Source organism: Ruegeria sp. E1 (assembly GCF_056534225.1).
Map to the genome: position 1 here is coordinate 1 of NZ_JBQFPE010000015.1, position 115,343 is coordinate 115,343.

Here is a 115,343-nt window from a genome sequence, read left to right on the forward strand (position 1 = left end):
AAATCCGCCGCATAATCAATCCAACCAGATGCGCCAGATCCTCTCTTAGCTCAGGCCGACATCTGTCCCAAAATCCCTGACGACGGACAGCGATACGTGTATGGTCATGAAACTGACTCCGGTTTAGGGATTAGATAGACAGTTGAAGATCGGGGCCGGTCGGGCAGCGGTCAGGGCTTTCACCTGGCTTCAAGGGTCTCGCTTGCCCGGTTGTTTGCCATGCGATTGGAAACGGCACACCGACCAATTTGCTGGTATCTGCATCGACACGAAACTTCGCACGGCGCAACGCGGTGGCCGCGCGGCGGTTCAATTGACAACCGCCAAGCAGCGAAGCCCAGGGGCGCTGTACGATATCCTGCACACGCGAATTCCAGAGCGTTGGCGCGCTGACATGCTCGCAAAACAGTACCTCGCCATCTGGGCGCAGCACGCGCCGGACCTCGCTCAACACCGCTGATACATCCTGAACCGTACAGAGCGTATATGTCAGCACCACCGTATCGATACAGCTATCTGCAAGTGGGATGTCCTCGCCAAAGCCCTGCACAAATTCGACGGAGATTTTTGAACGATCAGCCAGTTTCCGTGCCATGTTGAGGCTGCTTTGGCAGGGGTCCAACCCTATGAGTTTGGTGACGCGATCCGCATCATAGAGCGGAATGTTCAGCCCCGTGCCGATGCCCAGATCCAGAACGACGCCCTGCGCCTTGGGAACGATGCGTTTGCGTTGCCCTTCAAAGGCGCGCCCGCCACAGCCGCAATCGACAATTCGAGGAAGGATATGTTTATTATAAAAAGACATGGTTTTGCTCTCTGCTAAGTGAAGATGCAGAAACCATGTCTGGGATTGACGTTATGCACTTGTTGGAGTTCTGGAGAAGTAATGAAGAAATGCTGGATATTCAGGCCTCTTGAACGCTCTGCGGCGGGCTGTCGCACCGATGTCTGAAGTTGAGAACCCGTGATCTATACCTTTTCAAACTGCGTTCTGGATCTCGACCGCCGCACTTTGGAACGCGATGGGATTGCGCAGCATATCGAACCTCAGGTCTTTGATCTTTTGGTTCTTTTGGTTCAGGCCGAAAGTCGGACCGTTACCAAAGACGAGATCGTCGCGCAGATCTGGGGTGGGCGCGCGATTTCGGACGATGCGATTACAAGTCGTATCAAGAGCGCACGAAAGGCTATCGGTGACGATGGCCGTGCGCAGCGATTTATTCGTACGCTACCGAAGATCGGTTATCGCTTTGACGGGCAGATGGAGTCACCCTTCGATAATCCTCAAATGCCCTCACCGATTGCGGCGGCCGCCCCCGTTGAAGCACTGCCGACTGAGGCGAGCGCGCCTGAGATTGGCTACATAACGGATAGAAAAGGCCGCTCTATCGGATTTGCGGTTCACGGCGATGGCCCGCTGGTCATAATCCCGCCGTTTTGGGTTACCGCATCTGATCTGTGGCATGATTATCCGGATATTCAGGCGTTTTTTCTGACGCTGGGCAAAGGGTTGCGCATATTGCGTTATGACCGGCCAGGCTCGGGCCTCAGTCGCAATGCACACCCAAACGTGACACTGGAGGATGAGGTCACGCTGCTTGAGGATATGATTGCAGCGCTTGGAACTGATCGTTTTTCGTTTCTGGCGATCTCGGCGGCAGGGCCTGTGGCCATCCGATACGCGGTTGCGCACCCGGCACGGGTCGATCGCATTTGTTTCTATGGCGCGTATGGCTCGGGCAAGGATTTGGCACCCGCGGGATCGCAAGCCATGCTGCTGGCGCTGATCCGGCAACATTGGGGCGTCGGATCGCGCGCCCTTTCGGATATCTTCGTACCCTCGGCGGATGCTGACGACAGACGTCGTTTTGCAGCCCAGCAACGCGTGGCCGCGGACCCGGAACAGGCGGCTTCCATGCTCGAACTGAGTTGGCAGATTGATGCCAAACTTGATGCGCCCAAAGTCGATGTCCCGACTCTTGTACTGCATCGTCAAGAGGATCGTGCCGTTCCAATTGAACACGGGCAATGGTTGGCACGCTCGATCCCGGGTGCGCGGCTGCAGTTACTGCCCGGAGATGCACATGCACCTTGGTTCGGACCGCTGGATATTGCAATGCAGGCCAATACATTTTTGCTTGAGTAGCTATTCGTGTTCTGACTCGGCCCTTTCCGGACGTTGACCGCCACTCGAAGTGCTGCAACGTAGAGTCCTTCAAAATCATATTTGACTCTGTTGCCTGCTCTTTCTGCTCAAACAGGCGCGACGGGCTATTAGCGGACCACGGAAACATCTCTTTTCCGTTGCGCATCCCTGACAAGAGCAGCAAGCCGATAGAAGCCGTGTGCCATTTTTGTGTAGGGCGTAAGAAGGAAAAACGTAAGGACCGATCCGAGATGGATGGCCAGCAGTGCGGGCATCACAGGCGTTGAACCGAGGGCGTAAAGAATCAAACCGCTGAGCCCCACAAATCCGAGCAAAAGGATAAATCCGATATCCGCGCCCCAAGCCGACGGATCGCCGAGGTCTCGGTCTGACTTTAGCTTGAGCACAGCCATCGCACCACATCCCACCGTCAGCAGCAGCCCCCCGGAAATTCCGAACAATTTGGGCAACGACCAGAACCCGTAGGGCGCGTGCATTCCGAAGACATAATGCATGACCGTCGCCACCGAAGTCGATGCAAAGCACAGCAGAAAGCCGTACATAATGGCGTGGTGGATGTGGCGTCGGCCCTGACTGAAACGGTCTTCGTCCTCGAAGTTACAGCCCTCGCCATGGCCTGCGGCCAGATCCTGCATCTTGCCCGCGTGTTTGAACGCCGCCACCAAATCAGACATCTGGATCGGTTTGCCATCAACAATGGTCCAATAGCACCGAAGGCTGATAGCTATGCTGAACAGAGGCAGCAGGAACGCGGGCGCGAAGATCGCAACCATCGCATTGTGGGACAGAACGGCGTGGAAGCCCTCGCCTCCGCTCGATCCGATAGCACGAATTGCCCAGAACAGCAGAGCAAACCCGATCACAAGCGCCAGCATTAATGCCCCGCCATGAGTGTGAAACCGGCGTGCCAGCGGCTGCGGCCAGGCGAGGCCTTCCCAACTGTCGCGCCGCACCTCGGCCAGTGCTTTGGGCAGATTCAGGTCGAACTCATGCGGTGCTGTGTACTGGCAGGCATAGTAGCAGCCCCTGCAGTTGTGACACAAATTGGCCAGCTGCGTGATATTCCCGTCCGAAAACGCGCGTTCCGCGTGCAGCGACGGAAAGACCGAGCAATAGCCCTCGCAATAGCGGCAGGCGTTGCAGATCTCGGCCTGACGGCGGGCTTCCTGGATCAGATCAGTTTGCATAGGCGGCGGCCTCACGTCCTGCGATGCGTCCAAATACGGTCCCTATGGTCATGCCGAACCCGGCCAGATAACCCTGCCCGAGGATCGACCCGGCCATGGTCTCGCCAGCGGCCCAAAGGTTCTTGATTTTTCCCTTGGGGGTCGAACATTGCGCCGTGTCATCCACCTTGAGCCCCAAATAGGTGAAGGTCACGCCGGTGCGCAGCGAGTAGCCATAAAACGGCGGCTCGGTGATTGGGCGGGCCCAGTTGGTCTTGAGCGGGGTCAGACCCGAGGTCGCGACCCCATCCAGTTCGGTCGGGTGAAATCCGCTGGTGTCGCCGCAGGCCGCGTTGAACTCTGCGACCGTCGCGGCCAGCTTGTCGGCCGGCAGGTCCATCATCCCGGCCAGCTCTTCCAACGTATCCGCCTTTAGCGGAGGGAACACCGAGGGCATGAACAGGTTCAGCGACTTGGCGTCGATGATGACATAACCCACCTGATCCGGCTGGGCTGCCACCAGACGCCCCCAGATCGCATAGCGTTTCGGCCAGACATCCTCGCCCTCGTCATAGAACCGCTCGGCATCTTTGTTCACGACGATGGAAAACGGCACACAGTCCAGTCGGGTGACGATACCACCATCAAACTTCGGCGCGCGCCCGTCGATGGCGACCGCGTGGCATTGGGTCGGATCGCCGACGCTCTCGACCCCTTGGTCCAACAGATCAGCCAGCACCACGCCGCGATTATACGGCGTGCCCCGGATCAGGAAATTCTTTGCAGGTTCGCCCCAGGCGCGGGTCAGCCAATCCGTATCCGCCTGAAACCCACCGGAGGCAACGATGACCGCCTTGGGCGCGATGCGATGAGACTGACCTTTGTAGGTGTAATCGACCCACTCGATCTGGTCGCCGTTCAGTTCCAGATGCGTGACCGCCGCTTCATACAGCACATCTACACCCAGCCCCGCCGCCGTCCGGTAATAGGCATTCACCAGAGATTTGCCGCCCCCCATGAAAAACGCATTGGTCCGGGCCAATGACAATGTGCCGGAAAGCGAGGGCTGAAACCGGACCCCGTGCTCTTCCATCCATGGCAGGCACTCTTCGGAGCTACGGATTGCGAGGCAGGCAAGATGTTCGTCGGTTTTGCCGCCAGTGACTTTCAGCAGATCCGAGAGGTATTCGTATTCGCTATACGTCTCGACGAGTGGGCCCAACGGGCCGGAATGCATGCAACGAAAATTACGGGTGTGACGGGAGTTTCCGCCTCGATAAGGTTTTGGCGCCGTTTCGAGGATCAAAACGCGCGCACCGGCCTCAGCGGCAGTTATCGCGGCGCAAAGGGCCGCATTGCCGCCACCGATCACAGCAATATCGTAAGCTTTCGAATGGGTGGCCATATGTTTCTGCCTATTGGGTTTGATCAGTCGTGCGGTCGCGGTCCTGCAACGCTCGGATGCGCGTCCGCTGCGCAGCCTGAATATGCGCGCGCATCTCTGTTTCGGCCGCTGCGCCATCGCGGGCCTTCAAAGCCGCCATGATGCGGCGATGTTCGGACACTGCGGCCTCGGCCCGGTCGCTATCCAGCAATTGAGACGGTCCGAGGATCAACAGCGCTTTTTGCAAGGAGAGAATGGATTTTGTCAGAAACCGGTTCTTGGCCGAATCCAGCAACGTCGCGTGAAAAATCCGGTTGATCCGCGCCGCGTCCGGGCCCGTGCCTGCCTCTGCCAGCCGGTCATTCAGAACCTCAAGCTCATCCAACTCGACATCAGAGGCCGCGCGGGCTGCCAGACGGGCCGCTGTCCCTTCAAGCACCGCGCGCATCTCGTAGAGTTCCATGACCTCGGCGTAATCCAGACTGCGCACGGTGGCACCTTGCCGAGGCACATGCGTGACCAACCCGTCGGCCTCCAACTGCCGGATCGCCTCGCGCACCGGGGTACGGCTGACGCCCAACCGCTCAGACAGCTCAATCTCGCGCAGGCGGTCGCCGGGCAGAAGAGTGCCCTCGCGAATCTCATCCAGCAGCCGCTGATATGCTGAATTGCCTTGCGGGCCAGGCTGTAACGGGTCGTCTTGGATCGTCATCGAGCGCTCACGTGTTTTCTTGCGTCCACCTGTATACAAGTGGATACATAGTAGGTCAATCGCATCGAAAATGGCCCTTTGTCCACTCAGATCAACGCATCCCTAAATTGAAAAAGCGGGTTGTATCCTTCAGCCTTGCAATGCTGGGTACCGGGGTCTTTCTTGGCGCTCAACCTGCCGCTGCCTTTCTTTGTTCGCCCCGATGAGTGCCTGTCTGATTGCGGTACTTGCCCACGCGCCGATGGATGGCTTTGGACAGGTTTCGGTTGCCGTCCACACCATTCCGGGCGTGGCGGTAGGGGCATCGAGCACACCTGGCTTATTTGTTGTGCCGCTAATGATGGCCCCATCGTTGGCGTTGATCCCGCTCTAAAACTTGCTGATAGCACTGGTCGGGACACCCTTCTTTCGCAAACTCTGGGGCGTTGACAGCACAACAGCCTTCTACGCAACCGTGCCCGGCGGATTGTTGGATATGACTACCCTCGGCCCGAAACCGGGGCAAACCCGCGTAAGCTCTCCCTGATCCACGGCCTTCACATGCTAAACATCGGCGCACCCATCGCCGCAAATCTTATTCTGCGCTGGTCCAGATCTCGGGATTAATCATGTGGATCGGAGCGCCTTCGGCATAGGCGTTCACCTGATCGAATATATCCGCGAATTGCAGGTCAAACTCGTCCTCGGTGACAAAGCCGATATGTGGGGTCGCGATCAGGTTGGGATGTGACAATAGCGGGTCGGTCGGATCAATCAGTGGCTCGGAATCGAATACATCGGTCGCCGCTTTGCCGGGGCGACCGATGTTCAGCGCCTCCAGCAAAGCACCCGGAGCGATCAGACCAGCCCGCGAGGTGTTCACAAACAGCGCCCCCGGCTGCATCTGTGCGAAGTCCGATGCGGCAATGATCCCGCGCGTGTTTGGTTTCAGACGAACATGGACTGAGACGACATCGCTGTCGGCAAAGAACGCCTCACGGTTGGGCGCGACCTGCACCCCATTCGCCTGCGCGCGGGCGCGGCCTTCGTCCGAGGACCACCAGACCACATTCATCCCGAATGCCTCGGCATATCGCGCGACCGCACGAGCAATCCGACCATAGCCATAGAGCCCTAATTGACGGCCACGCAGCGTTTTGCCTACGCCAGCCTGCCAGTGCCCCGCTTTGACCGAAGCCATCTGCCCTGGCAAATCCCGCATTCCGGCCATGATCAGTGCCCAAGTGAGTTCAGCTGCGGCATAAGAGGGTGTGCCACTATGCATATTCGAACACAGCATCACGCCTTGATCTGTGCAGGCCTGAACATCGACATGTGGATACACGCTGCGCTGGCTAATCAGCTTCAAGATCGGTAATTTCTCCAGCAGGGCGCGCGTGACTTTGGTACGTTCGCGGAACAGGACAAGCACCTCTGCGTCCTGCAACCGCTCGGCCAGAACGTCAGTGTCTTCGATATGATCTGTCCATACTGTCACTTCATGACCCGTGAGTTTTTCAAAGCAAGGCAGGCCGCGCAGCGTGTCGAACCAGTCATCCAGAATATGCACGTTCATCGGCTTTCAACACCCTGCACTATGGTCAGCTTTCTTGGGGTTGGCACAAAATGTGGTGCATCGAGGGCGGCCAGCGCGTTTCGGACGCGTTCGATTTGGTCCAGCAGATGGTTGAACTGCTCATCGCACCCGGCGATCGGTGTCGGGTATTCTGCCATATTCCATCGCAAGGCCGCTCGCGCCAACTTAAGTTCCTGACGCGCGATATCGAGGCATTCCGAGTAGTTGTCCATCGTGTACTCCCAATTTGTATACCATAGTATACTTATAGGATAACACCTGATCAACTCCCGTTCCAAACAGATTTAGGCACATAAACATGCCCATCCGCCAGCTTTCGCGCGGTCCGCACCAAGCCCGCCGTGTTCACTGTGAACCCGCCGGTGGTGGAAAAATCCACCAACACGTCGATCTTACCCGAGGCGTGTTCCAACACGACCTCGGCCGGGCTTGTCGCCGGGCGATCCAGCAAGCCATCCGCAACGGTCCCGGGAGTCAAAGCGCAAGACGCCATGCATTGTGCGCCGGTGACGGCCATCGTCGGATGTGTCTGCCACGGCATGAAATACCGCACCGCAAGGGTTCCACCCTCTCTGGCGGGTGCGACAAGGCCGAATTTGGGGGTCACAGACTTGGACACATCCCCCATGCCCATCCGGTTTCCAGCTTCGATCCGCACCGCCTCCATCCGGTCAAAAAAGGTGCGATTGGCGTCCAGATCCTCGGCGCTTTCATAGCCCGTCAACCCAAAGTCGGCCGCACGGGCAATGGCCATTGGCATGGCGACATCCATACAGGTTAGTTCGATCCCCTGAAATGTATCGCGCAAGGCCCCGGTAGGCAGAAAGGCCCCAGTCGAAGACCCGACCACGCCCATGAAACTCAGCTGAACAGGCGATGAATGGCCCGGAACACCTGCGATTTCCGCGTCGCCGTCATAGGTCAACTTGCCGCCGGGCGTATGCACCCTGGCCACGACCCGGGCCTCCGTATTGACGGCCCGAATGCGAATTTCGGTCTCGTCCCCCTGCGGTGTGGTCAAGCCCATTTCGATGGCGGCAGGGGCAACGCCGGACAAGATATTGCCGCAAGTCGGTTTGAAATCGACCAGCTTTTCGTCGACCGAAACCTGCGCAAAGAAGTAGTCGATATCGGCCCAGTCATCCTCGCTGACCGACAGCATCGCGACCTTGGTCGTGACCGCCGCGCCGCCGCCGATGCCATCGATGTTCAGCGACTGCCCGGCCCCAAGGGCCGCGATCAGCACCTCGGCCAGCGTGTCCAGGTCCTGAGGCAGATCCGAGCGGCGAAAATACGGACCTTTCGACGTGCCGCCGCGCATGAAGATGTACGGGATTGCGGTTTGTGTCATCTGGGATCCCTCACTTCAACGGCCAGGGCAGGCTGACCATGTCTTGCAACAGACCCGGCGGGAAATCGCGGTTCAGCGCGCCCGCCATCAGGCACATGAACCCGATGCCGCAGGCTGTCAGGATCAGCGTCATCTGCCAGCTTGCCCCGGCCCGGATCCGGAAAAACGCGATCAGGAACCCCAGCAAAGCAAGGATGAAGCCCACCACCCAGGTTGCGGCGATCAGACTGGCGAACCACGCCAAAGTTGACCACAGACCATGGGGTGCGCTGGCATCTTCTCCGGCGATTTCCTTGTCGGCAAAGATCGCATCGCCTTCGGGTCGTCGCATCATCTGGATGAGCAGGATCACGCAACAGAAAAGCGAGACGCTGCCGATCACCAGCGGGATGATCTTGTCGGTCATGTTGTAGTCAGGGATCATGTTGGCGTTGACCAAGGCGACGATCAGATAGGCCATGATCACCAGCAGAAAGACCAACGGCGCACGTTTGGTTCCGGCCTGAACGTCCCCCTCGGACATGATCATTTTGGCCTGACGGATGCCCAGAATAACCGAGACCACCGTGACCACGATCAGGACAATCACGATTGGGCTGAAAACATACTCCATGCCTTCGCCAAAGCTCTTGCGGAAGCGGAATGAGGCGATCTGGAACGCCTGGTTGGTGAATTTCTCGACAGGATTCGATAGAACGAAACCGATCAGGAAGGCCGGGCGCGACCAGTCGAAACGGCGCAGGAAGATGCCGATCAGGCCGATCACGAACAAGGCCAGCAGGTCTTCGAAGTTCTGACCGGACTGGAAGGCCGCAAAGCTGATCAGCATGAACAGGAACGGCGCCAGATAGGTAAAGCGGATCGTCGTCAGCTTGGCGATCCCGCCCGAGGCTGCGATGCACAGGATGGTGCCGACCACGTTGGCAAGCGCCAGCAGCCACACAATCGAATAAGTGATGTCGAGATTGTCCTTGAGCATGCTCGGGCCGACCTCGATATCACCCGACCCCAACAGCGCCACCGCGCCGATGAAGATCGCCATTGAGCCGGAGCCAGGAATACCGAACAGCAGGGTCGGCACCAAACCACCACCCTCTTTGGCATTGTTTGAGCTTTCCGGGCCGATGACACCACGCACTTCGCCTTTGCCGAAGTTGCTCTTGTCCTTCGTGGATTGAACCGAATGACCATAGGCGATCCAGTCGACCACCGAGCCTCCGAGCCCAGGAATGACGCCGACAACCACACCGATGATCGAACAGCGGACCGACAGCCAGATATTGGCGAACCAATCCTTGACACCGTCCAGCCAACCGGCCCCCAGAGATGCCCCTTTGGCGATCGAACGATCTTGCCGCAGCAGTGAGACGATCTCGGGAACGGCGAAGATACCCAACCCCACGATGACCAATTTCAGGCCATCAGTGAGATAGGGAATATCATAGGTCGCCATGCGCAGCGAACCGCCTGCATCGGCCTCACCAATTGTGCCGACCATCAGGCCCAGACCGGCGGCGGCGACGCCTTTCAGTGGGATGCGTCCTGCCAAAATGGCAACCATCGACAGGCCCAGAATGGTGATCATCAGCATCTCGGGCAGACCGAAGGCCAATACGATGGGGCGCGCGATAAGTATGAACATAGTCAGGAAGGTTGCGCCGACGAGCCCACCGAACAGGGACGAGGAGAAGGCTGCTGACAAGGCCCGCGCAGCCTCGCCCTTTTTCGCCATGGGGAAGCCGTCCAGCACGGTGGCCTGCGAGGCCGAACTGCCGGGGATACCCATCAGGACGGAGGCGAACGTGTCCGAGGTCGGCACCACCGCGACCATCCCGATCATCAGTGCCAGACCCAGGATCGGGTCCATACCGAACATGAAAGGCAAAAGCAGCGACAGGCCGGCGATACCTCCAAGCCCCGGGAAAACACCTACAGCCAGCCCCATAACGACGCCGAGCACAAGATAACCCAGCACGATAGGTTGCAGGATCAAACCCCACGCATCACCAAGCGCAGGTAGAGCGGTGGCGAAAACCTCCATAGCGGCCGCCTTTCATAAACTGTTTTGTATGTAGAGAAACGCGCGCCCTTCGTTGGGCGCGCGACGACGTGTCAGCTTAGTTCAGCTCGACGCCGTAGGCCTCTTTCAGCCAGTTCAGGACGTATTGCTTGGCGTTGTCGTCCACATTGGTCGCCGTCTGCAGAGCAGACTTCGAGCCTTCGCCGACAAACACAGGATATTTACCAACGCGCTTGGACGAAATGTCCGCAAAATCACCACGCTCGGTCACAGCTTGGAACGCTGCGGTGTATGCGTCCACCACTTCCTGTGGTGTGTCTCCGGGCAAGAACGCCAGTTTCTGAACAGGGAAGCCCGCCACGAAGAAGGCTTTCCAGGCATCCCAAGCCTCACCACTGGTTTCGCAACCATCGGTGGCCTCGCAAACCTCTTTGAAAGTTGGAATGTCCGGGAAGGTCGGATCGCGCACGATGTTGCCATCTGCGTCCAACGCGCCCCATGTCATCATCGGTACGGCCTGACCGGCTTCGACTAGCGGGGCAGAACCGCCCAGATAGCCCGAGGACGTCTGGTAATCGATATTGGCTTCACCACGTTCGAACATCAGACGACCATCACCACGGCCCTTGATGCCAAAGACCGGCTCAACATTCATACCCAGCATCTGCCAGGCCAGCAGGGGAACAAGGTCCAAACGGGTCGCGCCCTGCGAGCCGTAGATGAAATTGGTGTCCTTCAGCGCATTGGCAGAGCCGTCGAACTTGGCCCCGTCTTCGGCATTCAAATAGGCGACCCCGCCGGTCCCGGACGCCATGACCGGGATCCATTCATTGTATTCATAACGGACGCGCGGATCGCTCAGCAGATAAGGAAACTGGGTTGAGCCCGAGGTGCCAAACAGCAGCGTTCCATCGTCATGGCTTTGTTCCTGGAACCAGTTCGCGCCTTTGGTCGAACCAGCGCCCGGCATGAACTTGACCACAACTGTGGGCTGGCCCGGCAGAGCCTCGGACAGAAGCGGTGCAAAAAAGTTGGCCCATTTGGCGGACCCGCCCGTTTCCGAGAACGGAATGACCCATTCGATGGTCTTGCCCGAGAAATCGACCTCGGCAGCGGCGGGTGCGGCGAGTCCGGCGGCGGCGATCAGCCCCACGACGGCGCGACGGGTGAAGTTGGAAATGGCCATTGGTTCCTCCCTGTTGACCAGACAAACACGTCAGCGCGCTCTGCACCACCGTGATTGCAAATAGAACTGCGGGGTTGATTCCCCCTCCCATCTGGCAATCATGGAGCGCCAACCTTGCGCGAAACTTGCAGGAGCCCCAATGCGGATCGTCATCGTCGAAGATAACGAGACCCTCGCCAACGCCATCGCCTATCGTCTGCGGGATCGGGGTCATGCCGCTGACGTACTGACAGATGGTAGCGCGGCCGATCTATATCTGGAACAAGAAGGCGCGGATCTGATCGTTCTGGACATCAACCTGCCGGGTCGGTCAGGTCTTGAGATCCTGCGGTCCCTTCGTAGCCGGGGTGACAGCGCGCCTGTCATCCTGCTGACCGCACGCACCGAAACCAGCGACCGTGTTTCGGGTCTTGATATGGGCGCCGACGATTACCTTGTGAAGCCCTTCGAGATGGATGAGCTTGAGGCTCGCATCCGCGCGCTTTCCCGTCGCAAACAACTGGATTATGGCGCGCGAGAGACCATCGGAGACCTGGAATTCGACCGCACCGCCCGACAGGTCAGCGCTAGGGGCCAAGTTCTCGATGTGCCGCGTCGGGAAATGGCTGTGCTTGAATGCCTGCTGGAACGGCGGGGCAGGATCGTCCCCAAAAGTCAGTTGACCGACTACGTCTACGGCGTGGGCGCCGATGTTGACGATTCAGCCGTCGAGCCGCATGTGTCACGACTGCGCAAGCGCCTTCAGAATTTTGGCATCCGGATCAAGACGGCCCGTGGCCTTGGATATCTGCTTGAGGTAGAAAAGTGATCCGGCACGGCTCTCTCAGGCTTAGGCTTTTCGTACTGATCCTGACGCCATTGGTGCTGCTTGCAATCCTGCTTGGATACTGGCGCTACACGGTGGCTCAGCAAACGGCGCAGGAGCTTTTTGATGACAGCCTGTTGTCCGCTGGTCTTGCCATTTCACGCGATGTGGCGGTGTCAGAAGGCGATGCCCTGTCGCTCACCACACGCAGCTTGATCCGCGACGCGTCAGGCGGAGAGATTTTTTATCACGTGACCGGACCCGGTGGCATCTACGTCACAGGTTATGCATATCCGCCGGCCGCTGCAAACCCGTCTGAACAGGACGCGTACCAGCCGAGGTTTTTCGAAGCGATCTATCGGGATGAGCCGGTGCGCGTACTGAAAATGACTGAGCGGGTCACGCTGGATAACCTGGTGGGCGATGCGACAGTAACAGCTTGGCAACGCGTTGCCGACCGCAACGCTTTTGCCAACGAGTTGTCAATCCGCGCCGCGATCCTGATGGGTATCCTGCTGGCCACGCTTGCTTTTGTTGTCTGGTTCGGGGTCGCACGCGGGTTGCGGCCCTTGTTGGATTTGCAGGATGCGATCGACCTACGCTCACCGGACGACCTGAGCGAAATCAAACGCCCGGTCCCGGTCGAGGTTCATGGCATTGTTCAGACCTTGAACCGGCTGTTTGGACAGGTCGAGCACAGCATCAACGCCCATCAGGTGTTTATCTCGGAAGCCGCCCATCAATTGCGAAATCCGGCGGCTGCGGTTCAGTCTATGGCTGAGGCATTGCGCGACGCAAAAACAGATGAGGACAAGGATAAACGGATTATCGAACTGGTGGCAGCGGCAAAGAATTCGGCTACAGTGGCGGAACAGCTATTGTCACTGGAACGACTGCGGCAACCTACGCATCAGGATCAGATGGACAAGATCGATTTCCGTGCGGTTGTGGAAGAGGCCTGCGCGGACATAGGCGTACAGATCCTCGCAAAGGGGATTGAGTTTGATGTTACGATGCCGGACTCGTCAATTGCGGTTTCAGGAGATCAGGTTTTTCTAACTGAGGCCATCAAAAACCTGCTGGACAACGCAGTTAAGCACGGTGGGACTAAGTTGAGCCAAATTTCAGTCGCACTGCGCTCTGATGGCGAGAACGTAAAACTTACAGTATCCGATGACGGGACCGGCCTTTCACCCGACCAAAGCGAAGCCGTTTTCAGTCGATTTTCGCAGCTGGAATATTCCGAAGGTAGCGGTTTAGGATTGTCGATTGTCTCAGCTGTAGCGAAGCGCCACGGAGGAGTGGCCGCGATCAACCAAGTCGAAAAAGGAGCAAGCATTACGCTTCAGCTTCCCATAGCCCTGTAGTTTGTTTCCAATTCTACTCGGAACCCGAAACCTTTCACAATCAAAGCTAGTTTTGCGATTGCAGCGAAAGTCGGCTTCCCGCCGATTCTGTGGGAAAACAACTTGTTTTTGGCGCAGAAAGTGGGCGTGTGAATGCGACGCGAGCACCATTCGGGTCAGGCTTTGCGCGTTTGCTGCGGTGCGGGAAAGATCTTTGCTAATTTGCGGAGGTTCTGGGCGGTGGCGGCGAGGAGGAATTCGTCACTGGCACCACATGGTCCGCGCAATCGGAGGCGGCCAAGACCAAGAATGCGTTTGAGATGAGCGAAGAGCATCTCGACCTTCTTCCTGAGTTTCATCGAGAGGTTGTATTGCTTGGTCTTGGCGATGTCGCGTGCGACCTGACGGGCGTCTTCGTGCTCCTCACGGGTGATCTTCCGCGCATCGGCGTTCGGAGAGTATTTTGGCTTTGGATGGGTAAATCTGACAGACGTCTTTCAAGGCGCGATAACGCGCCGTGCCCTTGCCAGTCGGTCCTCCGTTCGGGTCTGAGTAGTTACGGCGGAACTGCTTCAGGGCGTGACCTTCGGGACAGACATATTGATCGTTTTCGGCGTCCCATTCGAAGTCGGCGCGGGTCCATATTCCATCGTTGCGACCGGACTTGTCGAAGACCGGGATGTGCGGTGCGATCTTGCGATCGACCAACCAACCCAGGAGCGGCCCGGTGCCATAGGCGGTGTCTGCGATCAGGCGTTCGGGATGCAGATCGAACTTGTCCTCTATCCGGTCCAGCATGGTCTTGATTGATCCGACCTCAGCTTGTCGGATGGACCGCGTGGCCTCGACATCAACGATGACGCCATGGTCGGTGTCGATCAGATAATTGTCAGAATAGCTGAAGAAAGCAGGCCCTTTACGTGCTGCCGTCCATTGGCTCGAAGGGTCAGAATGCGAGGTGAACTTGGGCTGCACCTCGCTCGCAGCTCCGAAAGCCGCCTCATCCAGAGTGTTGAGATACTCGCTGACCGCACGAGGCGCATCGCCGATATGGTGTGCTTGACAAGTAATCCTCAAAATAAGCGGCGAACCCGATTAAGGTCCGCCGCTGTTGCCTGTGGTGAATGCCTCTTCGGAGGTATTGTTGTTTAGAATTCGCTCACGTCGACCAGATACATCTGACGATGGCCTTCGTGAACCGAGTCGATGCAGACCGTTTTGTTGTTCCGGCTCCAGCGTGGATGAAGGTCGCATCTGTTGTGCTTGCCAAGATCGGGCGGGGTATAAAAGCTTCCAAGATCGTGGCGATGGCCGGTTTCGGTGCCGTAAAGGAACAGAATCCGCTCGTTGGTAGAAGCGTCGGGGTATGTGTCGCTCAGGATCCAGCGGCCATCGAGCGAGTAGGTCATGTGGCCATTCTCGTCCAGAACCTCTGGGCCGATCACATCCACCTTGCCAGTGACATCGTTATAGAGGTGGTAGTGAATTTTGCCGTCATGCGGCCCCCAGACAATGATCTCTTCGTCGGATTTCCACATGGGGTGCGAAATCTGGTACTCGGATTTTTCGTAGTCGAAGGTGCCCACGGCATTGGGATCAAAGTCGTCAGCAAGTTGGGGCAGGGGATGGTCGGTGCATTCAAGCAGGCGCAAATCTGTGCCATCACCGTTCATGGTGAACAGCCGATGCAAGAAACAGGTCTCGTCCTCAACACGCTCGGTCCAGCGATGGATGAACAGGAAACGCGTGCCTGACGGGTTGACCTCCATATGTGTGACCCAGTGGATCGCTTTGTCCATCGAGGGCAGCGGCTGGAAGTTCTTCAAGTCTTCCAAACTCAGGACGAGGCGAGCGTCACCGCTGTCGATATCCATGCGGTAAACGCCGTCATCCGCTGGGGCGAGCGCGAGCTCGGGTTCGTCTCCGGTGGCCGGGTAACCGATGGTTCGGTGGGTCACCATAAAGCGTGAGTAGTTCACGGTCAGGGCAAACTCGCCATTTGGGTCCATGACGTAAATGGGCAGGGGCAGTTCGCGGCTTTGCCCTGTGTCGACGTCCACAAGGGTGGAGCGAAAGTCGGGGAAGACGTGCTCGGGGCCTGATGGGCCCTGGGCACGGGTGTTGAATATCACCTCGTTGCGCCCGCCGCGCCACTGTGCCTGACAGCCCATCTGCCAGTTCCAGGTCGTGGTTTCGCCGAGTTTGTGAAACGCGTCGCCATGTTCGAGATCAAAGAACCCAACCTCGGCTGCAACGGTGCCGTCCAGGTCGCCGGTAAACATCGGAACACGATTGCCCAGCAGCCGGCGATCGTCAGGACTGAAGTTCGACTTGTTGTAATATCCAAAGAAACTGTGCAGGGACCGGTCGCCCACGCTGCGAATAGGTGCGGTCCGGGTCGAGATCAGGTCTAGGGTCATGTTTGGCACTCAGTCGGTTAATTGGTTAAGGAAGCCCGCAAGACGGTTCATCGCCTCGCGAATGGTGTCATCAGATGTCGCAAAGGACAGGCGGACAAATCCGGGCTGGAGAAATGCAGTTCCCGGTACAATGGCCAGCCCGTGGTCAAGAAGCGCGTCACAAAAGGACAGATCATCCGTAATTCGGGTGGAACCCGATAACTTGCCAATTGCAGCGCGGATATCTGCAAAAATATAGAACGCACCCTCTGGCGGAATGTAACGGATGTAGGGCATTTCATCCATCAGGCCCGCAATCAGGGTCTTTCGTTCCTGATATTTGGCGGCCATGTCCGAAACTGCTTGTTGTCCATTCCTGATGGCGCCCAATGCAGCCCATTGTGCGATGGAACTTGGTCCCGAGGTCACATGGCCTTGCAGCATCGTCATCCGCTTGATCAGCGTCCGCGGTCCGATTGCAAATCCAATGCGCCATCCTGTCATAGCGTATGTTTTGCTGACCGCGTTGATGGTCAAAACATGGTCGCGCGCGTCCGGACAGATTTCGACTGGATTGCGATAGCGAACGCCGTCAAACAAGATGCGTTCGTAAACCTCATCATTCACCAGCGTCAGGTTATGTTCCACAGCAAGACGGCAAAGACCATCGATGCTGTCGTCAGAAAAAACGCGGCCAGAGGGGTTGTTCGGCGAGTTCAGAACAATCGCGCGGGTTCTTGGAGTGATCGCTGCCCGAATGTCGGCGAGGTCGAAGTTCAGCGTCTCGGGGTCTGTTTCCAGCACAACGGGGACACCATCAAAGAACCGGATTTGCTCGATATAGCTCACCCACGCGGGCGCGGTCAGAATCACCTCGTCGCCGGGGTTGAGAAGGGCCGCGAAGGCTTCGAACAAGAGCGGTTTGGCCCCGGCCCCGACCATGATCTCAGCAGTGTCATAGGTCAGGCCGAATGTGTCGTCATAGTATTCTGCAATCGCCTCACGAAGTTCCGGGATGCCCGCTGTCGGCGTATAGAAGGTCCGCCCCTCAGCCAACGCCTTCGTCGCGGCGTCCATTGCTGCATTGGGAGATACGAAATTCGGCTCACCTGTTGAGAGGGAGATAATATCCTTGCCGCTGGCCTTTAGCGCACCGGCGCGTTCAGACATCGCCCGCGTGGCAGAGGGTTGCAAGCGCATCAATCTGTCAGAGATCTGGGTCATTGCGGTTCCTCAGATAGCGCCGGTCTTACGCCAAATCGCGTAAACGTCGTCTAGCGATTTGGGCATTTCGCCTGCAAGCAGATCAGAAGACCCCGAAGCTGCCGATTTATTCAGTCGAGCCAGAGCGCCTTCCGACACGAATGGATCGATGCCGGTTTCATGCATGATGGCGATTGCGTCTTCGATTTCGTGCGCGCGGCGCGCAGCGTGAATCAAATCGCCTGCCAGATAGCGCTCGGCGGATTGGCGGAAAGTTACCTTGTCCATCGTCTCACTAAGGCTGTTCATAACGATGTCCTCGACGCCATTCTTGCGGGCGAACTGGAACGTCTCAACAAGCAGCGCCTCGAACCCTTTGGTGAAGATCGAACGGCTCAGCTTGATGCGGCTTGCTACGCCAGCTAGTCCGTCAACAACCTCAATTGACATCCCGAATGGGGTTGCTGCGTCGTGCCACGCCTGTGCGGAGCCGCCCGAAGCCGCTATAGGAACTTTGTGCCCATAGACGGGAAGTGGGCCAAGCATAGGGCTATCGACATAACCAATGTCTTTGGCGGCGCAGCTTTCCGCAATTGTGACTTTCAGATTTGGCGAGGACGAACAGACATCAACAAGGATCTGCCCCGGATTTAGATGCGGGATGATCGCATTTGCCGCGCCCTCGGCGAATGTGGCAGGAACGACCAACACAATTATGTCGGCGCTTCGTGCAAGGTCCTCTGGCGATGAAACGCCAGTTACTCCAGCCTCATCGAGCCGCCGCAGGTATGTCTGCCTCGGCGCAGCGTCAGCGTCCAATGTAACCGCGTGGTCATAGGCTGTCTGACCGGCAAGCCCTTCGCCGGTCAGACCCGAGGCCATGTGAAATGCGGCCTCTCCAAATCCCATATATCCAAGTTTCACGGCCTCACCCCTCCGAGTCTTTTTTGCTGCGCATCGTGCTCAGCATCGGAGCGACGATGATCGCGATTGTCATCAACAGAAGGGCGAGCGAAATCGGCCGTTCTATCAACATCGACAGGTTGCCACCGCCAAGTTCCAGCGTTCGCAACAGGTTCTCTTCGATGATGCCACCCAGAACCACACCAATGACGGCAGGGATGACCGGGAACCCGAACTTTGTCATCAGGTAGCCGACAAGACCCGCCAGGATCATGACCCCCACATCAAGCCAGTTGAAGTGGATCGAGAATATGCCGACCACCGACAGAAGGATGACGGCTGGAATGATGATGTGCTTGTTGATTGTTGTCAGCTTGCCCAGAATCCGCACAGAGGCCAGCCCGAGAATGGTGATCACGATCTCGGAATAGAGCAGCCCGAGGAACAGTGCGATCGTCAAGGCGTATCCCTCGCCTTCAAACATACCCGTGCCGGGACGCAGGCCGTGGAGCAGCATCGCCGCCAGAACAATCGCCGTTGTCGCGCTACCTGGAATGCCGAACATGAAAGTTGGGATCAAGGCGCCGTCGATACTGGCGTTGTTGGCAGATTCGGTTGCGACCAGTCCACGAGGATTACCCTGGCCGAACGGGACTTCGTCTTTCTTTCCCGAACGTACCGCTTCTCCGTAAGAAACGAAGGTTGCGACCGTACCACCGGTTCCGGGGATGGCCCCGATCACGAAGCCGAGCACAGAGCTTTTGATCATGGTCGGCCAGTGGCGGAACGTGGTCTTGATGCCTTCCCACCGGCTGCCGCCGAGAGTGTCGAGCATGGAGACCTGTCCGGTTTTCTGGGCGTAAAGCGTCGCCATGGTTGCAACGCCGAAGAGACCAAGCAGGACCGGCAGGAACGAGATGCCATCATAGAGTTCGAGCGAGTTGAAGGTGTAGCGCACGTCCGCCGAGCCCCCGGGGGCGATCCCGACCACGGTGATGGCCAACCCGAACAGTCCCGACAACAGTGCCTTGTAGAATGCCCCTTTCGAGACGAGCGACACCAGGACTATCCCGAACACCCCAAGCAGGAAATACTCCGGCGTGCCGAACAGCAGCAGGAACGGCAGCATGAAGATCGACCCGAAGATTGCGATCATGTCGCCGATCAGACCGCCCATTGCAGAAGCTGTGGATGAAACCGTCAACGCTGTGACAGCGTTACCTTCCTTGGCCATCGGATAGCCTTCCAGCGTGCTTGCCGCCGCTGAACCGTCTCCGGGCGTGTTCAGAAGGATTGAAGGGATCGAACCGCCATACATTGCGCCGTCATATAGCGCGATGATCAAAAGCAAGGCGGACAGCGGTTCCATATAGACGGTAAAGGGCAGGGCGAGCGCGCACCCAAGCGCCGGACCGATGCCCGGAATGGCCCCGACGACAATCCCGATGACCGTTCCCAGTATGATCCAAAAGATACTTTCAAACGTCGTTACGAGCGCCAGCGCCGCAAACAACGCATCCCATAGGTCAGCAAACACGAGGAGTTCTCCTAATTCAACGGAGCGACAGGAACGCGCCGTCGGCGTAGTGATGCCCGAAGGCACTGTCGAAGGTGAAGATCATGCCAAAGGCAATCACTGCAAGAATACCGGCGACGATCGGAATGCCTCCGATTTCGGCGCGCGATTGATAGATGTACGCGGCGATGGCCAAAACAGCAGCCAGATAAAAGCCGACCATCCAGGCGGCGATTTAAAAGCCCGCTGTAAAGGCGAAAATAAAGTATACGCCCTTTTCGGACGGTTCCGAGTTTTCGCCCTCGGTGGGTGTGCCTTCAGGTTTCTTCCCAATGGCGAACCTGTCGCTGCTGGAAATGGCGCGCTGCAATCCTTCGGGCAGGGCACCTTGGAAAATGTAAAGTGCGAGCAGCACCAGGGCGGGCACCGACAGCATGATCGGGAACAGCGCCGAGTCCGGATTGAACTGCCACGCCCCGATAAAGATGCCGCCAAAGAACACCACCAGCGCCAAACACAGCGCGAGTTCTTCAAGCGAGAAGTCTCGTCCGACGAGTTTCATCCCATAGCCTCCATTAGGGATGTTGGCGCCACTTGAACAAGCGGCGCCAACCTTGGTCTTAGCCTGCGACCGATTTCAGGTCGATTTCCTCGGCGACGGCGATAGAATCCGCGATGGCCTTTTCGGCTTCGGCTCCGTCACCGCGCGCGGGCGCAAGGCTGAGAGACTGATACTGCGCCTGCATGAAGGTGTTGTCCTGCGCGGCGATGACCGCGTCTTCCAGGATCTTGCGGCGCGCTTCGTCGATGCCCGGAGGAGCGTAGACCGATCGGCGCAACATGCACACTTCCAAAGGATCCAAGCCCGCTTCGTTCATGGTCGGCACATCCGGGAAAGAAGCCAGACGCTCAGTCTGACCGATGATGGCTATGGGTTTGAGGCGACCGTCGTTGACGCTGTCTTGCGCCGACGAAGCGGTAACGATCCCAACTTCCACTTCCCGACGCAGGATAGCGGCGATGATGTCGCCCGTACCCTTGTAGGAAACGTATTGGGACCAGTTGATGTTCGAGCGACGCTGCATGAGCATGGCTGCAATATGCCAGATCGTGCCTTTCTGCTGCGATGCCATGATCTGCTTGGTGCCCGAGTTGTACGCCTCGATCATGCCTTCAAAGCTGTCGATGCCTGAATCCGGGTGCGCCACGATGATGCCCGGCTCGCGGACATAGACCGAAACACCTTTGAATTGGGTGATGTCAAACGGCGGCTGGTTCAAATACCAGGCCCAAGGGGTAGACGGTGGGTTGAATGCGGTAAGCGTGTAGCCATCGGGGTCAGCGTTGAACCCTTCACCTGTGCCACGCAGCGAGCCTGCACCTGGAACGTTGCGCACGTTCACTGGCACACGCAGACCTTTCTTGCTGGAGAGTGCGATGCCCATGGCGCGCATCCAGATATCGGTACCGCCGCCGACGCCAAAGGGAACAACGATGTCGATCGGGTTGTCGGGAAACTTGTCCTGCGCCCAGAGCGGGCCTGCAGACATACCTGCACCGGCCGCGGCCGTGCCGGCTGCCAGCTGCATAAACTTCCGTCTGTTGAGATTGTCGATAGCCATGAGCACCTCCCTGATTGGTCATGTCTGGGAATAAAATAAGATCTGGAATGTATACAATATCAAACACTTTAATATTAAGAGCACCAAAATGCATGGCAGTGAAACCGAGTACGAGCCGGTTAATTCCTGCGTCTTGATGTGGATGAATTGGTAGATTCTTGAATATTAACGACAAAAAACTTCAGGCATCGGCTGAGGTTTAATCCGCGGATTTTCCTCGCGCTCGCAAAATCGTGATCAATGCCGTCAGGGCAATAAGGCTGGAAAACCGGACATTCCTATGCCGGTGAACAAGCTCTGCGCGAGAAGTATCTCTGATTCTATGTGCTGTCGCGGTGCACGAAAACCGGCTCAAACGCGCTCAGAAAGCAAAGATCTTCAAGTGTATTTTGTATGAATTCTTGATGTGGTCGTTTGCAGCCTGCTCTGCCGCTTCCGGGTCACGGGCGCGAATGGCTTCGATGATGCGTTTATGCTCTTGGTATAGCTGTTGTGGCCGGTCGTCCGGGATATGGCGCGCACCTCTGAGAAGTGCCATTGCATCCGAGATCGCTTCGATGGACTTCAAAAGAAACCTGTTCTGCGCGGCGTGGTAGATGGCGTAGTGCAGCTCCCAGTTAATCTGGTTTAGCAGGCGTTTGTCGTCGAACGCGTCTTTGCTGCGTTCCAGAATTTCTTCCATCATTTCAATCTCTGCGTCGGATGCATGACGCGCGGCAAACCCGGCGGCTATGCCTTCCAGCCTGCTGCGAACCGCGTAGAGTTCGGACACTTCCTGGCGATTCAACTCTGAGACCACGGCCCCACGTTGCGGTTCGATTGTCACGCGGCCTTCCGATTGCAATCGCCGGATCGCCTCGCGCACCGGCGTGCGGCTGACGTTGAGCGTCTTGGCGATTGTGGCTTCTTTGATGCGTTCGCCCGGATGGAAGTTTCCGTCGCGAATGGATGCCAGAAGATGCTTGTACACCACGTCGGACAACGAAGGCGCGGTGGAGAATGAGTCTACATCTGTCATGTTTGGTCCCTTCCATTACAGGGTTTGCGCCTGTCCGAACTATCCGCCGACGCACTCAAGTCTTTGGTCTTATATAGAAATTAGACAAGTTGAGATATTTGATTCTTAAAATGAACTAAAATGAATTATATTATCGGCAAATTGCATAATTGTGTGGTCTATGGGCATTTCCCGCACTGCATGGGAGGAGGTGGTCGAATGAGCATGAGCAAGTTCCTACGTTACACGGCTGATAAGACCTCAACTTAATCTGGGGCACAGGGCTACTGTTTGTCACCGAGAACCGACCCACCCTCAGTCATGCGTTTTTTGATTGGGACGCGGTCCATGTTTTGGTCTCTTGACCTGTGTCCTTTGCCGCCTCGAAGCTGGCACTGAGGCGGCCGCGGTCGATTCCGGTTTCGGGGATATGGCAACGTAACGCAAGTATACCCAGAAGAATTTGCGCCCCAAACAGTTGTGGCCATCATAAGAAGCTGAGGTTGGTTACGATGATCTCACTGGTTCGCTCATGGAGCTTGCAGAGTCGGTGGAATAGTGCCGGTCGATCCCAGTCTCTTGCACCCATCGCAGTATGGCCATGCTGGTGAATTCAGTGCCGTAGTCCGAAACGATTGTTCCAGGCATCCCGCGCTCGGAAATGAGCCGTTCCAGTTCCCGTGTGACCCGCAAGCCTGACAGCGACGTGTCGGCCACCAGCGCAAGGTTCTCGCGGGTGAAGTCGTCCACCACGGCCAGGATGCGAAAGCGGCGACCGTCCGTTAGAGCGTCAGATACGAAGTCCAAGCTCCATCGCTGGTCCGGACCATCCGGAACGACCATTGGCCTTCGTGTCCCCAAGGCACGCTTCCGGCCGCCTCTACGGCGCACTTGCAGCTTCTCTTCGCGGTAGATCCGCCGAAACTTCTTGTGGTTCGCTTGCCAGCCCTGCCGTTCGACCATCACATGAAGCCTCCGATAGCCGAAGCGGCGACGTTCCTTGGCGACCGCCGTCATGGCATCGCGCAGGTCCGTGTCATCCGACCGGCGCGATTGATAGCGCACCGTCGACCGATCCACATTCCGCGCAGAACACGCCCGACGCTGGCTCACCTGATGAACGTCCATCAGATGAACCACCGCCTTCCGCTTGGCATGCTCGACCAGTGTCCTCGGACCAATGGCAGACAAAGGTCTCGCCGTCACCACTTTTTTGAGTTCACATCCCGCAGCATTGCGTTGTCCAGCATCTGTTTGGCCAACAGCTTCTTCAGCTTGGCGTTCTCGGCTTCCAACGCCCGGAGCTTCTTCGCATCCGACGGTTCCATACCGCCATATCTGCTTTTGTATTTATAGAAGGTGCCCTGGCTGATCCCATAGCGTCTACACACGTCAGCCGTCTTCTCGCCAGCTTCCTGTTCCTTGATCATCTGAATGATCTGTTCGTCGATGAATCTCGTCTTCATTCGTCCGTCCTTAAGTTGGGCGGACTCTACACAAAACTGGAGGAGTTTTTGGGGCAAAGACACTTCTGGCTGCATCTTCCTCACGTGCCAGTTCTGGATGGTAAATATAGTGGCGGCGCCATTCAAAGCGCCGAAGGTGGCTGGCCATTACACTGAATCCAAAAAAGAAGCCTTCAACCGAATTGTACAGCAATGCCGTGTCAAATCCTCATGTGAAATTTCCAATTTCCGCTAATTGATATAATGTAAGCGTGACACTGAAGTTTTGTAACCAGTCAGTCTCGGAATCCGGATGTGTAAAATGGGTAGGCTGCCGACAAATAGAAGTGACGAATCTACAGGGCAATTGGAGACCCATTGCCAACGATGTGGCGCGATATGCGGTGCCGAAGCCAGGTATTGCATGAATTGTGGCGCTAGCTTGCGTAACACAGCGCAGCGCAAATTTTCGGGACTATTGATGCAAGACGGTCCCGCAATTGTGGAAGAACAAAAACACATAACTATCCTTTTTTCCGATCTGGTCGAGTCAACCGGCATTCTGGAAAGCCTTGAACCGGAAGAGGCGGTTGATCGACTCAACGACATCATCGCAGTGATGCGCAAAGCAATCGGACACTACGGTGGTTTGGTAAACCACATTGAAGGTGATGGCGTCATGGCACTGTTTGGTGCACCGGTCGCGCAGGAGGATCATGCGCTTTGCGCTTGTAAGGCAGCTTTGGAGCTGCATGCCGAAATGAGATCTGAATTTGGATCGGCGGTGCAGGTTCGTACGGGGCTCTGCTCGGGCAACGCGATCCTTCGTCTTGTTGAGACTGATGTTCTTGGAAACTACGATGCAACCGGACTTTCGGTAGTGCTCGCGAGGAGAATGCAAGAGATCGCGGCAGCAGGCGAGATTCTGACCTGTGGAGATCTACCGGCCCTTGTTGAAAGTGAAGCCTCAATCGTGAGCTTGGGCGACCGCGACATCAAGGGTTTTATTCACCCGGTCGAGGTATGCCAGTTAACCGGTCTCAGGGATGCACCACGCGCGATTGCTAAGGCGAAAGAGCTTGGTGCAACATTTGTGGGCCGCGAGGCAGAGCTTGCCGTGCTGCAAGAGGCAGTCGCAGGAGCGCGCCGCGGCCAGGGCCAGGTCATCACGGTGACCGCCGGTCCGGGCTTCGGAAAATCCAGAATGGTCCGGCATTTTCTGGATACCGCAGACACGGCGGGTTTCCAAACGATTGAAGTCACGGCGGATCGTCAGGATCAGAGGACGACATACCGTCAAATCACGCAGTTTCTCAAGGCCCTCCTGGACCCGGTCGAGGATGGTTCGGCCGGGCTTGGACATATGTTGCGAACTGCCGCTTCTCTTGATCTTGGTCTGGAGTCGATGCAGCCAGCGCTCGCCTCATTGCTAAACCCTGAGGATGACGAAAATTCCTCGTGGCGAGCGCTTGATCCGGTGCAGCAGCGTGGGCAGGTTTTCGAGGCCTTCGAGCGGCTGATCGTAGCGGCTTCCGCTCGGCAACCTTTGATTGCGGTTTTCGAAGACGTGCACTGGATGGACGCTGGTAGTATGGCCGTTCTCGAAAATTTGGTTGCGCACTTGAGGGAAATTAGGGTTGTACTTATCCTTACACTCCGCCCCGAAAGGGCGATTAACTGGCAAAAACATGCAGATCAAATCAACCTGCAGCTATCCCCCCTTGGACGCCGAGACTTTGACACTCTGGCTTTTGCGTTGTTGGGAAAGGACGCCAGTTCTACGCAAGTAACGTCTGAGCTTTATCGCAAGGCGGGCGGCGTCCCTCTTTTTCTTGAAGAATTGATACGCTCGTTGTCACAGCGCGGTGTGCTTGAGGGTACTCATGGCCAGTATCGCCTGACGAGGCTTATCGATGCATCGGTAGTACCGCCAAGAATTCAAAACGTTTTGGCCAGTCGGATCGACGGGTTGTCCACGACAGAGAAATCCGTCTTGCAGGCTGCGGCCGTCTTGGGCGCAGATATTTCCGTTGCGGTGCTGCAGGCAGTGGCTGACGTGTCGCAGACCCAAACGCTTGACGGCATTTTGAAGACACTTGTTGGCGGGCGCTTTCTTCGCCAGCCTGATCGGGCCACGGGGGCCGAATTCTCATTCGAACACGAACTTACCCGCGAAGTCGCATATTTGACTATGTTGCGCAAACAGAGAAAGCAGCTTCACGGCCGCGCATTTGAGGCAATCCTCGCCTTGCGAAAACCCCAGCTCGACGCCCATTTGGATCGGCTAGCCGATCATGCCTACCAAGCCGAAGATTGGGCAAACGCCGGGCGGTTCTATCTTGCTGCTATGGCTCGCTCGGTTCGCCGTTGGGCCAATCAGGACGCAATCGCCACTCTGGAAAGTGGAATAGCAGCCTTGGAGCGCATGCCTCCCTCGAGGGAGAAAGCATGCGCGGAAATAGATTTTCGTTTATTGGCGTGCAGCGCACTGACGCCTCTGGGGCGTCAGACCCGGGCACTGGAACTGCTTGAAGAGGCCCGAAACATCGCTGTCAACTATGGTGAGGATGATCGCCACGCCGCAATCAATTGCCAGCTTGCCGCAGCGAACTGGCGTCTTGGTGCACACACCAAGGGTCTCGAGCACGCGCGGAGTGCAATCGAACTTAGCCGTCGCATATGTAATACTGGCCTTGAGCTCGCCGGGCGCTACAACTTGGGAATGATCGCTTACGAGATCGGCGACTACAACAAGGCCGTCACCGAATTGTGCACCGCCCTTGACCTGCTCACACCAGAGTACGATCAAAAGCACCCGGGCTGGCCATCCATTCCTAGCGTGTCGATCAACGCGTTCTTGGCCAGCGCGTTTCTTGAGATGGGGCAAGTGGATCGCGCTGAGGCTGTAGCAAGTGACGCGACTGCCCGTGCCGACGCAGCCCGTCATCCGTATACCCAGACAATGGCGTATGTAATACGTGCCAGAATCCATGCCGAGCGTGGCGAGCTGAAAGCGGCGCTCTCTGCCATTGAGCTTGTATTTGATCTGTCAAAAAGATTTCAGATCGACAAGATGTATGCTTTCGCCGCTTCAAGATTGATCGAAATACATCTTGCCAGCGGAAAGATTGACTCGGCAATCGATGTCTTCGAACGACCTGAAATCAATGCCGGATTTGACGGCGCGGATTATTTTGGTCGTTCCCATTTGACGCTTGCCAAAGGGCAGGCCCTGTTGGTGGCGAACAGATTGGAGAAAGCGCAAGACGAGCTCGAATCCTGCCTTGCCCTTGTTACATTCCGGGGTGAGTGGCCAAAAGCTGCACTGTGTAACTGGAGTCTCAGCGAATTGCATAGCCGCCGTGGATTGGCCGGTGCCGAACAGGCCCGCTCCTATCGCGAAAATGCTTTGCAAATCGCAAGGCGCATCGGCTTCCATCTGCTTCCCGTCACCGTCAACGCGCAGGTCGCTCCCTAACGCGCAAGGAGCGATGCCGCCTTCTCGGCGATCATCAGGGCTGCGGCGTTGGTATTGGCGCAGATCGCATCCGGGATAACCGAGGCATCCGCAACCATCAGCCCATCAACCCCGTGGACCCGAAGGTCTGCGCCCACAACCGCGCCTGAATCCGTATCCGGCCCCATCCGGCAGGTGCCGGTTGGGTGCCAAAGGCCGCGCGCTTCGAACCGAATAAACGTTTCTCTATCGGCTTTGCTCGACTTCGGTCCGGGCAAGTTCGTGCTGCCACCAGGCAGGATCCCCGCGTGGTTGTCCGACAATTCGCGCGTGAGTTCGATTGCCGCCAACAAGGTTTCAAGGTCGCCGCTGCCAGCGGACAGATAGTTGGGATCGATCTTTGGAAAAATTCGTGGGTCGCTGCTGAGAAGCGACAGCTTCCCTTGGCTATTTGGTCGCGTTAATGCTGGTGCGATAATAAGGAATTTTTCCGGGAACCACGGAGGCCGCGTTATCTGAATCCCGGAATGTGCAAAGTACTGAATATTCGGCCTTCCACCTGGTTTGACCCCGGCGTTGGCATCGAGTTCGGCAAACAGACCTGCTTCAGAAAAGAACATAGGCTGAGGAAGGTCATTCTTGGCTTCGAAGCGGGTTAACAGAATCATATGATCCCGCAAATTGTGCCCGACCGGCAAAGGATGGACCGATGGAAGGCCCACTCCGTCTAAATCCTCAGGAAGACCGATCCCTGATACGAGCATCAGATGCGGTGATCCGATGGTGCCACTGCACAGCACGATCGTTTCGTGCGCTTTGTACACCTGAGAAAATCCGCTTCTTCGGTCGAGGCACTGAACCCCCGAAACCTGAGCACGGCCGCCATTTTTCTTGCTTACATCGAGGAAGAGCGCCTGGGTCAACGGTTTGACGGTCAAATTAGGCCGATCTCTGATGGCTGCCAGATAGCCCGTGGCAGAGCTGGAGCGTCGCTCGCGGCCGTCGATCGCGAATTGGTAATAGCCGCCGACATCCGATAACGACCGCCCGTTTAGATCGGCGTCGTCCGAGGCCTTGAAGCCCACTTTCGCTGCCGACGCAATGAAGTCCGATGCAGCCGACGAGCGGCGCGGGAGATCCCGCACGACAATCGGACCTCCTTTACCACGATGCGCGGCATCGGTTCCGAGATAATCCTCGCTTTTCATGAAATAGGGCAAGACAGCATCGTAGTCCCACCCCGCGTTGTCGGCGCCCCAGGCGTCATAGTCCTGCACGCTTCCTCGGATGTGGATCATTGCGTTCACTGAACTGCAACCTCCGATCATGGTACCACGTGTCAGCATCCGCCACCGATTCAGAGTTTGGTTTCGTTTGATCATCGGGTAATTTGTCGATAGACCGGGGTTGGACCAAAGGCTGTAGACGTTCGTGACGTCAGAGTTACCAGTCAATGCAGGGTTGTCTTCAACCCCATACTCAACAAGCAAAACGCTGACATCCGGATCCTCGGACAACCGAGCCGCCAAGCAGCTGCCAGCGGTGCCAGCGCCTATTACAATATAGTCAAATTCGATCTCGTTCTTGGTCATGGCACTCAACATCGTTACGCATGTGATAGATAATTAAGAGCACGGAGCCCCGGAAGGAAGAAGTAGGCTCCGCCTCTGACGGTTGTGAACGCATCTAAATCCGGTGTCTGGATGTTGGTCGGGCTGCCCTGGATGGTAAATCGATCTCCGCGTGGCTTATGTGAGGCCGCTATTGGGTCGCTTTCGTCATACAGCGTCGAGAAATGCGGATTATTGATCCAGGAATGCTGAATGAGTTCGAACTGATCCGCGATGTCAGCATTACAGCACATAAAGAATATCCCACCGAGTTCTTCCTTGTGTGCGGTACTGACACAGGCCCCAGGGTCATACAGCCGCCCGCGTCGCAATATCCGTCGCCGCTTGGACAGCCGAAGCGCGGTTTCCGGGTCCGGGAGCAAGGAGTCTCTTGGGTTGGACCTCCGGATGTGGGCACCTATTGGGCAGCGAATACCCTCGGGATCCTCTCGGTCATACAGGAAATCGTTTTCCCGCGACCACTCATCGCCAGAAGCAAGCGGATCAGTGTGGGGATGGCGAACGAGCGGAGCACCGCTGGGCCATCTGCCCATGAGTCTGGCAGCGGCAAGTTCTTGCGCGTTCTTAGAGGGCGCTATGGCGGCTACCGACTTGTGGAACGCGTCGATATCCTGTGCGATCTGACGGACCACAAGGTAACTGCCATTTCGCCCCAAATCCCGTCTTCCCGGCGTGGAAGGCAATACTTCAGCCCCATTGGCATTTGTATCGACGCTCGGGCTGGGTGCCCGCAGCCCACGTTCATTGCTATATCCAAGGATGAGTTCCCCAGCCTTGATGATCGAGATTTCGTTTGGGCCGTATCTCCTGCATTCGGCACTTGGTGTTCCTTCGATCAGCGGTTGCGAGATACCATCTACGAATCCGAAATGCTCACGCCGGTCTTCCGGCACGTAGGTCAGCAGCCCAGTCGTACCTTTGGGGCTGATTTCGTCGCCATCAACGGTAACGAACCCCGTTGGAGTACCTATCGCGCGCCCAAGCTTTACTGGATCGAGATGATCCTTTGAACGCGCAAACACCTGGATCAATACATGTGGTTCGAGTGCGCGCCAGCCCCATGCCCATTTGCTTGGCGCGCTTGCGTCAACATCACCAAGCATGTGCCGCCGCCGATCCGTTCCGGTCATCCCTTCCTGAAACTCTGGCGGAAAGGTTTCCAAAGTATCCTCTTCGATCCCCAACGCCCGAAGCCCTGAGAACGTCATGGCAATGCTTACAATATGATCGGGCAGATCGCTCGCATCTACATTATGACTATTGACCTGATGCGCCGAGCGCACGACGCCTCTTGCTAGTAAAGCCCGCAGCCATGACTTGGCTTCGGATCTGTTCTTGACCCGCAAGAGAAGATTCCTGGACTGCTTGTGATGGGCCAATCCGCTCAACAAAAGGCACTGGACGTCTTCCCATTCGACCGTTTGAACCGCCATTGTTAACCCTCAGATATTCCTAAGCAGAGTGCTTGCCGTTTCGGTTCTTTGAGGTTTGAGCAACCCCTCGCGGAAACGGCTGTTGTTATTGATGTTGGTAGTGCTGATACCGGGGTAGGCGCTGTACCACACCAGTGTCTCGATCTGACTTGTGCGAACATAAGCTTTGAAGGGCCGGGCATCCTGCGCCCCACCAAAAAGGATACCCCGTGTTGGAGAAAATCCGATTACCTGTGAACTGGACTCTGGGCGAAGATGTGTATGCGTCCAAATGGAATTAACGCCCCAAACCGCCCCAAGATCAATGAATTCATTAAGATAGCTCTCCCACGAGCCACAATAGCTTACGAGGAAGAGCAGCCGCCGTCCTTCGTTGATCAGCGTCCATTGAGCATGCAGAATGGTTGGAATTCCACCTAACGTACCGCGTGTGAACACGTAGTGAGAAAGCAGATTGATGACAAATAATGTAAATCGCAGGAAGTATTGTCTGAGCACTCCGGGTTTCACGTGGGTCACACTCGCCAAATGGTTTTGGAGCAGATTTACTCCGTGTTCTTCACGTGCGGTTGCCCGAGCCAGCTTTTTCGGACGCAAAAGCAAGCGCTTTGGATGATCATATCGACGGAGATCGGAAGTCTCGCAAAACCTCATCCAGACTATGATCAGAAGAAGGATCAAAAACAGAAGAGCAATCGCAAAAAGGATGTAGATCCCGAACGGGATAACATGCGACAGCAACAGGTTCGCGGATAAAGGCGCGTCGGTCCAGGTTAAGGGCAGGATCAGAAACGCAAGGTGAAGGCCGACGAACGTCATCACCAAAATGCGGAGAACCTTGATAAAATGCAGTTTCAGACTCAACAACACTTTTTCAGCCGGCAACAAGAACTGCGTCTCAAGCGGCAACAATAGCGTTGAACGCAGATAGCCCAGCCAGAAATAGGACGCGACAGCCGCCAGGAGGGCGAGCGCTCCGACGCTAATTGGATAGGCTGTACTATCTCCAACGATCCATTTTCCAAGGTACCTTAGATTGTAGACGTCTTGGGCACCGATACGAAGCACATAGTCGATTATTAACACGATAAGTGAAACCGAGGCTGCGCGAGCGACGAAGCGAGTGACCATAAGCAATATCTCAGGATAGTAGTCCCGGCTTCGCGGATCAGGAAATACGATTTCGACCGTAAATCCTATCCACCGCGCAATGAGCCAGACCGCCAGCGTTGCAATCAGGCCGAGCGGTGCGAAATCTCCCAACTGGATCGAGGCATGGGTCGCCCAAGAAGTCGAAAAGCCGAAGAAGACAAAGAAGAGAAGGCCGTAGAAGAGCAATTTGGCCTGTAGGACAGGTGACTTCATCACACCGCCAGTTGGCCGCGCGGTTCCCATGCGGTCGAGCAGGAAACCAGACGTGCCGAATACAACCGCAGCAATAAGAAGGCCGGTACCGTCGAACGCCCCGTGTATCCAGTCCAGTTGGGTTTTAAACACACCTACGCTGGCTTTGACAACAGACGGCCAATCTTGCGCGCGTTGAATTAGCGTTTCGCTTGACAAAATTCCGAACAAATCAAGTGCCCACTTGAGGATCAGCGCAAGGAACACAACAGCTGCCGCTGCGGCGGCGAAGAGGGCCAACCTGCCATGTTTGACCCGAAAAGCGGTTGCGGGCACCTCTTCCGCCCAACGAAGGTCAGTGTGGATACCGCCTCCGGTGCCTCGACGGACAACATTTGCCAGAATGTCTTCGAGTATCGCCTCATAGCTTGATGGCGCTGCAACCATGGGAGAGCGATAAGTCTTGACGTAGTCGACAGCTGCATCCCGCAGATCTTGCTCGCCAAGAATGCGCGACACTGGTCGCCCAGGCGCACCGGAAAACGAGAGGTTTGCATCCACATGACGGTCGAGAATGTAACGCACGATAATCTCGGCTGCCGCCTCGTTCGGATCCGGGCAACCAATACATGCTCCGAATGTGCGGCCGACACCGTCACTGCAGGCTTGCACCAAAGCTTGCACAAAGCGCATGCGTTCTCCGTCGAATGTAGCTTCGAAACAGAGTGCTGGTGCGCTATCACCTTCTCCGGGGATGATCAGGAAACTTGCCATGTGCAAGTTGGGCATTGCCGAGAAATCAAAGTCCGGGTTGCACTTTGCGCGGATTGAACGCGGGCCCGACATACCGGTCGCACCCCCCTGATAACTGCTCCTCTTTGCGTTTGGTTGCATCCCTGACGCTTCGGTCACGATGCCCGGGTTGTATTCTGAAAGAGCCTTTCGCAGCTCACCCTCACACTCAGCCCGGATCGTTCCAATGAAGCACAGTCGTTGCAGAGACATGGGACGATACTCTAACTGACGCTCTTGGCACCGAACGATACCTTGAGCTCTTTTACTGTTGGCCCTTCGTGACGCAGCCGCGACTCTCGTCTCAAATCCTTGAGCAAGAGAAGTTCCCTGATCATCTCGAAGATTTCGGTTTCGGCGATGTAGCGCCCAAAGCACGCGTGCCGTCCGGTCCCGAAGTGCAGATACTTGGTCGGGCCTCGATCGGCGCGAAACTCCGCCGGGCATTTGACAACAGTAGGATCGAACATCGCCGCCAGAGGCGCTGCAATCACAGTGCTTCCACCCTTAACGCGGCGCCTGTCCTGTTCTTGGGTTCCAATTATGGTGCGCCGGGGGGCAAAGCGAACGAGAAAGGGAAAAGTGGGGCGAAATCGCAGTGCCTCGTTGATATAGCCGGATAGCGCGTTCCTTAATTGAATCACCTCGGTATCCATATCCTGTGCGCTGCGATTGGGAACCTTTTGCATGCGTGCCGAAAGTGCCCGTGCGGTTTCTTGTGCAAGAGCGAATTCGCGCGGGCGGGCGAGCAATTGATCAAACGCGTGGGTCGTTGCGCGTGCAACAGTTGCGACACCAGCAGACAACAATCCCAAAATAGACCGGCGGGCACATTCCTCTCCAGCGCGTGATGTCGCTAGCGAACCCTGCGCCAGCCGACTTATGAAGTCGTTGCTCGTTCCGCCCTGTACCGAACCTTTCAGGTTAACCACGCTGAAAATCCGCTTGATTTCGACCTCAACCTGTTCCGATATTGTTGTTGCCGAGCGAAATAGCCCGTCCGCCTGTACCGATCCTTTGGGCGGAAGATCCAGGATCGCTGTAGAGATGTTCCGCAGCTCACCACGCGCTTTCGCATCAGTTGGAATTTTTAGCCCCAGATAGCGAGTGAGAACCTCAATCGCCACGATTTCGGAAAATCCTCGCGCGATGTCGAGATGTGCCCGACCATGTACTGCGCCATTTGCGGCATCATTGATCAGACGCTGCGCAGAAATGACGGCATAGTCGCGGATCATCCGTTGGTCGACACTCTGATTACGTGCGTTTTCAAGGGCGATGCGTTCTGACGAATGTTGTTCTCGCCAGTCAATGCCCAAAATGAAGGGACCGCACACCATACGCGGGTTCATGAAATTTCCGACCAGCAGGTCCTCGTCTCGGTGCAACAGATCTTGAACATCACGGTTTCGAACCGCAACGAATGTCGTACCAAAGCAAAAAATAGGCCGAATTCGTCGCGCAATGGCGAAAACAGCTCGCGCCGCCCAGGGATTGTTAAGCAGGTACGCTGAAATCGAATGTTTAAGGCCTGCAGTAACCGACTTTGTTCTTGCAGTGAGTTTGGTCAACACTGATGGCGACCCGAAATTGGGTTCGCGGCTCTTGTTTTGATTAGTGAAATTATTCGATGGCATTTATTATACTCTTTGATTAAGAAGTTTGTACCGTCGGTATCTCCTGCGTATTGGTGCGAGCTTCTTACCTATTTAATTGCGTACGAAAGATTGTAATACGGTAATGATTCAAGCTTTCTGAACCTTGGGATCCCAGTTCAATTCCCCTGATATTAGCTGGAGTATTTTCGAATGGGATTGCTTTGCGGATTACCCGAACATCGCACAAGCTCTGAATGAGGAAACCGGGCGCTGTTCACTGCGACAGCCTTCGGTTGTTGTCCGTTTCGTCTCTTTCAGGCCAAGATACCCCCAAACGGCGCATGCTGAAAAAGAAGTACTCAATCACCTCTCAAGGCGTACTGCACAGTGGATGTTTGTCAGTCCGTTTCTCAACCGAATTCACATCCATCTGAGTCAGCGGTTCTTCAATAGTTTCATATCTCAGAATGCTGACTAAATGACCAACGTGGAACATGGCAGGTCATCTATTTTGTGCATATCGCCGAAGATTCCATTGACGATATCTGTCAGCAGAATGGATCATTCCCGAGATCTGAAGTCGTAGTCACAGAGAGATTTCTGATTTCCGATTGAGGTTGTTTTCAATAAAATTCTCCCCCCTTCCCAATTTTATGCCTTTGATCATCAAGAGATTAAATATTCTTCGAATGGGTTCCTGATCAAATTCCTAGCCAAGTGATTAGGTGCCTCCGCCAAGTTCAAGCGCACTTACCTAATATTAATATACTATACGAACTTTTTATAATTTCAAAGTTCACTGCAATTTTGCTTTGGCGCGGGCACAAATCGGTACAATTCCGATAAGACCCTTGCCCTGATGTTGATGAATAGCTGCCGGTCGTTCTGGGTCAGAATTGCTTGACGTCTGGGTCAGAAATGAATGACGTGATTGACCGATTTGTTGAGGTTTTGACCGTCGGTTGAGCCAAAAATGTGTGTCGTTCCACAGCAGCATCAAGCACTTTGGGCTTGCTGCCGACCTTGGATGCAAAGCGGCATTGTTTTATCAAGCGAACCAGGTGTTTCCTCAAGCTGCCGATAGACTGGTAAATCACCAAACAGACCAACAAGTTCACCTTTGTAGCAGCCTATTTAGCTCATTTGTCTGTCCGATGTGTCTGATCGATGGATTTGCTATCCAAGCCCCAGAGCCTGCCCGTTTTCATCAAAAAAGTGTATCTTGTCGGTCGGGAAACGCAGACCAATCGTCGCCCCCGGCTTAAGGTCCGTATCACCGTTAAGTCGGACAGTTACCTTTTCTTCCGCACCGCAATCAACAATCAGGAAAGTGTCTGCGCCCAGGTATTCGATTACCTCGATGACCCCATCACTCTGACCCTCGCCCGCGGCAACCACCTCGATGTGCTCAGGACGAACACCCAGCTTCACGGCAACACCTGGCAGAGCAAATTCACCGCTTCTGCCGTATTCCAGAGCATATCTGTCCCCTTCGGTGGAACACGGAAGTACATTCATCTTCGGGCTGCCGATGAACTGCGCGACAAACAGGTTGGCTGGATGTTCATACAGCTCTCGAGGTGTCCCGACCTGAGCGATTTTGCCGTACTCGAGAACAACAATGCGATCGGCGAGTGTCATTGCCTCAACCTGATCGTGCGTCACATAGATCATTGTGCGCTTCAGGTTTTGGTGGAGTTTCGCGATTTCGTACCGCATTTCGACCCGAAGCGCTGCGTCGAGGTTTGAGAGCGGCTCGTCGAACAGAAACGCCGTTGGATCTCGCACGATTGAGCGGCCAATGGCGACGCGCTGACGCTGACCACCGGACAGATCCTTGGGCCGGCGTTCGAGGAACGGCCCCAGCTTGAGAACTTCGGCGGCCCGGTTGACCTGTTCGGCTATCTCGGCCTTAGGTACCCCGGCAACTTTCAGAGAGAACCCCATGTTCTCGGCAACCGTCAGGTGGGGGTACAGCGCATAGGATTGGAACACCATCGTCAGTCCGCGTTTTGAAGGCGGGTGATCCGTGACGTCGCTGTCATTGATCAACAGAGAACCGCGCGAGATGTCTTCAAGCCCGCCGATCATGCGCAGCAGCGTGGATTTTCCGCAACCGGACGGGCCGACGAAAACAATGAATTCACCTTCCGCGATCTTGAGATCCACACCCTTGATGACCTGCGCCGTGCCGAACCATTTTTCGACTGATTTTAGTTCGATGCTACCCATCAGGCCCTCCCTGCCCAGTGAAGCCATACAGCGGCTGTCCAGGTGAATGCCTGGCCACCCGCAGGGCTGCCGATCTTTGGATCGAAGTATTCCGCGAACCCATAGCCCGATATCAAATCGGCGGTTTTCTGGCGCAGGCGCTCTGCCTGTTGTGCATGTCCCATATCCTCCAGACCAAATCCGATCATCATGTTCATGAAGGCCCAGGTCGGACCTCGCCAGTACCGGCGCGCGTCGAACTTTTGCATATCAGGATCATAGCTTGGAACGGGAAAAGGCACCGTTTCCAGTATTGATTTCAACCTCATAAGCATCCGGTCAGACTCGATGCCAGCGTACCAACACAAGTATGACGCGTTGGAAATACTTCCGGCCATCTCTCCGGTATGCGCGTCCCGTGAATCGAAACTCCCTAGGCTATCGTTCCAAAGCGAGCGCGCGCCGATTTCCAGCTTTTCAATATCCTCACTCAGGCCCTCGGCCTCCAGCCCGAGCTTCTCGCTGATCATCAGCAAGTCCCGTGCAGCGCGAAGCGTGGTGAACGTCATAGTGGGATCGGCGACGCGGAACGGGTTCAGGGTTAACAGGGCTTGCTGGTCCCATCCCGCCTCTCTGCCGATCTGAACCAGCTTGATGTACCGGTCGTAGTCGAACTTTGTAGGCCGGTCGTCGCTGTTTACGTGGCTGGTGTCGCGGCGCTGGTATTCTCCAACATCCGATGCATCCATGCGCGCCATCGAGCTGTCCCAATCAGGGGCGTTGTCGCGACCTGCCTCCCACGGATGGGTCGTGCACACGGCACCAAATTCATCAAGGCGCCATTTCATGATCCAGCGATGCCACGCCAGCATTTTAGGGAACAGCTCTTTCATGCGAGCATCCCCAAACGCGGGATCCTGTTCCCAGATTTTGCGTACCATGGTCGCAGCAATGGGGGGTTGGATAATGCCCGAAGACGGGATCGGGCCATTGCACCCCCAAACATCGGGGCCGGGGAAATACCCGTCATCCTGCTGGTGGAACAGGATGTGCGGAACCATGCCGTCTTCCCATTGCCCGGTGAACAGCGTCTCGATCTCAGTCCAAGCGCGGCCAAGGTCGAATTGGGCAAAGCCAAGTGCCGCAATCGCGCTGTCCCAGTTCCACTGGTATGGGTACAGCCCCTCGGTCGGGATGGTATAGCCGCCGCGATCATTGGCAATCAGGATATTGCGCGCCTCACGGTCCGGGTTCGTATGTTGGTTCATCTCAATCATCCTTTGACAGACCCCGCAGTGAGGCCCTTGGTCATGAAACGTTCAAGCCCCAGGAACAGCGCCATAATCGGAACAGTGGCAATCACCGCACCGGCCATCAGGTGCTGTCGGGGAATTTCCGAGGAGTTCAGCATTGTGACACCTCGGGTCAGTGTGAATTTCGACGGATCGTCCAGCAGCATGAAGGCCAGCAGGAACTCGTTCCACGCAATCATGAAGACATAGAGCGACACCGACGCCAGTGCCGGCAGGCTGAGCGGCAGGGTGATCTTCCAGATCACCGCCAACCGCGACAGGCCATCCATCAGACCGGCTTCTTCCACCTCGGTCGGCAGACCGCGGAAATAGCCTTGCAGCATATAGAGCGCGACCGGGATCGTTGTGACAGGATAGATCATAACGATGCCAAGGATCGAGTTGCGCAACCCCGTCAGCGAGAAGGCAATATAGATCGGCAGCGCTAGAACGATCATCGGCACCATGTAGATCAGCAGGATCGAGCGTGAGAATGCCTTTTGCCCTTTGAACCGGAACCGCGCCACGGCATAGGCTCCGGGGACGCTAAACAGCAGCGTGATGAACACCGTCAGGACCGAGACATAAAGCGAGGTCCACAGATAGGTGCCGAAATTGAAATCGCGGAACAGCTCGGTATAGCTGCGGAACAGGGCCGTGCCCTGGGACAGATCGACCGAGAAATCCAACGGGTTTTGCAACAAGGCCTGCTGCGATTTCAGGCTGGTCATCACCATCACATAGAACGGGATGACCACAATCGCGGTAAAGAAAATATAGCCGAAGCCGGTGCAGAACCGGATCACAGCCTCTTCATATTCGTGGCGGGTCAACTCTGCGAACGGTGTTTCCTTCAGGATTGCCGCCATAGACAGGTGCATGACAACCGCCATCGCGACCACAGTGACCAATACCGCCTGCAGTGATGTGTCCGAGCCGATCAGAACGGGCCCGAACCCGGTCAGGCAGGACAGGCCCAACAGCGCGGAAATCCCCAAACGGGCCGGAGCGCGCTGCGCCGGGAAGCGGACATAGACCAGCCCGGCCACAGCCCCCCAGATCAGGCAGAGCAGGACCTGCGGACGGAACGCTGCACCGGTCGAGAATGACATGGTGATGGCCACCGATGTGGCGATCACCACAAGCCAGAGCGCGCCCAGAACCGGGGCAGTGACATACCCTTTGCGCATCACAAACCCTCCTCTCGGCTGATGAAGCGGAAGAAGACAAAGCTGAAAGCAATCAGGCACATCAGGATGACCACGGCGACGGCCGCACCCGCGCCGATGTTGGAAATCGCAAAGGCCTGTTCATAGACATTCACGGTCAGCGTACGGGTGCCCGCATTGCCGCCGGTCAGCAGGAAGATGTCGTCGAACTTGTTGAACGTCCAGATAAAGCGCAGCAGGAACAGCACCGACAGGATGCCCAGAAGCTGCGGGATGCTCAGCAGCCAGAATTTCTGGAAGGGCGAGGCCCCGTCCATATCCGCTGCCTCATACATGCTGCTATCGATGGACTGCATCCGCGCCAGAATGAACAGGAAGGACAGCGGGAAATAGCGCCAGATCTCGAATACTGTCACCATGATCAGCGCCAATGGACGTTCGCCGAAGAAATTGATTGGTTCGCTGCTCAGGCCCATTTGCACCAACAAGGCATTGGCCGAGCCCGAAAACGGATCGAACAGGGTCACCCAAGTGAAGGCCACAGCAATGACCGGGGCCACGTATGGGAACAGGTACAGACCCCGTATGATCCCTTGCCCCTTGAAGCTTTTGTTCAGCAACAAAGCCGCAAAAAGCCCCATTACCAATGCCCCGATGGTGCCAAAGACGGTGTAGAACAGCGTCACCCAAAGCACGCCCCAGAACTCATCCCCGTCAAAAACGCGGGCATAGTTTTCAAGGCTGAATTCGAAATTCGTCAGAATGTTCGGCCCGCTTCCGGTGACACCGGGTTCTGAGGCTTCGATCAGATCCTCGAACGCGTCGGGGTCCCCGTCCACGGTCACAGGGATGCGGATACGCTCGCGCTGGCCGCCTTCCAGTGTGCCGAAATCGCAAAACAGGTTTGGCCCATCCAGAATACACGGCGCGGCGACCTCTCCGGGGGTGACGCCATCGGGCATAACGTCGGTCAGAGTCACGCCTTCGACGGCGATCTCCTGACTGGAATTGCGCAAGCGGTATTCGATGCGCAGATCATCGCCCGAGCCCCGCAGGCTTTCGCGCACCACGGGCGCGGGCGGGCGCAGATCGGACAGGGTGAACGGCTTGAAACTGATCCAGAAGATCGCCAGCAAAGGCAGGATCACCACAAGCGAGACACTGATAACGGTCGGAGACAGCAACGCCCAGGCCAGACGCGCCTCGCGTTTGGCAAGAGCCCCGGTTCCGGTCGGTGGGGTGGCCGAAGTCATGGGATACCTCGAAGGGTTGAGCGCAGCGGCGCAACCGCCGCTGCAAAAGTCACAAGGTTACTGCACCTTGGCGAGTTCTTCGTTCATGGCCGCAACGGCGGCAGCGGCGTCGATCTCATCGTCGATATACTGACGCACGACACGGTTGATGGCCTGACTGTTGATCATCTTGGACGCCAGGGCCAACTGACCCTCGGCAACGCCCCAGCGCTGCGCCACATCCAGACCGCCAACAATCTCGTCGATCATCGCCTGATCATACAGCTCACCCAGCGGGGCCTTGCGGTCCACACCAACGGGCAGTTCTGCCCATGCTTCCGAGAAAGCGGTCGGGTTGTCGGCATTGCCGCGACGCACAGGGAACTTGCCCTCGGGCGCGATGGCCAATGTCTGGGTATAGCCGTCATCCATGGCGAATTTGACGAACTCCATCGCGGCGTCTGTGTCGGCGTCATTGGTGATGCCGAAATACCGAACATCACCCCAGGCCGCGCCGTCCGGGTTGGACGGGCCCGAGAAGTTGGTGACGATGCCGGTCTTAGAAGCCAGATCGCGCGAGGTCGGATCATCATTGATGGTCGGCGGGGCGCTGTCGCGCAGGCCGGCCAGTTCGTCCAGAATGAAGGGCGACCAGATGATCATCGCCGCCTTGCCGTCGAAATACAGCTCGCGCGATTGCTTCCAGAACAGCTCACCCGGAGGAGAGGCTTTTGAGATCGCTTTGTAGAAATCCAGAACCTCGGTAGTTTTGGCCTCATCAAGCGGCTGGAAGCCGTCCGCGCCAACCGGCGAGACGCCATTGGCAAGAAAGACATGCTCCAGCACCTGGCTCATGAAGTTCTCGTCCACCTTGGTGGCTGCGACAAAGCCGTACATCTCGGGCGGGTTGTGCAGTTTTTCCAGCGCAGCCTCGACCGCCGCAAAGGAACTGGGTGCGTCCAGCCCTGCGTCGTCGAACAGGTCTTTGCGATAGACAACCATTTGCGTCCAACCATCAACCGGGACCGATGCGGTTTCGCCATTAAAGGCCGCCATGCCCAACGCTCCGGGTGCGAACGTGTCGGCGCCCAGTTCTTCGATCACCTCGGTGGCGGCTTCGGTGTCCAGAATACCGGCTTCGGCCCAGGGCAGGGCATATTGCAGCGGGTGATAGACCACATCCGGCAGGTCGCCGGCGGCAAAGGCTGCGGTGGCGCGGGTGCCCAGATCGGTTTCGGTGACCGGGATCACCTCGACCGTGGTGCCGGTTTCAGCTTTGAACTGGTCCGCCATTTCCTGCTGTTTGGCAAGCCGTTCTGGTTGCTCCTCAGTCGTCCAGAAACGAATTGTATCCGCCTGTGCTGACACGGCTGCAAGGGCCAGCGCCAGAGATGTGCCAAGCATCAGCCGAGATGCCATTGGTGTGAGTTTCATGATCGGTCTCCTCCCCGATTTCCATTTTTGAATTGAGTAATTTTTCGTGCCAACTCTTCAGATGTCAGGCGCGGCGGTCCATCGGATTCCCGTTCCAAAAGAACAGCTTCGCCCAGCTCACGCAGGCTTTCCGGTGCTTCTCCACGGGTCTGCCGTATGAGCATTTCAGCAAGGCGTTCGCCGGCCCGCTGTGAATCGACGCTGAATGTCGTGAGGCCCGGGCTGACATATTGGCTTTCGGGTATGCCGTCATACCCAAGGATCGAGACATCCTTACCGATTTGCAGACCAAACTCGGCGCAAACGCTGTATGACCCCAATGCGGCCAGATCAGTCGCAAAGACGATCCCGGTCGGTGGATTCTCCAGCTCCAGCAAAGCACGGGCTTGGATCGCCCCTTCGTCGCGTGTGCGCGCGTTCTCGCGGATCAGTTCAAGGTCGATTGCCAGGCCAGAAGCCCTCAGACCTTCGAGGTAACCATCGCGTCGAAGGTGGCTGTAGTTGAACTTCGGATCGCTGCCGACAAAGCCGATGCGACGATGGCCGAAACCACTCAGACGACTGACTGCACTACAGATTGCGGTTTCGCCCGAGATATCAAACCAAGATGTATTGCCGTTAGGGTCCGCTTGCCCATATCCCGTTCGACCGTAGAGAATGAATGGAACATTCAATGCGCTTAGATACTTGATACGAGCGTCGTCGACAGCCGTCCTGGGCAAAATAAACCCATCCGCTTTGCGCTCTTCCACGAGGCGCCCAAGAACGTTGAGCATATCCTTTTCGGACTTGGCCGTTGAGATAGTCATTGTCCAATCGAATGCACTGGCACCTTCGCAAGCGCCTGCCAGAAAGTCCTGCAGAAACGGATTATGACGGTCCGGTTCCCCGCTGTTAATGACCATCGCAATTGCACGCACTTTCCCCGTGCGGATCGCCTGCGCATGGCTCAGAGGGCGATAGCCCATCTTCCTTGCAGTAGTTTCGACCCGCTTTCTGGTGGACTCCGAGATGTCGGAATACCCGTTCAAAGCGCGCGACACGGTGCTCTTTGAAAGACCGAGGTGATCAGCCAACTCGTCCAGCTTCACCCGCCCCGCTGCAGAGGGGTCACGACGGAGCGAAGATTGGCGCTTCGGAAGACTGGGATTCGCTATCATTCCACTATTTGTTCGTTCCGAAACCGGTTTCGGCAACAAAAAAGTCGAAAAACAGTTCATCGCACGTTCGTGTCGTCGAAACGGCAGGCGCGGGTTAGAGACCGGCCCAAAACGGACTTCCAGTCTCGGTTAATTAAGTAATGACTAATTTCTTGTGGACGCCTGCCGGAGTGCCAACTCACAAACATACAAGCTGGTTATCTACTTCTTCCAATAGTGCCGTCGTAACTGCGTCGATCATTTTGGTCCGGGGTGGAGCTGTCTTACTCGCACGGCCAACAACGCGCTTAGGTCCATTCCGTTCAAGGGTAACGCATCCTTAGGGTGTCTCGCTATTCTTGATCGACACGTCCAAATTGGTATGGGCTCCTCGCCGACATCGGAGGCAACGCAACAACTGTGGTGATGCGCTGAGTCTATTCATCGTGGACGGCCCTAGGCAGACCTTGATCAGAAAACTGAAATGCCGCGTTTGCAGCTCGCTTAGCCGAAAATCGCAGCGGATACATAGTTTTGATACCGTTCTTCGAGCTACCTGGGGCGGTCTGGTTCGTCAGGGGTGCGCGAAATCAAGCTTTCTATTTCGTTCATTATTTCTACCGGCAAGGCACCAAAGGTTAGTGCTCCTGCAATACCCTCAATCTGTTCTTCTGTTCGCGCGCCCGGAATCGGTACGTATGTTTCAGATTGGCCCCATATCCATCCCAGAGCCCCTTGCACAAGCGTTCGACCATTCGAGGTCAGCAAATCCCGTACCGCATCGAGTTTTTGCATGAATTCAAGATTTACCTTTCCATCGGTATAGTACTCCATCCAGTTTTCTTCGGATGAACGTACGTCATCCGACGCCATGACAGAATTCCGATTGTACTTTCCTGAAAGCAACCCCATCGCCAGCGGCGAGCGGATAAGAGACAACAGATTTTTGTCTTGAACCACCTGCTGCATACGAGGTGCATCGAAAAAGACGTTCATCACGTATTCGACCGCTTTGAAGCTATCCCTGGATGAGACGGCCAGAGCGCTTTGGGAATAGTCAGTGCTCCAACCGTAGGCGCGTAGTTTCCCGACCTCTTTCAGCCGGTCCAGCCTATCAAAAACAGCCTCCGCCTGGGCAATTGGCATGTCGTTTACATGCAATAACAAGAGATCAATCCGATCCCGTTCCAGCCGCTTCAGACACCCATCAACGGCAGGGCCAACCTGATCCGGGGTGAAGGGGTCAAACGAAATCTGCCTGCGTGCCTCATCAATCCCAACCCCGATCTTTGTGACAATCAAGGCGTCGGGCCGATGCTTTAACGCTTTGCCTAACAAACGTTCCGAATGCCCCGCGCCATAGGCGGCAGCGGTGTCAAAAAGTGTGATCCCACCATCCATTGCGGCGTGGATCGTACGAATCGAGGTTTCATCGTCTGATCGGGTGTAACCCAGAGACTGTTCGCCCCAATACATCTTGCCGCCGATCGGCCAGCATCCCATGCCAAGGGGTGAGATTTCGGATTCGAGAAAGTTCATCTGTGGACCTCGTGACTGATCCTTCAGAAAAAACGCCATCACAGTCTTTTCATCAACAACACAGAATGTAATCTTTATTTCATGAATGAAAGTAACTTTGACTGGGACAACCTGCGGCTTTTCCTTGCGGTTGCCAGAGCAGGCGGGCTTGGGCCGGCGGCCGAACAGACCGGCAAGAGCGCACCCACCCTGGGTCGGCGCATGATCGAGCTTGAGCGTAACCTGGGAACTGAGCTGTTTCACCGCAAACCGCGAGGGTATGACCTGACCGAAGACGGTCAAACGCTGTTGAAAAAGGTAGAAAGCATCGAGGCGCGCGTCATACCTGTTACTGACAGCAGCCTCGCCAGCGCACCACCTTTGGTCAAAATCTCGGCCGGGACGTGGGTAACACGGGTATTGATCGACGCGGTCGGAAGGCTAACCGGATCAATGCCGGTTCGGCTGCGGTTCATCTCGTCAGAAGAGGTGTTGAAGATCGGACACCGGGAGGCCGCGATCGGTATTCGAAACCACCGACCAGAAGAGATCAACCTGGCGGGTCGCAAGATCGGGCGCGTTCGGTTTGCGGTCTATGCCGCGGACGAAAGCGTTTTGACATGGGCGCGGGTCATGTCCAATACACCTTCGGCCAGATGGTTGAAGGCGCATTCGCAAAAGGACGACGCCATCGAAGTGACGGCGCCGCAAAATGCGCTGGAGCTTGCAAATGCAGGGCTGGCCCGGGCGGTTCTGCCCACCTTCATCGGAAACACGCAGCCGGGTCTTAAACCAGTCTCACCCCTGATTGATGATCTGGAACATGATCAGTGGTTGGTCACACATCATGAAGACCGATTTCTTCCAGAGGTGCGGCATGTCATTGACCGCACCCATGCCGTGATGTCGGAAGCTTGTGAAAACGGGTGAACCGAGGCTGCAGATGCCTATTCACCCAACCGTTCCATCAACCTCGCATATGCTGTCTGGCCGCGCCGGAATGTTGGCAGACGGAAGAACTCGTCCGGGGCGTGTTGGTTTTCATCCTCATGTCCGAACGCAAACATGACCGCATGTAAACCCAGTTCGTCCAGCAAGGTCGACATCACAGGGATCGAGCCTCCAACGCGGGTTTTGTATGCGGGTTTGCCATAAACCTCTTCGAGGACCTGTCCCGCGATCGCGGTTGCGTTGTGTCCGGCCGGTACGAGGAAAGGGTCCGCACGACCGGGATTGCGAGATACCTGTGCCGTCACACCCGGCGGGCAGTGAGCTTCGACATGGGCCGAGATCAGGTCAAAGACCTTTTCGGGATTTTGATTGGCGACCAGTCGGCAAGTGATTTTGGCCGAGGCCAACGCAGGCAAAACGGTCTTTGTGCCTTCCCCTTGCCAACCGCTGGTCAGCCCGTTGACCTCAAGTGTCGGACGTGCCCACAAATTTTCACGTGTCGTATACCCCGGTTCGCCCAACGTGGCCGGGGCTCCGGTCTGAGCCAGATAGGCTGCCTCATCCCAAGGCACTCGCGCAATTGCCGCGCGGTCTTCGTCCGTCAACTCGACGACATCGTCATAGAAGCCATCCACCGTGATCCGACCATCGGGCGATTTCATGCTGGCCAGCAACTGGGCCAAGGCCATTGCCGGGTTTGCGACGCCACCGCCATGCATACCAGAGTGCAAGTCCGATCTCGCGCCCTGAACCGAGATCTCAAGCGAGGTGAGCCCTTTCAGACCCAGCACCAGTTGCGGTGTCTCGGGATCCCACTGGCTGCCATCGGCGGAAAAGATCATATCGGCCTGAAGCCGGTCGAGATTTGCCTCGATAAAGGGGGGAAGGTCGGGGGATCCGATTTCTTCCTGGCCTTCAAAGAAAAACCGGACGTTGACAGGCAGCTTCCCAGTCTCCGCCAGCAAAGCCTCGGCCGCCAGGATCGGGATAAACATGGCGCCCTTGTCGTCGGTCGCCCCACGCCCATAGATCCGATCCCCACGGATCGTCGGCTCGAACGGAGGTGAGGACCAGAGCTCGAAAGGTTCGGCAGGTTGCACGTCAAAATGGCCATAGATCAGGATTGTAGGTGCATCCGGTCCGGCGTGCAGCCAATCAGCGCAGACCACCGGATGGCCTGCTGTCTCCATCATCTGAACGTTTTCCATTCCCGCCGCGACCAACCGGTCAACGACCCACTGCCCGGCCTTTCGAACATCGCCCGCGTTTTCGGGTTTGGCGGAAACCGATGGAATACGAATGAAGTCGCACAGCTCTTCGACAAAGCGCGATTGGTGTGTGTCGAGATATTCGGTCCAGCTCATTTCATGTCCTCACTGAGGTTGGCGCTTAACTTACGAAACTGGGCGTGGCCTGCAAGCCTGTAGAAGGCACTCCAATACTCGTAACAACCCAACATGGTCGAGCGATTCCAGGTCGGCGCAAACCTTCCGTTGATCAAGAACCGCCATCGCTGCAGTGCGGCCCGTCAGAGGAGACATTCGCTATGGGTGCAAGAGTTCCGGTTTAGAATGCCAAAAGCAGACGCTCTAAAGGTGTGATCGCAGTTCGCGAGGCTGAATTATCGACAAATGTCGGCGATGCGCAGGGACCGGATTTACGAAGTCTTACCTAGGCGCGAAGAACCGAAATCAAGATTGATCTGCGAATACACCGACTGCAACACCGATTTCGGTCAGTCAGAACCAGGCTGGGAAAGCTTCGTATTTCACTCGGGCGGTTAGTAAAGCGACGCTTTTTCGGGATCACCTGTCACATCTCTTCAGACCAGCATTTCAAGTTTTGTGCCCGGGAACTGGGACATGACAAAGTCAATCCGCTCAATCCTTGTCACGCACAATGTGGTCGATAGCCCGTCTGCAATGGCGGCGGTAGGGGCGGATACTGAAACAGCGTCGTGAAAAACCTGCCGGGACCTTGGATCAAAGATATGTCCTGACATGTCCGTCAGGCGCATCGCGTCAGGGACCGAAGTGGCCACGGCGCGGTTGCGCAGTTCTATACTGGTCAGTACCACATCATTTGGGCCGGCCAGTCCGACCTGCCAAGCAGCACCGTCACTACGGTTGCCCAATCCGGCAATTTCGCCCATGTTCACCAACACATTCTGCAAACCGAACGACCGCAACAGGTTGGCGATGCGATCCGTTATTTCTCCTTGTGCGATGCCATTCAGAGTTATTGAGGCGACACCCGGAACAGGCAATTGGATTTCGTTACGGGCTACTGACACCTTCTGCCAACCAACCGCTTCTTGGGCCTTTTGCAGGTCCAATTCACCAGCTCCATGAGCGAGCGCGCTCCACAAAGGCTGAATTGTCGGATCAAACGCGCCCTCAGATACGTCTTGCAGAACGTCACAGAGGCTGAGCAGGCCCAACAACTCGGGCGAAGGGTGTTTCAGCAGTCCCGACGCGTTCAGGCGGCTCAATTCGGACTCGGGCCGATAAAGGCTGAAGATCGCCTCTAGCCGATCCAATTCGGCTTCAACCGCGGCAAAGATCGGGGCGGCGTCGGTGGCGGTCACCCCTTCAAGGCGCAGGCTAGCCGGTGCACCCAATGCTACACCGCGCCATTGTGCGACAGACCCAGCCATAGCGGGAACTGCGGCGCAGGCGGCCGAAATCGTCAGAAACCGGCGACGGGTCAGGGCGGTCATGCGGGGGTCTCCAGTTTCAGGTCCAGATCGACGGGGCCCAGAACCTCGGTGTCAGGAATATCCGAAAGGGGCAGGGCGTTGCCGCCATAATCGGTGATGAATGCTTCGGCTGCAGCAGGGTCACCAAAGGGCACCACTTCGCGCGCACCCATACCCCCGGCAACATTTGCGCCTACCACAAAGCTGGCATCGTTCGCGTCGATCCAATTGGAAATCCCCGGTTGCCGCCAACTGGGCGCGACGCTCATGTCGCTGACATAGACGGCGGTGATCTTGGCGTCGCGTTCAGGACTTTTCAGGTAAGCCACCATGTCGCGCACCTGCGCGAAAAACAGCGGCGCGGGGTAGCCTTCCAGATGGATCTGCCCCTTGGGCCCGCCATGTTCGGCGATGTTCATCTGGCAGAAAAAGCTCAGCGCATCGGGGGTCAGGTCCACCGGGTCGGGGGCCTCGGCGACCTCTTCCTTGCACGCCACCAGCGCGACCAAGGCAATCAGGCACAGGCGCTTCATGGTTCAACCCTCCGGAATGCGGCGCGGGCAAGGGCGAAGGCCAGCACCGGCCAGATCAAAAGCGATACGGGCGCGGCCCAGACGGGCAGGGCCTGCGCGGCCCCGGTCATGCCCGAGGCCATGGCGACGCCCTCGGTTGCGGCAATGTTCCACAGACGGAATGCGTCGGCCGGGTTGGCCACCATCACCCACGGAAAGACGGATTGGGTGAAGACGCCGCCCTTGTCCATGACGACGGCCCCCAACAGGCCCAGATCATAGAGGACGACAAAAACCAGCCAGAGCCCGGCCGACAGACCCGCCGCCGCCGTGGCCCCCTTTGCCAGGGCGGACAACAGGTATCCCAGCGCCAGAAACACGGCGCCCAGCAGGATGGATGTGAGGATCAGACGCGCCAAAGCCATCAGGCTTTCCGGACCCGCGCCACCGAAGAAGGCAGCCACCGCGCCTGCGGTGCCAAACCCCACGGTCATGGCGAAAGCCAGCGCCGCCAGATGGGCGGTAAACTTGCCCAACAGGATTTCTCCGCGCCCCGCAGGGTAGGAGAGCAGCAGCGAAAGACTGCCCCGATCCACGTCGCCTGCGATGGCATCAAAAGCAATCATCAGCGCCAGCAAGGGTGCAAGATAGACCGACAGCGTGGTCATCGACGCGACCGAAACGGTCAACATATCGACGCCCAGCGTGCCGGTTGGTGCGCTGCCTGCGAAGGTCAGCGCCAGCGCGAACAGCACCATGATCAGCGTCGCGACCAGCAGCCAGCGGTTGCGGCGCAGGATCAGCATTTCGGTGCGGGTGATGGCGAGGAAGCGGATCATTGCAAACCCTCCTGTGCATAATGGCGATAGAGGTCTTCCAGCTTGGGTGGAGTCATTTCCACATCCGCCACCGCGTCGCCCAATCCGGCGATGCGGCGCAGGGCCTCCATCTTGTCATCAGGCGAACACAGCAGCTCGACCGAGGCCCCGTTGATCCGGTTGCCGCCCAGTTCGGCGGCAAGCGCATCGGGATTGGCACTGGCGCGCACTTTCAGGCGGATCGGCAGACCGGCCAGCGCCGACAGGTTTGTCAGCGTGTCATCGGCCACCATCCGACCCTTGCGCATGATGGCGATGCGGTCGGTACGGGCCTCGACCTCGGTCAACGCGTGGCTGGCGATCAGAACAGCGGTGCCCTGCGACGCCAGCTCGTCGATGATAGCGTACAAATCCTGCCGCGAGATCGGGTCCAAGCCCGATGTGGGCTCGTCCAACAGCGCCACTTTCGGCTGACCCAGCAGAACCTGCGCCAGACCCAGACGTTGCCGCATCCCCTTGGAATAGGCCCCAATCCGGCGGTCCAGCGCATCGCTCAGGCCAACCCGCTCCAACAGGCCGGGTACATCCGCCTTCGCGCCTGAAAGCTGCGCGAACAGTGTCAGTTGCTCGCGTCCCGTCAGCGCCGGGTGGAATGACACCGCCTCGGGCAGATAGGCCGTCTCGCGCCGTGCCTGCGCACTGCCGGGGCTGGCGTCCCCGATCCGAATGGCTCCGCCATGGATTGGCGTCAGGCCGAGGATGGATTTGATCAGGGTCGACTTGCCCGCGCCGTTATGGCCCAGCAGCGCAACGCGCTGACCGGGGGCAAGAGACAGGGTGATGTCGTCAAGAACGCGGGTCTTGCCACGGTCCTTGCAGACTTGGTCAATCGTCAGGGCCTTATCCGTCATGAGGCACCTTTTTCATAGCTGGGGGTTCAGGGGCTTGCATCAATGGGTTGCTGTCCATCACACCGCCCGGCAGCAGCGCCGGGAAGGCTGATTGCGACCAGCGCACCAGCTGCACGGCAGGCGAGCCGAGCAGCAATTTGGCTGCGGGTTGGGTCCACAGCACATGGTCCATTGAATCGTTGGGGCGATACGGGGCATCGGCCACGCCGTTGCCATCCACATCATAGGCGGCGAAATCGGACCAATAGTTTCCGCGCCCGTCTTCCGACCACTCGACCCATTTGGTCGAGACATATTTCACCTGCGTCCGGTTGCCGACAAAGGCGTTGCCGACGATCCGGTTGCGTTCACTGCCGGCGGTAAAGTGGATGCCGATGCCGCAACCCTGGAACCAGTTGTCAGTGAATTCGTTCTTGTTCGAATTATACAGGAAGGTGCACTTCTCTTTCGCACCTTTCACAACATTGCCGGTGATGACGCTCTTGTTGGCATAGTTCAGCATCACGCCATGTTCGCGGTCATCAATCGAGATATTGTCGGTGACTTTGACATTCGAGGTGAACATCACCGCATAGCCCAGATCGTTGCCGATCGAGACATTGTTGCTGACCTCGGAATTGTCGGCATACATGTAATGGACAGCAAAACGCAGGTCGCGGAACAGGTTGCCGGTGAACAAGTTCTTCTTCGAAGAATTCACGAAAATCCCATCGCGGCCAAACTGAATGTCATTGTCGGCGACAACGGCACCCGGCGCGTTCCAGACGTATACGCCATTGCCGCGCGCGTTCATGTGGCGGTCCTGCCGCCCCTCGATCCGGTTGCGACGCACGATGCTGTCCTTGGCCCCGTGGATGTCGATGCCATAGAGATTGCCCAGCAACACATTGTCCTCGACCACCGGCGCGTGCGCCGTTTTGGTCAGCTGGATACCACTGTCGATCCCGTCATGGTCCGAGCCTGAGCCAATCACCGTCAACCCGCGCACCGTCACGCCGGGCCCGGTAACGGTGATGACGCTGCCCTCACCTTGTCCGTCAATGGTGGCCTGTCCCAGCCCGTCGATTGTGACGGGCCGGTCCAGTACGAGGTGTTCGGTATAAACACCGGGGCTCAGGCGGAGGGTGTCCCCATCCGCCGCCTGCGCCAGTATCTCGTTGATGGCCCCCGCCCGGTTGGGCACATCCCAGTCCGCCGCCCAAAGGGGCGAGCCGAGCAGGAGCGGCATGAGCAGGGACCAGCGCATCGTTACGCGCTCCGCGGCTCAACGAACATCCGGCCGCGCATTTCCATGTGCAGCGCGTGGCAGAACCACTGGCAATAGAACCAGTGCACGCCCGGACGGTCAGCGATGAACGTGACCGAGGCGGTGGCCTGCGGCGCAACCTCCATCGCGATGCCGAAGTTCGACAGGCAGAAGCCGTGGGTCACATCGTCCACGTCATCCAGGTTGGTGACATAGACAGTGACTTCGTCGCCCTGTTTGACAGTGAACTTCTCCATGCTGAACACAGGCGCCACGGATGTCATGTAGACCCGCACCTTGTTGCCATCCCGGATCGGCTCATCCGCGCCATAGTCCAGATCGACACCATCTGCCTCGGCCTGTTTGCGCGCATCTTCCCATGTCGGGTCGTTGCGATCCCAGACATTGACCGGGTTCACCTTGGACCGGTGCACAAGGATCGAGTCATGCGGTTCCGCAAAGGTCGGGCCGTCATGGACCACCTTCATCTTGTCGCCCGAGATGTCGATCAACTGCTCGTTTTCAGGCTTGAGTGGCCCAACGTTCAGGAAGCGGTCTTTCGAGAACTTGTTCATCGAAATCAGCCACTTGCCGTCAGCTTCAGCAGTCTCACCCATCGAGGTCGAGTTGTGGCCCGGCTGATACTGCACGTCCACCTTGTCAAGGATCGGATCAACATCCGCGCCGCCAAAGGCTTCGATGGCCTTGGCGATGTCCCATTTCACCACCTGGCTGTCCAGGAACAGGGTGGTGTAGGCATTGCCCTTGCCGTCGAACGCAGTGTGAAGCGGGCCAAGACCCAGCTGCGGTTCGGCCACGATGGCCGAACGCGGATCCGCGTTGTCGGCAAACAGCGCATCGACCTTCTCGACATCGATCACGGACACGGTCGGAGACAGCTTGCCGTTGATCATGATGTGTTTCTTGTCGGGCGCGGCGTTCACGCCATGCGGCGAGTTCGGGATCGGGATATAGCGGGTCAGATTGCCACCTGCCTCTTTGCGCCCATCCACGACCTTGACGCCGTTCAGTTCCTGATAGTTCCCGGCAGCAATCGCGTCCTCGATGCCTTTGAGGTTGAACACGACCACATGGTCCAGCTCATTCTCGGTCATCTCGGCCAGGTTCATCCCCATTTCCGAGTTGTACGAGGTCGAGAACGCATACTTGCCCTGATAGTCGCAATCGGTGTTATCCAGATTGCCCGACACCATCACCTGCCATGCGATCTCCATCGTATCACCGTCGATGGCAGTGAAGATGTTCACGTATTTGGACGGATCGTCGAGGATTTGGCCATCGTTGACCAGCGGGGCCTCATGCTCACCATTGGCAAAAACATAGCCGGTGCGCGGGTATTTCTGCGGGCGCAGGCCGTGGATGTCATGCGCGTTCGGGATCTCGATGATCTTGTCGCATTTCATCACGTCACAACGCACACGGGCCACGCGGGTGTTGGCCTTGTCGTTCATGAACAGATAGCGGCCGTCATAGGTGCCATCGGTGAAGGACATATGCGGGTGGTGCAGGTCGCCGTTGTCATAGGTGACCTTGCCGTTTGCGGCCAGAAACTCCTTGGTTTCGGGCAGCAGACCTTCGGTCAGGATCTTCAGCGATTCATTGGTCTGACCCCAGCCGGTGGCCGAGCAGCGGTTGAACACCGGCACCCGCATCAGCTCACGCATCGAGGGCACGCCCAGAATGCGCAGCTCGCCAGTCTGGCCCGAGGACCAGAAGCCGTAATATTCGTCCAGCTCACCCGGCTCAAGATGCGCATTCGCGGCAGCACTCGCCTCGCGCGCGGTCATCAGGGTCGAGCCCAGCCCGGTCCCGGCAATCACCGCACCGGTTGCGGTTGCGCCCAGCATCCCGCGGCGTGTGATGTTCAGTTTCTTGTCATGTTCCGACATGATCGTCCCTCCTTTTAGGAAACGGTTTGCGGTTTGGCGTTCGGATGGTTCGCCGGTGGTTGTCCGAGTGGGGTCTTCATCTGGACCGACCCTGTCTTGGCCCGCCGTTTCAACTGGCGGATAACGACGGGACATTTGTCCTCGGACTGATAAAGCACCTGACAATGCAGGCAGGTGACGCACTCGTTCGGATTGATCTCACCTGTGGGGTGGATCGCCTGAACGGGGCATTCATTGGCGCAGGTCTGACACGGGGTGCCGCAATCCTTGTAGCGGCGCAGCCAGTCGAACATGCGAATACGGGCCGGGATCGCCAGCGCCCCGCCCAATGGGCAGAGATAGCGGCAATAGAACCGTTCCACGAACAGCCCGATCCCCAGCAGGGCCAGCGCAAAGACGACAAACGGCCAGTCGCGCATGAATTTCAGGATGATCGCAGTCTTGAACGGCTCGACCTCGGCATAGGTTTCGGCCAGCGGGATCGAGACAAAGCTGATCCCGAACAGCACCAGAAAGATCATGTATTTCGCAGGCCAGAGGCGTTCGTTCAGGCCCCAGGGCAAGGTCCATTGCGGCACCTTGAAGGCCCGCGCGATCTTGTTGGTCAACTCCTGCAACGCGCCAAACGGGCACAACCAGCCGCAATAGGCCCCACGCCCCCAGAACAGCAGCGCGGCAGCGACGGCGAACCATTGGATGAAAACCAGCGGGTCCAGCAGGAAGGCATCCCACGAAAAGCCTGTGCGCAGGCTGCCCGCAAGCGCCATCAGGTTCACCACGCTCAGCTGCGCATTGGCATACCAGCCGATGAAGAACAGCGTCATGGTCAGATACCCGATGCGGAACCAGTAAAAGACCCGCGCATTCATGGTGGCGTGGAACTGGAAGAAGAAGGTCGCCGTCAGCACCAGCAGCATCGCGCCCAGCACCCCGATCTCGACCGTGCGGTCCTTCCAGATGCGTTTCCAAAGCGCGGCCTTGGCCGCCGCTTCGCCGGTGGCGTCATCGACAACCACAGGGGCCGCGACGGGCAGCAGATACTGCTCGGGCAGTTTGTAGCCCAGATCGAAGGTCAGGAATGTTTTCTCGACCGCACCCACGGCCCGCTGCGCCAACAGTTGCAGGCGGAACGGCGCGGCCGGATCGAATTCGGCATCAGCAGGGATCTTGAAGATGTCCAGTTCGGCAAAGCTTGGGGCATCGGGGGCCGCAACCTCGCCCAGACGGCGCTGCTGCTTGTCGAAGAACCGCACCGAATTGTCGCCCTGGATCAACTGAATCCGGTCGAAAATCCCGCCCCTGACATAGCCTGAGCCCTTGAAGCTATAGGCCCCGCGACCCAACACCAGAATGGCTTGCTCGCCTTCGTCCAGCCAATTGACCATGTTCTGATATTCGGCCTCGCCCAGCAGCGACTTGCCGATCGACGGAACCGAGACCAGCGCCATATGCATGTCGATATATGTGTCATCGGGCTCGCCGGGTTCCGGGCGCTTGATCGCGCGTTGATCGCCCGTCGCTTCGAACGCCGCGTTGACCTGCCCGATATCCAGCGTCAGCCGCCGGACCGAGCCGTCGCCCGACAGCGTCGTCCAGTCATAGATGGCGTCCTGTGCCATATCGACCTCGCGCTTGGGTCCATCGGCCTGCGCCGGTGCCAAGCCGCCCAGCCCCAGCGCGCGCGCCACCTTGATGCCGCCCCGCACAAGACTGTCATCGATCACCATGATCGTGACCGTCGCGCCCGAAATAATGTCGAGGTCATGCCCCTCACCGCCAGTCTCGGCCTCAATCTTCAGATCAAGCCCGGCATAACCTTCGGTCAGCTCAACCATGCGGGAATTGGGGATGCCGATCAGCACGATGGGTTCCGAGTGCTTGACCAGCTGCACCCCGGTCAGCACCGCCTCATCATCGATGGCGGCAACCACATGAATGGGCTTGCCGGAATAGCCGGTGGTGCCGACCAGATCAGAGGTTAAGAAAGCCCAGGCGATGCGGTCGCCGTCTTTAAGAACGGGGGCCACCGGCACATCGTCGCGGACGGGACCAAAGGCATCGGCACCGGGGGCCAGATCGGCGGGATTTATCTCGGGCAAGAAGCTGGCAAGGCTGTCGGCATGGGCACTGATCGCCATCAGGCAGGACAGGGCAAGGGCCAGCAGAAAATGGATTGCGCGACTTACGACCACGGCGCACCTCCGGGAATTTGGGTGAACGCCATGGACGCGCGCAGGGCGCGTTCGGTTGTGATTTCGGGCGCGCACGGGGGCCCTCGGGTCTCGGGCCACAGCCGATGAGTTTGGTACAAACCGGAAGAAGCCCCGATTTCCGCATGTACAAAACGGAAGATTCCCACCCGCGCCACCTCTGGCAGCTCAGGGATCGGTGCGGCGCTGGTGACAGCGCATAGCGCGCAATCGGCGCATTTCGGGCAATACGCGGTCGGGTCTTCGGTGCCCTCCTCAAGGTCAACCTCAACCCAGACCGCGCCGCCTTCCGAGCAGATCTCCACCCAGACACTCTCACCGGGACTCGCCAGCGCCGGTGCAAATGTCTGCAGCAACAAAAGGAATATGCCCGCCAACCCGACCGCCGCGCGAACCGCGCGGGCAGGGAGATTGTGCAAAGGGATCAGGGCAGGCATGGAAACACCAACTCGGGAAGCTATGCCTATGAGGTATTGGAATTGTCCGAGTCGCGACTTGACTTAGGTTAGGTGCGGCGAAATTCTGTTTTTCCTCGCAAAATCAACTATCTGCCTCATCCATCAACCCGCGCACCCAGCGTCCCGCAAGCCATGCAGCAGGCACGCCCAGCGGGATCGACCACAGGATCGCGGGCACCGGACCGATGGCCCCAAACCCCGCGCTGTGCAGGATCAGCCCGGCCAGAAACAGGTTGATGGCCACGGTCAAAGCCGTGGCCGGATAAAGCAAAACGGCTAGTTTCCAGACCGGCCATCGCCCGTCAGTGGCTGGTGCCTTCCGAGAAGGTGATTTTGTTCCAGACATTGTACTTCCCAGACGGTTTGCGCATTGGAAGACGTCGCACTTCCTCAAGCGTTTGCGCGTCATAAACAATCACCGCGCCATCATCTTCCCAGATCGAAACCAGCGCATGACTGCCATCCTTGGTGAACTCCACATGGGCCACGGTCTTACCCGGCGCAGGGCGCAAAGTTCTTACGATTTCAAGGCTTTGCTTGTCGATCACATGCATTGCGTCCTTGTTCGGGCCAAAGAACACATCGGCCCAGACGTAACGAGAATTCTCATGGCTGCGCATGAAGAAACCCGGCCCTTCGGTCTTGATCCGCTTGACGGTTTCCCAGCTTTCCATGTCGATCACCGACACGGTGCCATCGGTCAGATGCGGCGTCGCCATCACCGTGGTATCCCCATGTTTCCAGGTGATCCCCGAACCCAAATGCGGCATCCCCGGCAGGTCCAGATCGGCCACTTTCTGCCCGATCACCAGATCGATCACCTGTCCGCCCTCACCGCCCCGAGACGCTCCCATGACATATTCATAGCTCTGGTCGAAAAAGAAATCGTCCAGATAGTCAGGCGTGGTGATCTTGCGCACCGGGAATGGATCTGGGTTCTTGAACTGACCCTCGATGCGGAAATCATGCCCCAGCCCGAATTGCGGCGGGTTGGCCCCGTAGAAGACCTCCCAAATCTCGGGCACGTCTTTCAGCGCCAGCACAAAGCTCTCGCGCGGAGGGGCCTGATAGACGGCCGAAACACGGCTTGGAATGCCTTTTTTACTTTTAACATCAATGACTTTCGCAACCGACAAATCTTCGGTAGACAGCAAGGTCAAAGAGTTCGGCAAATAGTTTGCCACCGCCACCCATTTGCCATCACCTGACATGGCGATGTTGCGGCTGTTCAGACCGGCGCGCACGCGCCCCACCTGTTGCAATGCCCAGATGTCGTATTTCTGCACCCAGCCATCGCGCGACATAATGAAGACATAACGCCCATCCGGGCTGAACTTCGGCCCGCCATGCACGGCAAAGGGTGTCTCGAACCGGTCCAGAACCTCAAACGTATCGCCGTCCAGCACGCTGACATGGTGGTCACCGGTCTCAACCGCCAGAGTGATGTTCATCGGGTCGCTGTCCCAAACGGGCGCGTCCACCGCTATATAGTCTTCGTCCAGAATACGGCTGGCCATGATATCGGCCTCACCCCATTCCGGATCGCTCTCCAGTGGAGATTTCAACCACCCCGCCAACTCTTCGATCTGCAGCGCATTAAGCTCATGCGAAAACGCGGGCATCTGAGTCGCGGTCCGGCCTTCGGCAATCACCGCCGCCACGCGCGGCCCCCGCATCCGTTTCAGTGCCTCAGGGATCAAGGCCGGACCAACCCCACCCAGACGGTTCTCGCCATGACAGGACGCACAGAATTCAGCATAGTCCGAAGGCGCATCCGCCCAGGCTGCGCCCACACTCAGGACCGAACACAGGGCCCCGATCTTCATCTTTTCAAAAATACTCCCGCCGGAGGCTCCTGCACGCACCGCCCGCGCATCGGCCAGGCCAGAAAGGCCAAGGTTTTCAAAAGAATTGATGCGCCGGATCATGGCTTTTCCCCCGGAACGGCGTGACTTGCAGGCGCTCGCCCGCATCTTCGACGCCGATTTCTTGGTTTGACAGATAACAGGCCGGGTCCTCGGCCCACGGATCTCCGGTCAGTTGCAGCGCCCGGATGCGGGTATTGCCGCCGCAGACGTCCTTTAGCTGACAGGCCCCGCAGCGCCCTTTGAGCGGGCGCGGGCGCGTGCGCAGCATTGCAAGCATCGGATCGTCACCGGTCCACAACTCGGAAAACGGTTCTGTTTTCACATTCCCAACCGTGTAATCCGACCAATAGGTATCAGGATGCACCCGACCCAGATTGTCGATATTGGCCACGCCCAGCCCGCTGGAGTTCCCTCCCCACGCGGCAAGATGTTCGCGTACATGGGCGGCTTTGGCGTCGTCGAAATGCGCGCGGACCCAGTTCAGGAAATAACCCGCATCGGCATCATTGTTGCCGGTCACGATGTCCAGCGGGCGTCCACCCGAGGCCGCCTCCCACGCGCGTTCCAGCAGAAGGTCCAAGCCTTTGCGGGTGCGCAAATGCTCGGCATCCTCGCCCCGGTTCTTGTCACCGCGCCCGGCGTAGACAAGGTGAGACAGATAGAACTTGTCGACGCCCTCTTCATCACACAGTTGCAACAGGTCGGGCAGATGATGCTGGGTGCCTTCGGTCAGGCAGAAGCGCAGGCCTACCTTGATGCTGCGTTTCTTGCACTCGCGCACGCCGCGCAGGGCGTCTGCAAAGGCACCTTCGACACCGCGGAACCAGTCATTTGTGGCCCCGATCCCGTCCAGCGAGATTCCGACATAGTTGAACCCCACATCGGCGATCATATCGGCGGTCTCATCGTGGATCCGGGTGCCGTTGGTTGACAGCGCCAGCATCGGCACCAGTTCGCGCGCACGTTTGGCAATGTCGAAGAAATCGAACCGATCCAGCGGCTCCCCACCCGAGAGGATCAGGGCCGGGACGCGAAATTGGCCCAGATCTTCAAGGGTTGTCATGGCTTGCTCGTGGCTGAGCTCACCGGGAAAGGCCACATCCGCCGAGACGGTATAGCAATGGCGGCATTTCAGGTTGCAGCGCCGAGTCAGATTCCAGATCACCACCGGCTTTACAGGGCCGGGGCGGCGTTTGCGCACCGGGGTCGGTTTGACCAGTTGGTGCATGTATTCGGTCAGGCGGAACATGTCTCAGCCTTTCTTCTTCAGGCGCAGTCCGGTCTTTTTCAGGATGCGCGTGGAATAGAGGATATCTTTGGCCCGGCAGGCATCGCCCAGAATGATGGCGATCTGCGCACGCTTTTCTTCGACCTCATCGTGGTCTTTACCGTGCACCATGGCGAACAGGTTATAGGGCCAATCGGGCAGGGCGCGCGGGCGTTCGTAGCAATGGGTGACAAAGGGCAGCGCGCCGATATGTACGCCTAGTTCAGAGATGCATCCGTCCTCAACGTCCCAAACAGTCATGCCATTCGATGTCATGCCCAGTTTGTAGTGGTTCGGAGCAGCGGCGATACGGCGGATCACGCCGCGCGATTTCAAGTCGGCAAGACGGTACAGTAACGCATCCTCGTCCAGCCCCAGCGTTGCCGCCACCTGAGCATAAGGTGCTGACACCAGCGGCAGACCACCTTGCAGCGCCTCGATAATTTCTCTGTCTTTCGCGTCGATCATGCTGCCACCCGGAAGCCAATAAAAAATTCCTGAAGTTTGGGAAACTGCAGGACTGCTATCCCGGTTTCCTGTTCGATGGCCTCGGCTGCGGTTGCGATCCCTTCGGGTGTTTCGGTCGCCAGAACGAACCACATATTCAGCCGGTGCGTACGCTCATAATTATGCGCGACCTCCGGATGCGCATTGACTTTGGTCAGGACGATTTCGAAATCCTGCGGAGGGACGGCCATCGTGCACAGGCAGAAGGCCCCGCCCATCGCGGCGGCGTCGAAGAAGGGGCCGAACCGGGTGATCACACGTTCGTCTTTCATTCGGGTCAGGCGGCTTAGCAGTTCGGATTCCGCGATACCCAACTCTTCAGCAATCGCTGCATAGGGGTGTGAGATCAGCGGCAAATCATCCTGCATTCGGTTCAAGATCGCGCGGTCGGTGTCGTCCAGATTCATGCCGCCACCTCTTTCGCCTGAATTAGCGCGCCTGTCTGTTTGAAACACCGGGTCGAGAACAGCACCTTGTTTCGTGCCCCTTCCAGCTCAGGTATCGTTTCTGCCTCGGACAGAACATCCACTGCCTCGGAACGCGACCGGGCGTGGATCATGGAATACAGTCGATAGGGCCAGACACCCTCGACCGGGTTGCGCTCATAACAGAGCGTCACACCGGGATGGGCGGCCAGAGCGGGGCCAGCGGCGCTGACCTGATCGGCAGGCATATCCCAGACAACCATCGCATTGGCGGACCAGCCCAAAGCGCGGTGGCGCACGATGACACCGAGGCGCGAGATGATCCCGGCCCGGTGCAAGGCCTCGATCCGTCCCATCACATCGACTGTGCTGCGGCTCAGGGACCGAGCCAGTGCGGCATAAGGTTCAGCAACCAGCGACAGCCCGGAACTGAGTGCCTGCAACAGGGGCCGGTCGCCTTCGCGCATGGCCGAGCAATCCACTTTGCGAGGTCCGGGAACGTTGCGGTTTTCGCCCGACATACGAAATCCGAGATCGACGTTGAACGGGCGGACAAGCCGCAGGTCCAGTACACGCAATCCGGCGCGGTGGCTGATCCGCGCAAGCGTGTCATTGACATGGGCGCGGTCCGGGCCAGTGGCCACGAACCATAGGTTCCAGTCGTCCTCGCGCTGGTAGTTGTGGTTCACGCCGGGTTCCGCGTCGATCAGGGCAGCAACCTCTTCCAGTCGCGCGTCTGGCGCAGCAACTGCGGCAAGGGTGCTGGCCGATACCGCGCCGGGCGCGATGGTCGCACCCACCCGGGTGATGCGCCCGGTCTTGCGCATCCGCGCCAGCCGGTCGAGTACTTCTGCCTCATCCAGACCAAGCGCGTCGGCCAGAACCTGAAACGGACGCGCGGTTATGGGGAAATCGCGCTGGAACTCATCCAGCAGACGGCAATCGATGGGGTCAGTGATATGTTGCATCGGTTACAGCCCTGTTCTGTGCGCTCGGGCGGTGAAGAAAATGCCGGATGGGCTGTCAGCCTCAATCTCGCGCAGTTTCTCGAAGCTCTGCGTGTCGTAGACCATGACCTTGTTGGCATCGCGCACGCTGATCCAGACCTCGTGCCCGCGTGGAGTAAACTCCATATGCAGCACGGCGGGGCCCGGTTTGAATTCGTGGATGATTTCTTTGGTCACTGAATCAATGACCTGGATCGTATCGTTCAGCGGGTGGGCGAAATTCACCCAGACCTGCCGCCCGTCAGGCCGCGCCATGGCAAAGACCGGCTGGCCATGGGTTTGCGTGCGCCCGGTTTCGGTCAGGGTGTCGGCGTCGATCCACAGAACCTCATGATGGCCAACGGCGGGCAGAACGAATTCACGCCCCGTCAGCGCCCAGCCTTCCAGATGGGGCATTTTATAGACCGGCATATCCTCTTGCCCGCGCCCATAGTTTGGCAACACGCGAATGGGTTCAGGCGTCTCAGACCACAGGTCCAGCGCGGTTAACCCGTCCTCGCCAAAGAGGCCGGTGATATAGGTCCGGCCATTGGCGGTGATCAGCGCGTCATAGGGGTTTTTGCCCATCTCGGGGATCTTGGTGATCGCGGGCGCGCCTGCGGCGAAGTCGGCAATCCAGGTTTCGCCCGTGTCCCACATGGTGAACACGAACCGGCGACCCGGCGCGTCGACCAGACCGATGGTTTTGCTGTCGGTGGGAATGTCGGCGACCATTTCCAACGTGTCCGCATCAAAGACCCGCACGCCGCCGGGTTCATAGTTCGACACAGCGACCAGCTTGCCATCATCCGAAATCGCGCCGCCGATGGCATTGCCAGCCTGCACCACGCGGTTCACGATCTGGCGGGTGACGATATCGACCTTGGTCAGCCCGCCGTCGCGGCCGAACACATAAGCGAAACGCTCGTCGGGCGAATAGACCAGCGAGGCATGGGACAGGTCGCCCAGCCCTTCGATCCTCGCCAGCGCGGCACGGTCGGATTGATCGACCAGAAGGACCGAGCCCTTGGCGCGTTCGATCACAAGGCCCAGATCTCCGGTCGCTTTGGGTTCCGCCTGTGCGGTGGTCATCAGCAGGGTAGCGGCGAGGGTGAGGATAAGCTGTTTCATTGGGCCTCCTGTGCCAGCAGGTAACGGGCGATCCACTCGGCCTCTTCTTCACTGATCAGGGGCCGCCATGGGGGCATCGCGGTGTCGGGGATGCCATCGAGGATCACGCCGGTCAGAACCTCGGCGTCATAATGTTCAAGGGTTTGGGATCGCAGATCGGGGCCAAGGCCGCCCTTCAGCGACAGCCCATGGCACGAGCCGCAATCCTGATGGACAAGCCGTTTCAGGGCGTTGGGGTCGAGCGTGTCGGCGGCGAAGGCTGTTGTGGCCACAAGCACTGCTGTTGTAAGGACAGCGCGCGCGGTCCAACCCCTGTGTCCCGCCGATGGTCGCTGTGCCGGTTTTCTACGGCCAAGCTTAGCCATGAGCCTGCTCCAATAACTCAGCCACAGGCTGTTCCGCATAAAGCGAAACCACCTTGCCGATGATGAACAATGTCGGGGCTTTCAGATCAGCCTCGCGCACATCCGCGGCCAGCCGGTCTAGCCGGGACACCATACGGCGTTCCTCGGGGGTGGTGGCTTTGCCAACGGCCAACACCGGGGTCGAGCCGGGCAGGTTCTCGGTCATCAGCCCCATTGCGATCTGGCCGATATTGGCAACGCCCATATAGACGACCAGCGTCGAGTCGGGGTCGGCCAGGCGTTTCCAGTCCAGATCCAGCACCTTGTCGGCCTGCCGGTGCCCGGTGACATATTGCACCGAGGTCGCCAGCCCGCGATGGGTCAGCGGTACGCCGGTCGAGCAGGACGCGCCCTGAGCCGCTGTGATCCCCGGCGCGTATTCAACCGGGATGCAGTTTGCCATCAGATACGCCGCCTCTTCCGAGCCACGGCCAAAGATCATCGGATCGCCGCCCTTTAGACGCGCAACCGTGTGACCGGCGCTGGCTTCTTCGACGAGGATTTGGTTGATGCGATCCTGCGGCACGGTGTGGCATTTGGGGGCCTTGCCCACCGGGATCAGCCGCGCACCTACCGCGTGCAGGTTCAGGATATCGGCCGAGACCAGACGGTCGTACACCACCACATCCGCCTCTTGCAGCATTCGCAGGGCGCGCAGGGTCATCAGTTCGGGGTCGCCGGGGCCTGCGCCAATCAGAAAAACCTTACCGCTCATGTCTACACTCGCTTGTTCTGGAACTCTGCCGCGCCCGGTCCGTCCGGCAGGTCCTGCGAACAAAGGGGCAGGACGGAGGACGTAGCTGGGTGAACCGGGCGTGTCATGGGGGCAGACTGGCGGAATCGAAAACAAACCTCCTTGACTAAAGTTAAGGAGCGCGGGTTTTGCGCCCGCGCTCCTTTATCGTGCCTGTATGACTGCCCCAGGCTCAGGGTTCGACGGTGATCATTCCGATCATGTTCTGCGTTTCCCAATGCGGCCCGCACAGGTAGTCTTGCGGACCGGGGGTGAGAAAGGTCAGATCAACCGATTCCTCGGGAAACAGCCGGTCGCTTTCGGGTTCGCTGCCATCCTTTAGCAGGACCGAGTGGCTGGTGCGTTTGTCGACGTTTATCCAGCGCACCGTTGTGCCTGCCTTGACTGTCAATTCGACCGGGCAAAAGAGGTATTTGTACATCAGCACCACCTCGGCATCTTCAACGGCGGACGAGGGCTGGCCAAACAGTTCGACATAGCGTTCCTCGGCTTCGGCGCAGGTGGCGGCGATGTCGTCATCCTCCGCCAGCGCGGGTGATGCCAGAAGCAGCAGGGCAGGAAGAAGGTTTTGGGGTTTCATCGACCTCTCCTTTGGGTTGGGAAGGGGCCGGATGATCCGGCCCCGATCCGTTACTGTTTGACCACGTTGATGAAGGCGCTGTCATCGTCCAGCGCCAGGCTGGTATCCAGCGTCACGTGGTGGAACCGCGCGGCGGCAAAGTCATCGTGGATGGCAAAGCCGACGGTGTAGGTCTGACCGGCCTCCAGCGGCACGTCACCGGCTGCGCCCGAGTTCAGCGGGCGGGTAAAGACCACGGTCCACATGCCTGCATCCAGGCTGGCCGAGGCGGCGATTTCACCGTCATTGACCACGCGCTGTTCCAGCAAGTAGCCATTGGTGGCGCTGCCGTCCGCATAAACCCGCATCAGGTCCAGATAGGTGCCGTCGGCCAGGTATTGCTCGATCTGTTCAGCCGCCTGCAGCTTGTCCCAGCCACCCAGCGCCTTGCCGCGTCGGCCTTTGATTTCGACCTCGGTGCGGCTTTCGCTGATGTATTTGGTCACCGTATCCTGCGTAGTCAGACGACCCGAGACATCCCCGTTGGCGGCAATCGCCTCGGCACCCGGATCAAAGGGCATATAGCTGTTGTCGGCGTGGCACGAGGCCCAGCACCCCACCTGATCACCCAACTCGATCCCGGTGCCGGTGATCATCATGGCAACCTTGATCTGGTTGTCGGGGTCCATCTTGCCACCGTCAACAAACGGTGCCGGGTTGTGGCCCGCATCCGGCCATTGCAGGCGGATGTAGAGGTTTTCATCATCATGCGCGGCCTGAATGGTTGCGTCGATCACGCCGCGTTTTCCGGGGATCGGCGTTGGTTCCAGCTCGCCACCAGCCACGATCTTGTTGCCGATCGCATCCAGTTCGGCGGCGTGACAGGTGGTGCATTTGTCGCCACCCTTGGTCAGCGGTCGAGCGCCCCCATGCGACCTGCCGTTCTGCACCCATTCGAACGAAGCCTGACCGGGATAGAACAGTTTCATATCCGCACCCGGTACAGCCGCCCAATCGACATTCGCGCCGACATCACTGCCACCACTGACAGGTGCGGCGGCCTCTTCACCCGCGGCCTTGGCGCGTTCTTCGGCCACTGCGGCGTCAACGGCTGCGGCGATCTGCGCCTCTACGGCTTCTTGCTGTGCTGCGCGGGCGGCTTTCTCGGCTTCGGCTTCGGCAGCTTCCTTGGCTTCGATCCGCTCAAGGCTGGCCAGGTATTCTGCCGGGATCTCGCGGATGAAGTCGGGGTTTGGCGCCTCTAGCTCCTCCAGATATTCATCGGTTGCGCGATCGCGGATGTTCGAGTGCGCAATCCCCTTGTGGCAGTCAATACAGGTCTGTCCGGCCTCCATCGCATTCAGGTGTTGCCGACGCGCACGTGGTTTCTGAAACTCGGGCATCATCGATTCAAAGTCGTGACAGTTCCGGCATTCGCGCGAATCCGAGGCTTTCATCCGCTCCCATTCGTTCATCGCCAGATGGATGCGCTTTTCTTCGAACTTCTCGGGTGTGCTGATCGTGCCGACCGCTTTGCCGTAAAGCTCTTTGGTCGCTTTGACCTTGCGGATCATCTTGTGTGTCCAGTCCTTCGGCACGTGGCAATCGGAGCAGACTGCGCCGACGCCCGATCGGTTCACATCGTGGATCGTGCCCTTGTATTCCTCATATACGTAATCCCGCATCTCGTGGCAGGACAGGCAGAAGGGTTCTGTGTTGGTGGCTTCCACGACGGTGTTGAACCCGCCCCAGAAGATGATGCCGCCAGCAAAGGCCGCAGCAATGCCGGCCACGGGCATTCCCCACAGGAAATACCGGCGCCAGATTGGTTTTTTCTTTTCCGGTTCCGAGGTCATATCCGGGCTCCGTATTGGCTTGTCTCACTGGTCCGGCATGTCAGGGCCGGTGCGTTTTAGCTGAGGGAAAACGAAGAAAGGGCGGGCGAGGGGCCCGCCCTTTCCGGTTTCGATGGCAACCTCGTCAGGTGACGTGGTTCGACCGGTTGTAGACGTTGAACTTGCCGGTGGGCGCAAACAGACCCTTCACGCGGGCTTTCTCTTCCAGCGTCTTGGCGTCGAAGATCACGATCTCGCCGTTTGGCTCTTTCGAGGTCGATCGGTTCCACTTGGAAACCCAAACCTCGGTGCCGTCCTGGTTGAACTCGAAGTGGACGGCGACGTTGCCTTCCTCCTCGGTGATCTGGATCGTTTTCACGATCTCACCAGTGGCCTTGTCGATGACCTGCACCGATTGCTGGATCTCAGGCTCGGGGTGCTTGGTCTGGTCGGCCCAGATATAGTCCGAGTTCGGGTGTGTCCGAATGAACAGACCGGGTCCGTCGGTTTCTACCTCGTAGCAGACCTTCCAGGCATCATCCGGGCGGCCTTCGGGGTCGTTGCCCCAAACGGTGACCGTGCCTTCGCCCAGGTGGGTTGTACCGGCAACAGGGCCGCAATTCGGGTCATCCCAGTTAGCGCCCGGGCCGGGGTGTGGCAGCGGCGCGGTATCGATCAGCGCTTCCAGCTTGTGGGTCTCGGTATCGACCACGACCATCTTGTTCGACGCGTTTGCGGCGATCTGGAAATACCGGCCTGTCGGGTCAAAGAACCCGTCATGCAGGAACTTGGCACTGTCGATCTTGTCGATCCGCAAGTTGTCCAGATCGGAGTAATCTACCTGCCAGAGCTGACCAAGTTCCTTGACGGCCACGATCCATGTGGGCTCGTTCGGGGTGGTGTAGATGGCGGCCACGCGGGCCTCTTCCACATAATCCCCATCCACGTTGTAGCCGCGGGTCGAGACAACCTTTTTCGGTTCCATGGTTTCGGCGTCAACGATGGCGAAATGAGGGGGCCAATAGGCGCCACCGATGACGTATTTACCGTCACCCGATACGGCCACGTCGCGGGCGTCATAGCCAATGGTGACCTCGGCCACGAGCATGTTCTCGGGGTTCTGCCACAGGTCGATCTTGGTCATCTTGCCGTCGCGGCCCATCGTGTACCAGAAGCGGCCCGGATTTTCCGGCTCTTCCAGCTTGTGATGCTCGGACGCTTTCAGAACGTGCACCGCATAACCGGTCGGGATATGCGCCAGCACTTCTTTGGTGTCACCGTCGATCACCGCTACCTTGCCCACGTCACGTTCGATGACCACAAAGAAGTTTTCCCAGTTGCGGCCATGCAGCGGCTCGGATGGATAGTCTTCTGGTTCGACATAGACCTTGCGGGTCGCCATCATCTGCTCAAGCGACATTTCCGGCGGCTTGGGCGGCTCCATCTGGATGTAGGTCGCCATGTCGCGAATCTCGTCCTCGGTCATCACGTCCGAGAAGTTGTTCATACCGCCTTCGGTTCCCCAGGCGATGATTTTCTCAAGCCGTTCCTGACCCAGTTTCAGGGTGCCGGATTCGGTCACGGTGCCATCGGCATTCGTGGTTTTTACCGACGGTTCGAGGCTCTTGCCTGTCGCACCTTTGCGCAATACGCCGTGGCAACCGGCGCAGCGTTCAAAGTAAAGTTGTTTGGAAGACTCAAAGGCTTCGTCGCTAAGTGTCGGACCTTCTGCGAATGTTGGCGCGGCGACGCTGCCTAGCAGCATCGCCAAACCGACCCCGAAGGCGCGGCCAGTTTTGTTGTAGCTGATTCCAAGTGACATGATCACTCTCCATTTGCTGGTGAGGCGGTCCAAGGGTGCGGCATTGCGCGTTTGTCATCCTTGACGAAAGTCAACGGAACCGGCGCAAACTGCGCCGCGCGGCGAATTTTTTGTCAGTAAAATAAGGGTTTTTGAGTTATCTTTTGGCTTGCTTGATTTCCGTTAAGTAGACAGCCAGCGATATTCGATAGGCTCAACCTCGCAGTCATAAAAACCAAGGAGAGCAGGCGTGTCGGCAGTCATCGCGCGGGTTTTTGGCGAAGGATTTCGGGTCTTTTTCCTGTCAGCCGGATTATACGGTCTGTTTGTTGGCGGGGTCTGGGGTATCTGGCTGATGGTCCAGACCGGGGCCGTCGCCTATTCGGGCACAAGCTATGCGATGACCCCACCGATGTGGCACGCACACGAGATGATCTTTGGCTATGCCACCGCCGCGTTGGGGGGCTTCTTCCTGACCGCTGTGCCAAACTGGACCGGGGCACCTGACGCGCGCGCGCGGTTCATTGCGCTGGCTGCGGGTCTTTGGCTGCTGGGGCGTCTGGCGATGTGGGTTTCGGCAGATTTGTCGCCCGTTTTGGTCGCAGTGTCCGATCTAGCCTTTGTGCCGATTCTGGCGGCGAAGATCGCGACTCAGCTGATCCGGCGCCCCAAGCCGCAGAACATGGTGTTCCTGCTGCTGCTCAGCCTGATCTGGATTGCCAATCTGCTGACGCATCTGGAATGGATGGGAATCACCGATGACACGCTCAACACCGGTCTGCGCGCAGGGTTGCTGACCCTGTGTTCGATGATTGCGATTCTGGGGGGCAGGATTACCCCGGCCTTTACCCGCAACGCCATGAAACGCGAGGGCGCACCGCAAGAGGCGTGGCCGGTATCCGTGGCAGTGTTCGACAAAGCCAGCATGATCGTCGCTTTACTTTTGCCGATCAGCGCGCTGATCCTTGGGGTCGGCCCGGTGACCGGCTTGTTGGCCTTGGTTCTTGGCGTTCTGCAGATCCTTCGCATGGCGCGCTGGCGGTCGCTTTGGGCGCTGCGGCAGCCGATCCTGATCGCGCTGCATGTCGGACTTGGAATGCTGGCCTTGGGCCTGATCCTGTGGGGCCTGTCGCTGCTGGGCATTGGCAATGAAATCGCGGCGCTGCATGTGCTGGGGATCGGCTGCGTCGGTGGCATGACCTTGGCAGTCATGAGCCGCGCCGCGTTGGGCCACAGCGGGCGCGCCCTGGTTGCGCCGACGCCGATGGCGGTGGCATATGGGCTGATGGCGCTGGCCGCAATTCTCAGATGGGTAGGGTCCGATCTGGGCGTTGGCTATCTGACCGCGATGCTGTTGGTCGATGGGCTTTGGGTTGCGGCCTTTGCGCTGTATCTAATCGCCATGTGGTCGGCTCTGACCGGCCCGCGAGCGGCCTGAATATTCAGATATTCCGCGGTTTTATCCATTCCCGGCCACAGCCTTGACTTTCGTTAAGGCACCAAGACAGCGCAACCGCCATTGTCATCACACTAGCTAATCTGCGCAAAGGAGAGCGCAATGCGAGAAGTCATGACAAAGAGCATGGCTCGCAACATATTCTATGGCGGGTCACTGTTCTTCATCCTCATCTTTCTGGCCCTGTCGGCCCATTCACACTTGTATATTGTCAACTCCGAGAACTCGGCAAAGCTTGATGAAAGTGTGGTTCGCGGCAAGCATGTCTGGGAAAAACACGCCTGTATCAACTGTCACACCATTCTGGGCGAAGGGGCCTACTTTGCTCCCGAAGTTGCGAATGTGATGACCCGCTGGGGTGTGCTGGACGACCCGGAATCAGCCTTTGAATCCCTAAAGGGCTGGATGGAAGCACAGCCGACCGGCATTCCCGGTCGCCGGCAGATGCCCAATTTCAACCTCAGCGACGAAGAGCTTCGGGACCTGACCAACTTCCTGATCTGGACGGACAATATCGACGCTCAGGACTGGCCGCCGAACGAGGCAGGCTGAGAAAGGGACAAGGACAATGAAATACGAATCCCAAAAAATCGCCTATGCCTACTTTGCGGTAGCCATGGCCCTGTTCGCGATACAGGTTATCGGCGGCCTGCTGGCCGGTCTGATCTATGTATCCCCCAATTTCCTGAGCGAGCTTCTGCCGTTCAACATCGTGCGGATGCTGCACACCAACTCTCTGATCGTCTGGCTGATCCTTGGGTTCTTCGGTGCGGCCTATTTCCTGATCCCGGAAGAGGCCGAGCGTGAGATCCATTCGACCAAGTTGGCCTATCTGCAGCTGATCATCCTTGTGGTCGGAACGCTGGGCGTGGTGGTCACCTATGTCTTCAACCTGTTCGAAGGCAACTGGTTGCTTGGTAAAGAGGGGCGCGAGTTCCTTGAGCAACCCAAATGGGTCAAGATGGGCATCGTCGTTGCCGCTCTGATCTTCCTTTACAACGTGTCGATGACCGTTCTGAAGGGCAAGAAGACCGCCATTACCAACATCCTTTTGTTGGGACTGTGGGGTCTGGCGCTGCTGTTCCTGTTTGCCTTCTACAACCCCGGCAACCTGTCCTTGGACAAACAATACTGGTGGTATGTTGTCCACCTGTGGGTCGAAGGCGTATGGGAGCTGATCATGGCCTCGATCCTCGCCTACCTGATGCTCAAGCTGACCGGTGTGGATCGTGAGATCGTCGAGAAATGGCTCTATGTCATCGTCGCCGCCGCGCTGTTCTCGGGCATCCTTGGCACCGGGCACCACTATTACTGGATCGGTACGCCCGGCTATTGGCAGTGGATCGGGTCGATCTTCTCAAGCCTCGAAGTGATCCCATTCTTCGCGATGATGGCCTTTGCCTTCGTCATGGTCTGGAAGGGCCGTCGGGACCACCCCAACAAGGCCGCTCTACTGTGGTCGCTGGGCTGTGCCACTCTGGCCTTCTTCGGCGCCGGTGTCTGGGGCTTCCTGCACACGCTGCATGGGGTGAACTACTATACCCACGGCACGCAGATCACTGCCGCCCATGGTCACCTGGCCTTCTACGGTGCTTATGTCTGCCTTAACCTGGCGATCTTCAGCTATGCGATGCCGATCCTCAAGAACCGCGATCCCTATAATCAGGTTCTGAACATGGGCTCGTTCTGGCTGATGACCAGCGGCATGGTCTTCATGACCTTCGTGCTGACCTTCGCTGGTACCGTTCAGACGCACATGCAACGTGTTGTAGGTGACTACTTCATGGATGTGCAGGATCAGGTCGCCATCTTCTACTGGATGCGCCTTGGCTCTGGCATCGTCGTGGTCCTTGGGGCGCTGCTGTTCATCTACTCGATCTGGGTCCCCCGGAAAGAGATCATTGAACCCGGTGCAGCTGAAACACCTGCGGAGTGATGGATATGGACGGCTCCATGAAACTGAATGAGGGGGCGGCAAACGCCCCCTTCTATCTCGCCCAGGGCGATGAATGCGATGTGTTCACCGCCGCTTACAACAACGACTTGCCTGTCCTACTGAAAGGCCCGACAGGTTGCGGCAAGACCCGCTTTGTGGCCCATATGGCCGCTAGGCTTGGCCGCCCGCTTTACACCGTGGCCTGCCACGACGATCTGGCAGCTGCCGACCTGATCGGGCGCTATCTGCTAAAAGGCGGAGAAACCGTCTGGGTTGATGGCCCCCTGACCCGCGCGGTGCGCGAAGGCGCTATCTGCTACCTTGATGAGGTGGTCGAGGCCCGCAAGGACGTGACCGTCGTGCTGCACCCGCTGACCGACGACCGGCGCATCCTGCCGATCGACCGTACCGGCGAAGAACTTGAGGCAGCGCCCGGCTTCATGCTGGTCGCATCCTATAACCCCGGATACCAGAATATCCTGAAAACCCTGAAACCCTCGACCCGTCAGCGGTTTATCTCGCTGGAATTCGACTTTCCATCGCCCGAGATGGAGGCCGAAGTCGTCGCGCAGGAAAGCGGGCTGGCGCTGGAACGCTGCAAGCCACTGATCCGGCTGGCGAACAAGTTGCGCGGGCTCAAGGGTCAGGACCTTGAGGAAGGCGTCTCCACCCGTCTGGTCGTTTATGCCGCGACGCTGATCGCGCAGGGCATGTCCACCGACCGCGCCATCCTCGCCGCTATGGTTGAACCTCTGACGGATGATGAGGACATCAAACGCGGGCTCCTCGATCTTGTCACGGCTGTCTTTGGGTGAGGCCGGCCGATGGTCAGGATCGATTTTGAGCCATGGGAACCCGAAGAAACGATCGGGAAACTGTGGCACACCCTTGCCAGCCGCCTCGATGCACCTGAGGTGCATGTTGGAGCCGCGGTCGACCTCTCAGAGGTCGCGGGGCGGCTGGCCGTCCTCTTCCGAGGACTTGGGGGTAGCCCGGGCGTTGAATTGCGCCCGGTCTCACCCGAGATTTCACGCCACCGCCTGAGTTGGCGTCGCAAACTGGCAACCGAGGCCGAGTTGATGCCGCGCGCGTCCTTCGACGGCGAAGTTCTGCGTCTGCCCGACCGGCTTGCCGTATTCCCCGCGCGTGAAGCCAACGGCGCGCTGTATGTCTGGCTTGCCGCTGCTGCCGCCCATGCCGGAACACGAATTGACGAAGATGATCCACTGCGCGCCGATCTGCGCGCGTTGATGGCAGCGCAGGACATGGTCGCAGCGACGCTCGACGACGCCCCCGGCCTGCGTCCGCTTTATACCGAGCTTTGCAAAGGTGTCCTACATCAACGCGATATTCACGGCCTTCCCCCTGTTGAGGCCGCAGTGGAAGAACTGATCCGGCACAAGCTGGGCGACCCCGCGCCGCTGTCTGAGAAAGCTGAACAGCTACTGGCGCTGGACGATGACCTGACCGCCCCGCGTGGCTATCAGCCGATGCGCCCGGTGCCCCTGTGGCCCGAACTGCGCGCCGTTGGCTTTTCCGAACATAACGAGGTCGAAAATCCCGACACCGAAGGTGAGCCCGAAGAATCGGGTGAGAAAACCCACCGCGCCCGCCGCCGCAAATCGGATCAGGCGAACCGCAGCGACAGTTTCATCCTGCATAAGTTCGAAGCGATCCTCAGCTGGGCCGAGTTCCTGAATATCAACCGCCGCATCGACGACGACGACCCCGATAACGCCAGGAAAGCCGCCGATGATCAGGAAGAAATCGGGTTGGGGCAGATCTCCAAGGCCCCGCCGACCAAGCTGAAGCTGCACTTGGACCTCGCGCCCGAGGACGTGAACCGCGAACGTCTGTCTGGCCGCATTCTATATCCCGAATGGGATGTGCGCACCGGGCAGTACCTGCCGGACCATGTGAACGTATTGCTGTCCGATGCCGACATCCGCGAGGATGCGGCTGAATTCGGCAAAGACCCCGCCACCGCTCGTCGCATCCGCGCCGTCAAACGCCAGTTCGAGGCGTTGCGCCCGGGCCGTGTCATGACACGTGGTCATCTGGACGGTGATCAGCTGGATATCGAAGCTGCCGTGCGCGCCGAAACCGACCGCCATGCCAGCGGCGAAGGCAATGAACGCATCTGGATGCAGTCCCGTCCCGAGGCGCGCGATCTGGCGGTCTCGATCCTGCTGGACGTCAGCCGGTCGACCGAAAGCGCCGTCACGGGCCGCGCCGTGATCGACATCGAACGCGAGGCGCTGGCCGCTTTGGCGTGGGGCCTGAACGCCTGCGGAGACGATTTCGCCATCCACGCCTTCAGCTCGCTGAAACGCCAGCGCGTCTATGTGCAACGCTGCAAGCGGTTCGATGAGCCGATGGGCACCAAAGTTGAACAACGCATCGCGTCGCTGCGCCCGGGCCACTACACCAGGCTGGGCGCTGCGATCCGCCATTGCTCGGCCGATCTGGCGGGCCAATCCCGCAAACGTCGTCTGCTTCTGGTCATCACCGATGGCAAACCCAACGATCTGGACCACTACGAGGGCCGGCACGGCATAGAAGACACCTGCATGGCCGTCCGCGAAGCGCGCCGCGCCGGGCAATCGGTCTTTGGCGTCACCATCGACAAAACCGGCAAAAGCTGGTTCCCGCGCATGTTTGGTCAGGGCGGTTTCGCCGTCATCCCCGATCCGCACCGCCTGACCATGGCGCTGCCGCAGATATACCGCCAACTGGTCGGCGCATGAGCGACACATCTCTGATCGATGAGCTTCCGGGCGAGTTGTTGATGTGGGTGCTGATCATCTCGGAACTTCTGGTCTTCGGCGCGGGGCTGATCGCCTTCATGGCAGTGCGCCTGACCGATCCGGTGGGCTTTGCCGAGGCGCAATCGCATCTTTATCGCACTGGCGCGGCGCTCAATACCGCCGTCCTGATTACGTCCGGCTACCTCGCCGCGCAGGCTCTGCAATGGCGGCAAGCCGCGCGCCGCGCCGCCGCCCGAATGGCGCTGATCGCGGCGGCTGCGCTGGGCGTTTTGTTCCTGATCATAAAAGGCGCGGAATATGCAGGCAAAGCCGCGCAAGGCATCACCTACGAAACCCACCCGTTTTTCCTGTTCTACTATCTGCTCACCGGCTTTCACGCCGCCCATGTGCTGGCTGGCATTGCCATCCTGCTGCTGGTCGCTTGGCGCGACGATCCCCGGAACATCGAGGCAGGCGCGCAGTTCTGGCACATGGTCGATCTGGTCTGGATCATGCTGTTCCCCGTGATCTACCTATTGGGATAAACGCGATGCCCGCCGCTTCATCTTTTCAAAAATACTCCCGCCGGAGGCTCCCCAACGTGCTCGCACGCGCATGGCTTGCCCTTCTCGCGCTCAGCATCGTATCCGCGATCCTGACGCTGCTGCCGATATCCGCCAAATTCCTTGGCGCTTGCATCCTGATCCTGGCGCTAGTCAAATCCCGCATCATCCTTGCGCGTTACCTCGAACTTGCGACCAGCCTCGCCTGGCTGCGCGGCTTCACCCTGGTGCTGACGGGCTTCGCGCTGACCGTCTTCGGCCTTTATCTGATCTAAAAAAAAAGCCGCCCCGACGGGGACGGCAGTCTGCAAAGCAAAGGGAGGCTTTGATTATTGGGCCGCCATCGGCAACCGCGCAATTTGGCAGCGTTGCCACAGGACCGACAACGCACCAACCAGATGGTCGATATCTTCATCCGTGTGCACGGGCGACGGTGTGATCCGCAGGCGCTCGGTGCCTTTCGGTACGGTGGGATAATTGATCGGCTGGATATAGATTCCGAACTCCTCCAGCAGCGTGTCCGAGATGAATTTGCATTTCACCGGGTCGCCCACCATCACCGGAATGATGTGGCTGGGGTTGGGCAGATGCGGGATACCTTCCGCATCCAGCCGCGCGCGCACCTGAGCGACGCGGGCCTTCTGCAGGTCGCGCTCGGCATTCGACTGCTTCAGATGCCGGATCGACGCCGCGGCCCCTGCGGCAATCGAGGGGGGCAGGGCGGTGGTAAAGATAAAGCCGCTGGCAAAGCTTCGCACAAAGTCACACAGCGCAGCAGAGGCCGCGATGTAGCCACCAACCACGCCAAACGCCTTGCCCAATGTGCCCTCAATCACGGTCAGTCGATCCATGAGACCTTCACGCTCGGCAATACCGCCACCGCGCGGGCCGTAAAGACCGACCGCGTGAACCTCATCCAGATAGGTCATCGCACCGTATTTGTCGGCCAGATCGCAGATCTCTTTGATTGGCGCGATGTCACCGTCCATTGAGTAAACCGATTCAAAGGCAATCATCTTGGGTGCATCCGGGTCGGCGGCGGCCAGTTTCGCCTCAAGATCATCCAGATCGTTATGCTTCCAGATCACCTTCTGTGCCCGCGAGTGCCGGATGCCTTCGATCATCGAGGCATGGTTCAAGGCGTCAGAAAACACGATCAGGCCAGGAACTTTCGCCGCCAGAGTCCCCAGCGCCGCCCAGTTCGAGACATAGCCCGAGGTGAACAGCAGCGCGGCTTCTTTTCCATGCAGATCGGCCAGTTCCGCCTCAAGCAACACATGGTCATGGGTGGTGCCGGAAATGTTCCGCGTTCCCCCCGCGCCTGCGCCGCAACGGTTCAGCGCATCATGCATCGCCGAAATCACCGCAGGGTGCTGACCCATGCCAAGATAGTCGTTCGAGCACCATATCCGTACGTCCCGCTGCACTGCGCCATCGGTTTGGCGCGCATTGGGAAAAGCGCCACAGCGGCGTTGCAAATCGATGAAGACGCGATAGTTGCCTTCGTCCCGAAGGTCATCAAGGCTCTGGTTGAAAAATCGCTCGTAGTCCATGTTGCGGGCTCCCCGGATTACTGGCTTTGGATCAAGCGTAAGGGAGCGTCGCGCCCTGCAACATGACTATTGTCAAGTTGAAGCGCTCCAAAAGCTTCGTGCTATGACGACAGGTTTGACATAGCTTAAAGACGGGGCGGACAGGACAGGGTTCAACGATGACCGGAAAGATACGGGGGTGAGTTCATGTCTCATGAAGCACAAAAGGCAATCGCGCGTCAGTCGCTTCTGCTGCGCAGTTTACCGGATCAGCATGTCGAAACGCTGCTAAGCCACGCAATCTGGCGACAGTATGATCGCGGCGAAACAATATTTTTGCAGGAAGAGACTGCAAAGGCCGTTCATGTCGTGCTGGCGGGGTGGGTCAAACTTTTTCGTATAACGCCGACCGGGTCAGAGGCGGTCGTGAGCGTTTTCAAACGCGGCGACAGCTTCGGTGAAGCCGTTGCCCTGCGGAACGTGCCGTATCCCGTATCGGCCGAGGCCGTGTCGGCCTGCGAAGTGATGCATATCCCCAGCCCGATCCTGATCGCGTTAATGAAAGAAGATCCCGAAATCGGAATCTCGATCCTGGCGTCCACGTTTACCCATCTGCATTCCTTGGTCGCGCAACTGGAGCAGCTAAAGGCGCAGACAGGTGCACAGCGGGTTGCAGAATTTCTGTTAAACCTTTGCGACGACGTAGATGGTCGCTGTGATGTATCGCTGCCCTATGACAAGATGCTCATTGCCGGCCGTTTGGGGATGAAGCCCGAGAGCCTTAGTCGAGCGTTTTCCAAGCTCAAAGCAGTTGGTGTGAAGATCGATCGCAACCACGCTGATATTTCGGATATCGAAGCGCTGCGCAGATACGTGGAGGATGAGCCTGTAAACCTGCGTTAAAGCATTGTTTCTGACTTTCTGCCATGATCACTTCTTTCGGATGTGTTCAAATTTTCTCTCTGCAATGCCGGGTTCGCTCATACTCTTCCCTCTGTTTGACATGAGAACAAACTTCTGACGAAAAAACGCGGGATCAACCTGACCAGTTTCCGACCGACGACGGATTTGAACGCCCTGCAAGCTCGTCGCACTCGGTTTGACGACAAGATCCGCCTTTGAGGTATCCTTTCCGATTGACGATGTTCTTGGGCCTGATTTCCAGAACTTCTTGGAAGGCGTCCATCGTTCAAGCAGTATCAAGAATCTGACAGGGGCACAGGCGGTTGATATTGGTAGTGGTAAAGTCACTGCTATTTGTGAGCTTTTGCATTCTGGCGAGCCTTCTTTGATAACGTTGTTCCCGACAGGAGCGAGATGATGGTCGATATTCGAACCCAAGCCTGGCTGGACGATAAGTTCATCTATGGCGGAGGCAACGTATATGGCCCGCCCCGATTAAACGAAAAGATTGACGCACGTGGTGAATAGGCCGAGTGCTTCCGTATGAATTTAGAGCATGGATTGGCCGAAAGAGAGCATACGGCTTCGAAAAATGAGGATCGCAAAGAGATCAGATTTGAAACGGATGTTGAGTTTTATGACTATCTCGCAAACCCAGACTTTGGTCTGAAATTCCATCAGACGTTCGCTTGTCGATACACTCCGCAAGATGGTTCAAACTGGCAAAGAACAGCCATGGAGAACCCCGATGAAGATTTCCCATCTACTTATGACCACTTCACTTTGCGCTGTTGCGGCAGTTCCCTTGCTGGCACAGTCGCGCACATTCAGCTCTGTTGATACCAACGGAGACCGGCAACTTTCGCTTGAGGAGCTTGAAGAGGCGTTTGGGCGTCGTGGTGCCAGAGGTATCCTAAGCCGCAGTGATCTTGACGGCGATGGTTTCGTATCCGCACCAGAAATTCAGGTCTCGCAGGATGACGAACGTGATGATGACGAAAGCGACGAGCGCGATGATGACGAAAGCGATGAGCGCGACAGCGACGAAGGCGACGAGAGCGGCAGCGACGAAGGCGACGAGCGCGACAGCGACGAAGGTGACGAGAGCGGCAGCGACGAAAGCGACGAGAGCGACAGCGACGAGGGTGACGAGAGCGACAGCGACGAAGGCGACGAGAGCGACAGCGACGAGGGTGACGAGAGCGACAGCGATGAAGGCGACGAGAGCGACAGCGACGAGGGCGACGAGAACGACAGCGACGAAGGCGACGAAAGTGGCAGTGACGAAAAAGACGATTGATGATTATCATCGCTGGAAAGTAGCTTGAACATTTCAACGTGACGGATGTCCGCTTTCACGAAACGGGTATCCGCAATTCAAAACAAATTGCGACCATGACACTGATCGAACAGACCAAATATGAGAAGCTGTTCTCGACGCCACTATTTTCCTTTGAGGTCAAAGGATACGAGACCATTAATGCCGACTTGATCAAAGAGGGAAAGCGCCTACGCGATCAGAGTGATGGCACTACAAAGTCAAACAGGGGTGGCTGGCATTCGAAAGGCAATCTGCTCAATGAAAAAGCGCAATGCTTCTCGTATTTGTCGGTCATGTTGGAAACAGCGGTTCTTCAGGCCACGCGGCGTATCAGCAAAGTCGACCCAGATACCCTTGATCTGAAACTGTTTGCTTGGATGAATATCAATCCCGTTGGCGCTTTTAATGCGCCGCATACGCACCCAGGAGCGCATTGGTCAGGGGTGTACTATGTATCGCAGCCAGAAGTTGATGATGAGAAAGCTGGCCGCATCGAGTTTCTGGATCCGCGAAGTGATCTGCCGAACTGGCGTATCCTGAAGGCATCAGCTTTCAATCTGAAGAAAAGTCTAAAGCCGCAGCCAGGCGAGATGGTCCTGTTCCCCTCGTATCTCGTACACTGGGTCTATCCAAATATTGCAGATGACGAGCGGATCAGCATTGCATTTAATGCGACATTTTCGAAAAAATCCAAGAAAGGCTGACCCTAGGCGTTGTTTTGGCGCTCGAACGCTTTGTGGGCGATAAGTGCTGCCTCAACTCGATTTCGGGCATGGAGCTTTTCAAGGATAGTGGTCATGTAATGTTTCACGGTTTTTTCCTGAAGCCCAAGAACGTCGGCGACCTCTCTGTTGCTCTGACCTGTTGCGACTAGCCGTAGAATGTCTTCCTCCCTTTTGGTCAGGTCATCCAAGGGTGAAGCGGCATTTCGTTCCTTTGTCATGAAAGTCAACATCTTTGCCGCCAAACTTGGGGTAACATGTGTCTCGCCTTTGGCAACGTCGCTCAGGATTGCTCGCAACTCTCGGGCGGACACGCCCTTTAAGATATATGCTTTGGCCCCAAGACGGAGAGCCTCCGAGACATTTTCACCGTCCTCGGAAACGGTCAGCATCGCGACATGTTTCGCAAGGTTCTGAGATGCAATCTGCGCTATCGCTGACAGCCCGCTGCCTGGCATCGACAAGTCGAGCAAGGCTATATCGGGCTTCAAGGATGCGGCGAGTTCGATTGCTTCAATTGCTGTTGCGGCCACTCCAACAACCGAAAATGTCCCATGTTCCTCAAGACTTTTCACAAGACCGTCCCGAAAGATCGGGTGATCATCTGCAACGAGAACAGTTGTTGTCATGAGTGTGCTCCACCATGCGGCAAGGAGAAAACGGCAGTTGTCCCATGCTCGGGTTGCGATTGAACGTTGAGGCGTCCCCCCAAGGGAAGCAACCTGTCGCGTATGCCGAACAATCCTTGCCCGCTATTTTCCTGGAGGGTTGGATTGTCGGTCACGAAGCCGACGCCATCATCTGAAACAGTGACGGTTACGTCGGTTGCTGACTGCTGATATGTCACCGTGACCATCGACGCCTTTGCGTGTTTGTGAGTATTGGCCAGCAGTTCCTGAGTCACGCGGTACAATGCAAGTTTGGTCGGAGCCTCTGCCTGAATGGACGGGTTGTCTCTTGCGTCGAATCTCGCGTCAGCTCCAAAAGCCTTATTATGGTCGCTGACGGCTCTTCTGACTGTCTCCGCTGGGGTCAGAGCGTCAATGTCCGGAAGTGCAAGCCCGCGTGAAATCGCGCGAAGTTCCGTCATTGCATTCGCTAAAGCGTCTCGGATCGTTGTGGCGTCTTCCGTATCATTGAGACCCGCCCCTTCGAGACGCAAAGCCAGAAGCGACAGATGTTGCGCAACCCCGTCGTGCAAATCTAACCCGATCCGTTGCATGACGCGGTCTGCCTGAGATGTCGAACGCGTCGCTGCTGCTGCTACGCGTTCCTTAAGGTCTTTGTTCTTGTTCAGTTGCTGCAATAGATCTTTGCGCTGTCTCTCGATCAGACGACTTCCTGCATGAACTATGCCAAACAGCAGCACGCCGCTGACGAGGAATACCGCTGAAACCATGTACCAAGTTTGTCTGCGCGCCTGCACGAGATCTTCGAGCAGATCCTCAGCGCGACGATAAAATTCGATAACGGTGACAACTTCGCCGTTCACGACATTGCGGATCGGTACGTAGATGCCAAGCAACGGCAACTCTATTGACGCAACATCGGCCAAATCATGCAGCTTAATTACTTCGTACTCGGCGGCAACCTGCCCTTGCCAGGCTTGCGCCAGAGCTGCAGAGATCTGAAACTTTCGGTCTTCGAGCAAAGGATCAAACGAAGCGAGAACTGTCCCATCCCGTGCCCACACTTTGTAAGTAACAACCTGTTCCTGCAGTGTGCCATCGACGAACACCTGACGTAATTCGTCTTTATCGTCCTTCGAGAATGAATCTGAAGTGGTTTGCAGGAATGAAAGTTGCGGAATGAGGCTTTCAAAATAGAGCGCCGCCGCCGCGCCGTAGTTATCTGTAACACCGGCTTCAATTCGCTTGCTGGCCCATGATCCCAATATGAGAGCAGCGCCCAACATAACAAAAAAGCCGAAGGCAAAGAACCTCATTGAGAGGGTGGATTGAGACAACACGTGTTTCAAACGCGGCAGCATGTTGAACAACATGGCCACTAATTATTCACACCACAATCGACTTTGGTCTGATCGCCGGGAGTTCGCTCAAAGCGAGTCAAATGAGGAGCAATCCATTTGCACCACCTTCCCGTGGTCAGCGATGATGGAGAATGCAATGCAAGCCGGTGTACGGCTGAACAGCCTTACGCGTTTGGTTCCAAAGCTAAGTTGTTGTTGCCAGAGGACATGGCTCCGGTCGTTGAAGTCAGATCAAGCTGCGTATGGCAGGTCCTCGAATGGCAACCGTCATTCCCAGAGCGGGCTTCAAGCTACCTGCTACCTAACTCGAAAATGCGTTCGCCTTGTTCATCAATTACCTGTTTCGCTTTGGCGATGCTAAATGTCTCGGCCTGATCACGGCTTTCAAAGACATCCGCCCGGATAACGGAATGCGTCTTGCGATCTCCGTCGATGGTCTTTTCGATGCGGGCCAACAGGCGGTATTTGCCCCCTTCAGAGATCAGGTCGGGGAAGATCTCAAACCCCTTATACGAGACCGGCTCCGGCTCAGACTTGCTGCCACCGCCGAAGAGTTTTGAGAAGAGGGACATGGGGCAACTCCTTTCAATGTCGTTCAGGTCGGAGACCAGCGCCGCTTGGGATCAGGTTGAAGCAAGGTGTTAGACAGCAGCACCGTTCTTCGATCCCATGGAACGCTTTATACTTGGTCTGAATACCCCGAGCCGACCTCAAACACCATTCAACATTTCCACTACTGCACCGGCATCTCGGAGTTTCGCGGCAAGCGCGTTACCAAAAAGGTCTCAAAAAATCACATCGATCAGTGAAAGATTATTCTGGCCTCAACTTCGGTAACATCGTTTGCAGGGTCGCGAGTTCCTGACGCATTGGGTTCCCGAGTGACGACATATCGTCATGAAAGCTGAATGCTTCGATATCCTCGTGCCCTGCAGGACCAACCTCTGCCGGAACTGCAATTGCAAATTCATCAGTCCGAGGCTGGGCCAGCGGAACCACCTCGCCCATATGAGCGGCTGTTTCGACCCGACGGCTCAAATTATGTTCATTGCCTGGAAGGAAGCGGGCGATGATAGATTTTGCAATGCTGGCGTGATCATAAATTCGGCTGCTGATCATCCCTGCCGGTGATCGGGGGGAAACGAAGAAGGTTGGCACACGAACACCCAACATATTCGGCCCTGCTGAATGCACTTTCTGTACCAAACCCAAGGTTTGATCCGCCATCGCACTGCCCGGAGGAGGGACATGATCAAAGAACCCACCGTGTTCATCATAGGTGATAACAAAAAGCGTGTTGCGCCAACCCGGAGTGCGTATCAGGACATTATAAATCTGGGCTATCAAACGCTGGCCGTTGATCATATCTGCACCGCCCGGATGATCATCATTGGCCACCCCCCCGCCAGGGATATCAACAAAGCTTGGTTCAATGATTGTGACTGGCGGCAACCCCGCCAACGCCTCATTCTCGAAGCGTTCAAAGGGCCTGATCCGCCCCGAGTCCAATCGGTGTTTCTTGAACATTCGAAGGAAGGCCACATCACTTTCATAGCAGCGCCAATTGATGTTCTGCTCATCCAGAAGATCGAATAGTGTCGGAGTTTCGATGTAGCCTAGATCGTCATGCGGCAGATCTTCGTTGCGCAGAATTGGTGTAAGGCCACTTAGGGTGCAGAAGCGGTTAGGCCATGTTGGGCCAGGATGCCCTGCAAACCAGTTGTTCGATATGGCGTAATTATCAGACAAGAAATCATAGACCGGCAGCATACCCTGAGTGTTAAAATTCATGATCGATCTGGCGTCCCCGACCACACCCTTCCGCTCCAGTGCGCCCTTGAAAGACGTGCCAAACCCGGTCATGCGCCCATCATCGATCTGGTTCATCACCTCTTCAAATCCATGGGGTGGGCTGGGAAAAAATTTGGTGGTCTGCATCGGACGAGGCGATGCATCGTCCAGACCTGCGATCCGATTGATCTCTACCCCAGTAAGGCCGTTGTAGTTCGGGTCATTTCCGTGATCAGGGTGGGTCCGCCAGCCAAGCGTATGGTCGTAGCTACGGTTTTCCATCATAAGCACAACGAAATGATCGATACGATTCAGATTTTCCAATGATTCATTCGACTGTGGGCCGTCAATGGGTACAGGATTGGCGAGCGGTAGCACAGGCGGTGCGTTGACTGGCAGTTCGTCCTGAACAGAGAAAACCGGCCCCGTCAGGATATCCCAGTCATCGCCATTGACCCGTACACCGTGGAATTCCTTTTCCCGGTCTGCCAGCCGGTTCAACCCAACTTGCAAATATTGTGAAAATTCAAAAGCGAAATCGTCGGCAATCTTTTGCCCCACATTTCGAATGACTTGCGCAAGCGTCGGTATGCGGTCAATCAATCGGTCCCGATTCAAGATCGCCCCGCCGAAACCATTGATCACGTCGATCACACCATTGACGAATTCCCTTGCGACCCCAAGTGTCCGGCTGCTGAAGCGGATATCCGTATCGAAGTCGATCTCTGCAGCCAGAAAGGGCACCAACGGATGATCCCCTTTCAATCCCAACGGGTCGAGGTTTCGAGGCTGCCTGGTACGCATCAGGATAGTGAAGTGGAATTTCAGATCAGAAAGGTTGATGTCAATATCCGTGCCGAGATCAAGAGATATCTCTGGCCCGTTTTCCTCGAACCCGACTGTCAGTGAAAGCTGCGGGAAAGGTCCCTCTCCGTCCGATGCCATGCCCTGGCCGATATCGATCTCAAGGGTAGATAGGTTCACGTCGCCGAAAACATTGAACCCGATATCTTCGGTGATTTTTTGTAACCCGGCCAGCGCTTTGACATGATGATCGAAATCGATCGAAACTTCACTCCCGCGCAGCTGAATACTAAGTCCCAGCCCATCCAAAGTCTGTCGCAGAAGACGCCGCAGCAACGCTATCGGAAGTGTGTGCACTTCAACCGTGCGCCTTTCACGGAATAAGATGCGGCCAAATACCTGCAACGGACGGTTTGAAATATTGGTAAATCGGGCGATCCAGGGACTCGGTGCAAATCCTTCTGCCAACGCAGGAATGTCGTCCACTGTAAAGCTGCGAGCACCGCGATTGCTTACTTCATGGCTGAGCACCGTAGTATTTTGGCCCAGCCCCTTGGGCGGCCGGATCACATTGAGCCGAAGATTGTCCACCGGGTCGATGCCACCAATCACGCCGCCGCCGACCACATCCTGAAGACCGAAATCAGGTTGGGCAGCCAAAGTTGTAACCGGACCGATTGCCGGAGAGACCGCTACCGCGTCGCGAGCGATAGTTGCGCGTGCAGCCATAGACAGCGGTCCGGGATCAAGTCTCGCATCGACAATTGCTTGCGCTCCGACGATGAGACGATTGGGCGATCCGCCGAGGATCACATCATCTGGGGCAACCGAACTGTTCACGGTGATAACACCGGGCCCCTCATCAGGTGAAAAAGGAATAGAAAGCGTCCCACCCGGTTCCAGTACATGATGATCTTCAATCACACGAATAATAGTCAACGATTCTTGCGGCATAGTGGGCTCCAGACAAATGATTGCCGAATCTGCGAAGGATCAAATGGCCCAATCCGGACAACCAATAGAACTAAAAGGTATTTTGCTAATCTAAACTGAAATTGATCGATTACCGAAGTGAATTAATGAGCCCGCCACTGCTCTGATTTGCGTGACCTTCTATGCTGGCATGACCGGCGGATGCCGGTTGTTGGCCTCGTCGTCGCGATTCTGGAGTTGCGCCAGATTTCCGAACATTCGCCACGATTGCAAAACACAGAGGCAACAAACTCACAGCCTGCAGGACGAAGTCGTTGGACGATTTACGTTGCTAAGTGGCGGTTTCCTCCAAACTGAAATGTGCCGCTGACTGACGTTTGTGAAAGTCGACTTGTCCCAATCGGCCCAACGATACTCCAACTCCATTCCTGCGATCTGCGCCATCAAGTCTAACTCGGACGGCCAAACGTACCGGAATGGAATGGAAAGGTACTTGTGCTCAGCACCTCTCATCCAAACGTGGTGTGACGTGCACCGTTGATTTGTCAGGTCGAATTCATCGACGCCAATGTGCTGCTTGTTGCACGAAAATGTTAAATTGTTGGTGCCAAACGGGAGGTGCTGAATTGGCGGAACACGAGTTTCAACGAGAAAGCGCCCACCGTCCGTCAGATGCCGGGCTGCATTCATGAAGCAGGCTGTTTGAGTTGTTTGGGATGTGAGGTTTTCAATCGTATTAAAGACGAGAAAGACCAAGGAAAAAACACCTGGCACATGTGCCTCAGCCATATCGCCCACGACGATGTTCATCGGTGGGCCGGTTTCCTTCTTGCGCAGTTGCTTTACCATGGCCCGAGAAAGCTCGATACCGTGGACGTCGCAACCTGCCTCCGATAGCGGTAGTGCGATCCGACCTGTTCCAATGGCAAATTCAAGAATGCTGCCTCCACCTGCCAATTCGAGAAGGCAACCAACCGTCGCGTCAATCAGGGCTGCGTCTGTGCCTCCGTGGTCTTGGTCGTATGTTTTGGCAACAGTTTCGCCAAAATGGCCATCCGGGTCCATGTCGGTCTCCTGGTTATGACTGGCGTGCAATCACGCTCACGGGCTCATCTTAAACGAGGGATGCGATCGCCGCACCAGCCTCAGATACGGACCCGAAGCTGACATCGGAGGTGGTACAGCGTCTCGCGATGGGATGATCTGTCAACGTCGAGTTGGCGTCGCAGCAGGGCATGGCGGATTGGCGGGCCAGACTGAACACATACATCTCCGATAGATTCATTGCCGACTGCGTCGCGGATGCTTTTGTCTATTCGGGCGCGACCGGGGACAGGATACGGAGCTGGGTCAAGTCGCAGATATGCACGGCATTCGAGGGCCAGATGCACCAAGGGCGTTGTCTGTTGACCGCCGGTGATGGTCGGCCGGTCGTGGTGATCGGCCAGAGTCTGGGCAGCAGAATTCTTCTGGATGCGATGCAAGAGATCGTGGACGATAACAACGCCACCGGCCGTCGCCACGCGCTGGATACGCGTCTTTCCCGCGATCTTCAGCTGATCTTCCTCATATCCAACCAGATTCACTTGCTACGTCTGACCGATAAGATGAACGAGGGGGGACAACCAAGGCGCAACAGAGCTTCTTTGGCTACCTGCAGAATGCCCGCAAACGTAGCGCGGATGCCGATCAGCCCGTGTCGGACCTGCAGGTGGTCGAAATCAGTGACCCGAACAATGTTCTGAGTCTCCGATTTGTCCCGGACAAAGGCAATGACGGGGATTTATCGGTCATGAATGTCATGGTTTCGAACACCTCGACCTGGTTTGGTACGGTGGCGAACCCGGTGGCTGTGCACGAGGACTATACGAAAAACAAGGAAGTGTTGAAGCTGCTTGTCGACGGCCATACCGTCCAATAGCCTGATCGCAATGGGCAGAGGATCGCATCTAAGATCGCGAGGTTCAGATCGTACCCCATTCCAACCCGAATTTGCTCAGGTATTTTCTCAGCCGATCCGCGTCGTTCTGGGTCTTGCGTTTACTACGCGACACCGCGAACAGGGCCCGCCCCGCAGCGCTCAGGCTCGAGGATTTGCGACAGACCCGAATTACTTCGGCCAGTTGCACAAGGTCAAACGGGTCCACATCCGATACAGCGTCGCCCATCACATCAGCGACCAGCTTGAAATCATCGTTGGACTGGGCTGACCGCCAATCCGTTTCAAGCGTCTCGATTTCGGAAGCAACCATCGCCCGGGTGATGCGGCCACGCGGCGCAAGGGTGCACAGCCTGCGGATTGATCCGGAAAAATCACGAAAGTTTCCCGGCCATTGGGTCGCCGGGTCTTTGGCAAAGTCCAGAAAACGCGCACGTGCATCCGAGTTAAACCCGACATGGGTGCCCAAATCCCGTTCACAGCGGTCCAGTTCATGCAGAAGATTGGCCTCTATGTCCTCGGTGCGGTTGCGCAGCGCAGGCAAGGTGAAGCTCCAGGTGTTCAAGCGGGCCAAAAGATCCGGACGAAACCGCCCCGAGGCAGTCAAACTGCGCAAATCCCGATTGGCCCCGGCGATCAGGTGAAACCGGCTTGAGATTTCGTGGTCGGACCCCAACGGGTAAAACCGCCCGGTCTCGATCGCGTGCAGCAGAACCGCCTGCATATTAGGGTTCAACTCGTCCACATCGTCCAGAAACAAGACGCCCCCATCAGCTTCGCGCAGCAAACCGCTGCGTTCAGTCCCCGCTGCACCAAGGTACGAGCGGCGCTGGCCAAACAGCGTTGCTATCGCATCTGGTCCATTCAAGGTTGCGCAGTTGACATGCACCAGTCGGCCTTTGATGCGGCGGCGATCCAGTTTCAGGCTGTGTATGCGTTCGGCCAATTCGGTCTTACCGGTGCCGGTTTCCCCCAAAAGCAGGATGGGTTCGTCCGAGTTGCTGGCGATCAGCTCGATCCGATCGATCAGAGCGTTATATGGCGGATTGCGTGTTTCGATTCCGCCTTTTAGCTGGTCGCTGTATTCGCGCGACAGCTGGTCGAACCGCTGCTGCAGTGCGTTATAGCGGCTGAGATCCAGATCAATAATGTCGAACTTTGGTGCGTCGTCCTTCGGTCCGGGAGGCCCCGTCTGGATCAGCCGCGCCGGGATATGACGGCTTTCGGTCAGCAAAAACCAGCAGATCTGCGCCACATGTGTGCCGGTGGTCAGGTGGACATGATATTGTTCGCGATCCTCGTCAAACCCATAGGCGCGGGCAAAGTCGAACAGCTTGCCGTAGACCTCCTGAAAGTCCCACGGGTCGGTCAGGTCCATGCGGTGCAGCAGTACCTCGGTCCGGGGCGAGAGCTCTTCGATCTCGCGTTTCACCTGATGGGCGAGGCGATTGAACTTGTGATCGTGCAGCAGCTCAAGCCGGTCGACATTGAAATGGTCGTGGATCGTCAGGCTGGGCGTCGGCTTCCAGCGTCGTTTCTTGCCCATGTCCAGTTGCGTACCGAGGAATCCGATGACGATGTTCTTCATGCGCTATCTATTTTTATATTTCACGATCTTTTTGTATCGTACTCTTGGGTGTGAATTTCATCAATAGTCATGATTTATCAAGCAAATCAAATGGTTGCGCTGGTGGTAAGTTTTTCTCTGATCGCAGCCATAGCCATGGCAAAACAATCTCACAAACAAACGAGGACAAAGAAATGGCGAACAAATCCGTGTTTGCATCGATCAAGGGCCGGTTGCTGCCAAAAACAACTGCAAAGAACGCCCATGGCGCGCCGGCTTACGCTTATTCCGATGCCCATGCTCTGGCACAGGTCGCCGTGACCGGCACTTTCGGGGGCATGTTCTATCAGTCGCCGCAGGAAGAACTGGAATACGTTCTGGATGTGGCCGAAGCTGTTGATCCGCGCTTTCTGGCGCAGGCGGCGATCTATGCCCGCCAGTCGGGATACATGAAGGATATGCCCGCCGTGCTGCTGGCCATTCTGGCCCGGCGTGATCCGGTTCTGTTTCGTGCGGCTTTCGCCCGTGTGGTCGATAACGGCAAGATGCTGCGCACGTTTGTGCAGGTCATCCGATCGGGTCAGACGGGGCGCAAGTCTCTGGGATCTGCGCCGAAAGCCATGGTGCAGACCTGGTTGAACACCGCGTCTGACCGAGCGCTGCTGAACGCCAATATCGGGAATGACCCGTCTTTGGCGGACGTGATCAAGATGGTGCACCCGAAACCGGCTTCGGCCGCGCGGGAGGCACTGTTTGCCTGGATCGTCGGGCGGCCGTGCAATCTGGCACGGCTGCCACGGGCCCTGCAGGATTGGATCGCGTTTCGGGAAACCGGCAAGGGTCCGGTGCCGGAGGTGCCGTTCCAGATGCTGACGCAACTGGAACTGTCGTCTGAGCAGTGGGCGCGGATCGCGCGAAAGGGGTCGTGGCAGATGGTGCGGCAAAACCTGAACACATTCCAGCGTCACGGCGTTTTCGGCGTGGCCAGGAACGTGGATCACGTGGCAGCGCTGTTGCGCGACCCGAAGGCTATCACCAAGGCGCGTGCGTTTCCGTACCAGTTGATGGTCGCGGCGCAAAACGTGACCGGCGATATGCCGCGCAAGATCGTGGACGCGCTGCACGATGCGATGGAAATCGCGGTGCAGAATGTGCCTCAGGTCTCGGGCCAGGTTGTCGTGTGCCCGGACGTTTCGGGTTCGATGACATGGGCCGTGACCGGGTATCGCCCGGGGGCAACCTCGGCCGTGCGTCACGTGGATGTGGCGGCGCTGGTCGCGGCGTCCTTCCTTCGCGCGAACCGCGGGTGTCAGGTGCTGCCGTTCGATTTCGATGTACGCGATGTACGTCCCGAGCCGCGCGACACGATCCTGACCAACGCCGAGCGTTTGGCTGCATTGGCAGGTGGTGGAACGAACTGTTCTGCGCCGCTGGCCTGGCTGAACAAACGCGGCCGCGCGCCGGATCTGGTGGTGTTTGTGTCCGATAACCAGTCCTGGGTTGATGCTAGGGGCGGCGGGCAGGGGACGGCGATGTTGAAGGAATGGGAGGTGATCAAGCGTCGCAACCCAAAGGCCAAGCTGGTCTGTATCGACATCGCCCCATACGGGACCACACAGGCGCAGACACGTGCCGATGTGTTGAATGTCGGCGGGTTTTCGGATGCGGTTTTTGACCAGATCGCAGCTTTTGCCGAAGGGAAAACCGGCCCGGATCACTGGGTCGGTGAGATCGAGAAGATCGAACTATGAAAAACGGGTCAGGCAGAATGCCGGTGGGACTACATCGCTGTAACCGATCCGCGCCCGTCAAAGGGCGCTGTCTCACCAACCCTTGTCTGCCTGACCCGAATTGAAAGGAATATGTCTCGGCGAATGCCGGTGGAACTACAGATTGTTAATCTCCGGGTCGCGGGTTCGAATCCCGCTCGCCCGAGCCCCATGGGGACGGGCGGTAGCTCAGTCAGGTAGAGCAGGATGTTTCACCAAACCTTTGTCGTCGAGGCTTCAAAACGAAAGGAATATCCCGGCGAATGCCGAAGGAACTACATGGCTCAACAGGGACAGGTCGAGCGGGTTCAACTCCCCTCTGTGCCGACGCCCAGACGGCAAACGCATCTGCCCATTCAGATGCGGGGCGGGCCTCCCTACCTGTTTCTTCACCCTTTGTCGCCGGGGCCAAAGAAAAGTTGGGCGAATGCCCGCTGACCTACTGGTAGACGCGCCCGAAAGGGAGACATGGACACCCATGTTGTGCTGGTTCGAACCCAGCCCGGAGCAATCCGGTGGCGGAAAATATCGGTTTGCGAACATTTTGTCGCCCATTCAAATTGGGAACGCGAGTAAACGAAGATGACTGAAGAAAACACATTCGACCCCGTGACCGGGGAACATCTGAAAGACTGGGGGCATCGCCCCGGCAAACAATTCCCGTCCCTGCTGGCGCGTGCGAATGAGATGCGGGCCGAAGGGTTTGGGCTGGTGCGTATCCGGCAGGAGCTGGAAGGTGAAATCCCCCCGGTCCCGCCGACGATGGACCTGCGCCCGAGCGGACAGATCTCGTTTCACGAGAATATCGACGCGGGGCATCCGGACGAAGAGGACAACGTCTCAAAGGTGCGCGAGACGATGACGGCGCTGATGCGGACACCCACGATTGAGGCCGGTGCGATTATGCCGGACGCCTGTCCGGCAGGACCGGTGGGAACGATCCCGGTCGGCGGCGTCGCGGCTGCGCGGAATGCGATCCATCCGGGGATGCACTCGGCGGATATCTGTTGCTCGGTCATGATCACGGATCTGGGGAATGCGGACCCCAAGGCAGTGCTGGACGCCGCGCAATCGGTCACGCATTTCGGCCCCGGTGGCCGCCCACAAGGGAAACGTTTCACGACATCGATGAGATTGCTGGACGCGTTCCGCGAGAACCCGTTTCTGGACAACCCCAAATCGCTGCGCATGGCGCAGGAGCATATGGGGACGCAGGGCGATGGAAACCATTTCCTGTTTGTTGGGCGCTCGCGCAAGACCGGGCGGACGGCAATTGTGACCCATCACGGCTCACGCGGGCCGGGGGCGGTTCTGTACAAGAATGGCATGGCCGTGGCCGAACGGTTCCGTAAGGAACTGTCGCCGCAAACGCCTAAACAGAATGCCTGGATTCCGGCAGATACCGAAGAAGGCCGCAATTATTGGGAGGCACTGCAACTGATCCGGAAATGGACCAAGGCCAACCATAACGCGATCCACCAGGCAACGGTCGAGGCCGCGCGCATCGGCGACGTGGGTGAGCGGTTCTGGAACGAGCACAACTTCGTCTTCAAACGGGGTGATCTGTTCTACCACGGCAAGGGGGCGACCCCGGCGTGGGGGGATTATGCAGCGGACGCAACAGGTCTGACGCTGATCCCACTGAACATGTCCGAACCGGTTCTGGTGGTGCGGGGCAAGGATGCCGGGCACGGTCTGGGCTTTAGTCCGCACGGGGCTGGACGAAACTATTCACGTTCCGAACACAAGCGCCGGATGGGTTCAGTGACGCCTGATCAGATGCTGAAGGCTGAAACCGAAGGTCTGGATATCCGGTTTCATGCCGGTGGTGTCGATGCATCCGAGCTGCCATCCAGCTACAAAAGCGCAGACAGCGTCGTGGCACAGATCAAATCTTACGACCTGGCCGAGATCGAGGACTATATCGATCCGTATGGCTGTATCATGGCCGGAGATGTGCCCTCGTTCTGGAAAGCCAAGAAAAAGGGACGTCGGTGACCTGCCGACGTCTTCCGCGGCGTTCGGCTTCGAAGTTCCGAAACCGGCATCCAAGTCGGCGCTTATGCGGATTTCTGTGCGCGGCGGTTTTGGTTTCGACGCAACGCCAGACCCAGTCCGAACACGCTTACATCCCCCAGAACCGAGATCGCACGATGGGCAATTGCCGCGCTCAGACCGGCGCCCTGACCGATGAAAAGCCCGAGCCCCAGAGCGATGATTCCGTCCCGAACACCGATACCACCGGGCGCTCCGGGCATCAGGAAACCGGTCACCCACGCGGTCGTAAAGATCGTCATGCATTGCCACATATTGGTGCTACCGGCGGGATCAATCGCCCGCGCGACGCACCACAGAGATATGCCAAGCACCAGAAAGTTGAAGCTGTGCAACGCCAGTATGATCAGGCATTTCGTAAGCGAAAGTTCGGGTTTTCCCGCTTTGCGCCAGGTCACGAACAAGCCGATCACGATACAGATCAAAAGCCCCCCGAAAAGTATTAGCGCCGAACCGCCAATCGAGGTTTCAGGAAGGTCCGCCATAATAGCAGCAACGAAATCGGGCATCGTCAGTAGCAAAAGCCCGACGATCAGAACGCCACTGCTGAGCAGGAATCCGATCTCGAGCAATAGCGATGATCCGATAATCGCGGATGCGACTCCGTCGCTCCGCGCGAGTGCGTAGCGCCCCAGAAAATGAGCCACGTTCCCGGGGATGTATTTTCCGATCTGCGACACCATCAACTGGCTTTCGGCGCGGGCAAACGGCAGATCCACATCATGAAGGCGCAGCGTTATCCGCCAGGCCGTGGCGCCGATTAGCTGTGAAAGAATATATAAAACCAGTCCGCCTGCCAGCGTAAGCCGGGCGGTGCCGGACCCGAGGTTGAGTGATGCCATGTCGCCCGCGTGACGCGCTAGGATCACACCGATAAAAACCAGTGCGGCGGCGGTGCCGAGATAGCGCAGGACGGCGGCCATCGCGTCAGGACTTGCGGGCGACGATAAGATAGCCGATGCCCCGGTCGCCATTCAGGAACATTTTCTGTGCTTTGAAGGCCAGTCGCATTGCCAGCGTTCCAGCGAACGAACTGTAGATCGGCCAGATGCGGGTCAGCAGACTGCGGTCAGAGCCGCTGGCACCCGTGCGGTCGTCCTGGCTCATCTCAGCGCCGCCGCGCTTCCGGGTCTGACGGGCGTAGACGCGGGCGCTCAGCCGTTCCATGAGGTTGGCCAGCGGAAAGCCGTAACACTGGATCGTCTCAACCGTGAAACCAGCGTTTTCAACCAGGTTGACTAGATCCTGACGGCGGTATCGCCGATAATGCCCGGCCCAAACATCGGCCGGGTTCCAGCGTTCTGGATGCGCTGGCACCGAGACAATCAGGCCGCCGTCTGGTTTCAGATAGCGCGCCCAGTCGGAAAGCGCTGCAAGGTCGTCTTCGATATGCTCCAGCACTTCGAACGCGGCCAGATGATCAAAGCTCTCCGGAGCAAGCCCCTCATGGGTTTCGCGGATTTCGACATCGCGGGTTTCGGCCAGTAACGCATCGGCAATGCGGCGTGCAGATGGGGACTGATCAACACCTACTGCTGAAAACCCTAACTCGCTCAGGTCATCCAACAAGGCACCAGCACCACAACCGATTTCCAGAAGCCGTCCAGGCACAAGCTGCCGCGCCGCATTAAGAATAACATCGCGCCGCAACAAATAGCGCGGTGCGGGCACCCATTGCAGTGCCGGAATGGCCAGACCGAAGTGCCGGTGCCGGACGATGACATCGGGCTCAGGTACTGTGGTGGTGTGGGGGTCTGTTACGTCGATCATAAATCTATCCAGCTTGAGGCAAGCAATGAAACAGGTATTTGCAAAGCGCGTGGGCGATCTCGGGCGGTTGCGCCAATTTCAACCTGTCCGCAGGCAGCACCGGATAGCCTTCGGTCCGCAATTCGGCAATGGCGTCCAGCAGAGCCGTGGGATCGGAATGAGGGATCAGCTTCAAACCCCGAGCACTCGTGCCGAACATTTCCGTCATGGCAACGGAGTCTCGGGTGATGACCGAACGACCGGACATAAGCGCCTGGTAAACCTTGTTTGGCACGACCGAGGCTGCTTTGCCCGAAGCTCCAAAGATGCCAAGGCAGATATCGGCTTGCGAAATAGCCTCGGTCAGATCCTCATAGGGCACCCAGTCCTGCCAGCGGATGTGGTCGTGATCATCGCCCGCCAGCGTTGTCTCAAGCAATTCCTGTTCCTGTCCGGTGCCAATCAGATGCCAGTCTATCTTTCGGCCGCGCTCCGAGGTTGCTGCGGCCAGAATTGTTTCAAGCCCGTGCAGTGGGATAAGCTGTCCATAGAACAGCACCCGTGTGGCCCCGTCATGGGGTGCAGGCGCAGGCAAGCGCTGGAAAGACCCCGGCTCGGCCCCTACTGGCACGGCCCCGAACTTATGCGCGGGCAAAGCGAAAATCCCAGAGATATGTTCAGCATGTGCCCGGGTATCCAGCAAAACCCGGTGTGCGGCGCGGCAAGCCAGCCATTCGGTGGCCCACAGCATCCACGCTGCCGGTGTTCTTGCCGTGGTCATGCGACGATCATTGACGACGGTGTCGTAAAGCGAAAGGAACATGTCCCAGGTGATCCGTTTCCGCCGTAACCGGGCGAAGGGCCACAAGGCCAGCGTATCAAGCGCCCCGAGATAAGGTACGAACACCGCGTCGTGTTGGGGTGCCCGCAGATACCGCAGGATCAGCAGCGGATAGACCCACAGCGCGCGGAACAACACAAGGATCATCACCATCAGGTTCAACCGGCTTTTGTCGGCATGTTTCGGCCAGATTTCGGCGTGGATTTCGATCACCTCAACACCCAGTGCCTGCAGCCCTGCGCGCAATATCCGGGTGCGCGGTTTGCTGAGGTCATACGTGCCCCAGAAGACCACCCGTCTGCCACAGGATTCAGGTGGCGCCGGTGCAGCAAGCGCCGCGGCAGAGGGGAGGGACATCTCGCTTTTCACAGTGTCAACCTCCGGAAGCCGGCATAGATATCGCGGCCCAGGCTGTCCGGGGCAATCGGGGCTGCGCCGGTATCCCAAATCAGCCTCACTGTAACCCCTTCCGTCCCCTCAATCGTCAATGGTTCTGATCCGACGCCAAGCACTTCGCCAGACTTTACGACATTCGAATTGATCTGCACCGGACCGCTGGTTTCCACGCGATATTTTCCCGCGAACGGGAGCTTCAGTTGGACCGGTTCACTGGTCAGCGTAACCGCCCGCCCTGCAAGCCAGATCGACCCCGAATAATGCACATATGTATTTCGGAGCAACTCATGATCCTCAGCCAGAAGGACCGGCGCGGCTCCGTCTGGCAACATGGGATCCATCGTCCGCGCCAGTGCCGTTTTGTTGGCGATCAGTAGGGGCGGTTGGTACATGTCGATAAGCTCGGAAAAAACAGGCTGACCCACTGCCCGATAGCGCGCGACCCCCCAACCTGACATGAAGAACCCGGAATTCGGAAAGGTCGAGATCATGTGGCTGTCGTCGATATAGGCCACCGGTTCAGGAAAAAGGCGATGTATCTCTGCAATCGTGGCACGTTGAGTATCTGCGCGATCAGACAGGGTTTGGGCAGCCTGAATGCCAAGCCCCGCCAACATTCCCGCTACCAGCAGTGCCAGGTGACGCGACGATCCCAGCCGTTGCGCCCCGAACGCGACCGCCACCATCAATAGCGGCACCGCGAAAGGGAAAAAATACACAAACGCATTTCGGTATATCACCACCACAAACAGCGGCGCAGCGAAGAGGATCAGCAATAAGGCCCTTCGGGTATTCCATCTGGAGGCTAATCCGATGCCAGCAAGCACAATCTGGGGCAGGCTGAACATCGCCCAGCTCAGTAATTCAGCCTTTCGTGGGAAAAGCCCGCTTTTCAACAGCGTGGTGTGCAGCGCGTCTTTGGCATTGGTCGCAGTCTCATTCCCTTCGGCGACGCGAATGCCGGATGCGTGCCACAGGTAAAGCAAGACACATATGCCGCTCGCCAATACACCGGTGGCGATGATCTGGGCCGCCGCTTTGCGATCCGTTGCCCGATACAATAGCACCGCGAGAAATGCGGGCAGGTACAGCGCCGATTTGATCGTAACCAGTACCGCAAGGGCGCTCAGGAACGCGGCAGCCATCACCTGCCAGATGGACAGGCGCGTGGTCAGCAAAATCGCAATCGCCGAGGTCAGCAGCGCTGCCGCGATCGGATCGGACCGGAAGCTGGCACCATGCGCCAGAACGAAACCCGAGGTCAGAAAACCCAGAACTGCAATGTCAGCAGAAAACCGATCCGTGAAGTGGTGCGCGATGCGATGGATCGAAAACGCAGTCAGGCCGAGACAAGCAACCATAGCAACACGAGCTGCAAAAATCTGCTCCATCTCATGGCCCGGCAAGGCGTCGAGCCATGTAAAGCCGTGGACGAAAAAGGTCTGCATCGGCCGATCTAACCGACCGTCCAGAAAGGCATGGACATGGGACAGAAAATAGAACTCGTCCCAGTTTACATTATTCGTAAAAGCCACCACCAACAGCAGCGCAAAGAACCCGGCGATGCAGGCGCGAATGGCACGTTCAAGAGGTATCACCTCGACCGGCTTGGCGAAACTCTGACCATCGATGGCCGGATTATCCATTCTCCACCGCCCTGGCCGTATCAAGGGGGACCACCTCGATTGGTTTGCGGGGCGCGCGCAGCAATTCGCGTGCGCGGATGTCTTCCAGTAGGCTGCGATTGACGGCGATGAGATCTGCCAGAATGCCAACCGCAAACAGAATTGTCGCCATAGCCAGCAACACACCGGACAAAACCAGCGATTGGATATGCCCGGCCCCGCCGTCCGTGGCATAGTAATACAGGAACCGACCGACCCCAATGAGACCGGGCAGGGCAAAGATTGCTGCAAGTGTCAGGAAGAACCGCAGCGGTGCGTAGATCACAAAGACCCTCAGGATCGTGCGTGCAGAGCGGGCGACGTATTCCGGGATGCTCCTGAACAGGCGGGACGGGCGCGTCACCTTGTTGACGCGGGCTGGTACAGAGGTCATCGGAATGTGCTTGCGACCGGCCTGAATGATCGTTTCCAGCGTGTAAGTATATGTGTTGACGACACAAAGCCGGGCCGCAGCGTCGCGGGAATAGGCCCGAAATCCGCTGGGCGCATCGGGGATTTCCGACTTGCTGGCAAGACGCACGACCCAGCTGCCCATCCGCTGCAGAGCCTTCTTCAGCGGCGAGAAACTTTCGATCTCAGAGATCGGGCGGGCCCCAACCACGATCTGTGCCTGACGTTTCAGGATCGGCTCGATCAGGGCAGGGATATCATCCGCACAATACTGGTTGTCGGCGTCGGTGTTGACGATCACATCGGCCCCCAACGACAGGGCATGTTCGATCCCGGCACTGAACGCGCGGGCAAGGCCGACATGACTGCTCAACTCCAAAACATGATCGGCGTTGGCGTTCCAGGCGACTTCTACAGTCCGGTCGGTGGAGCCGTCGTCGATGACCAGAACCTCGACACTATGAATGCCCGGAATTGATCGGGGAATCGCCGCGATCGCCTCCGCAAGGGTTTCCTCCTCGTTAAGCGCCGGGATTTGAACGACAAGTTTCATGATCATGCCACATTGATAACGATGCTGGCACAGTTACCTTTGATTTTGGGACAGAATTATGTCCAAAAAGGGCAATTGTTGCGCAATCTGAAACGATTGCCGCAGCTTTTCTAGATTGAAGCAAAGCGCGTCGAGGTCCTGGCTTCCGGGCACTTTGCCTAGTCTGTGCTTTCTCTGTTTGGACGGCCACATTGACACGGGCGCGGTGCGTCTTCACTCTTGGTCGCCATAGTGTTGATTTTCAAACCCGGTATGTTTCCGTTCATTTGTTGGAGAAAACCTCATGGTTGATGAGAATGCCCTGTCCTTCAAACAATATGAGCTTTTTCTTGAAAGCGCGGAAAAGGTCAGCGATAGGCGCGCAAGCAACAACAAATGGATGCTGAGCGTCAACAGCGCCATCACCTCGCTATATGGGTACCTTTCGGCCAACGGGGATAAGGCGGAAACAACTGCGGTGCTGGTCTGGCAATGGGCCATCCCGACGGCCGGGATTCTGTCCTGTTTGGCCTGGATTGCGCTTTTGACCAGTTATCGCAAGCTGAACACGGCAAAGTTCAAGGTGCTTAACGACATCGAAGAGGGTCTGCCGCACCGGATGTACGCGAAAGAATATGAATATCTCAAAAGCGATAATCGCCTTGATTTTTCATCAATAGAACGTGTGATCCCGGCCAGCTTCATTGCGCTTTATTGCGTGATCCTGGCCCACGCGCTGGGTTACTGACCCCTGGTCAGACCTCGGCGCTGCGATGCCGAGTCGACGGCCATATTGTCTCTGCCTGCAACCCTGAATTGATGAATTCAGGCGTAACTTGACTATAGGGCAGTTTATCCGCCATATTATGTCTATTGTTTTTGTAAATTTACATATCTTGTTGTTTGCTATGCCCCGAGTTTTCTTCAGTTATACCAGTGCTTTGGAACTGTGGTCCGAGCTGATTGTCAGCGCGCTGGCCAAGCGTTTCGAAGGCGATTGCGGATGGGATACCCATGATTGGGTGGAAAACCCGATCCCCGGCGGTGCCAAATTATACGAAGCGCTGCAGAAACAAGTGGATGCGTCCGAGATCTTTGTGGCGCTGATCCATGACGACTATTTTGCCGATGACAAAGTCGCTGCATGGGAATTTGACACCTGGTCCAAGGATTGGGGCGACCGCAAGATCGTCATCCCGATCATTCTCAGTGACAAGGGCCGGTCGGGCTGGAACGAGATGTGCCAGAAACACGCTGATTTCGGCAAAGGCATCGACATTGAAAACAGCACCTATCTGGACCTGTCCCATCATGTGAAGGGCGAGCCGGGCAAGGATACCTCGGGGAAATACCGCCTCAGCGATCCGGTCTCGAACCAGCTCAAGCAGATCGTGACGTATGTTCAGGGGCATCATGCGCTGGTCAAAGAAGCGCGCCAATCCAACACTCAAGAGCCCGCCCGGCCCAAGGATGAAGGGCAGGTCCTGCTTGTTCTGGGCGGATTGACCACCCCTGTCGCGGAAGCGTTCGAAGGATATGACGCCCTGATCGACGGGCTGCGCGACACCCTTGCTCCGCTCAAGATCGAGGTCGAGGATATCGGTGATCAATGGGTGTTGCCTGAGCTGCTGAGCGAGGACAAGCAAGAGATCCTGCGCCGTGTCGCGGGCAAAAAGAAACACGTTCTGATGATGTCGGACGATCCGAGCCTGCAGGTGGCGTTTGGCGGCTCGGTCGATGCAAGAAAGCTGAGCACGATCGAAGAACGGCTATGTGTTCTGCTTAGCGCCGAAGCAGATCCTGAAACGGCCCCCATAGCGGGTGAACGGTTTGTCTGGTTCCGCGATGGTGAGGTGCCAGAAATCTCGCCGGAGTTTCCATGCCGGTCCATCGAGGGCCCCGAGCCCGGTCAGGCCATCCAGAATATCCTTGGATCAGGGCCTCAATTGCAGGCACGGTTCGAGATGGCGCAGAACCTGTTTGATCCGCTGACGCGGTGGTATCCGCGCGAAGCCCGCAGGCGGCTGAAATCGGAAGATGGCAAGAAAGTCCTTGCGCGCACAGGATCCCAGATCATCGATACGCCCGAGGCGCTGGCAAAGACGCTCAAACGATACCCATCCGATACGCCTTTGGTCCTGACGATCCTTGACAAGGACGCGCCCCCAACCGCGCTGAACAACATCGATGCGCTGCGCGAACATGTCATGGCGCGGTTCGATGCGTTCGAGGACGAGATCCGCAACGCCGATTGCGGTGAAGACCGGCAAGTTTTTGGCGTGCTGGTGCAGTTTTTCAACGAGACCGACCTGTTTGAGACCGGGATCGTGCAGGGCAGTACGTTCGACTGGCTGGTCCTGCCGGTACGCCGCGAGGATGGGGATGAAAACAAGCCGTTCTTTGACCCCGCCTATCTGAAAACGGTCCGGACACAGTTCCGCAATTTCCGCAACTCAGTCGCGGTGCAAAGCAATGGTCAGTGATATGACCGGGAAAACCGGGTTCTCCGCCTATCTCGACGCGTATCGCCGTCGCCGCGTGCAGCAGGCTGAGGGGCAAAAAGACAGCTACGGGCTTGTTTCTCCCTATGTCAGCCTGCGGTATTTTACGGCGACCAATTCGCGGCTGCTGTTCGGGCGGCGAAAGGCGATTCAAGGTATTCTGGAACGCCTGGGCGATAGTCAGGTCATCTTTGTTGTCGGTGGTTCCGGCAGCGGCAAATCCTCGATTGTGCGCGGAGGCGTTCTGAGCAAGCTGCGCCACGCCACCAATCAGATCGGCAAAAGCAGGGGCGGCTGGGACGCCATCGATTTCAGGCCCGCAACCCGCCCGGTGGATGAACTCAAAAAGGCCCTGCACACCCAGATTTTCGAGGATCGTCTGGAAAACCCGGACGAGGCCGCGCAGCTTGCCGAGGAATCCGGTGTTCCGGCAGAGATGATCTGGTCGCGGATCGACAAGGAGCTGACCCACTCGCAAATGCCGCAGGTCGCGCAGTATGAATATGCGACCCATTACGGGCTGGTCTCGGCGCATAACTGGTTCGACACTCTGGACCGCGCGCTGCGACCGCCTCCGCGACTGGGCATCGCCAATCTGGCGGTTCTGATCGACCAGTTCGAAGAGATATTCCGCAACAATGTCGACCCGGATCAGGCCGAGGCGCTGTTTTCGATGATCCGGCAGGTTCATGCCAGCAAGCCGCCGGGCGTATTTCTGATTATCACCATGCGCGCCGAAGACCTGCACCGTTGCGCGCAGGAACCGGGGCTGGCCGATATCGTGAACAGCTCGCTTTATCTGGTTGACTGGCTGGATCCGTCGAACCTGCGCGATGCGATTTTTCAGCCCGCCCGCCTGATCCTGCGCCGCTGGCGTATTCCCTATCGCCGCGACGTGCCGACAGCCCCGTTTCAAAAAGAGGTCGTCGACCGGATCCTTGCCGATGTGGCCCATACGCAGGCGCATCTGGATCACAAGGAAGATCACCTGCCTCTGTTTCAGCACGCACTGACCTGGCTGTGGACCTGGAAGCTTGAAAACTGCCCACCAGGGCAGGACTCGCAGGAATTCGAGATCACCGAAGAAGATTTCGATCAGGCGCTTGCCACACTGCGCAAGACCGGCGACTGGATGAAAACCGCGCTGTCGCGCGATGTGCGCGCCGGGCTGGATGCTGCAATCGACCGCTACGCCGACAGCGCCAATGCCGCGGGCCGGTCGGACGACCTGCGCAAGGGGATTGCGCGGGCGGCGCTCAGGGCGACGCTGTGCGCGATTGCGTCAAAGGACGAGAACGGGCGCTTCTACCGCGAATTTGTCGATCCCGAGGACGTGGTCCGGCAGCGCCTGTCTCATCCCATCTTCGGCGACAATGATACGCGCAAGGCAGATGCCCTGCGCGCCGCATTGAACGAACTGGTTGATCGCGGCTTTCTGGTCTCGGACACCGTTGCCGAAAGAAACCAGTATGATGTCACGCATGAGGCATTGATCCGGAATTCGGACATTCGCCGCTGGGTCAATCGCGAATCCGATATCATCGGAGCTTTGGCAAATTCGGTCCGGCAGGGAACCGTTTCGGATGAAGACCTGCCAAAGCTGAAGATGCTGTTTGATGCGCGGTACCTGAAACCCGAAAAGATCGAAGCGCAAAGGGTCTATGACCACACGTTCAGCCCGGAATGGATACATCGCGCCGTTCAGCGGCGGTTGAATCAGGACCACTCGGACGAGTTTGCGGCACCAAGGGGTCACGAGGCACCGGTGGCGAATGTCGATGCGCAGGATCAGGACACCAGATGGTATGACGAGGGCAAGCGCCTCTGCGATACCAAGATCCGCGAGGTCGAGGCGTTACGGCGAAAAGAGGCCATCGCCAAAGTGCGCAAGAAAACGCAGCTGGTTTCACTGGTGCTGGTCGGGGTTGTCCTGCTGTTCGCGTCCTTTCTGGCCGGCCTCTACCATCTGGAAAGTCGCGAGCGCGACATCCTCGAAGGTCTGGCGCTGGCAAAGTCTCCGGGCGAGCATTCGCAACTTGTCGGGGCCAATCTGTACGAGTTCAAGAAAAGCTATGAGGCGCTCAGCAGCAATCTCGAAAGTGACTCGGAAAGCGGTTTCATGGTCAAGAACCCGCCCTGGTACGCGTTTGTTTATAACGCAGTTCGCAGGGCCCATGACTATGACAGCCTTAAGGGCATCGTCAGGTTGCTGGGGGCCAATCCGGGGCGCTCGGACGACGAGATCTTTCTGGCGCTGGTCAGCCTGAACGACAGATATCGGGACACTTTTGGCGCGCGCTATCAGGTTTTGCCGCATACGGGACAAGACGACGGGACCGCGATGCCGGGGCTTTTGTCGGGTCAGAAGGAAGACGCAACTTGCCTCGCCGTCGATCCGGCCGCGACACAAACACAGATTGCGGCAACCAATGATCGGCCATGGGGTCTGAACATGACATGGGACGACCCGCCCGATAGCCAGGGTCAGGGTCCCAAACAGGCCGTCTTCGAATTTGTCAACGACCGCAGACAACCTTTCGAGAATGTTCGCCCCGAGACCATTGGCCTGCAGTTCCATCCCGGCCAGACCGGAGAAATCTGCACCGACAGCAAGGGCCGTGTGCTGACCGTATCCCGCGATAAATCGCCGGATGGATCAAGGTTCTATCCGACCCCGATGCCCGAGGTGTCGATGGTCATGCCACAGGCGGTTTCAAGCGGTTGGGGAGGCTCGGCCCAGGGGCTTCGGTTCGTCAGGATCGAACCCGGAAGCCGGACTGGCGAGGTTGACGCGCGGTTTCAGAATATCCAGAACTTCCACAAGGGGCCAAGGGTCAAGAGCTTTAAGTTCAGTGACAATGGTATCTACAGTTTTGCCTTTGAACCGGCCCGGTTCACAACCAACAGCGATGGTAACGCGCGTGCAGATCAATTGGTCGGAATATTCATTCCCGGTCTGGCACATCCAATGCCCATGCCTTGGCCGGACACGCCCATCGAGATGCATGACATTTCAGTCTCCGAGAACGAAATACAGACCTATATTCTGCGGCTGAACACCCCGGGCGGTAAAACCGGCGGGTTGCCGATTTCGGTCAGAATGACCGTTTCACATTGCGGGCAACCGGTCACGTTGCTTTCGCTTGCGGTGTCGGAAGAGGCGGGCGGCGATCAGAACGCGGGCCTTCGCAAATACGATGCCGTGGGGTGCAGCGCACTGGATGAACAGCGTCACCGCTATGAAAACGATATCCTGCCCAGCCTGCGGTTTTTCCAGAAAAAGCAGGTGCCGATCCCCGATCTTCCCATCAAGGCCGCAGCCTTGCACCGCCCGAATGGCGGCGATGACGATCACATCTATCTGTTGGCGAAAACGCAGGATGACGAGGTTTTTGTCCTGCCGGTGCTGAACGATCTGGGCGCGGCCATCGATGTGCTGAAAGCGCTGCAGGACGCGGTCAAGGATGCCGCGCACGTGTCAAACGCCGAGCTGACCGAAGTGTGCTATACTATGGACGATTGCAAAATCCAGGAAAGCGTCACCGATGCGACCCAGTAGAACAAAACTTGGGGCTTTTGCAGCATTTCTGCTGGCGCTGCTTCCTGCAGGTGCTTCGTCGTCGCACGGCGAGGACAGCGCCACGCCGCAGGATCCGACATCCGTGATCGACCGCTTGCCCGACATCCGCAAGGCGCTGCGGGATCAGGATATGCGTCAGCCAGACAACGCGCGGCCACGGTCGAAAATTGCGCAATTGTGGTGCAACTACTGCTGGCAGAACTGGGGTAACTGGGGCAATTGGGCCAATTTCTGGGTAAACTACTAGATCGTATCCGTTACCGCGGTGTTGCAGAGCTTTTGGTTCTGCAAGGTACGCCCTTTTGCAATCTCGATTGCCGCTATTGTTACCTCGACCACCGCAACGATCGTCGCCGCATGTCGATCGAGACCGTCGAGGCCGCTGTCAGATGGTTGGCGCAGGGCGGGTTGATCGGGCGGGAGCTGACGATTGTCTGGCACGCAGGCGAACCCATGGTGCTGCCGGTCGATTGGTACGCCCGGGCGCTGGACCGGATCGCCGCGCTGACTCCAAAGGGAGTGCGGATCGGCCATGCCTTCCAGACCAACGGAGTGCTGGTCACTGACGCGTGGTGTGATTTCTTTCGCGAGCGTCAGGTCTCGGTCGGGGTCAGTCTGGACGGCCCCGCAATTGTGCATGATCACAACAGAAAAACCCGACAGGGCGGCGGCACGTTCCGGGCCGCTTTGGACGGATTTCAGAAACTGACGGATGCGGGGCTGTCGCCTCATGTGATCTGTGTCGTGACCGCGCAGACGCTGGCCCATACAGATGAATTCATCGATTTCTTCGAGGGGCTGAACCCGCCACAACTTGGGCTGAATTTCGAAGAAACCGAAGGGGTCCACGCAAATTCCAGCCTTGATGGCTTGTCCCCGGATGCCTTGCGCCCCTTTCTGCGGCGGCTTGTCCGGCACAGTCTGGACAGGCGCCGCCCCCGGCTGCGTGAGGTCGAGCAGCTGCTGGCAAAGCTGCGCGCCCCGTCGCGTCAGGGGCCAGGGCGGCATCAGGAAAACCAACCCTTCCGGATCGTGACGGTGGATGCAGATGGCGGCATCCACACGTTTTCACCAGAACTGGCAGGCGTTGCGGTCGGGGGCTTTGACGGACAGGCGCTGGGCAATGTCCATCACGACAGGTTCGAGGACGTGCTTGCCACCGCTCCGTTCCGGGCGCTGCAGACCCAAATTCAGGACGGCGTCAAACTGTGCCGGGACTCCTGCCCGCATTTCAAACTTTGCGGCGGCGGCAGCCCCTCGAACAAGCTGGCCGAGTTCGGGCGGTTCGATGTCTCAGAGACCGCCTATTGCCGGGTCGCCAAGAAACTGCTTGGCGATATCATCCTGTCAGAGGTCGAACACCGGCTGGCAACCAAACAGGTGATTGGTTTCTGATAACCCGGTCACTTTAGTGCCCGTGCCAGAAAGGCGCGCGTTGTTTCGTGTTTCGGCGTCTCGAACAACTCGGATGGGGGGGCCTCTTCGACGATACGCCCGTCCTGCAGAAAACACACCTTGTCGGCGACTTCGCGGGCAAATCCCATTTCATGCGTGGCCATCACCATCGTCATGCCCCGTCGCTTCAACCGCACCAGCACGTCCAGAACCTCACCCACCAGTTGCGGATCAAGGGCCGAGGTGATCTCGTCAAACAGCATGACCTCGGGTTCCATCGCCAGCGCCCGGACAATCGCAACGCGCTGCTGCTGTCCACCCGACAGCTGGTCGGGATAGTTCTGCATCCGGTCGGCAAGCCCAAAGCGTTCAAACAAGGCCTCGACCTCGGGCTGTAATGTGGCGCGGGATTTGCCATGCACCCGGCGCGGGGCCAGCATTACGTTTTCGATGGCCGTCATATGCGGGAACAGGTTGAAGCTTTGGAACACGATCCCGATCCGCGCGCGCACCGATTGCGGATCGCGCCCCGGCACCGCGATATCCTCGCCATCCAGAAAAATCTCGCCATCTTCGATGGGTTCCAGCAGGTTGATACAGCGCAGCAGGGTGGATTTGCCCGCACCCGAAGCGCCGATCAGGCAGACCATCTGACCCTCTTCAACATCCAGATCGATCCCGTCGCACACCGTATTGTCGCCGAACTTTTTGACGACGCCGCGAAGTTCAATCTTTGCCATCAGCGCCTCTCCCGCATCTGACGGGCCATCAGATGATCGGCATAGCGTGTGGCCGGGATTGTCACGATCAGAAAGATGATCGCTGCGCCCACGTAGGGCGTGAAATTGGCCAGCAGGGATTTGAACACACCGGCCTGACGAAACACCTCGACGGGGCCGATGAAGCTCAGCAGCGAGACGTCCTTTTGCAGCGCGATCAGCATGTTCATCTGCGACGGCACCACATTGCGGATGGCCTGCGGCAACACCACATCGCGCATGACCTGCCGTTCGGACAGACCCAGCGATAGTGCGGCGGCGCGTTGACTGTGGTGAACGCTGTCGATGCCGGATCGGAAAATCTCGGCCACATAAGCGGAATAGGTCAGGATCAGCGCCAGCGAGCCCCAGATGTAAGGTGAGTTCCAAGGGCGCGGCAGGCCCAGACCCGGAATGCCAAAGCCGATCAGGTAAACAGTGAGGATAACCGGTACGCCGCGAAAGATGTCGGTGAAGGCCGCGCCAAAGATGCGCAGCGGAAACAACGCCGGTGATTTGGCATCGCGCGCAAGGGCGATCAGCAGGCCCAACACCGCAATTGCCGGTGCCGACCAGGCAAAGATCACGACGTTGATACGAAACGCCTCAAGCAGTTTGGGAAAGGTTTTCAACAGCACGTCGCCGTTGAAAAAGCTCTGCTGGACCTTGGCCCATCCCGGCGCAAGCGGCACCAGAACGACCAGTGCCACGACAACGATAAGCGTGCTGGTCGCCGCGACGATCAGCGACCTGCGTCGCTGTTGCGCCTCATAGCGTTCGCGGCGGGTCAGGCCCGCCGTTTCGGATCGCGCCATGTTACTTGATCAGAGGGACGCCGGTGGTGTCCTGCAGCCACTTGGCCTCGATTTCGGCCAGCTTGCCGTTTTCGGACAGCGCCGCGATTGCTTCGTCAACGCAGGCTTTCAATGGGTTGCCTTCTTCCATCAACATGCCGAATTGATCGGGATTGTCGCTTTCATCTGCCGGAAACTGCCCGATGACTTTTGAACCTTCGATCATCACAGCGCTCAGGAACAGAGCGGTTGGCAGGTCAAACAGTGCGGCGTCGATCTGGTTGGCGGTCATGGCAGCGTTGACGTCAGTGTTGTCGCCATAAAGCAGCGGATCGCTGTCCGGCTGGATGGTACTGGCAAGCTTGGGAACAGCAGTGGTCGAACCCATCGCCCCCCATTTCAGACCTTTCAGGGCCTCAATCGTCGGCGCTGTATCCGCGGCATTCGCGCTTACCAGAACCGCCATGGGCGCGGTGTAATAGGGGGTCGAGAAATCGACCATCTGTTCCCGCTCAGGCGTGATCGAGTATTGCTGGATGTTGACGTCAAACTCTTTCGCGCCGGGTTGGATTGCTTCGTCGAACGATGACCTGATCCAGACAACGTCATCGGCGGCAAACCCCATTTCCTCGGCCACTGCATAGGCTACTGCCGCCTCGAACCCTTGTCCGCTTTCGGGGGCGTCATCCAGCACCCAAGGGTAATAGGCCGGGTTGCCCGTTGCTATGGTGAGTTTCCCATCTGTCAGCGTTTTGCCGGCTGCGCATTGATCAGCTGCAAGCGCTGCTGTGGAAACAAACGCAAAGGATGCTGCGGTCAGAAAAAGCATCTTGGACATGGGCACGGACCTCCTGTTGGTGTGTTGCGGCTACGGTAGTTCTGCGCGCAGGCGCTGTCCAGCGCGCAGGAATGTATTGACGCCTGCGCCGGGTCTCATGCAATGCTGGGCGGGTAAGGCATAGGGGACGTGATCATGACGATCATAGTGCAGCAACCGATGATGCGCCGGGCGACCGGGGCAGATCTTGTTGCTCAACGCGGGGCGCACTCTCCCGCGTAACCCGGCCCTCGCGCCGCCTTGCAGCTTTCATCGGCAGTCACACTCATGAACACAGTTACCGGATTGCGCATGGCAATCGACATAGGTGGTACATTCACCGATACAGTGCTCATTCAGGGCGCATCGCAGATATTGGCGACAAGCAAGACCCCCACGACCCCTGCGCAACCCGCTTTGGGTGCTTTGGAAGGGGCAAGGCTGGTCTTGCGGGACGCGGACCGAATGTGGGATCAGGTCACGGGCATGATCCATGGCACCACGCTTGCCACCAACGCCCTGATCGAACGCCGCGGCGCACGGGTGGCGACCATCACAACCGATGGCTTCCGCGACATCCTCGAAATTGCGTATGAAAGGCGCTATGCGCAATATGCGATCAATCTGACCAAGCCCGAATTGCTGGTACCGCGCACCCACGCCCTGACGATCAAGGGGCGCATGGATGCCCGTGGTCAGGAACGCCTGCCATTGGACGAAGACGCGGTAAGCGGTCTTGTCAGCGATCTCAAACGGCTTGGCTGCGATGCTGTCGCGATTTGTCTGATGCATTCCTATGCCAACCCTGCGCATGAACTGCGTCTGAAAGACTTGCTGGCGCAGCATATGCCGGAACTGGTGGTCTCGCTCAGCCATCAGGTCAGCCCCGAAGCGCGTGAGTTTGATCGCCTGTGCACCACCATCGCCAACGCCTATATCCAACCCTTGATGGCCGGATACCTGTCGGATTTCGAAACCCGTTTCGCGGCAGAGGGGCTGAGCTGTCCCATCCTGATGATGACAGCCGGGGGCGGGATGACGACCATCGAAACCGCGGCCCGGCTGCCTGTCCGTCTTGTTGAATCCGGCCCTGCAGGCGGCGCAATCCTTGCCGCCCGCATCTCCGGGGAAGCGGGCGCAGCCGAGGTTTTGTCGTTCGACATGGGCGGCACCACCGCCAAGCTGTGCCTGATTGATGACTATCGCCCCCAGACCGCCCGCAAGTTTGAAATCTCGCGGGCCGAGCGGTTTATCAAAGGCTCGGGAATGCCGGTGCGTATTCCGGTGATCGAAATGATCGAGATCGGCGCGGGCGGCGGGTCAATCGCAAGCGTCGACCGGCTGAACCGGCTCTGTGTTGGGCCTCAAAGTGCCGGTTCCGATCCGGGGCCTGCGGGCTTTGCAAAGGGCGGTACCCTGCCAACCGTCACCGATGCGGATATCGCGCAAGGGCTGATCGACCCGGACCGCTTTGCCGAGGGTCGCCTGCAGATCGACAGGGCAGCGTCCGAGGCGGCGCTGTCTGATCACATCGGCCAGCGCATCGGGCTGAACGCTGAACAGGCAGCCAATGCCATCAGCGAAATCGTTGATGAGAACATGGCCAGCGCAGGCCGAATGCACGCCGTCGAATCCGGTAAAGACCTGAGCGCGCGCCTGATGATTGCCTTTGGCGGCAACGGCCCCCTGCACGCAACCCGCGTTGCCCGCCGATCTCAGGTCCGCCGCATCCTGATTCCGCGCGATCCGGGGGTGGGTTCTGCCGTCGGCTTTCTGTTCGCGCCGGTCTCGTTCGAGATCATTCGCTCGCGCTATGCCACTCTGGACGCGTTGGATATTGACGGCCTGAACTGGTTCTTTGCCCGCATGACAGATGAGGCAACCGAAGTCGTCAGGGCGGGCGCGCCCGATGCCCCGCTTGTCGCCCGCCGCGTGGCCTTCATGCGCTATCACGGGCAAGGTCACGAAATCGAAGTGAACCTGCCCGACCGGATTTTGAACCGCGAAGACCTTACGAAACTGCGCCGAGATTTTGAGGCCGAATACACCCGGCAGTTCACAAGAACCGTGCCGGGTATGACCATCGAGATCATGAACTGGGGCCTGACCGTATCCGCTCCGGTACTTGCACCTGCAGGGCAGGTTGGTTTCGCCGAAGGTCAGGAAATCGCCCCGACCGAGACGCGCGAGATCCTGTGCGATGTGACCGCCCAACCCCGAATGGCCGGGGTGTTCGAGCGCGCGGCGTTGACTGCAGGGGATCAGATCGCAGGCCCCGCTCTGATCGTCGAGCCTCAGACCACCACCTATGTCAGCACCGATTTCCGGGCGCAGTTGGATGAGGTTGGAAATATCTGGCTGACCAGCACAGAAGGACCAGACCAATGACATCACCTCAAACCCGTTTGCAGGTTCTGTGGAACCGTCTGCTTGCCGTTGTCGAAGAACAGGGGCAGGCGCTTGTCCGCGCGGCGTTCAGTCCGATTGTGCGTGAATGCGGTGATATCTCGGCCGGGATTTTCGACTTTCATGGCCGGATGATTGCTCAGGCCGTCACAGGAACACCGGGGCACATCAACACCATGGCCGAGGCGGTCAAGACCCTGCGCGCTCAATTTCCGATACAAGACATGAAGCCGGGTGATATCTACATGACAAACGACCCGTGGATCGCCTCGGGCCATTTGAACGATTTCCTGCTGATGATGCCTGTGTTTTTTGACGGTCGGGTGGTCGGGTTCACCTCCTGCACCTCGCATCTGGTTGATCTGGGCGGGCTGGGCATGGGGCCGGAAGGCAGCGACATCTATGACGAGGGCCTGCTGATCCCACCATGCAAGCTGGTGGATCAGGGCCAGATCAACGCGCTGCTGCTGGAAATCGTCAAGGCGAACTCGCGCGAGCCGATCGCCAACGAGGGCGACATCTATGCGCTGATTGCCTGTTGCGAGGCCGGCGCGACGCGGCTGACGCAAATGATGACAGAGTTCGGCCTGCAAGACCTGACCGAGCTATCCGACTACATCATCGAAACCTCGCGCCGGGGCACGATCGATGCCATCGCTGAACTGCCCAAGGGCACGTGGCACCATGCGTTGAAGGTTGACGGATACGGCGCCGAGATTGAACTGCACGCCGCCCTGACAATTGCAGCAGATCATCTGCTGCTGGATTTCGATGGAACCGCCGGGTGCACCAACAAGGGCATCAACGTTCCGTTGAACTATGCCGCCGCCTATTCGGTCTTTGCACTCAGGTGCATCATCGGGTCTGACATTCCAAACAACGCAGGCTCGTTGGAACCGTTTCAGGTGACAGGCCCCAAGGGCTGTATCCTGAACGCGCAGCCTCCGGCCCCGGTCGCCATGCGACATACGCTGGGCCAGATGACGCCAGATCTGGTTTATGGCTGCCTGTCGCAGGCGCTGCCCGACTTGGTTCCAGCCGAAGGCGCATCCTGCATGTACGATCTGCCGCTGCGACACGTGCCCGAGGCCGTCGATCGCGGCGACACCCAGTTCGCTCTGGAACTTGTGTTCAACGGCGGCACAGGCGCACGCCCGACATTGGACGGCCTGTCCGCGACCGCCTTCCCCAGCGGTGTCTGGGGCAGTCAGGTTGAAACCACCGAGGCCGTCGCGCCGGTTCTGTTTCATCGCCGCGAACTCAGACCCGATTCCGGCGGGGCAGGCCGGTTTCGAGGCGGGCTGGGGCAGCACATCGAAATCAGTGCGTCGTCAGATCAGGATTTCATGGTCTTTCTTTCGGTCGAGCGCATTCTGAACCCGGCAAAGGGCCGCCATGGCGGGCTGGATGGTGCCACAGGGCGCATTCGCATCGGTCACACCGGGCAAGACCTGCCCGGTAAGGGCGAGTTGCGAGTCAAGGCGGGCGAGACGCTGGTTTTTCAGACCCCCGGCGGTGGCGGCTATGGCCCGCCAACAGATCGCTGCACCGATGCCTTGGCCCGCGATGTCGACGCAGGGTTGGTCACAGCTACAGCCGCGCAGCGCCTTTATGGAGGGTCCAGATGACTCGGCCCCAGCCTCATGTCGCGCGAATGGCGCCCTATGCCCTGATGAAGCTGGCCGCGCCCGAAGGTATCCCGCTTTTGTCCCTGTCTCAGAACGAATCCCTGCGCGCGCCAAGCCCAAACGCGATCAAAGCAGCGACGAAGGTTCTGACAAGCACCATGCTTTATCCTGATCCGGACTGGACCGACCTGCGGCAAGCTCTGGCACAGCACCACGGCATCAACGCCGAGGATATCCTGTGCGGCAACGGATCACTGGATCTGATCGGGTGCATTGCGCGGGTCTATGCAGGGCCCGACCGTGCAGTCCTTGCACCCAAACACGCCTATCCGTTTTTCAGATCAGCGTCGCAGATGGCCAACGCCCGCTTTGACACCGCCCCCGAGGTTGATCTGACGGTCAGCGTTCAGGCGCTGCTGGATGCGGTACAGCCGGACACCGGCATCGTCTTTGTCGCCAATCCGGGCAATCCGACGGGCACCCGCATTTCGCGTGCTGAACTGGATCGTTTACGCTCGGCTCTGCACCCCGACATCCTGCTGGTTGTTGACGAAGCTTATGGCGAGTTCGCCGATCATCTGAACGAGACCAGTTTTGACTTGGTTGAGGTTGGCAACACGGTAGTTCTGCGCACCTTCTCCAAGGCCTACGGGATGGCGGGTTTTCGGGTTGGCTGGGGCGTGTTCCCGCAGGCTATTGCGGCCGAGATGCGAAAGGTAATGAACCCCAACAACATCAGCGCCGCTGCGCAGGCCGCAGCGGTCGCAGCGGTGCAGGATCACGACTATATGCGGGAAACCTGCCGAATGACCTCATCGCTGCGCGAGGGCGTCATGAGGGCATTGAGCGAGGCGGGGTTTGATCTGCCCCCAAGTTTCACGAACTTCGTGCTGATCGATATGGGCCGCGCCGAGGCCGCGCAAAGCGCTGATGCGACGCTGCAAGCCGATGGCGTTTTCCTAAGACCGCAAGGCGGCGCAGGTCTGCCGCATATGTTGCGGATGACAATCGGGTCCGAACAGGACAACAACCGCGCCATCGCAGCGCTGACGAAATGGAAAAAGGAGCATTCCTGATGGCACATTCCCGAGGTCGCGCGCGGATCGGTATTCTGGTTCCGTTTACGAATACAAACCTCGAACCCGACATGGCGATGATGCGCCCCGATGGCGTTTCGTTGCATGTCGCGCGGATGGGGGGATATGACGAGGATGAGATACCCGACGAAACCCAGATGCACGGGCTGGGCGCCGCTGATCTTGACGCGCCGTTGCATCTGCTGATGGGCGCAAAGCCGGACGTGGTCATGTATGGCTGCACCTCGGCCACTCTGACCCACGGCCCTGCGTTTGATCGGGCGCTGGCAGACAAGATCAAGAACGCTAGCGGGGCCGAAACGGTCACGGCAGCCGGGGCGCTTGTGAACGCCTTGAAGACGCTTGGGGCAAAGCGGATCGGCTTCGCCTCGCCCTATGTCAAAGCGATCAATGATATGGCGATTGGGTTTCTGCAGGAAAAGGGCATAGAAACCGTAAATCGATCCGAAGTTGCCGAAGCGCTCGACAACGAAGGGCAGGGTGCGTTGGACCCTGACCGCGTGTTCGCGCTGGGCCTGCAAGCGGATCATGCTGACGCCGAGGCGGTTGTTCTGTCCTGCACCGATATGCGCAGCGTCGAAGTGCTGGCGCGGTTGGAACAGAGGCTTGGCAAACCGGTTGTCAGTTCAAATCAGGCCATGTTGTTTCAGGCGCTGCAGATGCTGAACTTGCCAGAAGCTGCGCCGGGATTTGGTCAATTGCTCGAAAGGTCAATAAGCCCGATTGCCTCTGATCCTGCGAAGCGCAGCGGATAGGCCATGACCGAGAAAACTCGTACGAAATTTCTTTGCCAGCGCTGGAAAAAAGCGGCGACTACGGGAATCCCCCAATTTCGCGTGAAGCGGGGATGCGTTAACTTTTTATTCATACAAGGGCCCGTGTGGCCTTACCACTCTCACTAAATTTCCCCCGATGAGGGGCTGGCTCTAACCCCCTTGGCCGGCCCCTCAGCACTTTTTGGGTCAGGCAAAATCTGTGTTGTCCTGCAGGATTTGCCGCACCAGATCGGGCAGGTCCGCGCTTTGATCATAAGCCACCAGATGCGGAATCTCGGCCAGTGGGGATTTGCGATATCCTTGAGAATACAGAAGAAATGGAACACCTGCCCGTGCGGCGGTTTCGGCGTCGACTTCGCTGTCGCCGACATAGATCGCGGGTCCGGCAGCGGGAAGGGCTTCGAAACAGGCGTTCAGATGGACCGGGTCAGGCTTTCGCGTTGGCAGCGTGTCGCCTCCAATAACCGAATCGAAGAATCGCGACAGATCAAAGGCGTCCAGAACGTGACGCGCCGGGGCTTCGGGTTTGTTGGTGCAAACCCCCATGGCGCAGCCCATGTCGCGCAACTGTTCCAGCGCGGTGACGACGCCGGGGTAAACCGTCGTTTCTTGCGTTGGCGCGGCGTTGTAATATTGCAAAGTGGCGTGGGTCAGGTCCTTGTGCCGATCGGGTGGCAGGCCGCAATGCGCCATGGCGCGCTCGACAAGCTTGGGCAGCCCATTTCCAACGAATGTTTGAATGGTGTCGCGCGGCAAGGCGGCCAGCCCTTCATCTGCCAGCATCCGGTTCACCGCTGCCGCCAAATCTTCGACGCTATCCACCAGGGTTCCATCCAGATCAAAGACCACCACTGCCGACATGAACGCCTCCGTTCTACTTGGTTTCGATTTTCTGACCGGGGCTATGCCCCGTCACCGGCTCTCGGAAGTCCGAAACCGGCCCGACATAGGACAGGCAATCCCGCTGAAAGACAACCACATGCGACAGGTCTGGTCGCGAGCGCGAAGAATACAGCATCGCCTGCGCCTTAGCACTTCGGGCCGCGTCCGAGAATGCCCAGGTAGGCGAAGGCTCTCTGCCCGCCCGGATGTCCTGCCACACGATAGAAGCCTCGCGATTGCCACGTTCATCCGCAACACGCGCGGCATCCAGCCACATCGGGATAAGGACGCGCTTGGTGCCGTCACCCAGATACCTCCGGATCGCCACAGCCGCGCCCTCGGCACTCAGAGAGGCATAGGCGGCCACCTGTCCCGAATGATGAAACCGACCTTCTGGCGCTTGCGCCACGATAGAAGGCGTATCGACCAGCGCTGCAGGCAGAAGCCTCCAAACCGGCCCGGTGTATCGCATCAGTGCTGTCACGGCCTGTATCGCCCACTCTGTCCGGGCACCGTGATCTCAGATGTGCTTGGCGCAGGCAAGGAAATTGCCCGAAACCCTATCATTTCAGGCATCAAAAAGAGGCACTTGACATATCTTACTATTTTAATCAGAATTATCGACAAGATCGAAAAGCCAACCCGATAGAGGGTCAGCCAGACAGGTAATCAACTGGATACGGCGTTTCGCCACCCCACGCTCTGGAGATGATCCCGATGAACGCGCAGACCCCCAACCCGTCGCAAAGCTATGCCGTTTCGATACTGCCCGCCCACAAGGCCGAAGACCTGACCAAGGGCGGCAATCTGGCCCATATCGAACTGGGCGACCAGCTTTACACCCTGCGCATCACCCGCGCAGGCAAGCTGATCCTCACGAAATGAGCGCGCCATCCCCGCGCGGCGGGGCCGCGGTTGGCCGCCTTGCCGATCTGACTCCGCTTGAGGCCGGGGCCGTCATGTATTTGCGCCTTTGGGGCGCAGGCGCTGGCGGTCGCGCTGATGCAGCCAGCGATTTCGACCTCGCGCTGGGCGCGGATCAGGGGCAGGCGGCCATGCTGACACTGGACCAGCTGTGTTCTTTATGTGCGTATCACGGCCGCAGGCCCTTGATCAGGCACGGTCTGGACTGCGGATGCCTGGGCGCGGATGAAAATTGCTTTGCCCAGATGATCGCCGCCGCCGCTGAAGGGGCCCGGGAAGATGCGATGATGATGGCCTCGCTGATCGTGCGCCCGGACTATGCGCCTGCTCTGGCGTCCCTGTCCGAGGAACTTGGGATCGTGCTGCGCCGTATGACCGCCTATACCCCCGTGCCGACAACAGGGCATCACGCTTCCCCGGCAGTGGTGCACTGATCGGTCACGAAAAACCCCGGCAGATTGCCGGGGTTTTTTGGTTTTATCAGCAGCCACAACCTGCGTGATGATGATCATGCCCGCAATCCGGGGCGGGCGCATAATCACCCACCTCGGCCAGCACATCGCGCAAGGCCCACAGGATCATGTCTACATCCTCGGCCTCGATGGTCAGAGGCGGGCGAATTTTCAGAATATTGTCCTTTGGCCCTTCGCTGCCGATCAGAATCCGATGGTCGCGCATCCGGTTTTTGACGTAAGCGCAGATTTCAGAGGCCTCAGACCCGTCCGGGTTGATCAGTTCGACCCCCAGAAACAGCCCCATGCCGCGTACATCGCCGACGCAGGCAAAATCGGACTCGATCCCACGCAGACCCTCCATCAACCGCGCACCCATTTCGCGTGCGTTTTCCTGCAGCCCCTCATCATCA

The 115,343-nt window shown here is 57.9% G+C and carries 99 protein-coding genes and 2 pseudogenes (1 of these 101 running past the window's edge); 30 read left to right on the forward strand and 71 right to left on the reverse strand.

Annotated elements, in window-relative coordinates:
• Positions 1-130: 130 nt before the first annotated feature.
• Positions 131-805, reverse strand: coding sequence for a class I SAM-dependent methyltransferase (locus ACR0FG_RS17310; protein WP_480894247.1), 675 nt, complete (start codon positions 803-805; stop codon positions 131-133).
• A 159-nt stretch (positions 806-964) separates the two neighbouring features.
• Between ACR0FG_RS17310 and ACR0FG_RS17315 the strand changes: the two genes are divergently transcribed.
• A complete protein-coding gene (locus ACR0FG_RS17315) occupies positions 965-2,146 on the forward strand; it encodes an alpha/beta hydrolase (RefSeq protein ID WP_170714099.1) in 1,182 nt (393 codons plus the stop codon).
• A 128-nt stretch (positions 2,147-2,274) separates the two neighbouring features.
• Here the strand turns inward: ACR0FG_RS17315 and tcuB are convergent, their stop codons facing one another.
• Genes tcuB through ACR0FG_RS17330 form a run of 3 tightly spaced genes read right to left on the reverse strand, consistent with a single transcriptional unit; the run spans position 2,275 to position 5,429 of the window.
• Positions 2,275-3,354 (reverse strand): tricarballylate utilization 4Fe-4S protein TcuB, encoded by a 1,080-nt coding sequence (tcuB, locus tag ACR0FG_RS17320; protein WP_170714096.1) that lies wholly within the window; start codon positions 3,352-3,354, stop codon positions 2,275-2,277.
• Positions 3,344-4,738, reverse strand: a complete 1,395-nt coding sequence (gene tcuA / locus ACR0FG_RS17325) for an FAD-dependent tricarballylate dehydrogenase TcuA (RefSeq protein ID WP_170714094.1) — start codon at positions 4,736-4,738, stop codon at positions 3,344-3,346. Before tcuA ends, tcuB begins: the two co-directional genes overlap by 11 nt.
• Positions 4,739-4,748: 10 nt before the next feature.
• Complete coding sequence (locus ACR0FG_RS17330; RefSeq protein ID WP_480894249.1) at positions 4,749-5,429, reverse strand: GntR family transcriptional regulator; 681 nt, start codon at positions 5,427-5,429, stop codon at positions 4,749-4,751.
• A gap of 376 nt (positions 5,430-5,805) precedes the next feature.
• On the opposite strand from ACR0FG_RS17330, the gene ACR0FG_RS17335 reads away from it, so the two are divergent.
• A complete protein-coding gene (locus ACR0FG_RS17335) occupies positions 5,806-5,955 on the forward strand; it encodes a hypothetical protein (protein WP_480894251.1) in 150 nt (49 codons plus the stop codon).
• 48 nt (positions 5,956-6,003) lie between these two features.
• Here the strand turns inward: ACR0FG_RS17335 and ACR0FG_RS17340 are convergent, their stop codons facing one another.
• From ACR0FG_RS17340 to ACR0FG_RS17360, 5 genes are all read right to left on the reverse strand, one after another.
• Positions 6,004-6,984 carry a D-2-hydroxyacid dehydrogenase family protein gene (locus ACR0FG_RS17340; protein WP_480894253.1) on the reverse strand — a complete coding sequence of 327 codons (981 nt, stop codon included), beginning with the start codon at positions 6,982-6,984 and terminating at the stop codon, positions 6,004-6,006.
• Positions 6,981-7,217, reverse strand: coding sequence for a hypothetical protein (locus ACR0FG_RS17345; RefSeq protein ID WP_480894255.1), 237 nt, complete (start codon positions 7,215-7,217; stop codon positions 6,981-6,983). The genes ACR0FG_RS17340 and ACR0FG_RS17345 overlap by 4 nt, the downstream gene beginning before the upstream one ends.
• A gap of 50 nt (positions 7,218-7,267) precedes the next feature.
• Positions 7,268-8,356, reverse strand: coding sequence for a 4-oxalomesaconate tautomerase (locus tag ACR0FG_RS17350; RefSeq protein WP_480894257.1), 1,089 nt, complete (start codon positions 8,354-8,356; stop codon positions 7,268-7,270).
• Positions 8,357-8,366: 10 nt separating this feature from the next.
• Positions 8,367-10,397, reverse strand: a complete 2,031-nt coding sequence (locus tag ACR0FG_RS17355) for a tripartite tricarboxylate transporter permease (RefSeq protein WP_480894259.1) — start codon at positions 10,395-10,397, stop codon at positions 8,367-8,369.
• 76 nt (positions 10,398-10,473) lie between these two features.
• Positions 10,474-11,562 (reverse strand): tricarboxylate transporter, encoded by a 1,089-nt coding sequence (locus ACR0FG_RS17360; RefSeq protein WP_480894260.1) that lies wholly within the window; start codon positions 11,560-11,562, stop codon positions 10,474-10,476.
• 139 nt (positions 11,563-11,701) lie between these two features.
• On the opposite strand from ACR0FG_RS17360, the gene ACR0FG_RS17365 reads away from it, so the two are divergent.
• A complete protein-coding gene (locus ACR0FG_RS17365; protein WP_480894262.1) occupies positions 11,702-12,370 on the forward strand; it encodes a response regulator transcription factor in 669 nt (222 codons plus the stop codon).
• A complete protein-coding gene (locus tag ACR0FG_RS17370) occupies positions 12,367-13,734 on the forward strand; it encodes a sensor histidine kinase (RefSeq protein ID WP_480894264.1) in 1,368 nt (455 codons plus the stop codon). The genes ACR0FG_RS17365 and ACR0FG_RS17370 overlap by 4 nt, the downstream gene beginning before the upstream one ends.
• A gap of 155 nt (positions 13,735-13,889) precedes the next feature.
• Here the strand turns inward: ACR0FG_RS17370 and ACR0FG_RS17375 are convergent.
• The 10 genes and pseudogenes from ACR0FG_RS17375 to ACR0FG_RS17420 all read right to left on the reverse strand — a co-directional run.
• Positions 13,890-14,754 (reverse strand): annotated as a pseudogene (locus tag ACR0FG_RS17375) (transposase); the annotation flags it as partial.
• 107 nt (positions 14,755-14,861) lie between these two features.
• Positions 14,862-16,133, reverse strand: coding sequence for a hypothetical protein (locus tag ACR0FG_RS17380; RefSeq protein WP_480894265.1), 1,272 nt, complete (start codon positions 16,131-16,133; stop codon positions 14,862-14,864).
• 9 nt (positions 16,134-16,142) lie between these two features.
• Positions 16,143-17,336, reverse strand: coding sequence for a pyridoxal phosphate-dependent aminotransferase (locus tag ACR0FG_RS17385; protein WP_480894266.1), 1,194 nt, complete (start codon positions 17,334-17,336; stop codon positions 16,143-16,145).
• A gap of 9 nt (positions 17,337-17,345) precedes the next feature.
• On the reverse strand, positions 17,346-18,239 hold the full coding sequence (locus tag ACR0FG_RS17390) for a DUF1932 domain-containing protein (protein WP_480894268.1): 894 nt from the start codon (positions 18,237-18,239) through the stop codon (positions 17,346-17,348).
• A gap of 4 nt (positions 18,240-18,243) precedes the next feature.
• Positions 18,244-19,755 carry a tripartite tricarboxylate transporter permease gene (locus tag ACR0FG_RS17395; protein WP_480894270.1) on the reverse strand — a complete coding sequence of 504 codons (1,512 nt, stop codon included), beginning with the start codon at positions 19,753-19,755 and terminating at the stop codon, positions 18,244-18,246.
• Between the two features lie 16 nt (positions 19,756-19,771).
• Positions 19,772-19,957: a hypothetical protein gene (locus ACR0FG_RS17400; RefSeq protein ID WP_480894271.1), complete on the reverse strand. Its 186-nt coding sequence runs from the start codon at positions 19,955-19,957 to the stop codon at positions 19,772-19,774.
• Between the two features lie 12 nt (positions 19,958-19,969).
• Positions 19,970-20,296, reverse strand: a complete 327-nt coding sequence (locus tag ACR0FG_RS17405) for a hypothetical protein (protein WP_480894273.1) — start codon at positions 20,294-20,296, stop codon at positions 19,970-19,972.
• Between the two features lie 58 nt (positions 20,297-20,354).
• Complete coding sequence (locus tag ACR0FG_RS17410; protein ID WP_480894275.1) at positions 20,355-21,356, reverse strand: Bug family tripartite tricarboxylate transporter substrate binding protein; 1,002 nt, start codon at positions 21,354-21,356, stop codon at positions 20,355-20,357.
• A gap of 361 nt (positions 21,357-21,717) precedes the next feature.
• Positions 21,718-22,374, reverse strand: a complete 657-nt coding sequence (locus tag ACR0FG_RS17415; protein WP_480894277.1) for a GntR family transcriptional regulator — start codon at positions 22,372-22,374, stop codon at positions 21,718-21,720.
• Positions 22,375-22,908: 534 nt separating this feature from the next.
• A pseudogene (locus tag ACR0FG_RS17420) lies at positions 22,909-23,819 on the reverse strand (IS3 family transposase); the annotation flags it as partial.
• 460 nt (positions 23,820-24,279) lie between these two features.
• Between ACR0FG_RS17420 and ACR0FG_RS17425 the strand changes: the two are divergent.
• The gene (locus ACR0FG_RS17425; protein WP_480894279.1) at positions 24,280-27,276 is read left to right on the forward strand and encodes an ATP-binding protein; all 2,997 of its coding nucleotides are present in this window, start codon (positions 24,280-24,282) and stop codon (positions 27,274-27,276) included.
• Here the strand turns inward: ACR0FG_RS17425 and ACR0FG_RS17430 are convergent.
• From ACR0FG_RS17430 to ACR0FG_RS17480, 11 genes are all read right to left on the reverse strand, one after another.
• Positions 27,273-28,847 (reverse strand): GMC family oxidoreductase, encoded by a 1,575-nt coding sequence (locus tag ACR0FG_RS17430; protein WP_480894281.1) that lies wholly within the window; start codon positions 28,845-28,847, stop codon positions 27,273-27,275. The two genes, ACR0FG_RS17425 and ACR0FG_RS17430, sit on opposite strands and share 4 nt — an antisense overlap.
• A gap of 14 nt (positions 28,848-28,861) precedes the next feature.
• Positions 28,862-30,319 (reverse strand): Dyp-type peroxidase, encoded by a 1,458-nt coding sequence (locus ACR0FG_RS17435; protein ID WP_480894282.1) that lies wholly within the window; start codon positions 30,317-30,319, stop codon positions 28,862-28,864.
• Positions 30,320-30,328: 9 nt separating this feature from the next.
• Positions 30,329-32,668, reverse strand: a complete 2,340-nt coding sequence (locus ACR0FG_RS17440; protein WP_480894284.1) for a hypothetical protein — start codon at positions 32,666-32,668, stop codon at positions 30,329-30,331.
• An 11-nt stretch (positions 32,669-32,679) separates the two neighbouring features.
• Positions 32,680-34,092, reverse strand: a complete 1,413-nt coding sequence (locus ACR0FG_RS17445; RefSeq protein WP_480894286.1) for a cytochrome P450 — start codon at positions 34,090-34,092, stop codon at positions 32,680-32,682.
• A 1,137-nt stretch (positions 34,093-35,229) separates the two neighbouring features.
• Entirely contained in the window at positions 35,230-36,285 is a 1,056-nt protein-coding gene (locus ACR0FG_RS17450; protein ID WP_480894288.1) for an ABC transporter ATP-binding protein, read from the reverse strand.
• Positions 36,285-37,532: an MGH1-like glycoside hydrolase domain-containing protein gene (locus tag ACR0FG_RS17455; RefSeq protein WP_480894290.1), complete on the reverse strand. Its 1,248-nt coding sequence runs from the start codon at positions 37,530-37,532 to the stop codon at positions 36,285-36,287. The genes ACR0FG_RS17450 and ACR0FG_RS17455 overlap by 1 nt, the downstream gene beginning before the upstream one ends.
• 5 nt (positions 37,533-37,537) lie before the next feature.
• Positions 37,538-38,746 carry a carbohydrate ABC transporter permease gene (locus ACR0FG_RS17460; protein WP_480894292.1) on the reverse strand — a complete coding sequence of 403 codons (1,209 nt, stop codon included), beginning with the start codon at positions 38,744-38,746 and terminating at the stop codon, positions 37,538-37,540.
• Positions 38,746-39,978 (reverse strand): carbohydrate ABC transporter permease, encoded by a 1,233-nt coding sequence (locus ACR0FG_RS17465; RefSeq protein ID WP_480894294.1) that lies wholly within the window; start codon positions 39,976-39,978, stop codon positions 38,746-38,748. Before ACR0FG_RS17465 ends, ACR0FG_RS17460 begins: the two co-directional genes overlap by 1 nt.
• Before the next feature lie 57 nt (positions 39,979-40,035).
• A complete protein-coding gene (locus tag ACR0FG_RS17470; RefSeq protein WP_480894296.1) occupies positions 40,036-41,391 on the reverse strand; it encodes an ABC transporter substrate-binding protein in 1,356 nt (451 codons plus the stop codon).
• Complete coding sequence (locus ACR0FG_RS17475; protein ID WP_480894298.1) at positions 41,388-42,611, reverse strand: LacI family DNA-binding transcriptional regulator; 1,224 nt, start codon at positions 42,609-42,611, stop codon at positions 41,388-41,390. The genes ACR0FG_RS17470 and ACR0FG_RS17475 overlap by 4 nt, the downstream gene beginning before the upstream one ends.
• A 471-nt stretch (positions 42,612-43,082) precedes the next feature.
• Positions 43,083-44,069 carry an aldo/keto reductase gene (locus tag ACR0FG_RS17480; RefSeq protein ID WP_480894300.1) on the reverse strand — a complete coding sequence of 329 codons (987 nt, stop codon included), beginning with the start codon at positions 44,067-44,069 and terminating at the stop codon, positions 43,083-43,085.
• A gap of 81 nt (positions 44,070-44,150) precedes the next feature.
• Here ACR0FG_RS17480 and ACR0FG_RS17485 point away from each other — a divergent pair, with 81 nt between their 5' ends.
• Positions 44,151-44,978, forward strand: coding sequence for a LysR family transcriptional regulator (locus ACR0FG_RS17485; protein WP_480894302.1), 828 nt, complete (start codon positions 44,151-44,153; stop codon positions 44,976-44,978).
• 17 nt (positions 44,979-44,995) lie between these two features.
• On the opposite strand, the gene ACR0FG_RS17490 is transcribed toward ACR0FG_RS17485, so the two are convergent.
• The 21 genes from ACR0FG_RS17490 to ACR0FG_RS17590 form a co-directional block, all read right to left on the reverse strand.
• Positions 44,996-46,363: a dipeptidase gene (locus ACR0FG_RS17490; protein ID WP_480894304.1), complete on the reverse strand. Its 1,368-nt coding sequence runs from the start codon at positions 46,361-46,363 to the stop codon at positions 44,996-44,998.
• A gap of 458 nt (positions 46,364-46,821) precedes the next feature.
• The gene (locus ACR0FG_RS17495; RefSeq protein WP_480894305.1) at positions 46,822-47,718 is read right to left on the reverse strand and encodes an FAD:protein FMN transferase; all 897 of its coding nucleotides are present in this window, start codon (positions 47,716-47,718) and stop codon (positions 46,822-46,824) included.
• Positions 47,715-48,230 carry a nitrous oxide reductase accessory protein NosL gene (locus tag ACR0FG_RS17500; protein ID WP_480894307.1) on the reverse strand — a complete coding sequence of 172 codons (516 nt, stop codon included), beginning with the start codon at positions 48,228-48,230 and terminating at the stop codon, positions 47,715-47,717. Before ACR0FG_RS17500 ends, ACR0FG_RS17495 begins: the two co-directional genes overlap by 4 nt.
• Positions 48,227-49,048 carry an ABC transporter permease gene (locus ACR0FG_RS17505; protein WP_480894309.1) on the reverse strand — a complete coding sequence of 274 codons (822 nt, stop codon included), beginning with the start codon at positions 49,046-49,048 and terminating at the stop codon, positions 48,227-48,229. The genes ACR0FG_RS17500 and ACR0FG_RS17505 overlap by 4 nt, the downstream gene beginning before the upstream one ends.
• On the reverse strand, positions 49,045-49,938 hold the full coding sequence (locus ACR0FG_RS17510) for an ABC transporter ATP-binding protein (RefSeq protein ID WP_480894311.1): 894 nt from the start codon (positions 49,936-49,938) through the stop codon (positions 49,045-49,047). The genes ACR0FG_RS17505 and ACR0FG_RS17510 overlap by 4 nt, the downstream gene beginning before the upstream one ends.
• Entirely contained in the window at positions 49,928-51,184 is a 1,257-nt protein-coding gene (locus ACR0FG_RS17515) for a nitrous oxide reductase family maturation protein NosD (RefSeq protein ID WP_480894313.1), read from the reverse strand. Before ACR0FG_RS17515 ends, ACR0FG_RS17510 begins: the two co-directional genes overlap by 11 nt.
• A gap of 2 nt (positions 51,185-51,186) precedes the next feature.
• The gene (gene nosZ, locus ACR0FG_RS17520; protein ID WP_170714033.1) at positions 51,187-53,094 is read right to left on the reverse strand and encodes a TAT-dependent nitrous-oxide reductase; all 1,908 of its coding nucleotides are present in this window, start codon (positions 53,092-53,094) and stop codon (positions 51,187-51,189) included.
• Between the two features lie 14 nt (positions 53,095-53,108).
• The gene (locus ACR0FG_RS17525) at positions 53,109-55,232 is read right to left on the reverse strand and encodes a 4Fe-4S binding protein (RefSeq protein ID WP_480894411.1); all 2,124 of its coding nucleotides are present in this window, start codon (positions 55,230-55,232) and stop codon (positions 53,109-53,111) included.
• A 44-nt stretch (positions 55,233-55,276) separates the two neighbouring features.
• Positions 55,277-55,741, reverse strand: a complete 465-nt coding sequence (locus ACR0FG_RS17530) for a DUF2946 family protein (protein WP_480894315.1) — start codon at positions 55,739-55,741, stop codon at positions 55,277-55,279.
• Between the two features lie 103 nt (positions 55,742-55,844).
• Positions 55,845-56,108 carry a hypothetical protein gene (locus tag ACR0FG_RS17535; RefSeq protein WP_170714027.1) on the reverse strand — a complete coding sequence of 88 codons (264 nt, stop codon included), beginning with the start codon at positions 56,106-56,108 and terminating at the stop codon, positions 55,845-55,847.
• Complete coding sequence (locus ACR0FG_RS17540) at positions 56,065-57,588, reverse strand: cytochrome D1 domain-containing protein (RefSeq protein WP_480894413.1); 1,524 nt, start codon at positions 57,586-57,588, stop codon at positions 56,065-56,067. The genes ACR0FG_RS17535 and ACR0FG_RS17540 overlap by 44 nt, the downstream gene beginning before the upstream one ends.
• Before the next feature lie 76 nt (positions 57,589-57,664).
• Positions 57,665-58,879: a heme d1 biosynthesis radical SAM protein NirJ gene (gene nirJ / locus ACR0FG_RS17545; RefSeq protein ID WP_480894317.1), complete on the reverse strand. Its 1,215-nt coding sequence runs from the start codon at positions 58,877-58,879 to the stop codon at positions 57,665-57,667.
• A gap of 3 nt (positions 58,880-58,882) precedes the next feature.
• A complete protein-coding gene (ahbB, locus tag ACR0FG_RS17550) occupies positions 58,883-59,365 on the reverse strand; it encodes a siroheme decarboxylase subunit beta (protein WP_480894319.1) in 483 nt (160 codons plus the stop codon).
• The gene (locus ACR0FG_RS17555; RefSeq protein WP_480894321.1) at positions 59,362-59,811 is read right to left on the reverse strand and encodes an Lrp/AsnC family transcriptional regulator; all 450 of its coding nucleotides are present in this window, start codon (positions 59,809-59,811) and stop codon (positions 59,362-59,364) included. Before ACR0FG_RS17555 ends, ahbB (ACR0FG_RS17550) begins: the two co-directional genes overlap by 4 nt.
• Positions 59,808-60,797 (reverse strand): siroheme decarboxylase subunit beta, encoded by a 990-nt coding sequence (gene ahbB / locus ACR0FG_RS17560; RefSeq protein ID WP_480894323.1) that lies wholly within the window; start codon positions 60,795-60,797, stop codon positions 59,808-59,810. Before ahbB (ACR0FG_RS17560) ends, ACR0FG_RS17555 begins: the two co-directional genes overlap by 4 nt.
• Before the next feature lie 3 nt (positions 60,798-60,800).
• Positions 60,801-61,946 carry a cytochrome D1 domain-containing protein gene (locus ACR0FG_RS17565; protein ID WP_480894325.1) on the reverse strand — a complete coding sequence of 382 codons (1,146 nt, stop codon included), beginning with the start codon at positions 61,944-61,946 and terminating at the stop codon, positions 60,801-60,803.
• Positions 61,943-62,311, reverse strand: coding sequence for a c-type cytochrome (locus ACR0FG_RS17570; protein ID WP_480894327.1), 369 nt, complete (start codon positions 62,309-62,311; stop codon positions 61,943-61,945). The genes ACR0FG_RS17565 and ACR0FG_RS17570 overlap by 4 nt, the downstream gene beginning before the upstream one ends.
• Positions 62,304-63,065: a uroporphyrinogen-III C-methyltransferase gene (gene cobA, locus ACR0FG_RS17575; RefSeq protein WP_480894329.1), complete on the reverse strand. Its 762-nt coding sequence runs from the start codon at positions 63,063-63,065 to the stop codon at positions 62,304-62,306. Before cobA ends, ACR0FG_RS17570 begins: the two co-directional genes overlap by 8 nt.
• Before the next feature lie 211 nt (positions 63,066-63,276).
• Positions 63,277-63,684, reverse strand: coding sequence for a cupredoxin domain-containing protein (locus tag ACR0FG_RS17580; protein WP_480894331.1), 408 nt, complete (start codon positions 63,682-63,684; stop codon positions 63,277-63,279).
• 50 nt (positions 63,685-63,734) lie between these two features.
• Positions 63,735-65,519, reverse strand: a complete 1,785-nt coding sequence (locus tag ACR0FG_RS17585) for a NapC/NirT family cytochrome c (RefSeq protein WP_480894335.1) — start codon at positions 65,517-65,519, stop codon at positions 63,735-63,737.
• Between the two features lie 124 nt (positions 65,520-65,643).
• Complete coding sequence (locus tag ACR0FG_RS17590; protein ID WP_170714006.1) at positions 65,644-67,320, reverse strand: cytochrome D1 domain-containing protein; 1,677 nt, start codon at positions 67,318-67,320, stop codon at positions 65,644-65,646.
• Between the two features lie 229 nt (positions 67,321-67,549).
• Between ACR0FG_RS17590 and ACR0FG_RS17595 the strand changes: the two genes are divergently transcribed.
• The 7 genes from ACR0FG_RS17595 (at position 67,550) to ACR0FG_RS17625 (ending at position 74,276) form a co-directional block, all read left to right on the forward strand.
• Positions 67,550-68,737: an NnrS family protein gene (locus ACR0FG_RS17595; protein ID WP_480894337.1), complete on the forward strand. Its 1,188-nt coding sequence runs from the start codon at positions 67,550-67,552 to the stop codon at positions 68,735-68,737.
• A 120-nt stretch (positions 68,738-68,857) separates the two neighbouring features.
• On the forward strand, positions 68,858-69,307 hold the full coding sequence (locus tag ACR0FG_RS17600; protein WP_170714002.1) for a c-type cytochrome: 450 nt from the start codon (positions 68,858-68,860) through the stop codon (positions 69,305-69,307).
• Between the two features lie 16 nt (positions 69,308-69,323).
• A complete protein-coding gene (locus ACR0FG_RS17605; protein ID WP_480894339.1) occupies positions 69,324-70,691 on the forward strand; it encodes a cbb3-type cytochrome c oxidase subunit I in 1,368 nt (455 codons plus the stop codon).
• A gap of 5 nt (positions 70,692-70,696) precedes the next feature.
• Positions 70,697-71,506: an AAA family ATPase gene (locus tag ACR0FG_RS17610; protein WP_480894341.1), complete on the forward strand. Its 810-nt coding sequence runs from the start codon at positions 70,697-70,699 to the stop codon at positions 71,504-71,506.
• Positions 71,507-71,515: 9 nt separating this feature from the next.
• The gene (locus ACR0FG_RS17615; protein ID WP_480894343.1) at positions 71,516-73,438 is read left to right on the forward strand and encodes a nitric oxide reductase activation protein NorD; all 1,923 of its coding nucleotides are present in this window, start codon (positions 71,516-71,518) and stop codon (positions 73,436-73,438) included.
• Positions 73,435-73,983 (forward strand): cytochrome c oxidase subunit 3, encoded by a 549-nt coding sequence (locus ACR0FG_RS17620; protein WP_170713994.1) that lies wholly within the window; start codon positions 73,435-73,437, stop codon positions 73,981-73,983. Before ACR0FG_RS17615 ends, ACR0FG_RS17620 begins: the two co-directional genes overlap by 4 nt.
• Positions 73,984-73,988: 5 nt before the next feature.
• Complete coding sequence (locus tag ACR0FG_RS17625; RefSeq protein WP_170713992.1) at positions 73,989-74,276, forward strand: nitric oxide reductase F protein; 288 nt, start codon at positions 73,989-73,991, stop codon at positions 74,274-74,276.
• A gap of 54 nt (positions 74,277-74,330) precedes the next feature.
• On the opposite strand, the gene hemA is transcribed toward ACR0FG_RS17625, so the two are convergent.
• Positions 74,331-75,554 (reverse strand): 5-aminolevulinate synthase, encoded by a 1,224-nt coding sequence (gene hemA, locus ACR0FG_RS17630; RefSeq protein WP_480894345.1) that lies wholly within the window; start codon positions 75,552-75,554, stop codon positions 74,331-74,333.
• Between the two features lie 186 nt (positions 75,555-75,740).
• Here hemA and ACR0FG_RS17635 point away from each other — a divergent pair, with 186 nt between their 5' ends.
• The 3 genes from ACR0FG_RS17635 (at position 75,741) to ACR0FG_RS17645 (ending at position 78,461) form a co-directional block, all read left to right on the forward strand.
• The gene (locus ACR0FG_RS17635; RefSeq protein WP_170713988.1) at positions 75,741-76,436 is read left to right on the forward strand and encodes a Crp/Fnr family transcriptional regulator; all 696 of its coding nucleotides are present in this window, start codon (positions 75,741-75,743) and stop codon (positions 76,434-76,436) included.
• A 748-nt stretch (positions 76,437-77,184) separates the two neighbouring features.
• Positions 77,185-77,736 (forward strand): hypothetical protein, encoded by a 552-nt coding sequence (locus ACR0FG_RS17640; RefSeq protein ID WP_480894347.1) that lies wholly within the window; start codon positions 77,185-77,187, stop codon positions 77,734-77,736.
• A gap of 38 nt (positions 77,737-77,774) precedes the next feature.
• On the forward strand, positions 77,775-78,461 hold the full coding sequence (locus ACR0FG_RS17645; RefSeq protein ID WP_480894349.1) for a 2OG-Fe(II) oxygenase family protein: 687 nt from the start codon (positions 77,775-77,777) through the stop codon (positions 78,459-78,461).
• A gap of 2 nt (positions 78,462-78,463) precedes the next feature.
• On the opposite strand, the gene ACR0FG_RS17650 is transcribed toward ACR0FG_RS17645, so the two are convergent.
• The 6 genes from ACR0FG_RS17650 to ACR0FG_RS17675 form a co-directional block, all read right to left on the reverse strand.
• On the reverse strand, positions 78,464-79,108 hold the full coding sequence (locus ACR0FG_RS17650; protein ID WP_480894351.1) for a response regulator: 645 nt from the start codon (positions 79,106-79,108) through the stop codon (positions 78,464-78,466).
• A complete protein-coding gene (locus tag ACR0FG_RS17655) occupies positions 79,105-80,481 on the reverse strand; it encodes a sensor histidine kinase (protein ID WP_480894415.1) in 1,377 nt (458 codons plus the stop codon). The genes ACR0FG_RS17650 and ACR0FG_RS17655 overlap by 4 nt, the downstream gene beginning before the upstream one ends.
• 278 nt (positions 80,482-80,759) lie before the next feature.
• Positions 80,760-81,041: an HlyU family transcriptional regulator gene (locus tag ACR0FG_RS17660; protein ID WP_480894353.1), complete on the reverse strand. Its 282-nt coding sequence runs from the start codon at positions 81,039-81,041 to the stop codon at positions 80,760-80,762.
• 241 nt (positions 81,042-81,282) lie between these two features.
• Positions 81,283-84,018 (reverse strand): alkaline phosphatase family protein, encoded by a 2,736-nt coding sequence (locus tag ACR0FG_RS17665; protein ID WP_480894355.1) that lies wholly within the window; start codon positions 84,016-84,018, stop codon positions 81,283-81,285.
• 270 nt (positions 84,019-84,288) lie between these two features.
• Positions 84,289-85,062, reverse strand: a complete 774-nt coding sequence (locus ACR0FG_RS17670; protein WP_480894357.1) for a class I SAM-dependent methyltransferase — start codon at positions 85,060-85,062, stop codon at positions 84,289-84,291.
• Positions 85,063-85,142: 80 nt separating this feature from the next.
• Positions 85,143-85,583: a hypothetical protein gene (locus ACR0FG_RS17675; protein WP_480894359.1), complete on the reverse strand. Its 441-nt coding sequence runs from the start codon at positions 85,581-85,583 to the stop codon at positions 85,143-85,145.
• A 110-nt stretch (positions 85,584-85,693) separates the two neighbouring features.
• Here ACR0FG_RS17675 and ACR0FG_RS17680 point away from each other — a divergent pair, with 110 nt between their 5' ends.
• A complete protein-coding gene (locus ACR0FG_RS17680; protein WP_480894360.1) occupies positions 85,694-85,918 on the forward strand; it encodes a hypothetical protein in 225 nt (74 codons plus the stop codon).
• Positions 85,919-85,961: 43 nt separating this feature from the next.
• On the opposite strand, the gene rtcR is transcribed toward ACR0FG_RS17680, so the two are convergent.
• Positions 85,962-87,524 (reverse strand): RNA repair transcriptional activator RtcR, encoded by a 1,563-nt coding sequence (gene rtcR, locus ACR0FG_RS17685; protein WP_480894362.1) that lies wholly within the window; start codon positions 87,522-87,524, stop codon positions 85,962-85,964.
• A 173-nt stretch (positions 87,525-87,697) separates the two neighbouring features.
• Here rtcR and ACR0FG_RS17690 point away from each other — a divergent pair, with 173 nt between their 5' ends.
• A complete protein-coding gene (locus ACR0FG_RS17690; RefSeq protein WP_480894364.1) occupies positions 87,698-89,254 on the forward strand; it encodes an RNA-binding protein in 1,557 nt (518 codons plus the stop codon).
• A 600-nt stretch (positions 89,255-89,854) separates the two neighbouring features.
• Positions 89,855-91,270, forward strand: coding sequence for an RtcB family protein (locus tag ACR0FG_RS17695; protein ID WP_480894366.1), 1,416 nt, complete (start codon positions 89,855-89,857; stop codon positions 91,268-91,270).
• A 62-nt stretch (positions 91,271-91,332) separates the two neighbouring features.
• On the opposite strand, the gene ACR0FG_RS17700 is transcribed toward ACR0FG_RS17695, so the two are convergent.
• The 5 genes from ACR0FG_RS17700 to ACR0FG_RS17720 are packed head-to-tail and all read right to left on the reverse strand — an operon-like array spanning position 91,333 to position 96,941.
• Positions 91,333-92,250: a lysylphosphatidylglycerol synthase domain-containing protein gene (locus ACR0FG_RS17700; RefSeq protein WP_480894368.1), complete on the reverse strand. Its 918-nt coding sequence runs from the start codon at positions 92,248-92,250 to the stop codon at positions 91,333-91,335.
• A 4-nt stretch (positions 92,251-92,254) separates the two neighbouring features.
• Positions 92,255-93,097, reverse strand: a complete 843-nt coding sequence (locus ACR0FG_RS17705; protein WP_480894370.1) for a class I SAM-dependent methyltransferase — start codon at positions 93,095-93,097, stop codon at positions 92,255-92,257.
• Between the two features lie 4 nt (positions 93,098-93,101).
• Entirely contained in the window at positions 93,102-94,274 is a 1,173-nt protein-coding gene (locus ACR0FG_RS17710) for a glycosyltransferase (RefSeq protein WP_480894372.1), read from the reverse strand.
• An 8-nt stretch (positions 94,275-94,282) separates the two neighbouring features.
• Positions 94,283-95,959: a hypothetical protein gene (locus tag ACR0FG_RS17715; RefSeq protein WP_480894374.1), complete on the reverse strand. Its 1,677-nt coding sequence runs from the start codon at positions 95,957-95,959 to the stop codon at positions 94,283-94,285.
• On the reverse strand, positions 95,952-96,941 hold the full coding sequence (locus tag ACR0FG_RS17720; RefSeq protein ID WP_170713947.1) for a glycosyltransferase family 2 protein: 990 nt from the start codon (positions 96,939-96,941) through the stop codon (positions 95,952-95,954). Before ACR0FG_RS17720 ends, ACR0FG_RS17715 begins: the two co-directional genes overlap by 8 nt.
• Before the next feature lie 283 nt (positions 96,942-97,224).
• Between ACR0FG_RS17720 and ACR0FG_RS17725 the strand changes: the two genes are divergently transcribed.
• The 5 genes from ACR0FG_RS17725 (at position 97,225) to grrM (ending at position 104,396) form a co-directional block, all read left to right on the forward strand.
• Entirely contained in the window at positions 97,225-97,668 is a 444-nt protein-coding gene (locus tag ACR0FG_RS17725) for a RipA family octameric membrane protein (protein ID WP_170713945.1), read from the forward strand.
• A gap of 160 nt (positions 97,669-97,828) precedes the next feature.
• Entirely contained in the window at positions 97,829-99,403 is a 1,575-nt protein-coding gene (locus ACR0FG_RS17730) for a hypothetical protein (protein WP_480894376.1), read from the forward strand.
• Between the two features lies 1 nt (position 99,404).
• Positions 99,405-102,980 carry an nSTAND1 domain-containing NTPase gene (locus tag ACR0FG_RS17735; protein ID WP_480894378.1) on the forward strand — a complete coding sequence of 1,192 codons (3,576 nt, stop codon included), beginning with the start codon at positions 99,405-99,407 and terminating at the stop codon, positions 102,978-102,980.
• Positions 102,967-103,248, forward strand: a complete 282-nt coding sequence (locus ACR0FG_RS17740) for a hypothetical protein (protein WP_480894380.1) — start codon at positions 102,967-102,969, stop codon at positions 103,246-103,248. The genes ACR0FG_RS17735 and ACR0FG_RS17740 overlap by 14 nt, the downstream gene beginning before the upstream one ends.
• A 32-nt stretch (positions 103,249-103,280) precedes the next feature.
• On the forward strand, positions 103,281-104,396 hold the full coding sequence (gene grrM, locus ACR0FG_RS17745; RefSeq protein WP_480894416.1) for a cyclophane-forming radical SAM/SPASM peptide maturase GrrM/OscB: 1,116 nt from the start codon (positions 103,281-103,283) through the stop codon (positions 104,394-104,396).
• Positions 104,397-104,404: 8 nt separating this feature from the next.
• Here grrM and ACR0FG_RS17750 read toward each other — a convergent pair whose 3' ends face one another.
• The 4 genes from ACR0FG_RS17750 to ACR0FG_RS17765 are packed head-to-tail and all read right to left on the reverse strand — an operon-like array spanning position 104,405 to position 106,984.
• Positions 104,405-105,136: an amino acid ABC transporter ATP-binding protein gene (locus tag ACR0FG_RS17750; RefSeq protein ID WP_480894382.1), complete on the reverse strand. Its 732-nt coding sequence runs from the start codon at positions 105,134-105,136 to the stop codon at positions 104,405-104,407.
• Positions 105,136-105,969, reverse strand: a complete 834-nt coding sequence (locus ACR0FG_RS17755) for an amino acid ABC transporter permease (protein WP_480894384.1) — start codon at positions 105,967-105,969, stop codon at positions 105,136-105,138. The genes ACR0FG_RS17750 and ACR0FG_RS17755 overlap by 1 nt, the downstream gene beginning before the upstream one ends.
• A gap of 1 nt (position 105,970) precedes the next feature.
• Entirely contained in the window at positions 105,971-106,786 is an 816-nt protein-coding gene (locus tag ACR0FG_RS17760; protein WP_480894386.1) for an ABC transporter substrate-binding protein, read from the reverse strand.
• Between the two features lie 30 nt (positions 106,787-106,816).
• On the reverse strand, positions 106,817-106,984 hold the full coding sequence (locus ACR0FG_RS17765) for a hypothetical protein (RefSeq protein ID WP_480894388.1): 168 nt from the start codon (positions 106,982-106,984) through the stop codon (positions 106,817-106,819).
• A gap of 69 nt (positions 106,985-107,053) precedes the next feature.
• On the opposite strand from ACR0FG_RS17765, the gene ACR0FG_RS17770 reads away from it, so the two are divergent.
• Genes ACR0FG_RS17770 through ACR0FG_RS17785 form a run of 4 tightly spaced genes read left to right on the forward strand, consistent with a single transcriptional unit; the run spans position 107,054 to position 112,651 of the window.
• Positions 107,054-109,153, forward strand: coding sequence for a hydantoinase/oxoprolinase family protein (locus tag ACR0FG_RS17770; protein ID WP_480894390.1), 2,100 nt, complete (start codon positions 107,054-107,056; stop codon positions 109,151-109,153).
• Positions 109,150-110,799 carry a hydantoinase B/oxoprolinase family protein gene (locus ACR0FG_RS17775; RefSeq protein ID WP_480894392.1) on the forward strand — a complete coding sequence of 550 codons (1,650 nt, stop codon included), beginning with the start codon at positions 109,150-109,152 and terminating at the stop codon, positions 110,797-110,799. Before ACR0FG_RS17770 ends, ACR0FG_RS17775 begins: the two co-directional genes overlap by 4 nt.
• A complete protein-coding gene (locus ACR0FG_RS17780) occupies positions 110,796-111,875 on the forward strand; it encodes a pyridoxal phosphate-dependent aminotransferase (RefSeq protein WP_480894394.1) in 1,080 nt (359 codons plus the stop codon). The genes ACR0FG_RS17775 and ACR0FG_RS17780 overlap by 4 nt, the downstream gene beginning before the upstream one ends.
• Positions 111,875-112,651 carry a maleate cis-trans isomerase family protein gene (locus ACR0FG_RS17785; RefSeq protein WP_480894396.1) on the forward strand — a complete coding sequence of 259 codons (777 nt, stop codon included), beginning with the start codon at positions 111,875-111,877 and terminating at the stop codon, positions 112,649-112,651. The genes ACR0FG_RS17780 and ACR0FG_RS17785 overlap by 1 nt, the downstream gene beginning before the upstream one ends.
• A 207-nt stretch (positions 112,652-112,858) precedes the next feature.
• Here the strand turns inward: ACR0FG_RS17785 and gph are convergent, their stop codons facing one another.
• Both gph and ACR0FG_RS17795 read right to left on the reverse strand, forming a co-directional pair.
• Positions 112,859-113,533, reverse strand: coding sequence for a phosphoglycolate phosphatase (gene gph, locus ACR0FG_RS17790; protein WP_480894398.1), 675 nt, complete (start codon positions 113,531-113,533; stop codon positions 112,859-112,861).
• Positions 113,534-113,546: 13 nt separating this feature from the next.
• On the reverse strand, positions 113,547-114,038 hold the full coding sequence (locus tag ACR0FG_RS17795) for an RES family NAD+ phosphorylase (RefSeq protein ID WP_480894400.1): 492 nt from the start codon (positions 114,036-114,038) through the stop codon (positions 113,547-113,549).
• Between the two features lie 233 nt (positions 114,039-114,271).
• Between ACR0FG_RS17795 and hemP the strand changes: the two genes are divergently transcribed.
• Positions 114,272-114,439: a hemin uptake protein HemP gene (hemP, locus tag ACR0FG_RS17800; RefSeq protein ID WP_170713919.1), complete on the forward strand. Its 168-nt coding sequence runs from the start codon at positions 114,272-114,274 to the stop codon at positions 114,437-114,439.
• The gene (locus ACR0FG_RS17805) at positions 114,436-114,912 is read left to right on the forward strand and encodes a hypothetical protein (protein WP_480894402.1); all 477 of its coding nucleotides are present in this window, start codon (positions 114,436-114,438) and stop codon (positions 114,910-114,912) included. Before hemP ends, ACR0FG_RS17805 begins: the two co-directional genes overlap by 4 nt.
• Before the next feature lie 46 nt (positions 114,913-114,958).
• Here ACR0FG_RS17805 and ACR0FG_RS17810 read toward each other — a convergent pair whose 3' ends face one another.
• Positions 114,959-115,343, reverse strand: partial view of an aminotransferase class III-fold pyridoxal phosphate-dependent enzyme gene (locus ACR0FG_RS17810; protein WP_480894403.1) — the 3' end only. Its footprint extends 2,678 nt past the window's final position; only the last 385 of its 3,063 coding nucleotides appear in the window; the start codon falls outside the window, past its right edge — the gene reads right to left on this strand; the stop codon is at positions 114,959-114,961.

What these genes read in the sequence shown, in the direction of transcription:
- ACR0FG_RS17310 (WP_480894247.1), bottom strand. Translation starts at nt 805, where the DNA reads ATGTCTTTTTATAATAAACATATCCTTCCTCGAATTGTCGATTGCGGC.
- tcuB (WP_170714096.1), bottom strand. Translation starts at nt 3,354, where the DNA reads ATGCAAACTGATCTGATCCAGGAAGCCCGCCGTCAGGCCGAGATCTGC.
- tcuA (WP_170714094.1), bottom strand. Translation starts at nt 4,738, where the DNA reads ATGGCCACCCATTCGAAAGCTTACGATATTGCTGTGATCGGTGGCGGC.
- ACR0FG_RS17330 (WP_480894249.1), bottom strand. Translation starts at nt 5,429, where the DNA reads ATGACGATCCAAGACGACCCGTTACAGCCTGGCCCGCAAGGCAATTCA.
- ACR0FG_RS17340 (WP_480894253.1), bottom strand. Translation starts at nt 6,984, where the DNA reads ATGAACGTGCATATTCTGGATGACTGGTTCGACACGCTGCGCGGCCTG.
- ACR0FG_RS17345 (WP_480894255.1), bottom strand. Translation starts at nt 7,217, where the DNA reads ATGGACAACTACTCGGAATGCCTCGATATCGCGCGTCAGGAACTTAAG.
- ACR0FG_RS17350 (WP_480894257.1), bottom strand. Translation starts at nt 8,356, where the DNA reads ATGACACAAACCGCAATCCCGTACATCTTCATGCGCGGCGGCACGTCG.
- ACR0FG_RS17355 (WP_480894259.1), bottom strand. Translation starts at nt 10,397, where the DNA reads ATGGAGGTTTTCGCCACCGCTCTACCTGCGCTTGGTGATGCGTGGGGT.
- ACR0FG_RS17360 (WP_480894260.1), bottom strand. Translation starts at nt 11,562, where the DNA reads ATGGCCATTTCCAACTTCACCCGTCGCGCCGTCGTGGGGCTGATCGCC.
- ACR0FG_RS17365 (WP_480894262.1), top strand. Translation starts at nt 11,702, where the DNA reads ATGCGGATCGTCATCGTCGAAGATAACGAGACCCTCGCCAACGCCATC.
- ACR0FG_RS17380 (WP_480894265.1), bottom strand. Translation starts at nt 16,133, where the DNA reads ATGACCCTAGACCTGATCTCGACCCGGACCGCACCTATTCGCAGCGTG.
- ACR0FG_RS17385 (WP_480894266.1), bottom strand. Translation starts at nt 17,336, where the DNA reads ATGACCCAGATCTCTGACAGATTGATGCGCTTGCAACCCTCTGCCACG.
- ACR0FG_RS17400 (WP_480894271.1), bottom strand. Translation starts at nt 19,957, where the DNA reads ATGGTCGGCTTTTATCTGGCTGCTGTTTTGGCCATCGCCGCGTACATC.
- ACR0FG_RS17405 (WP_480894273.1), bottom strand. Translation starts at nt 20,296, where the DNA reads ATGAAACTCGTCGGACGAGACTTCTCGCTTGAAGAACTCGCGCTGTGT.
- ACR0FG_RS17410 (WP_480894275.1), bottom strand. Translation starts at nt 21,356, where the DNA reads ATGGCTATCGACAATCTCAACAGACGGAAGTTTATGCAGCTGGCAGCC.
- ACR0FG_RS17415 (WP_480894277.1), bottom strand. Translation starts at nt 22,374, where the DNA reads ATGACAGATGTAGACTCATTCTCCACCGCGCCTTCGTTGTCCGACGTG.
- ACR0FG_RS17425 (WP_480894279.1), top strand. Translation starts at nt 24,280, where the DNA reads ATGCAAGACGGTCCCGCAATTGTGGAAGAACAAAAACACATAACTATC.
- ACR0FG_RS17430 (WP_480894281.1), bottom strand. Translation starts at nt 28,847, where the DNA reads ATGACCAAGAACGAGATCGAATTTGACTATATTGTAATAGGCGCTGGC.
- ACR0FG_RS17435 (WP_480894282.1), bottom strand. Translation starts at nt 30,319, where the DNA reads ATGGCGGTTCAAACGGTCGAATGGGAAGACGTCCAGTGCCTTTTGTTG.
- ACR0FG_RS17440 (WP_480894284.1), bottom strand. Translation starts at nt 32,668, where the DNA reads ATGTCTCTGCAACGACTGTGCTTCATTGGAACGATCCGGGCTGAGTGT.
- ACR0FG_RS17445 (WP_480894286.1), bottom strand. Translation starts at nt 34,092, where the DNA reads ATGCCATCGAATAATTTCACTAATCAAAACAAGAGCCGCGAACCCAAT.
- ACR0FG_RS17450 (WP_480894288.1), bottom strand. Translation starts at nt 36,285, where the DNA reads ATGGGTAGCATCGAACTAAAATCAGTCGAAAAATGGTTCGGCACGGCG.
- ACR0FG_RS17455 (WP_480894290.1), bottom strand. Translation starts at nt 37,532, where the DNA reads ATGAACCAACATACGAACCCGGACCGTGAGGCGCGCAATATCCTGATT.
- ACR0FG_RS17460 (WP_480894292.1), bottom strand. Translation starts at nt 38,746, where the DNA reads ATGCGCAAAGGGTATGTCACTGCCCCGGTTCTGGGCGCGCTCTGGCTT.
- ACR0FG_RS17465 (WP_480894294.1), bottom strand. Translation starts at nt 39,978, where the DNA reads ATGACTTCGGCCACCCCACCGACCGGAACCGGGGCTCTTGCCAAACGC.
- ACR0FG_RS17470 (WP_480894296.1), bottom strand. Translation starts at nt 41,391, where the DNA reads ATGAAACTCACACCAATGGCATCTCGGCTGATGCTTGGCACATCTCTG.
- ACR0FG_RS17475 (WP_480894298.1), bottom strand. Translation starts at nt 42,611, where the DNA reads ATGAACTGTTTTTCGACTTTTTTGTTGCCGAAACCGGTTTCGGAACGA.
- ACR0FG_RS17480 (WP_480894300.1), bottom strand. Translation starts at nt 44,069, where the DNA reads ATGAACTTTCTCGAATCCGAAATCTCACCCCTTGGCATGGGATGCTGG.
- ACR0FG_RS17485 (WP_480894302.1), top strand. Translation starts at nt 44,151, where the DNA reads ATGAATGAAAGTAACTTTGACTGGGACAACCTGCGGCTTTTCCTTGCG.
- ACR0FG_RS17490 (WP_480894304.1), bottom strand. Translation starts at nt 46,363, where the DNA reads ATGAGCTGGACCGAATATCTCGACACACACCAATCGCGCTTTGTCGAA.
- ACR0FG_RS17495 (WP_480894305.1), bottom strand. Translation starts at nt 47,718, where the DNA reads ATGACCGCCCTGACCCGTCGCCGGTTTCTGACGATTTCGGCCGCCTGC.
- ACR0FG_RS17500 (WP_480894307.1), bottom strand. Translation starts at nt 48,230, where the DNA reads ATGAAGCGCCTGTGCCTGATTGCCTTGGTCGCGCTGGTGGCGTGCAAG.
- ACR0FG_RS17505 (WP_480894309.1), bottom strand. Translation starts at nt 49,048, where the DNA reads ATGATCCGCTTCCTCGCCATCACCCGCACCGAAATGCTGATCCTGCGC.
- ACR0FG_RS17510 (WP_480894311.1), bottom strand. Translation starts at nt 49,938, where the DNA reads ATGACGGATAAGGCCCTGACGATTGACCAAGTCTGCAAGGACCGTGGC.
- ACR0FG_RS17515 (WP_480894313.1), bottom strand. Translation starts at nt 51,184, where the DNA reads ATGCGCTGGTCCCTGCTCATGCCGCTCCTGCTCGGCTCGCCCCTTTGG.
- nosZ (WP_170714033.1), bottom strand. Translation starts at nt 53,094, where the DNA reads ATGTCGGAACATGACAAGAAACTGAACATCACACGCCGCGGGATGCTG.
- ACR0FG_RS17525 (WP_480894411.1), bottom strand. Translation starts at nt 55,232, where the DNA reads ATGGCGATCAGTGCCCATGCCGACAGCCTTGCCAGCTTCTTGCCCGAG.
- ACR0FG_RS17530 (WP_480894315.1), bottom strand. Translation starts at nt 55,741, where the DNA reads ATGCCTGCCCTGATCCCTTTGCACAATCTCCCTGCCCGCGCGGTTCGC.
- ACR0FG_RS17535 (WP_170714027.1), bottom strand. Translation starts at nt 56,108, where the DNA reads ATGTCTGGAACAAAATCACCTTCTCGGAAGGCACCAGCCACTGACGGG.
- ACR0FG_RS17540 (WP_480894413.1), bottom strand. Translation starts at nt 57,588, where the DNA reads ATGAAGATCGGGGCCCTGTGTTCGGTCCTGAGTGTGGGCGCAGCCTGG.
- nirJ (WP_480894317.1), bottom strand. Translation starts at nt 58,879, where the DNA reads ATGTTCCGCCTGACCGAATACATGCACCAACTGGTCAAACCGACCCCG.
- ahbB (WP_480894319.1), bottom strand. Translation starts at nt 59,365, where the DNA reads ATGATCGACGCGAAAGACAGAGAAATTATCGAGGCGCTGCAAGGTGGT.
- ACR0FG_RS17555 (WP_480894321.1), bottom strand. Translation starts at nt 59,811, where the DNA reads ATGAATCTGGACGACACCGACCGCGCGATCTTGAACCGAATGCAGGAT.
- ahbB (WP_480894323.1), bottom strand. Translation starts at nt 60,797, where the DNA reads ATGCAACATATCACTGACCCCATCGATTGCCGTCTGCTGGATGAGTTC.
- ACR0FG_RS17565 (WP_480894325.1), bottom strand. Translation starts at nt 61,946, where the DNA reads ATGAAACAGCTTATCCTCACCCTCGCCGCTACCCTGCTGATGACCACC.
- ACR0FG_RS17570 (WP_480894327.1), bottom strand. Translation starts at nt 62,311, where the DNA reads ATGGCTAAGCTTGGCCGTAGAAAACCGGCACAGCGACCATCGGCGGGA.
- cobA (WP_480894329.1), bottom strand. Translation starts at nt 63,065, where the DNA reads ATGAGCGGTAAGGTTTTTCTGATTGGCGCAGGCCCCGGCGACCCCGAA.
- ACR0FG_RS17580 (WP_480894331.1), bottom strand. Translation starts at nt 63,684, where the DNA reads ATGAAACCCCAAAACCTTCTTCCTGCCCTGCTGCTTCTGGCATCACCC.
- ACR0FG_RS17585 (WP_480894335.1), bottom strand. Translation starts at nt 65,519, where the DNA reads ATGACCTCGGAACCGGAAAAGAAAAAACCAATCTGGCGCCGGTATTTC.
- ACR0FG_RS17590 (WP_170714006.1), bottom strand. Translation starts at nt 67,320, where the DNA reads ATGTCACTTGGAATCAGCTACAACAAAACTGGCCGCGCCTTCGGGGTC.
- ACR0FG_RS17600 (WP_170714002.1), top strand. Translation starts at nt 68,858, where the DNA reads ATGCGAGAAGTCATGACAAAGAGCATGGCTCGCAACATATTCTATGGC.
- ACR0FG_RS17605 (WP_480894339.1), top strand. Translation starts at nt 69,324, where the DNA reads ATGAAATACGAATCCCAAAAAATCGCCTATGCCTACTTTGCGGTAGCC.
- ACR0FG_RS17610 (WP_480894341.1), top strand. Translation starts at nt 70,697, where the DNA reads ATGGACGGCTCCATGAAACTGAATGAGGGGGCGGCAAACGCCCCCTTC.
- ACR0FG_RS17615 (WP_480894343.1), top strand. Translation starts at nt 71,516, where the DNA reads ATGGTCAGGATCGATTTTGAGCCATGGGAACCCGAAGAAACGATCGGG.
- ACR0FG_RS17620 (WP_170713994.1), top strand. Translation starts at nt 73,435, where the DNA reads ATGAGCGACACATCTCTGATCGATGAGCTTCCGGGCGAGTTGTTGATG.
- ACR0FG_RS17625 (WP_170713992.1), top strand. Translation starts at nt 73,989, where the DNA reads ATGCCCGCCGCTTCATCTTTTCAAAAATACTCCCGCCGGAGGCTCCCC.
- hemA (WP_480894345.1), bottom strand. Translation starts at nt 75,554, where the DNA reads ATGGACTACGAGCGATTTTTCAACCAGAGCCTTGATGACCTTCGGGAC.
- ACR0FG_RS17635 (WP_170713988.1), top strand. Translation starts at nt 75,741, where the DNA reads ATGTCTCATGAAGCACAAAAGGCAATCGCGCGTCAGTCGCTTCTGCTG.
- ACR0FG_RS17640 (WP_480894347.1), top strand. Translation starts at nt 77,185, where the DNA reads ATGAAGATTTCCCATCTACTTATGACCACTTCACTTTGCGCTGTTGCG.
- ACR0FG_RS17650 (WP_480894351.1), bottom strand. Translation starts at nt 79,108, where the DNA reads ATGACAACAACTGTTCTCGTTGCAGATGATCACCCGATCTTTCGGGAC.
- ACR0FG_RS17655 (WP_480894415.1), bottom strand. Translation starts at nt 80,481, where the DNA reads ATGTTGTTCAACATGCTGCCGCGTTTGAAACACGTGTTGTCTCAATCC.
- ACR0FG_RS17660 (WP_480894353.1), bottom strand. Translation starts at nt 81,041, where the DNA reads ATGTCCCTCTTCTCAAAACTCTTCGGCGGTGGCAGCAAGTCTGAGCCG.
- ACR0FG_RS17665 (WP_480894355.1), bottom strand. Translation starts at nt 84,018, where the DNA reads ATGCCGCAAGAATCGTTGACTATTATTCGTGTGATTGAAGATCATCAT.
- ACR0FG_RS17670 (WP_480894357.1), bottom strand. Translation starts at nt 85,062, where the DNA reads ATGGACCCGGATGGCCATTTTGGCGAAACTGTTGCCAAAACATACGAC.
- rtcR (WP_480894362.1), bottom strand. Translation starts at nt 87,524, where the DNA reads ATGAAGAACATCGTCATCGGATTCCTCGGTACGCAACTGGACATGGGC.
- ACR0FG_RS17690 (WP_480894364.1), top strand. Translation starts at nt 87,698, where the DNA reads ATGGCGAACAAATCCGTGTTTGCATCGATCAAGGGCCGGTTGCTGCCA.
- ACR0FG_RS17695 (WP_480894366.1), top strand. Translation starts at nt 89,855, where the DNA reads ATGACTGAAGAAAACACATTCGACCCCGTGACCGGGGAACATCTGAAA.
- ACR0FG_RS17700 (WP_480894368.1), bottom strand. Translation starts at nt 92,250, where the DNA reads ATGGCCGCCGTCCTGCGCTATCTCGGCACCGCCGCCGCACTGGTTTTT.
- ACR0FG_RS17705 (WP_480894370.1), bottom strand. Translation starts at nt 93,097, where the DNA reads ATGATCGACGTAACAGACCCCCACACCACCACAGTACCTGAGCCCGAT.
- ACR0FG_RS17710 (WP_480894372.1), bottom strand. Translation starts at nt 94,274, where the DNA reads ATGTCCCTCCCCTCTGCCGCGGCGCTTGCTGCACCGGCGCCACCTGAA.
- ACR0FG_RS17715 (WP_480894374.1), bottom strand. Translation starts at nt 95,959, where the DNA reads ATGGATAATCCGGCCATCGATGGTCAGAGTTTCGCCAAGCCGGTCGAG.
- ACR0FG_RS17720 (WP_170713947.1), bottom strand. Translation starts at nt 96,941, where the DNA reads ATGAAACTTGTCGTTCAAATCCCGGCGCTTAACGAGGAGGAAACCCTT.
- ACR0FG_RS17725 (WP_170713945.1), top strand. Translation starts at nt 97,225, where the DNA reads ATGGTTGATGAGAATGCCCTGTCCTTCAAACAATATGAGCTTTTTCTT.
- ACR0FG_RS17730 (WP_480894376.1), top strand. Translation starts at nt 97,829, where the DNA reads ATGCCCCGAGTTTTCTTCAGTTATACCAGTGCTTTGGAACTGTGGTCC.
- ACR0FG_RS17735 (WP_480894378.1), top strand. Translation starts at nt 99,405, where the DNA reads ATGACCGGGAAAACCGGGTTCTCCGCCTATCTCGACGCGTATCGCCGT.
- ACR0FG_RS17740 (WP_480894380.1), top strand. Translation starts at nt 102,967, where the DNA reads ATGCGACCCAGTAGAACAAAACTTGGGGCTTTTGCAGCATTTCTGCTG.
- ACR0FG_RS17750 (WP_480894382.1), bottom strand. Translation starts at nt 105,136, where the DNA reads ATGGCAAAGATTGAACTTCGCGGCGTCGTCAAAAAGTTCGGCGACAAT.
- ACR0FG_RS17755 (WP_480894384.1), bottom strand. Translation starts at nt 105,969, where the DNA reads ATGGCGCGATCCGAAACGGCGGGCCTGACCCGCCGCGAACGCTATGAG.
- ACR0FG_RS17760 (WP_480894386.1), bottom strand. Translation starts at nt 106,786, where the DNA reads ATGTCCAAGATGCTTTTTCTGACCGCAGCATCCTTTGCGTTTGTTTCC.
- ACR0FG_RS17770 (WP_480894390.1), top strand. Translation starts at nt 107,054, where the DNA reads ATGAACACAGTTACCGGATTGCGCATGGCAATCGACATAGGTGGTACA.
- ACR0FG_RS17775 (WP_480894392.1), top strand. Translation starts at nt 109,150, where the DNA reads ATGACATCACCTCAAACCCGTTTGCAGGTTCTGTGGAACCGTCTGCTT.
- ACR0FG_RS17780 (WP_480894394.1), top strand. Translation starts at nt 110,796, where the DNA reads ATGACTCGGCCCCAGCCTCATGTCGCGCGAATGGCGCCCTATGCCCTG.
- ACR0FG_RS17785 (WP_480894396.1), top strand. Translation starts at nt 111,875, where the DNA reads ATGGCACATTCCCGAGGTCGCGCGCGGATCGGTATTCTGGTTCCGTTT.
- gph (WP_480894398.1), bottom strand. Translation starts at nt 113,533, where the DNA reads ATGTCGGCAGTGGTGGTCTTTGATCTGGATGGAACCCTGGTGGATAGC.
- hemP (WP_170713919.1), top strand. Translation starts at nt 114,272, where the DNA reads ATGAACGCGCAGACCCCCAACCCGTCGCAAAGCTATGCCGTTTCGATA.
- ACR0FG_RS17805 (WP_480894402.1), top strand. Translation starts at nt 114,436, where the DNA reads ATGAGCGCGCCATCCCCGCGCGGCGGGGCCGCGGTTGGCCGCCTTGCC.